Genomic DNA, 114,590 nt, shown 5'->3' with positions numbered 1-114,590 from the left:
AGCAGGCCCGGATCGCCGGGGCCTGCTCCCACCAATACCACCTCGCCACCGGTCTGGCTCTCGTCGGCAAACAGGCTGTCGGCCAGCTGATTGGCAGAGGCGCTATCGCCCCGTGCCAGCGCCTGCCCGAGTCGGTCTGCCCCGAGCAGCCGCTCCCAGAAGCGGCGCCGCTCCCCCATGCTGGCGAAGCGGGCCTTGACCCGCTCCCGCAGGCTGCCGGCGAAGGCCGCGACGGCGCCCAGATGCTGAGGCAGCAGGGCTTCGAGTTTTTCCCGCAGCAGCCGGGCCAGCACCGGGGCTTTGCCGCCGGAGGAGATGGCCACCATCAGCGGCGAGCGGTCGATGATCGACGGCATGATGAAGCTGGAGCGTTTCGGGTCGTCCACCACGTTGGCAAAGATCCGCGCCTGATTCGCGCTCTGGTAAACCAGCGCATTCACCTCGCGCCGATCGGTGGCGGCCACCACCAGCCACTTGCCCGTCAGTTGCGCCGGCGCGAATTCACCGGCCAGCCACTCGATGCTGCCGTTGGCAGCCAGTTCCGCCAGCTCGGGGTCGAGCTCGGGCGCGACCACTGTGAGGTGGGCACCGGCATCCAGCAGCAGGCGCGCCTTGCGCTCCGCTACCTCGCCGCCGCCGACCAGCAGCACGGGTTTGTTGTCGAGTCGGCAAAAGATGGGCAAGTAGTCCATGGGGCCTCCTGATCAGGCGGTTTGGGTCTGGCTGATGGTGGTGGTGGCGTCGCTCACCGCGACCGGGCGCTCAGCCTTGGGGGTGGCATACCAGTAGCCGAGGCCCATGAAGAGGGCGCCGGAGACGGTGTTGCCCAGGGTCACCCACAGCAGGTTGTGGCCTATGCCGCCCAGGGTGTAGGCCTCTGAATGGGCGCCGAACCAGGAGAGGGCGAACAGGGTCATGTTGGCGACCGAGTGCTCGTAGCCGGAGGCTATGAATGCCAGCAGGCACCACCAGATGGCGATGAACTTGGCGGCACCCTCGGTGCGCAGCGCCATCCAGATGGCGAGGCAGACCAGCCAGTTGCACAGCACGCCCTTCATGAACAGGGTCAACGCCGGTGCCTGGGTCTTGGCCAGCGCCACCTTGTGCGCCAGGCTGCCCGCGTCCGGCAGCAGGCTGCCGCCATAGGAGTAGATCAGCGCCACCGCGATGGAGCCGAGCAGGTTGCCGGCCCAGGTCTGCGGCAGGATGCGCAGCAGGTCGGCCATGGCGATCTTGCCGGTCTTCACCCCGAAGGTGAGGAACATGGTGTGGCCGGTGAACAGCTCCGAGCCGGCGATGACAACTAAGGTGAGGGCGATGCCGAAGGTGGCCCCCATCACCAGCGGACGCACGCTGGCATCCACCAGATTGCCCAGGGTGAAGATGAGGATGATGCCGAGGCCCACATAGGCCCCCGCCATGGCGGAGCTGAGCCAGAAGCCGAGCTTGTCGCTGCGCTCGAAGCGGTTGATGCGGGCCGCGTTGGCGGCGCACTTGTTGATGCTGTCGGTATACATCTTTGTTTCCTTCAAGAGGGCCGCCCGCGGGCAGCCCTGATATGCATGGTGTTAGCCGATGACCCAGATCTGCGGATCACGTACTTTGACAGGGACGTAGCCCTGTACCGACATGGATCTGGGGTTTGTCGGCATCAGACGGCAACCCAGACCTGCTGGTCGCGTACTTCAACGGGATAGCTTTGCACCGACATGGCGGCGTTCTCGAGGCAGTGGCCGTCGCGCAGACGGAAGTGCTGCTTCTTGAGCGGGCTGGCGACCCAGAGCTCACCCTCGTGTTCACCTATGATGCCGCGCGACAGCACGTTGGCGGCGAAGAAGGGATCCCGGTTGTCGATGGCTAACACCTCGGCGGCCGCGCTCGGGCGGAACAGAGCGATCTGGCGACCTTCAATGAGTGCGCAGACTCCGGTTCCCGGCAGGATGTCGTTGAGTTGGCAGGCGAATTTCATGATTGAACCTCCACACCGAGCGAAACAGGCATATTCTGGCGACCTTCAATGAGTGCGCAGACGCCGGTTCCCGGCAGGATGTCGTTGAGTTGGCAGGCAAGTTTCATCATTTGGTCTCCACCTCGATCTGGTAGACGGGAATGCGCTCGGCAGGGGTAGCCGGTCTGTGCTGGTCGCGCTCGCTGACGAACTGCACGTCCGGGTCACGCTTGCCGCTGTTGATGAAGTGGCTGAAACGCTTGAGCTGCTCCTCTTCATTCAAGGTGCGGGACCACTCGCACTCGTAGCTGTCGATCAGCACCTGGATGTCGCGCTCCAGGGTGGCATTCAGTCCCAGCTTGTCGTCGACGATTACCTCGCGCAGGTAGTCGACCCCGCCCTCCAGGTTGCCGAGCCAGACCGAGGTGCGCTGTAGTTTGTCGGCGCTGGTGACGTAGAACATCATAAAGCGGTCGATCAGCTTGATCAGGGTTTCGCGGTCTAGGTCAGAAGCCAGCAGGTCGGCGTGGCGCGGCTTCATGCCGCCGTTGCCGCCCACATAGAGGTTCCAGCCCGCGTCTGTGGCGATGATGCCGACGTCCTTGCCCTGGGCTTCCGCACATTCACGGGTACAGCCGGAGACGCCGAACTTCATCTTGTGGGGGGTGCGAATGCCCTTGTAGCGGTTCTCGAGGAAGACCCCGAGGCCGACACTATCCTGCACGCCGAAGCGGCACCAGGTGCTGCCGACGCAGGTCTTGGCCATGCGCAGCGCCTTGGCGTAGGCCTGACCGGTCTCGAAACCGGCCGCCAGCAGCTTGCGCCAGATGGCGGGCAGGTCATCCTTCTGGGCCCCGAACAGGCCGATGCGCTGGGCGCCGGTGATCTTGGTGTAGAGCTTGTAGTCGCGGGCCACTTCGGCCACCGCCAGCAGCCCTTCCGGGGTCACTTCACCGCCGGCCATGCGCGGGATGACGGAGTAGCTGCCGTCCTTTTGCATGTTGCCGAGGAAGATGTCGTTGGTGTCCTGCAGCTGGGTATTGAGCGGGCTCAGCACATAGTCATTCCAGCAGGAGGCGAGGATGGAGCCGACGGTCGGTTTGCACACCTCGCAGCCATGGCCGTGACCGTGCTTGGCCAGCAGCTCGTCGAAGCTCTTGATCCCCTCCACCTTGACCAGGTGGAACAGCTCCTGACGGGAGTAGGGGAAGTGGGCGCAGAGGTGGTTGTTGACCTCGATGCCCTGCTTCACCAGCTCGGCGTTGAGCACCTGGCTGATGAGCGGCACGCAGCCACCACAGCCGGTACCGGCCTTGGTGTGCTGCTTGATGGCGGCCAGCGTGGTGTGACCCTCGGCGACCGCCTGGGCGATGTCGCCCTTGGAGACGTCGAAGCAGGAGCAGATCTGGGCAGTTGAAGGCAGGGCATCCACCCCCAGGGTCGGCTTGGCACCGGCGTAGGCGGGCAGGATCAGGGTGTCCGGGTGGCTCGGCAGCGGCAGGGCGTTGAGCATCAGCTGCAGCAGGTTGCCGTAGTCATCCACGTCACCCACCAGCACGGCGCCGAGCAGGCGGCTGTTGTCTTCGCTCACCACGATCTTCTTGTAGACGCCGGCCTGGTCGTCCTGGAACACATAGCTGTGGCTGCCCGGGGTGCGGCCGTGGGCATCACCGATGGAGCCGACGGAGACGCCGAGCAGCTTGAGCTTGGCGCTCATGTCCGCCCCTTCGAAGCGGCTGTCGCCGCCGAGCAGGTGGTCGACGGTGATCTGGGCCATCTTGTAGCCCGGTGCCACCAGCCCGAAGAAGCGGCCCTGCCAGGCGGCGCACTCGCCGATGGCATAGATGTCGGGGTCGGAGGTGAGGCAGTGATCGTCGATCAGCACGCCGCCACGGTCGGCGATGGCCAGTTCACAGTAACGGCCCAGGGTATCCTGCGGGCGGATGCCGGTGGAGAAGACCACCACGTCCACTTCAAGCTGGCTGCCGTCGGCGAAGGCGAGGCGGTGCTGGGCGTCGCGGCCGCCGTGCATCAGGATCTCGCTGGTGCTCTTGCTGGTGTGCACCTGCACGCCCATGGATTCAATCTTGCGGCGCAGCAGCTGGCCGCCCTGACCGTCGAGCTGCTCGGCCATCAGCACAGGGGCAAACTCCACCACGTGGGTCTCGAGACCCAGTGCCTTGAGGGCGCCGGCGGCTTCCAGGCCAAGCAGACCGCCACCGATCACCACCCCGCTCTTGCCGCTCTTGGCGGCGCTGCGGATGGCTTTCAGATCCTCGATGGTGCGATAGACGAAGCACTCGTGGTGCTGGCTACCCTGGATGGGGGGCACCCAGGGGTAGGAGCCGGTGGCCAGCACCAGTTTGTCGTAACCGACCACAGTGCCCTTGTTGGAGTGCACTTCGCGGGTCGTTCTGTCGATTTTTTTCACCGCTTCGCCGAGCAGCAGGCGGATGCCGTGCTTGTCGTAGAAGCCGGGTTTGACGAGGGAGAGATCTTCGCTGGTGTGATGGGAGAAGTAGGAGGAGAGATGGACGCGATCGTAGGCAGGACGGGGTTCTGCACCGAAGACGGTGATCTCGTAGCGGCCCGGGTCGGCCCGCTCGATCAGCTCTTCGATGAAGCGGTGCCCCACCATGCCGTTGCCCACAACGACCAGTCTGACTTTGCTCATGGTTGCCTCAATTTTGGAGTAATAAAACATCAATCTGACGTTAGGCTATCCAGTTAGGGGCGGTGGGCAATTGATGTAAATCAAGTGTCTATTTATATATCTCCTCAGGGGTAATTCGAGAGAATTCAAACCTATGCATAAATGGGTATACCAGTTGACGGTTTCCGTGTTCGGTGCAGCCCTGGCAGGGGCCGGGTCATCAGGCGATATGGCGGCGGAACATGGCCAGCGCCAGGGAGAGGGTGACACCGGCGATGGAGAGCAGGGGCCAGAGCAGGGGCCAGGCCGCCGACCAGCCGAGATCCTTGAGGAAGACCCCCTTGAGCAGCAGGATGAAGTGGCTGAGGGGATCCACGGCCGCCAGCCACTGGAACAACAGCGGCATGTTCTCGATGGGGGAGACATAACCGGAGAGGATCACCGCCGGCACCATGAAGGAGAAGACCCCGAGAAACGCCTGCTGCTGGGTCGAACAGAGCGACGAGACGAAGAGCCCTATCCCCGCCAGCGCCAGGCCGTAGCAAACCATGCCCGCCATCAGCAAGGTGGTGCTGCCGCCAAACGGCACCTGATAGAGGAAGCGGGCCGCCAGCGCGACTATGGTGCCCTGGCCCACCGCCACCAGGATGCCGGGTACCGCCTTGCCCGCCATGATCCAGCCCGCGGTGAGGGGGGACACCAGCAACTGATCGAAGGTTCCCTCTTCCCGCTCCCGTGCCACCGACAGGGCGGTGACGATGAGGCAGCCGACCGTGGTGATGATGGCCACCAGGGAGGGCAATATGTGCCAGCTGAACTCGATGTTGGGGTTGTAGAGGTGGCGCACCGCCAGTTCGGGCTGCCCCTTGCCCTCGCTCTGCCAGCGGGCGATCACCTCATTGATGTAGCCCGCCGCCACCTGACCCCCGTTGGATCGGCGTCCGTCGATGATGAGTTGCAGCCTGGCCTGTTCGCCCCTGGCCAGTCGGCGGGAGAAATCCTGCGGAATGATGAGGCCGATCAGCGCCTGCTGCCCGGTGATGGCATTGGTCATCCCGGCCTCGCCCGCCACCGTCATCACTGTGGTGAAGGCGGGCATATGGGTGAGGCGTTCGATGAGCTCCCGGCTCTGCGCCCCTCCATCCTGGTCGTAGATGGCCAGGGTGTTGCCGGTCACCTCCAGGGTGGCGGCGAAGGGGAAGAGGGCCGTTTGCAGCAGCACCGGCATGATGAGCAGGAAGCGCCCCTGGGTATTGCCAAGCAGGGCCTGTAACTCTTTTCGGATCAGCCACCAGAGTCGGATCAGCATGTTTACTCCAGGGTGCGCCGCGTCTTGCGGGCGGTGAGGGCCAGCCAGAAGGCGGCCAGCAGCAGCAGGCAGACGCCGTTGACCAGCAGGATGGAGAGCACGTTGCCCGCCTGGTAGAGGGTCTGCAACGAGCTCGCGAAGTAGCGGGCCGGGATCAGGTGGGTGATGGCCCGCAACAGCGGTGGCATGCTGGCGATCTCGAACACGAAGCCCGAGAGCATCATGGCCGGCAGAAACGCCGCCGTCAGCGCGGCCTGGGCGGCATTGAACTGGTTGCGCATCACGGTGGAGAGAAAGAGCCCGAGCCCGAGGGCGCTGCCGAGAAACAGGGTGGTGAGCACGAACAGGGAGAGCAGCGAGCCGCGCCAGGGCACCCCCATCACGGCCACCGAGAAGAGCAGGCAGATGAGCATGGCGGCGATGCCGAGCCCGTAGTAGGGCAGCAGCTTGGAGAGCAGCAGCTCTGCCTTGGTCACCGGGGTGGCGAGCAGCGCCTCCATGGTGCCGCGCTCCCACTCCCGGGCCACCACCAGGGAGGTGAGCAGGGCACCTATGATGGTCATCACCACTGCAATGGAGCCGGGCACCAGGAAGTTGCGGCTCACCAGCGCCGGGTTGAACCAGGCGCGGCTCTCCACCGCCACCGGCAAGGAGAATCCCTCTCTGGCGAGCCACCCCTGCCAGATCCCCTGCACGTAGTGGGTGACGAAGTTCGCCGTGTTGGGTTCGGAGCCATCGGTGAGCAGCAGGGCTTTCGGCGTGCCATCCCCCTGACTGGCCAGGGCGGCGGAGAAGCCGTCATCAATCACCAGCAGGCCGCGGATCTCGCCGCGCTCCAGACTGGCGAGCAGCGCCGCCTTGCTCGGGCCGCCGTGGATTTCCAGCGCCGTGGAGCCGCGAAGGGCCTGCTCCAGCCGCACCGCCGGTGCGCCACTATCGGTGCGCCAGATGCCGAGCCGCAGGTGGTCCACGTCCAGGTTGATGGCGTAGCCCATCACCACCAGCAGCACCACGGGCATGATGAAGGCGATGAGGATGCTGCTGGGGTCGCGCACGATCTGCAGGGACTCCTTGCGGCACAGGGCCAGCAGTCGGCGGCGGTTGATGCTCATGCGTCCTCCTCGCTGGCCTGCTCGACTAGCGTGATAAAGGCCTCTTCCATGGTTGGCAAGGCGGTGGTTGTGTCCTTGGCGGCCAACCCCTTGAGCTCGTCCGGGGTGCCCAGGGCCAGCAGGCGACCGCGGTAGATGAGGGCGATGCGATCGCAATACTCCGCCTCGTCCATGAAGTGGGTGGTGACCAGCACTGTCACCCCGTGATCGGCCAGGGCGTTGATGTGGGACCAGAATTCCCGCCGGGTCACCGGATCGACCCCTGAGGTGGGCTCGTCGAGAAACAGCAGCGGCGGTTCGTGGAGCAGGGCGCAGGCGAGGGACAGGCGCTGGCGCAGGCCAAGAGGCAGGGATTCCGTCTGCTGGTCGAGCCAGGGGCCGAGGGCGAACGCCTTCACCATGGCGTCGATGCGCGTCTGCTGCTGGCGACCGAACAGGCCGTAGATGCCGGCGAAGAATGACAGGTTCTGGGCCACGGTGAGTTGCTTGTAGAGGGAGAACTTCTGGGCCATGTAGCCGAGGTGCTGACGCGCCGCCGAGGGGCTGCGGGCCAGATCGATGCCGGTCACCAGCGCCTGCCCGCTGCTTGGGCGCAGCAGGCCGCACTCCATCTTGAAGGTGGTGGACTTGCCCGCGCCGTTGGGACCGAGCAGGCCGAAGATCTCCCCCCGGCGCACCGCGAAGCTGACGTCGTCGGTGGCGGTGAAATCGCCAAAACGCTTGGTGAGGCTGCGTGCCTCGATCACCGCCTCCGGTGATACCCCCTCGGGCAGGCTGGCCTCGCGCATCAGCTGCGCCAGGCTGGATTCCCCACCCGGGCCGCCCCCCAGCAGATCGATAAAGGCATCCTCGAGTCGTGCAGGGGTCGGTGCGAAGCCACCCTCCGAGAGACCGAGTTCCGCCAGGGGAGGCGGCATCTGGTCCGGGTGCAGCAGAAGGCGCACCCGCTCCCCCGCCACAGTGCCGTCCATCACCGCGGGGTGAGCCAGGGCGCGGCGCAACAGGGCGCGCCGCTCACGGCCGTCCAGTTCTCCGGCTTCCAGCAGCCAGCAGCGGCTGGCCATGGCTCCCATGAGATCCGCCGGGGTGCCGCTGGTGCGCACCTCGCCGTCCGCCATCAGCAGCACGTGGTCGCACAGCTCGGCCTCATCGAGGTAGGCGGTGCTCCAGAGCACCGTCATGCCTCCCTGGGCCAGCTCGCGCACCATCTTCCAGAGGGCGCGGCGGGAGATGGGATCGACCCCGACCCCGGGCTCGTCGAGCAGCAGCACGTCAGGGGTGCCGAGCAGGGCGCAGGCCAGGCCCAGCTTCTGCTTCATTCCCCCCGACAGCTTGCCCGCCGGCCGTGCGGTGAAGCGGGCGAGATCGGTGAAGGCGAGCAGGCGTGCAAAGGTGGGGCTGCGCTCTGGCTCCAGCACCCCGCGCAAGTCAGCATAGAGGCTGAGGTTCTCCTGCACGCTGAGATCCTCGTAGAGCCCGAACTGCTGGGGCATGTAGCCGAGCCGTTGACGCAGGGCATCCCCCTCGCGCACCGGATCCAGCCCCAGCACCCGGATTTCCCCGGCCTCCGGTACCAGCAGACCGGCCAGCAGGCGCAGCAGTGTGCTCTTGCCAGCTCCGTCCGGCCCTACCAGGCCCGTGATGCCACCGGTCGGAATGGTGGCCGAGATGGCGTTGAGGGCCACCCGTTCGCCGAAGCGCTTGGTGAGCCCGGCGAGCTGGATGGCGGCGTTCATGGCTGCAGCCTGACGGTGACCGGCATTCCCTGGCGCAGGGCGGAGTCAGGATCCTGCACCACTATGCGCAGCCGGTAGACCAGGTGGGTACGAAGATCCGGCGTCTCCACGGATTTGGGGGTGAACTCGGCGGTGGGGGAGACAAAGCCCACCACCCCCTGATAGGGCTTGTCCGGCCTTGAGTCAGTGGTCAGGGTCACCCTGGCACCGCTCGGGAAGTGGCCGAGCCAGGGCTCCTCCACATAGGCGCGCACCCAGACCGGCGCTGTCAGCGAGAGGTTGAAGGCGGTAGCCCCCGGCTGCACCATGCTGCCGGTCTCGATGGCGCGGGTGAGGAGGATGCCGTCGCTCGGGGCTGTCAGCACGGCGTCGGCGAGCGCCAGTTCGGCGCTGGCCAGCGTCGCCTTGGCCCCTTGCAGCTGGGCATCGGACTGGGCAATCTCTTCGGGGCGATAGCCGGTCTCGAGCTGGCCGAGCTGCTCGCGGGCGGAGCGCACCTGGGCCTGGGTCTGATCCCGCTGGGAGCGGGCGCTGTCGAGCTGGCCACGGGAGATGGCGCCGGTCGCCGCCAGCGCACTCTGGCGACGCCACTGCTGCTCTGCCTCGAGGGCGGCCGCCTCGGCGGCGGCCAGCTCGGCCCGGGCACGGTCTGTCTCTTCGCTACGATACCCCTTGTGCATCAAGGTGTTGGTCGCTTCGATCGCGGCCAGATTGGCGCGGGCGCTGTCGCGCTGGTGGGCAAGGGGCACGGGATCGAGACGGGCCAGCGGCTGACCCGCCTTGATGATGTCCCCCTCATCGACCAGCACCTCGCTGACCCTGCCGCCGACCCTGAATGCCAGATTCACATCGCGGATGTCGACGTTGCCGTAGAGGATGGAGCCGTCGGCCGGGCGGCTCTGCCACCAGAGGTAGCCACTGAGCAGGGTCAGCAGCAGGGCCAGGATGGCGATGCGTTGTTTCATGCGGGATCTCCTTCGGAGCGGCGCAAGCCGCGCAGGGCCCATACCAGGCGTTGCCGGGCGGCCTCGGGATTGTCTATCTGGGACAAAAACGGCGCCGCCTCCGGAGGCAGCCAGCCGAGCTGGCGACCGCCACCGGCGATCACCAGGGGCAGACCGACGGAGCCCATGATGAAGATCATCAGCTGCAACGGGTTGCCCGCCACCAGGGCTCCCTCCGCCTGCGCCTTCTGAACCTGCTCGAGCAGCAGCAGGGGGTGGCGGCGCGGCAGGCTCAGCAGAAAGCGCTGGGCCGCGCTCTCGCCGGCCAGGGCATCGCCAAACAGGTGGTTGATGAAGCTGCGCTGGCGCGCTACCAGGGCGATCACCGCCACCATGGTGGCTTCGAAGGTCGCCAGGGCAGAGGGGTAGGTGCCGCGGGCAGCCACCGCCTTGAGCTCATCAAAGAGGGGGGCGTACCAGAGCTCCACCAGCTCGTCGATGAAGGCGTCGCGGTTGCCGAAGTGGTAGACGAAAGTGCCGAGATTGACCTCGGCCGCCGCCGCCAGCTCGCGCACAGTGAGGCCGCGCAGCCCCTTGTCGGTGGCGATCGCAAGGCCCGTATCGAGCAGTTTTTGACGAGTGGGGTGCATCTAGCAGCGCTCCTGTTGCACAGATTTCGATCTAAATTATACGCACGTATAAAATTGAGGGAAGGGGGCGGGCCGATCTTTTTTTGAACAAGGGGTGAGCGGCGCCTCGCGGCTCTGTGTGACGGAGGGAAAAGGCGGGTGCGGCGGGCCGGAGCCCTCGGGTTCCCGGGCAGCCGCGCCGTGCTCCCCGGGCGGCCAGGAGGTGGATTTGCCGGCCGCCGGGGGGATCAGCTGTCCCTGATGTCCACTCCATAGGGGGCCTGGGCGCAGGTCTCGCGAATGAGGGTGCGCAGCCAGCGGTGAGCCGGATCGGCGTCCTGGCTGGGGTGCCAGATCAGGGCGACCCGGATCCCCGGCAGGGGAAAGGGCAGGGGCAGGGCAACCAGATCGGCGTGCAGGGCGGTGCAGTGCCGTTCGGGCACTGTCGCCACCAGGTCGCTGTCCCTCACCAGGGCCAGGGCAGTGGCAAAGCCGGGGACCAGGGTCGCCGCCTCGCGTGTCAGGCCGAGGTGCGCCAGGGCCTCGTCTATGGGGCCCTGCTCCAGCCCGCGCCGCGACACCAGTATGTGGCGGGCGGCGGCATAGCGGGGGGCGGTCAGGGTACCCTCGCACAGGGGGTGGCCCGGACGCACCACGGCGACGAAGTGGTCCTGAAACAGCGCCTGGGTACGCAGCTCGGGCGCCGTCTCTGCACCTATGACGCCGGTTTCGAAATCCAGCTCGCCGCTGCGCAGGGGGCCGCTCCCCTTGTCGGGCTTGGCCAGGAAGTGCAGCCTGACCCCGGGGGCCTCGGCGGCGAGTCGCGCCAGCAGGGCAGGGCCGACCGCCTCCACGAAGCCGTCGCTGGATCTCAGGCGGAAGGTGCGTTCTAGGCTTGCAGGATCCACCTCTTGCTGGGGGCGCAGCACGGCGTGCGCGTCCTGCACCAGCTGGCTGACCTGGGCGCGCAGGGCCAGGGCACGCGGCGTGGGCACCAGACCCCGGCCCGCCCTGACCAGCAGAGGGTCACCCGTGGTCTCGCGCAGCCTGGCCAGGGCCCGGCTCATGGCGGAGGGGCTCAAGGAGAGTCGCCTGGCGGCACCGGCCACGCTGCCCTCGTCCAGCAGGGCATCCAGGGTCAGCAGCAGATTGAAGTCGGGGGTGTTCATGGCATTGCCCTCGCCGAGCCGGGGATCCCGGGTGATGACCCATGACGGTCGGTTGGCTTCATCATACGCGAGAACCCCGCTCTTCATATGGCGTCTCATGCAGCTATAAGCTGCAAGTCGTGCGTCTTCCGCCGGCTCATGTCCCCCGCTAGCCTTGTGGGCATCATCCTCTGCCGGAGACAGTGCCATGTCACAATGCAAGTCACTCCCGACCCCTGCCGCTCGCCGTCTCGGCCTGCTGGCGCTCGGCCTCGCCACCCTGCTGCCCATGCTGGGAGGGAGCCTGGCCAACATGGTGCTGCCCGCCCTGGGGCAGGCCTTTGCGGTGCCCTTTGCCAGCCTGCAGTGGGTGCTGGTGGCCTATCTGCTGGGGATCACCTGCCTGACTGTGGTGGCTGGCCGACTGGGGGACAGGTTCGGTCGGCGTCGTCTGCTGCTCCTGGGGCTGGGGCTCTTTGCGCTGGCCTCGTTGCTGTGCGCCCTGGCGCCGACCATAGGCTGGCTGATCGCGACCCGTGCCCTGCAGGGGGTCGCTGCGGCCTGCATGCTCTCCCTGGCGCTGGCCATGGTGGGCCAGCTGGTGCCACCGGCGCGGCGGGGCTGGGGTATGGGGCTGCTCGGTACCCTGTCGGCCTGTGGCACTGCGATCGGTCCTTCTTTTGGCGGCCTGCTGACGGCCGGCTTTGGCTGGCAGGCCCCCTTCCTGCTGCTGGCGCCCCTCAGCCTGCTGGCGCTGGGTTGTGCCTGGCTCGGCTTGCCCCGGGACGGCTCCTTGCCACAAAAGGAGGGGATGAACCTCGCGAGCCTGTCACTGCTGGTGGCTGCCCTGCTCTGTTACGGCCTGGCGCTGACCCTGGGGGGCGCCCTGGCCCTATGGTGGGGGGCGGGGGCCCTGCTGGTCACGGCCTCGTTCGCTCGCCGCGAGCACCGCGCCCCTGTGCCCCTGTTGCCGCTGGCGCTGCTGGGGGTCCCGGGGCTGCGCAACGGCCTTGTCGCCAGCGCACTGGTGGCCAGCGTCATGGTGCTGACCCTGCTCATAGGCCCCTTCTACCTGAGGGGCGTCTTCGGTCTCAGTCTCGGGACTGTCGGCCTGATGATATCGGGCGGGCCCCTGCTGGCGGCCCTGACGGGCATGCCCGCCGGCTGGCTGGTGGATAGGCTGGGTGCGCGGCCGGTGGTCCGGCTGGGGCTGGCAGTCATGGGGACTGCGGCCCTCGGTCTGGCCGGGGCGGCGGGGCAGTTCGGCCCGCTCGGCTACCTGCTTCCCATACTGCTGCTGACCGCCGGCTATGCCCTGTTCCAGACCGCCAACAACAGCGCCGTTGTGGGTGGGGCGAGTGAGCAGACCCGGGGCGCCGTGGCCGGTCTGCTGACCCTGTCGCGCAATCTGGGCCAGTTGACCGGGGTGGCCGGGCTCGGCGGCCTGTTCGCCGCCCTGGTGGGAGAGCAGGGCCTGACTCTGGCCAGCGAGCTGGTGTTCGGCACCCGGGCCCTCTTCGCCCTGAGCGCCTTGCTGATTGGTCTGGCGTTCTGGCTGGTGGGTCGCCGCCGGGAGGGAGTGCTGGCCAGGGCCTGAGCCGGAACGCATAAAAAACGCCTCCGCGAAGGGAGGCGTTTGTCTAACGGGAGGGGGCGAGCTTACAGAATATAGCGGCTCAGATCCTCGTCCTCGATCAGGGCACCGAGGTGGGCGTTGACGTAGTCGGTGTCGATGACGAAGGTCTCGCCGGACTTCTCGGAGGCGTCGTAGGAGATGTCTTCCATCAGCCGCTCCATCACCGTGTGCAGGCGGCGGGCGCCGATGTTCTCGGTGCGCTCGTTGACCTGCCAGGCCGCCTCGGCCAGACGGCGGATGCCGTCCTGGGTGAACTCGATCTTGACCCCTTCGGTGGCCATCAGCGCCTGGTACTGATCGGTCAGGGAGGCGTTCGGCTCGGTCAGGATCCGCTCGAAGTCATGGGTAGTCAGTGCGGTCAGCTCGACCCGGATCGGCAGGCGACCCTGCAGCTCGGGGATGAGATCCGACGGACGGGCCACCTGGAAGGCGCCGGAGGCGACGAACAGTATGTGGTCTGTCTTGACCATGCCGTGCTTGGTGTTGACGGTGCAGCCCTCGACCAGCGGCAGCAGGTCGCGCTGCACCCCTTCACGGGAGACATCGGGGCCCGAGCTCTCGCCGCGCTTGCAGATCTTGTCGATCTCGTCGAGAAAGACGATGCCGTTGTTCTCGACCGCGGCAATGGCCTTCTGCTTCAGCTCTTCCGGGTTGACCAGGCGGGCCGCTTCCTCTTCGATCAGCGCCTTCATGGCCTCCTTGACCTTGATCTTGCGCTTCTTCTTCTGCTGCTGGCCCAGGTTCTGGAACAGCCCCTGCAGCTGGTTGGCCATCTCTTCCATGCCCGGCGGGGTCATGATGTCGACGCCCATGGGGGTGGCGGCCAGATCCAGCTCGATCTCCTTGTCATCCAGCTGACCTTCCCGCAGTTTCTTGCGGAAGATCTGGCGGGTGTTGGAGTTGTCGGCCTTCTCCTCCTCGCCCCAGCTGTTGCGCGGGTTCGGTAGCAGGGCGTCGAGGATGCGCTCCTCGGCGGCTTCCTCGGCGCGGTATTTCATCTTCTCCATCTCGGTCTCGCGCACCAGCTTGATGGCGACATCGGTGAGATCGCGGATGATGCTGTCCACTTCCTTGCCCACATAGCCCACTTCGGTGAACTTGGTAGCTTCCACCTTGATGAAGGGGGCGTTGGCGAGCTTGGCCAGACGACGGGCTATCTCGGTCTTGCCGACCCCGGTCGGGCCTATCATCAGGATGTTTTTCGGGGTCACTTCATGGCGCATCTCTTCGCTGAGCTGCATCCGGCGCCAGCGGTTGCGCAGGGCCACGGCCACCGCACGCTTGGCATCGGCCTGACCGATGATGTGTCTGTCCAGCTCGTGGACGATTTCTCTCGGGGTCATCTCGGACATGATGGAGTTCCTGTATCCGGGGCGGGCAGGGCCCACCCCTTGGAGAATGAGTTGGCTGACGGGCGCCCTTACTTGGCGCTGTAGTCCAGCACTTCGATGGTGTGGTTGCCGTTGGTGAAGACGCAGATGTCGCCCGCAATTTTGAGGGACTTCTCGACTATGGTCCTGGCATCCAGCTCGGTGTTTTCCAGCAGGGCGATGGCGGCGGACTGGGCGAAGTTGCCGCCGCTGCCGATGGCGATCAGGTCATGCTCCGGCTGCACCACGTCACCGTTGCCGGTGATGATGAAGGATTTGTGCTCGTCGGCCACGGCCAGCAGGGCTTCGAGGCGGCGCAGGGCGCGATCGGTGCGCCAGTCCTTGGCCAGCGCCACGGCGGCGCGTTCCAGGTTGCCCTGATGGGCCTGCAGTTTGGCTTCGAAACGCTCGAGCAGGGTGAAGGCGTCGGCGGTGCCGCCGGCAAAACCTGCCAGCACCTTGCCGTTGTAGAGACGATGAACCTTGCGGGCGTTGCCCTTCATGACGGTGTTGCCGAGGGAGACCTGGCCATCACCGCCGATCACGACCTGGCCGTTGCGGCGGACGGAAACTATGGTAGTCACTTTACTTACCTCGCTTGAGCCGAATGACGGCCGGACTGTGCATGGCAAGAAAGATGGGGATGGCAAACCGGCTTTTCAAGCCTGCCTGTTGTCGGGAGAAAGGGGGAGGCCATGTCGGCGAGGGAGAGGGGAGTCGAAAGGAGAAGGGCCGGGGTTGTCCCCCGGCCCTTCTTGATTGGCTCTGTGGCTAGCCTTTCTTGGGAATGCAGCCGCTGATGCCGGAGCCTTGCAGCTTGCGGTTGGCCGCATCGACGGCCGCCTTGCCGCTGAAGGGCCCCACCATCACCTTGTAGACGGTGCCATTGGCGCCATTGACCACCTGCAGGCTGGAGGAGAGGCCGGCGCCGAAGGCGATGCGCGCCTTGAGCGATTCGGCGGAATCCTGCGAGCGCAGGGCGGCACACTGCATCATGTAGCGACCGCCGTCGGCTGCCGCCGTCTGGGTCGCCGCCTTGGCCTTGGCTGCCTCGGCGCGTTCCCGCTCCAGCTCGGCACGGATCTCCCGCTCCATCCGTTCACGCTCGGCCTTCTGGTTGATCACCTGCTCTTGGGCGCTGGCGACCGGGGCACCGGTGGCCGGCTTGGTCGGTTGCACCGGTTGCGGCTGGAAGGGCTTCACCTGACCGAGGGGGGTCCCGGGTTGGGGGATCTCGGTCGGTACCGGCTGCGGCAGCTTCTCGGGTTGCAGGGTGAGGGTTTCGGCAGGCGGTGGCGGCAGCACGCCCGGCTGGGGCGGCGGCTCTATGATGTCCACCTGCTTGTTCTCCAGCCGTTCGATGTAGCTCCACTTCTCCTGGGGCAGGGTATTGCCCTGTGCCTTGGGTTTGTTGGCCTTCACCTGCTCTTCGATGGTGGGGGCATCAGCCCCCTTGCCGTTGATCAGGTAAAGGAAGGCGCCAAAGCCGACGACCAGGGCCCCGGCCAGCAGTGCCGGGATAACAGGAAAGCGGCGAGGTGCCGCTTTCTTGATGTTACGACCACCGGCCCGTCGTCTCGGGCTGTTGCCGACGTAATCCCGGGTCGCCATCTATTACATGCGCTCCAGGGTATAGATGCCCAGCACGCCCAGGCCCAGCTTGAGCACCTTGGCGGTGGCGGCGCACAGCAGCAGGCGGCTGTTGCGGGTCGCTTCGTCCACGCCGTCCTTGTTGATCGGGCAGGCTTCGTAGAAGGTCATGAAGTTGCCGGACAGCTCGTACAGATAGGTGCACAGCAGGTGCGGCATGCCCTTGTCCGCCACGCCGTTGACCGCGTCGGAGAACTGGATCAGCTTCTGGGCCAGCACCTCTTCGGCCTCTTCGTTCAGGGTCACGTGGCCGGTCAGGGCCTCGGCATCGATGTTCGCCTTGCGGAAGATGGACTGGATGCGGGTATAGGCGTACTGCAGGTAAGGGGCAGTGTTGCCTTCGAACGACAGCATCATGTCCCAGTCGAAGATGTAGTCGGTGGTGCGGTTCTTGGAGAGATCCGCATACTTGACCGCGCCCATGGCGATGGCGTGCACCACCTTGGCCTTCTCTTCGGCAGAGAGATCGCTGTTGCGGCTCTCCAGCAGGGCACTCGCGCGCTCTTCGGCTTCGTTCAGCAGATCGACCAGCTTGACGGTACCGCCGGAGCGAGTCTTGTAGGGACGACCGTCCTTGCCCAGCATCATGCCGAAGGCGTGGTGCTCAAGCGGTACGGATTCCGGCACATAGCCCGCCTTGCGGGTGATGGTCCAGGCCTGCATCAGGTGCTGGTGCTGACGGGAGTCGATGAAGTACATGACACGGTCGGCGCCCAGGCTTTCATAACGGTACTTGGCACAGGCGATGTCGGTGGTGGTGTAGAGGAAACCGCCATCGCTCTTCTGGATGATGACGCCCATGGGCTCGCCATCCTTGTTCTTGAACTCGTCGAGGAACACCACTGTCGCGCCTTCGCTCTCGACCGCCAGGCCCTTGGCCTTCAGGTCGGCCACTATCTGGGGCAGCATGTCGTTGTACATGGACTCGCCCATGATGTCCTTGTTGGACAGGGAGATGTTCAGGCGGTCGTAGTTGCGCTGGTTCTGCTCCATGGTCATGTCGACCAGCTTCTTCCACATGGTGCGGCAGTACTCATCGCCACCCTGCAGCTTGACCACGTAGTTGCGCGCGCGCTCGGCGAAGGCTTCGTCTTCGTCGTAGTGACGCTTGGCCTGGGTGTAGAAGGCTTCCAGGTCCTTGAGCTCCATGTCGGAGGCGTGCTCGTTGGCCATCTTCTCCAGGTAGGCGATCAGCATGCCGAACTGGGTACCCCAGTCGCCGATGTGGTTGGCACGCACCACCTTGTGGCCGAGGAACTCCAGGGCGCGGGCGGCGACGTCACCAAGGACTGTGGAGCGGATGTGGTGCACCGCCATCTCCTTGGCCACGTTCGGCGCCGAGTAGTCCACCACCACTGTTTGTGGCGCGGGCAGCTTCACGTTGGCGTTGGCGGAGGTCACCATGGCTTCCACCTGACCGGCCAGCCAGCTCGGGTCGAAGAAGAAGTTGATGAAGCCGGGACCGGCGATCTCGACCTTGGCGATCAGATCGGAGGCGGGCAGGTGCTCAATGATGGCAGCGGCCAGCTCACGGGGGTTCTTGCGGGCCGGTTTGGCCAGCAGCATGGCCAGGTTGGTGGCCAGGTCGCCGTGAGCCTTCTCCTTGCATCGGTCTACTTGCACCCGGGCTTCCAGGTCGGCCGGCAAGACGCCCGCGGACTTGAGATTGGCTACCGTTTGTTCAAGTAGATGATGAATATGCTCTTTCATAACTGACCACCGAGGTTGCGCGTCGAAAAATGACTGACTGGATAAGGGCGTGAATTTTACCCGCATCGGGCCGAGAAAACTATAGGAATGGCCCGACCCCCTAGGGGTGGCGGATATTTCACTGCGTTTTTCACCACATTGCAGAATATTGATTTGAATAAGTGGTGGTTATCCATTTCTACTGCATATCGAAGCGGCTTGTCCAGGCTATTTTCCCCTGATTGTTAAGGGGTTATTTATTCCAATTTGGTCTGAATGATCCCGCGCCGTCCGGCTGTCGTATCCTCAGAGGAAGTCGCTAGAGGACGATCCCGATGACACTGGTGCTGTTTCCACTCTCCGCCCACCTGCTGCCCGGTGGCATCATGCCGCTGCGCATCTTCGAGCCCAGGTATCAGCGCATGATAGCCGAGGTGCGGGAGCGGGAGTTTGCGCTCTGCATGCTGGACCCCCGCCAGCCCGACGCCATGCGCAACATGTATCCCATCGCCACCCGGGTGCGGATCATCGATTTCGATCTGCTGCCGGACGGCCTGCTCGGCATCACAGTGCTCGGGGTAGAGCGGGTCAGGATAGTCGATCTGTGGCAGGAGCCAGACGGCCTGCGGGTCGGCGAGGTGGAGCCGCTGCCCCCCTGGCAGAGCGGCCGGCTCAAGGCCGACCAGCACACCCTGGCCAAGGCGCTGCAGGATGTGTTCAACGACTACCCGGAATACGCTGCCCTCTACCCCGAGCCCGACTGGGACGACGCCAGCTGGGTGGCCCAGCGCTGGCTGGAGGTACTGCCCATCCCGGTGGAGCAGAAGCAGTGGCTGGTCGCGGCCAAGGATAACCAGCCCGCCCTCTCCCTGCTGAGTGGCCTGCTGGTCGCGAGCCACTGAATTCCCGTCCCCGGTGATCCTTTTGCCCCGCCCGTCGTAATGGTGATGACAGCAACACTCAAGGGATGGCGCAATGGCATATACTGGCCAACCACAATCGGCTCCACGCAGGATATCGCCCCCCATGGACAACCCAGATGGCGATCTGACGTCTCTTCTCATTCGGGTGGCCGAGCATGGCGACAAGGTCGCCTTCGCCACCCTGTTCCACCACTTCGCGCCGCGCATCCGCAGCTATGGGATGCGCCACCTCGGCAGCGAGGCCAACGCCCTCGAGCTGGTGCAGGAAACCATGCTGCTGGTGTGGCAGAAGGCTCGGCTCTATCACCCCGAGAAGGGGGCGCCGACCACCTGGATCTACACCGTCATGCGCAACCAGAGCTTCGACATGCTGCGGCGCCGTCGCGCCAGCAAGGAGGATCTCTGCGCCGAGGAGCTGTGGCCCCTGCTGGAGTTCAGGGCGGAAGAGGAGCACCTGAGCGGTGGTGAAGATGCGGTGCTGACCCGCCAGATGGCAGATTACCTCGCCACCCTGCCGGAGCCGCAACAGCAGGTGGTGCGCGGCATCTATCTGCAGGAGTTTTCCCAGCAGGAGCTGGCCGACAGGCTAGGCGTGCCGCTCGGGACCATCAAGTCACGCCTCCGGCTGGCATTACAGAAACTGAAAGAGCAAGTGGAGCAAGGCCATGATTAAGACCCATCCGACCGAACTCATGTTGCGGGCCTTTGCCGCCGACGAGTTGCCCCTGCCGCTGGCCGTCGGTGTCTCTGCCCATTGCGAGCTCTGCCTCGATTGTGCCGCCCGACTCAAGGGCTGTGAAGAGGAGCTGGCTCGCCAGTATCTGGAGCCGGCAGATCAGCCTGTGGCGATAAGCGAGACCATGCCGCTGGAACTCGACGCCATGCTGGCAGGCATACTGCAACAACCCGTGGCCAGCCCGGCCGAACTCGGCCAACCGGTACGGCCGGCGCCCGAGCTGCGGGTGGCAGGCCAGAGTTACCACCTGCCACGGGTGCTGGCCCGCCACCATGCGCCCAAGTGGCGCCATATCGGGGCCATTCGCCAGCACAGTTTGCCTCTGGACGAGATGGGAGCCCGCGCCAGCCTGCTCCATATCGAGGCGGGCGGGTACATCCCTGAGCATACCCACAAGGGTTATGAACTGACGCTGTTGCTGGGAGGCACCATAGAGGATGGCGACACCCGCTATCAGGCGGGAGATTTCATCTGGCGCGATGCCAGCCATGCCCACAGCCCGCACACCCCGGACGGCTGCCTCTGCTACACGGTGCAGGATGCGCCGGTGCAGTTTACCAAGGGCCTGTCGCGACTGCTCAACGGCATCAGCCATCGCCTCTACTGAGCCATGTCGGACAACAAAAAGGGACCATAAAGGTCCCTTTTTTCATGAGGCAATCCCTCGGGATCAGGCCACGAACACCAGGTAGACGGCGAAGGCTACCACGAAGCGGTAGATGGCGAACGGGATGAAGTCGAGGCGACGGATCAGCGCCAGGAAGGTCTTGATGGCGACCATGGCGACCGCGAAGGCGGTGACGAAGCCCACCGCAAACATGGGGAAGTCGGCCATGGAGAGGAAGTCGCGGCTCTTGTAGAGGTCCAGCCCGCTGGCTGCGATCATCATGGGCACCGCCATGATGAAGGAGAACTCGGCCGCCGCATGGCGACTGATGCCCATCAGCATGCCACCGCTGATGGTGGCGCCGGAGCGGGAGAAGCCGGGCCAGAGCGCCAGGCACTGGAACAGGCCGACGCCGAACGCCTGCTTGTAACTGATGTCGTCCAGAGTCTCGGCGGTCACGGCGGGGCGGAACTTCTCGGCGATGATCAGCAGGATACCGCCGGCCACCAGGGCATACATCACGGTTTCCGGGCCAAAAAGATGGGCCTTGATCCAGCTGTGAATGGCGAGGCCGATGAGCACGGCGGGCAACATGCCGAGGATGATGTGTATCAGGGAGAGGGTGGCATGCCCCTGTACCGGTTTCTGGCCAAAATGGATGCCGATGAGGCCGAACAGGCGGCGCCAGAACATGACCACCACCGCCAGGATGGATCCCAGCTGGATCACCACCTCGAAGGTGGCGGCCTTGGGGCCTTCGAAACCGAGCAGGTGGCCGACGATGATCATGTGGCCGGTGGAGGAAACGGGCAGAAACTCGGTCAGGCCTTCCACTATGCCCAGCACGAAGGCCACAAACAGGGCGTAGGATTCGGTCATGGTACAGATCTCTTGGTTGATGGGTCCGGATAAAATCAGCCCCGATCAGGGTCGGGGCGGCCAATGATGGCGGAAAATCACGCGGGCAACCAGAGAATATTGGGGACTCCTGTGCGGTTTCCGACCCTTGTCTGGCGGCCGGTACTTTCCGCATGGTGCAGGGTCAGGGCGCAGCGGCTTTAGTAGCACTACCTCGGACGTTGTTGCCGCCCCGTCACCTTCTGACATGGCCGCCACGGCCAGTCAGCCGCCCGTGGCGGGTCAATTCGTCATGCCAGCACCGCCAGGATCTGCTGCTGCAGCGCCTCGTCCAGTGGCGGCAGGGCCAGTGCCTCGACCGCGCTCACTATCTGCTGCGGGCTGCTGGCGCCGATCAGGGCGCAGCTCACCACGGGATCGCGCAGCACCCACTGCAATGCCAGCTGTGACAGTGGCTGCCCCCTCTGCTGCGCCAGGGCGTGCAGGGCGCGAATGCGGGCCAGCTTGTCTGCGGTGATCTGGTCGGGCTGGAGAAAGGGGCTGGCGCTGGCGGCGCGGGAATCCGCCGGGATCCCTTCCAGATAGCGATCGCTGAGCAACCCCCCCGCCAGGGGCGAGAAGGCGACCACCCCCATCCCCTGTTCTCGGCAGACCGGCAGGGTCTCGGCCTCGATGTCGCGCTGGAACAGGGAGTATTTGAGCTGGTTGACCAGGCAGGGGGTGCCGAGTTCGGCCAGCCGGGTCGCCGCCTTGGCGGCAAGCTCGGCCGGGTAGTTGGAGAGGCCGACATAGAGCGCCTTGCCCTGGCGTACCATGAGCGCCAGCGCCTGACAGGTCTCCTCCAGCGGGGTGCGGGGATCCGGTCTGTGGTGATAGAAGATGTCCACATAGTCGAGCCCGAGCCGGCGCAGGCTCTGGTGCAGGCTGGCAAACAGGTATTTGGCGCTGCCGCCGTCGCCGTAGGGGCCGTCCCACATCACGTAGCCCGCCTTGCTGGCGATGATGAGCTCGTCTCTGTAGGGGGCCAGACTGCCCTTGAGCACGCCGCCGAAGGTGGTTTCGGCGGAGCCTGGCGGTGGCCCGTAGTTGTTGGCGAGATCGAAGTGGGTGATCCCCAGATCGAACGCCTGATGCACCATGGCCTTCACCCTGGCGGGATCGCTCCCGGCACCAAAGTTGTGCCAGAGCCCGAGGCCGATGCCGGGCAGGCGCAGGCCGTGGCGACCGGCGGCTCTGTAAGCTTGGCGCTGGTAGCGATCCGGCGCGGCGAGGTAGTGATCATCCATGTTTATCAAGGCTCCTGAGTTGGCTCGGTGGACTGTCGTTAGCAAGGGGAGGTGAAGAGCCCCACTCCTCCCCTTCATAAGGGGAGGAGCATCATCGCACCTCCCCTTTTGAAGGGGGGACGGGAGGGGGTCTTAGTCTGTGGGGATCAGACGGTAACGGGTCTGATGGTGATATAGCTGGCCCGGCAGCAACCAGGGGTCGCCGAGCTCCGGCCGGTTCGGGCTGTCCGGCAGTTGCTGCGCCTCCAGGCAGAAACCGTCGTAATCCCGGTATGGCCGGCCGCTGCGGTCCGGCGTGCTGGCCAGCCAGTTGCCGGTGTAGAACTGCAAGGAGGGCTGGTTGGTGTGGACCTCCATCACCAGTTGTTCATCCCCGGACACCACCCGTGCCGCCCACGCCTGTTCGGGGCCGTTCAGCACAAAGGCGTGGTCAAAGCCCTTGGCTTGTTGCTGCTGGGGATGGCTCAGCCAATCCTGGCCGATGAGGCGCTCATTGCGCAGATCGAAGGGACCCTCCACCGGCGCGATGGCGAGCGGCAAACCGCTCTGGTCGGTGGGCAGGAAGCGATCGGCATTGATGCTGATGGCATGATTGCGAATATCGGAGCGCACATCGCTGCCGCCCTGGTGGCCATCGAGATTGAAGTAGGCGTGGCTGGTGAGGCTGACCGGGGTCGGTGCATCCGTGCTGGCCCTGAAGTCGACCACCAGATCCTGCTGCTCCAGCCGGTACTCCAGGGTCACCCGCAAGTTGCCGGGGAAGCCCTGATCTCCCGCTCTTGAGAGCAGCGCCAGCTTGACCCTGTCCGCCTCCTGCTCCTTGATCTGCCAGGGCTGGCGATGGAATCCGTCGCGCCCGCCGTGCAGGCAGTGGGGGGCCTGATTGGCGTCGAGAGACCAGCGTTCGTCCCCTCGCACCAGCTCGGCGCCGCCGATGCGGTTGGCAAAGCGACCCGCTACTGCCCCCAGCCACACCTGCTGGGCGGCATAAGCCTCGTCGGCGCAGCCCAGCAGCACTTCACGGCGCTGGCCAGCTACCGGCAGGCTGAGGGAGGTGAGGGTGGCGCCAAATTCGAGGCCGCGCAGGCGCAGCCCCTCCTCGTTTTCCAGTTCGAATGTTTTCATGGTTTGCCCGTTTCGATGATCGGTGACCTGTCACTCATGTGCTTCCCGTTAGAGCCTGCCCGCCCCGGCGCTGGCGCGGCAGACATAGCAGTCCGCCTGGAGGCCAAACCTGGCCGGATACTCGGCCTCGACCACGGCGATCACCTCGTTCACCCGCTCCGGGCGCAGCAGGGCCACCACGCATCCGCCGAAGCCGCCGCCGGTCATCCGCACACCTCCTTCGCTGCCGATCTGGGCCTTGATGATCTCCACCAGGCCGTCGATAGGGGGTACCGTGATCTCGAAGTCATCGCGCATGGCGGCATGGGATTGACCCATCAGCTCGCCGAGGCGCACCAGATCGCCGCTCGCCAGGGCGTCGGCGGCGGCCAGGGTGCGGGCATTCTCCCCCACCACGTGGCGGGCACGGCGGTAGCAGGCCTCGTCCAGCCCGGCCTTGCCCGCTTCCAGCGCGGCCAGATCCAGGTCACGCAGCGCCTTGACCCCGTAGTGACGGGCGGCGGTCTCGCACTGCTGGCGGCGGGTGTTGTATTCGCTGTCCACCAGGCCGCGGCGCACGTTGGAGTTGACGATCAGCACCGCCAGATCAGTGGGCATGGGGATGAGGCGGGTCTCCAGGGTGCGGCAGTCCAGCAACAGGGCATGATCCCGTTCGCCGCTGGCGGAGATCATCTGATCCATGATGCCGCAGTTGCAGCCGACGAACTGGTTCTCCGCCTGCTGGCCGTTGAGGGCAATCTCGGCCTGGCTGATGGCAAGCCCCTGGGCTTCCTTGAAGGCCTGGCCGATGGCCACCTCTAGGGAGGCGGACGAGGAAAGGCCGGTGCCCTGGGGCACGTTGCCGGAGACCACCAGGTTGAGGCCGCGCAGGGCATGGCCACGGGCCTGAAGGTGTTTCACCACGCCGCGGATGTAGTCGCTCCAGCGCTGGTCCGGGTGATGGGTGATGGGCTTGTCCAGGCTGAACAGATCCCGCTGGTTGCCGTAGTCGGCGGCGATCACGTGCACCAGGTTGTCGCTGCGCCGGCCGATGGCGACGCAGGTCTCGTAGTCGATGGCACAGGGCAGCACGAAGCCGTCGTTGTAGTCGGTGTGCTCGCCGATGAGGTTGACGCGGCCGGGGGCGCGCACCAGCAGGTCGGGTTGTTGCTCAAACTGCTCGGCAAACACGGCGCTGACGCGTTGGCTGGGGGTCATGGGGTCACCTCATTGGCTTTGTAATGAACGGGGGAGAGGGAACGCAGGCGCTCGGCGGCTTGTTCCGGCGTCAGGTCCCGCTGGGTTTCGGCCAGCATCTCGAAGCCCACCATGAACTTGCGCACGGTGGCGGAGCGCAGCAGGGGCGGGTAGAAGTGGGCGTGCAACTGCCAGGCCTCGGGGCAGTCCGAGTTCGGCGGCGCGAAGTGCCAGCCCATGGAGTAGGGGAAGCTGCACTCGAACAGGTTGTCGTAGCGGCTGGTGAGCTCCTTGAGCGCCACCGCCAGATCTTCTTGCTGCTCCTGGGTGAGATCCAGCATTGAGGGCACATGGGCCTTGGGCAGCAGCAGGGTTTCGAACGGCCAGGCCGCCCAGAAGGGCACCACTGCCAGCCAGTGTACGGTCTCCACCACGATGCGGGTGCGGTCTTGCAGCTCGCGCTCTACATAGTCCAGCAGCAGCGGGCGGCCGTGCTCGGCCAGCCAGGTGCGCTGGTGCTGCTCTTCGCGGGCTATCTCGTTGGGCAGGAAGTCGCTGCCCCACAACTGGCCATGGGGGTGGGGGTTGGAGCAGCCCATGACGGCGCCCTTGTTCTCGAACACTTGCACCCATTCCCACTGGCTCGACAGCTCGGCGACCTGGTTCATCCAGGTGCGGATCACCGCCTCGATGGCGGGCAGCGCCAGTTCGGGCAGGGTCTTGCCGTGATCCGGCGAGAAGCAGATGACCCGGCTGGTGCCGCGGGCGGCTTCCAGCTTGAGCAGGGGATCCTGCTCGCCGCCGGCGGCCGGGGTGTCCTGCATCAGGGCGGCGAAGTCGTTGGTGAAGACGAAGGTGTCCCGATAGTCGGGGTTCTGGTCGCCGGTGACGCGCTTGTTGCCGGCGCAGAGGAAGCAGTCCGGATCGTGGGACTGGCTCGGTGCCTGGCTTATTTTTTCGACCTGACCCTGCCAAGGGCGCTTGGCCCTGTGGGGGGAGACCAGCACATACTGGCCGGTCAGCGGGTTGAAACGGCGGTGGGGGTGATCAACAGGGTTGAACATCATCACTCCAGTCAATGAGTTGAGAAAATCGTAACGGGCAGGCCGGCAGGCCTACTCCTCGTAACCGTTCGGGTTGGCGGACTGCCAGCGCCAGCTGTCGGCGCACATGGTCGCGAGATCCCGGGTGGCATGCCAGCCCAGTTCGCGCTGTGCCTTGGCGGGATCGGCCCAGCATTCGGCGATGTCGCCCGGGCGTCTGGGTTCGATGCGATAAGGCAGTGGCTTGCCGCAGGCGGCTGAGAACGCGGCCACCATCTGCAGCACGCTCTGGCCCTGGCCCGTGCCCAGGTTGTAAGGGTGGATGCCGCCTCGCCCCGCGCAGTGGTACAGCGCCTTGACGTGCCCCTCGGCAAGATCCATCACATGGATGTAGTCGCGTACCCCGGTGCCGTCCGGAGTGTTGTAATCGTTTCCAAAGACCGAGAGGCAGTCGCGACGGCCGATGGCCACCTGGGTGATATAGGGCATCAGATTGTTGGGGATGCCCTGGGGATCTTCCCCCAGGGTGCCGGACTCGTGGGCGCCGACCGGGTTGAAGTAGCGCAGCAGGGTCATGCTCCAGTGGGGCTCGGCAGCCTGCAGATCCTCGAGGATCTCCTCGATGATCAGCTTGGAGCGGCCATAGGGGTTGGTGGCGCTGCGCGGGAAATCTTCCCGGATGGGGGTGCTGGCCGGGTCGCCGTAGACGGTGGCCGAGGAGCTGAACACCAGGTTGTGAACCCCGGCGCGCTTCATCGCCTGCAGCAGCACCAGGGTGCCGCTCAGGTTGTTTTCATAGTATTCGAGGGGGATCCGGGTCGATTCGCCGACCGCTTTCAGGGCGGCGAAGTGGATCACGGCGTCGATCTGCTGCTCGGCGAAGATGCTGTCCAGCAGGGCCGGGTCACGGATGTCCCCCTGATAGAAGCGGGGCAGCTGCCCGCTGATGGCGGCGACCCGTGTCAGCACGGCGGCCTTGCTGTTGCAGAGGTTGTCCACCACCACGGGTTCCATGCCTGCCGCCTGCAAGGCCAGACAAGTGTGGCTGCCGATATAGCCGCAACCGCCGGTCACCAGTACTCTCATCCTCTTCTCCACCGTTCGCGCCTCACGCAAGGAAAGCCTGAGCAGGAGTCTAGCCGAGGGGCTGGCGGGTAAACTGTGAACCGGTTAACAAATAGATGGAAACGTTTACATATCCTTATATGGCGATAAATGCATCGACATGGCTTTCCCCCCTGTTATCAGTGACATTGCTCGGTATAATGGCGCCATATCGAACCGTGAAATAAGTGAAAACAGCATGAGCACCATCAAGGATGTCGCCCGTTTGGCCAACGTATCGGTGGCAACGGTTTCACGGGTGATGAACAACTCACCCAAGGCCAGTGCCGCCTCCCGCGAGGTGGTGCAGAAGGCCATGGCCGAACTGGGCTACACCCCCAACGCCAACGCCCGGGCCCTGGTCAGCCAGACCTGCGACACCATGGGCGTGGTGGTCGGTGACGTGGCAGATCCCTTCTTCGGGGCTCTGGTCAAGGGGGTCGCCGGGGTGGCGGTGGAACAGGGGCTGCACCTGCTGATGGGAAATGGTTTTCACCGCGCCCAGCAGGAGCGGGAAGCCATCGATCTGCTGATCGGCAAGCGCTGCGAGGCGCTGGTGGTGCACAGCAAGGCGCTCAGCGACGAGGAGCTCATCGATTATGCCCTGCGGGCCCCTGGCATGGTGCTGATCAACCGCGACATTCCGGGTCTGAGGGGCCGCTGCATCGCCCTCAACAACCGGCAGGGGGCCGCCACCGCGACCCGCCATCTGCTGGAACTGGGGCATCGCCACATCGCCTTCCTCAGTTCGGATCATGCCATCGAGGATGCCATGCTGCGCCATCAGGGTTATCAGGATGCCCTGGCCGAGGCGGGTCTGAGCGCCGATCCCGAGCTGGTGGAGAGCGGCATGCCCAATGAAGAGGGCGGTGAGCGCGCCATGCTCAACCTGCTGGCCAAGGGGTTGCCCATCACGGCGGTGGTGGCCTACAACGATGCCATGGCGGCAGGCGCCATCTCGGTACTGGCAGACAATGGTCTCAAGGTGCCTGAAGAGGTCTCGGTGGTGGGCTTCGATGACATTATCTATGCCAGATACCTGAGGCCCAAGCTCTCCACCATGCGTTATCCCATCGAACTGATGGCCGCCCAGGCCGCCAAGCTGGCGTTGCAACTCGCCGCAGGGGAGAGCGAGACGGTGCAGAGTCGGATCTACACCCCGACCCTTATCAACCGCCACTCGGTGGCGCCCGTCAGGCTCTGATCGTTGCGTCTCCTTGCCGCCGTCATGGCGGTGGCGTGACGGCGGTTGGGGCATGTCTACTGGCTCATGCTGCTGCTAAGCGCCCCAGTCTCTAATCAACCGCCACTCGGTCGTACCCATCGGGTGTGCCCTCTGCCTCTGTCATGGCGGTGGAGTGGGGACTGAGGCACCGATAGACGCCCACGCCCCTGTTCAACTGCCGCTTGATGGCGCCCGCCTGTCTCTGCTCAACCGCCTTCCGATGGCATTCTCCAGACTCTGAAGGTGATGTTTCTTGCCGCCTTCTGACGGTGGATTGGGGGCAGTTGAGTGGCAGCCTCTGATGACTCGTCCTAAAAGTTTCCATTCGAAACTCAATATATCTCTCTTTTTCCACGGTTCCCCCGTCCGGATCATCCTGTTTCAGCCTGACTATTCTACGGAGCGATCTTTTACCCTCATTTAGCTAATTTTTACTCTGTTTTACTTAACAAAACAGGTGTAATCGTTTACATCTGTGTGAGCGGGATCGCCGATCATCGGGCAAAACTCCCCTACACTGCATGCGTTATCGGCGTTCATGCAGGGAGAGAGAAGAATGCTCAGGGAGATAGTGGCCCGTCAGGACTGGCAGACCCAGGCGATTACCTCGGTGAATCGTCTGCCTGCCCATACCCCCTTGTTCAGCTGGCGCAGCGAGACCGATGCCCGTGCCGGGCTCCCTTCGCCGTCCCGCATCCTGCTCGACGGCGACTGGCGTTTCTCCTTCTTCGGAGCCCCCGAGCTGGTGCCCGAGGAGTGGCTGAACGAGGATCTGCCCGACTCGACCCTCATCAGGGTACCTGGCAACTGGCAACTGCAGGGGTTTGATCGCCCCATCTATACCAACATCAAGTACCCCTTCCCCTGCGATCCGCCCCGGGTGCCGGCAGAGAATCCCACCGGCTGTTATTCCCGCGAGTTTGAACTGTCCACCGACTGGCTGGCCAGCGGTCAGACCCGCATCATCTTCGACGGGGTGGACAGCGCCTTCCATCTGTTCTGCAACGGCCGCTGGGTCGGTTACTCCCAGGACAGCAGGCTGCCCGCCGAATTCGATCTCGGTGACTTCCTGCAGGCAGGCACCAACCGGCTGGCCGTGCTGGTGCTGCGCTGGTCCGATGGCTCCTATCTGGAGGATCAGGACATGTGGCGCATGAGCGGCATCTTCCGCTCTGTCAGCCTGTTGCACAAACCCGAGCGCCGGCTGCTGGACGTGCGGCTGACCCCGGTGCTGGACGCCTGCTACCGGGATGCCCGTCTCAAGGTGGCGCTGCAGGTCAATGAAGGCGCCGGGCTGGCGGTGGAGGCGAACCTCTATTTCGGTGAGCAGCCGGTTGCCCGCCTGCATCAGCCCCTCGGTACCGGCCCCATCGACGAGAAGGGTGCCTACACAGACAGAGCCGAGCTGTGGCTGGAGGTCGCGGCTCCCCACAAGTGGAGCGCCGAGACGCCGCATCTGTATCGACTGACCCTGACCCTGCTGGACGAGCAGGACGAGCCCATCGAGAGCGAGGCCCATGACGTGGGTTTTCGGGCGGTGGAGATCAAGGGCGGCTTGCTGAGGGTCAACGGCCAACCGCTGCTCATTCGCGGCGCCAATCGCCACGAACACGATCCCGCCTTGGGCCATGTGGTGACCCCGGCCGCCATGGAGCAGGATTTGCGGTTGATGAAGCAGCACAACTTCAACGCGGTGCGCTGCTCCCACTACCCTAATCATCCCGAGTTCTACCGACTGTGTGACCGGCTCGGCCTCTATGTGGTGGACGAGGCGAACCTGGAGACCCACGGCATGACCCCCATGGGGCGGCTGGCACAGGATCCCGCCTGGAGCAACGCCTTCCTCGAGCGGGTCACCCGCATGGTGGCGCGTGACTTCAATCACCCCAGCATCATCATCTGGTCGCTGGGCAACGAATCCGGCTATGGTCCGGCCCATGACGCCATGTACCAGTGGGTCAAACGGGCCGATCCGAGCCGCGCGGTCCAGTACGAAGGGGGTGGAGCCGATACCCCGGCCACCGACATCATCTGCCCCATGTATGCCCGCACCCATCAGGATCAGCCTTTCCCGGCTGTGCCCAAGTGGGCGCTGGCCAAGTGGATAGGTCTGCCGGAAGAGACCCGACCGCTGATCCTCTGCGAATATGCCCACGCCATGGGCAACAGCCTGGGGGGTTACGCCCACTACTGGCAGGCGTTTCGCGATCATCCCCGTCTGCAAGGCGGTTTCGTGTGGGATTGGGTGGATCAGGGGCTAGACAAGATGGCCGATGATGGTCGTCATTTCTGGGCCTATGGCGGTGATTTCGGCGATCTTCCCAACGATCGCCAGTTCTGCTGCAACGGCCTGCTGTTCCCCGATCGTACGCCGCATCCCGCCTTGTTCGAGGCGAAGCGGGCCCAGCAACCCTTCGTGCTGTCCTTGGTAGGCCAGAAGCCGCTGACGGTGGAGGTCCATAGCGAATATCTGTTCCGCCCCACGGACAACGAAGTGCTGCGCTGGCAACTGCTGGAGGACGGAGTGGTGCTGAGCCAGGGCGAGTGCCCGCTCGCGCTCGCGCCTCAGGGACGGGCAATGCTGACCCTGCTGGAGCGGCTGCCCGGCTTTGCCGCGGGCGCCCTCGCCTGGCTGGATCTGGCCATAGTGCAGCCCACCGCCACGGCCTGGGCCGGGGCGGGTCACGAGGTGGCGCGCCAGCAATGCATGCTGCCGACTCCTCTGGCCATGCCCGTTACCCGGGCTCCCGCCCCCTTGAGCGAGCAGCCTGACCACTGGCTGGTGCGTGCTGCAGGCAGCGAGTGGCGGCTGGACAAGGCCAGCGGCCGTATCAGCAGTTGGCAGAAGCAGGGCCGTGAACAGCTGCGTGACGTCATCGCCGATCACTTCTACCGGGCGTCACTTGACAACGACATTGGCACCAGCGAGGCGGATCACGCGGATCCCAATGCCTGGATTGCCCGCTGGCAGGAGGCCGGGCTCAATGATCTGCAGCACCGCTGCCTCGGCCTGGAGGCGAGCCCGGCTCAGGGTCTCATCACGGTGCTTCATGGCTACTTCGTGGCCGACGAGCTGAAGATACTGACCCGCTGGCACCACAGGTTCGATGCCGATGGCGTCATGACGCTGCACATCGAGGTGGAGATCGCTGCCGACATGCCGTCGCTGCCCCGCATCGGCGCCAGGCTCTGGCTGGCCGGCGAGGTCGACGAAGTGAGCTGGCTGGGGCGCGGTCCCCACGAGAACTACCCGGACAGGCTGCTTGCCGCCGACCTCCATCGCTGGCAGCTGCCGATTGCGGCCCTGCACACCCCCTATGTGTTCCCGACCGACAACGGATTGCGTTGCGATACCCGTCAGCTGCGGCTCGCAGAGGTGAGCATCGAGGGCAAGTTCCACTTCAGCGTCAGCCACTACAGCCAGCAACAGCTTGCCCAGGCCCGTCATCAGACCGATCTGGTGGCCCAGGGGGGAGTGCACCTCTGTCTGGATGGTTTCCACATGGGTGTAGGGGGCGATGACTCCTGGAGCCAGAGCGTGCGGCCTGAATTCTGGTTGTTGCCTGGAAGTTACAGCTGGAACTGCATTTTTCGCTAGATGGACTAGTCTTGGATGGTGAGGCTTCGAAGGAGGCCTTAACTTACATAACTATTTAATTTTTAACAATATTGCTTCTATGTAACAGAGTGTAAACGTTTTCATTTTGTTGCCATGATCACAGACCGTCACACAACAAACTGATTACATTAGGCTGGCGCCAGTTCAAACGGTGTACAGCATTCCCTACAAAAACAGATATTAGAGATCGGAGCATAACAATGAAAAAACTCACGACAGTTGCCACCTTGCTGATGGGACTGATGGCGGGAGCCCAAGCCCAAGCCGATACCCGTATTGGTGTCACCGTCTACAAGTATGACGACAACTTCATGGCGGTAGTGCGCAAGGCCATCGAGAAGGAAGCGGTTGCCAATCCCGGTGTGGAGCTGCTGATGAATGACTCTCAGAATGACCAGTCCAAGCAGAACGACCAGATCGACGTGCTGCTGGCCAAGGGCGTGAAGGCGCTGGCCATCAACCTGGTTGACCCGGCTGCGGCCCCTGTCGTGATCGAGAAAGCCCGTGCCGACGAGATCCCCGTGGTGTTCTACAACAAGGAACCGAGCGCGGCCGATCTGGCCAGCTATGACAAGGCCTACTACGTGGGTACCGACTCCAAGGAGTCAGGGATCATCCAGGGCCAGCTGATCGCCAAGCACTGGAAGGCACACCCGGAGTGGGATCTGAACAAGGATGGCGTCATCCAGTTCGTGCTGCTCAAGGGCGAGCCGGGCCACCCGGATGCGGAAGCCCGTACCACCTACGTCGTCAAGACCCTGAATGACGGCGGCGTCAAGACCGAACAGCTGCACATGGATACCGGTATGTGGGATACCGCCATGGCGAAAGACAAGATGGACGCCTGGATCTCCGGCCCCAACGCCAACAAGATCGAAGTGGTCATCGCCAACAACGACGGCATGGCAATGGGTGCTGTTGAATCCCTGAAAGCCCAGGGCAAGACTGCCATCCCGGTGTTCGGCGTCGATGCCCTGCCGGAAGCGCTGGCCATGGTCAAGAGCGGTGCCATGGCGGGTACAGTGCTGAACGACGCGGCCAACCAGGCCAAGGCGACCTTCGAGCTGACCAAGAATCTGGCTGAGGGCAAGCCGGCCGGTGAAGGCACCAACTGGAAGATCGACAACAAGGTCGTGCGTGTTGCCTATGTGGGCGTAGACAAAGACAACCTGTCCCAATTCGAGTAATTCCTCCCCTCAGGGCAAGGGAGATCCCCTTGCCCTTTTTTCAACCAGATGTGATGGCTGATATGACAACACGGCAACAATCAGAATGGCTGTTGGAGATGATTGACGTCAGTAAGAGCTTTCCTGGCGTCAAGGCACTCGATAATGTCAATTTACGGGTCCGTCCTCATTCTGTGCATGCGTTGATGGGCGAGAATGGCGCAGGGAAGTCCACGCTGCTCAAGTGCCTGTTCGGCATCTACGAGAAGGATCAGGGCAAGATCTTCTTCAAGGGCGAGGAGATCAACTTTACCTCTTCCAAAGAGGCGCTGGAGAATGGCGTATCCATGGTGCACCAGGAGCTGAACCTGGTATTGCAACGCACCGTGATGGACAACATGTGGCTCGGTCGCTACCCCACCAAGGGCTGGTTCATCGACCACGGCAAAATGTATGACGACACCAAGCGCATCTTCGACGAACTGGACATCGACATAGACCCAAGGGTCAAGGTCGGCACCCTCTCCGTCTCCCAGATGCAGATGATCGAGATCGCCAAGGCATTCTCCTATGACGCCAAGATCGTCATCATGGACGAACCCACCTCCTCCCTGACCGAGAAAGAGGTCAACCACCTCTTCAAGATCATCAACAAGTTGAAGGACAAGGGGTGCGGCATCGTCTACATCTCCCACAAGATGGAGGAGATCTTCCAGCTCTGTGACGAGATCACCATATTGCGGGATGGCCAGTGGGTGGCGACTCAGCCGCTCGAGGGTATGACCATGGATCAGATCATCGGCATGATGGTCGGTCGTGAGTTGACCCAGCGCTTCCCGGAGAAAACCAACCAGCCGAAAGAGGTGATCCTCGAAGTCGAGCGCCTGACGGCCAAGAATCAGCCTTCCATCAAGGACGTGAGCTTCAACCTGCACAAGGGGGAGATCCTCGGCATCGCCGGTCTGGTGGGGGCCAAGCGCACCGACATCGTCGAGACCCTGTTCGGTATCCGCGATCACAGCGACGGTGTCATCAAGCTGCACGGCAAGGAAGTCGCCAATCGCAACGCCCATGAGGCGATCCAGAACGGCTTCGCCCTGGTGACGGAAGAGCGCCGCTCCACCGGGATCTACTCCCGTCTCGACATCGCCTTCAACTCCCTGATCGCCAACATGGACAACTACAAGGGATCCATGGGGCTGCTCAGCGACAACAAGATGAAGAGCGATACCCAGTGGGTCATCGACTCCATGCGAGTCAAGACACCGACCCAGCAGACACAGATTGGCTCCCTCTCCGGGGGCAACCAGCAGAAGGTGATCATAGGCCGCTGGCTGCTGACCCAGCCGGAGATCCTGATGCTGGATGAGCCGACCCGGGGCATAGACGTGGGCGCCAAGTTCGAGATCTACCAGCTCATCCTGGAGCTGGCGAAGAAGGACAAGGGGATCATCATCATCTCGTCTGAAATGCCCGAGTTGCTGGGGATCACCGACCGCATCATGGTCATGAGCAATGGCCGGGTCGCCGGGATCGTCAATACCAAAGAAACTGACCAGAGCGAGATACTGCGCCTGGCATCTCTGTACCTCTAGAGACAGGAAGACATTTATGGAGTCGGCTAAAAATTTCAATCTGATGCAGGCGCTCAAGGAAAACGCCATCTACCTGGTGCTGCTGGTGCTGCTCATGGTTATCGTGATCCAGGAGCCATCCTTCCTGAGTCTCACCAACCTCAGCAACATCCTGACTCAGTCCTCGGTGCGGGTCATCATCGCCCTCGGGGTGGCGGGGATCATCATCACCCAGGGGACGGACCTGTCGGCCGGTCGTCAGGTCGGTCTGGCGGCGCTGATCGCGGCCACCATGCTGCAGGCCCTGACCAACGTTAACAAGGTGTTCCCCAGTCTGGGTGAAGTACCCATTCCGGCGGTGATCCTGTTGGTCTGTGCTGTGGGTGCGCTGATCGGTCTGGTCAACGGCCTGATCGTGGCCTACCTGAACGTGACGCCCTTCATTACCACTCTGGGCACCATGATCATCGTCTACGGCATCAACTCCCTCTATTTTGATTCGGTGGGTGCCTCTCCGGTGGCTGGCTTCGACCCTCGCTTCTCCAGCTTCGCGCAGGGCTTTATCCGGATAGGAGGATTCAAGCTTTCGTACCTGACCTTCTATGCGGCCATCGCCAGCGTCTTCGTCTGGGTGCTGTGGAACAAGACCCGCTTTGGCAAGAACATCTTTGCCATCGGCGGCAACCCGGAAGCTGCCAAGGTCTCCGGCGTCAACGTGGCGGTCAATCTGGTGATCATCTACGCCCTGGCCGGTGTCTTCTACGCCTTCGGCGGCATGCTGGAAGCAGGCCGGATCGGCAGCGCCACCAACAACCTCGGTTTCATGTATGAACTCGATGCCATCGCGGCCTGCGTGGTGGGCGGTGTCTCCTTTGCCGGTGGTGTAGGGACTGTCGCCGGTGTCATCACCGGGGTACTCATCTTTACCCTGATCAACTATGGTTTGACCTATATCGGGGTCAGCCCCTACTGGCAGTTCATCATCAAGGGCGGCATCATCATTCTGGCGGTTGCCCTAGACTCAATGAAGTACGCCAAGAAGAAGTAAGCATTTGCAGAAAGGGCCGGTCATGTTCCGGCCCTTTCTATTTGGAGGGACCCACCCCATGCCATTCAAAGTCAAAATCAACGTTCTGCTGCTGCTCGCCATCCTGGTCACCATCGGCACCGCCTGGTTCAGCGTCAATCACTTCATCAGTGGCTACATCCGCACCCAGGCGACCCAGAACATCAACGAGCAGATCACCCTGGTCAAGGAGAAGCTGGCCGGTGACATCAACCAGAAGGTGCTGCTGGCGGCGAATCTCAACCTCGGGGTGACCAGCGTCAAGAAGGCGCTGCAGGAGACCGGTTTTCACAACATCGTCAAGCTGATCGGTGACATGGCGTTCGACGTGAACGGGGTCATCGACGACAAGGCCAGGGTCGAGGCTCTGCGCAAGCTGATCCCCGCCGCCAACAACCAGATCACCGTCAGCCCGCTGGAGCAACTGGACGGCAAGCCGGTGATCTCCATCCTGGTACCCCGTGGTGCCGATTCCGCCTATCTCTATTACCTCGACATGAGCGAGTTCAAGGCGCTGCTGGCGAAGGTGAGCGGGGAGGGGCGTTACTTCTCCCTGAGCGACAGTCAGGGCCAGGTACTCTACAGCAGCAAGCCCCAGGGAGAGACGGAGAGCCGTCCCAACAAGCTGGATATCCGCGGTAGCAGCTGGACCCTGACCGGCTATATCGATCTCGACTACATCCGGGCCATGACCCAGGCGCTCAACGGCAAGATCACCCTGGCCCTGCTTGGGGTGGCTGCCCTGGTGCTGGTGATCTCCATGGTGGCTCTCAACCTGGCCTATCGCCCCATCCTCTCCCTGCGCGATCTGGTGCAGGAGCTGTCCCGGGGCAGTGGTGATCTGACCCGCCGGCTGACGGTGACCAGCACGGACGACCTCGGCCAGATCTCGGCCGGCATAAACCGCTTCATCGAGCGGTTGCAGGAAATGATGGGAGAGGTGCGCCAGGCCAGCGGCCAGCTCAATGAGGGGATCTCGGGTCTGGCCAGGCAAACGGGGTCGGCCCAGGGGCTGCTGGCCGAGCATGTGCGGGAGACGGAACAGGTCGTCACCGCCATCAACGAGATGAGCCGCACCGCCGTCTCGGTGTCGGAGAGCGCCGCCAGTACGGCCCAGCTGACCGGTCAGAGCCAGCAGTTGGCGAGCCAATCACGCCGGGTGGTGGATCAGGCCATGGCCAGCGTCACCGCGCTGGTAACGGAGGTGGAAGCCACCGCCCACTCCATCACCGCCATGCAGCAGGATGTGCAGCAGATAGGCTCCATCCTGGGGGTCATCGGCGGCATCGCCGAGCAGACCAACCTGTTGGCGCTCAACGCCGCCATCGAGGCCGCCCGGGCCGGTGAGCAGGGGCGCGGGTTTGCCGTGGTCGCCGATGAGGTGCGATCCCTGGCGGGTCGTACCCAGAAGAGCACCGCCGAGATCCAGACCATGCTGACCCGGTTGCAGCGGGGGACCCAGACCGTGGTAGCGGCCATGGGGAACACCCGGCAGAGCTGTCAGGATGCGGCAGAGAACACCAGCAAGGTGAATGCGTCGCTGGATCTGATGGCGGGGGAAGTGGTGGAAATCAACGATCTCATCAGCCACATCGCCACCGCGGCGGAGCAGCAGAGCGCGGTTGCCGAAGAGATCAACCGCAACATGAGCGCCATCGCCGAGGTGATCACCCAGCTCAAGGGCAATGGCGAGAGGACGGTGGAGAGCTCGACCTCCATGCAGCACACCTATGACAGGCTGCGGGAGATAGTGGGGCACTTCCGGCTGGAGTAAGGTCGGCTGGACTGGTGATGGGCACCCTGGCCGCCGTGGTCAGGGTGGCAGCTCACCGGGAAAGCGTGAAAAATTCCCAAAAAAGATGGGGGCGACTTGCGTCGCCCCCGATAGTCTTATCGCTCATATCCTTGAACGAAGTTGCTCCCTGCAATCCCTGACTATACCTCTTCCTTTAGGTTTCCCCTTCCCAATCCTTTGGGGTGTCCTTTAGCCATCATGGCCTGACGAGTCATCCGTTCCCGTCGCACTTTCTCCGTCCTGGGAGGTGTCCTTTACCACATCCTGTGGTGAGTCCATTTGCCCAACCCTGGCAGCCAGTCTTCCTGACCGACTTCATTGCGTCCGTGCAGGAGTAACTATAAGGATTTCGTGGAGGACGACAACGGCATGCTGAAAAACGTTTTTTCGAAACTCGTTTCTCGAGAAATGATAATGATCATATTTCTTTTAAAATCATGGTTTTGTGATTTTTAAGTGCGGTTTTTTTGCTCTGCTTTTCCGACTATGGCGAGAATTTTTGAGGCGCTTCACTTACGCCATCTATGGCGAATGTCTCACGGCTCGTTTAACTGAGGTTCAGAAAAGTCACCAGGGTCAGAGTCGATTGCGGATAGGCGAGCCGGGGCCGACAGCATTCAGGGGCAGGGGTACCTGTGCCAGGTTGGGTTGAGGGGGGGGACACGGAGGGTTGCATGGGGTTGCTGGCCGGAAGTGGCTGACAGGAGCTGGCTATCGGGGGAGAGGTATACCGGCGTGGGACGCTGACAAGCCAGGAGGAGGGATCCTCCCCCTGGGGGCAGTATCAGTGATGTTGCTGACCACCATACCATTGGCACAGGTAGGCGGGCACCAGCATCTGTGGGGCTTGGTCAACATGGCACACCACCAGCGGCATGGCGGGAGCACCCTGGGCCTGAACCATAGCCGGGACCATGGGTAGAACCAGGGCGACGAGCAGAAACAGCGATTTGATCTTCATGGTTATCTCCTTGGTGATAGAAAAACAGCGTGATCCTGATCACTTTCTGAGTTAAGGCGAACCGGGGAGCTGCGCAAGGTGGCGCAATAAATTCAACTAATGAAAAAACTTTAAAACCTGGATGCAATGGGCCTGGTGAGAAAAGCATCGTCAGGATGCGATCAGAATGCATATCCATATAAAGGAGATGTGATGAGCACCCTGATACGGAGGGCTGTCCGTGCGGGTTGGGGCCGATGCCATGATCTGGGACAAGAGATGGATTATTCAGGCGAAGGGATGCAGATGACTATTTATGTGGTGAGGTAAGGGAGCATTTATGAGGATAAATGCATGGATGAACGCATAAAATTCAAAAAAAAATAACAAAAATGCATGCATTTGATTTTATTGGTTATTTTTAATTTCTCATATCCATTTATAGATATCACACATGAATGAAAACGCTATCTTTATGAAATAAATACTGTCTTTATTGCGTAATAATGCGGTCAGCATTAATGGGTAAATGTCATTTATGTAAACTCCATCATAAATTAACTCCTGATTTTATTCAGTCTCGAGTGAATGTGATCAATGTCCAAGTTTGCGTTGATTGCTAGTCCTAACCTCTGTAACGAAAGGCAAGGGCAGGATAGAACACAAGCTGATTACCCTACATAAAGAATATCCCGCCTTAGCCACGAGCCAGAATAGAAGGAATCTATTCAATCACTCGCAGGGACCACTGCTAGACGGAATATAATCATGAGCAAATTTTATGTAGGTTCTGAAGTTGGCCAATTGCGTCGTGTCATGTTGCATCGCCCCAACCTCAGTCTGAAGCGTCTGACCCCCTCCAACTGCCAGGACCTGCTGTTTGACGATGTCCTGTCGGTTGAACGTGCCGGTCAGGAGCACGACAAATTCGCTCAGGTACTGCGCGATCAGAATGTCGAAGTCTTCCTGCTGACCAACCTGCTGGCCGAGACCCTGGATGTACCGGAAGCCAAAACCTGGCTGCTGCAACATCAGGTGTCCGACTATCGCCTCGGCACTGCCCTGGCCAACGACGTGCGCTGCTTCCTGGCGGACATGCCTCACCGCGAGCTGGCCCGCATCCTCTCCGGTGGTCTGACCTACTCAGAGATGCCCTACAGTGGCGTCAACATGGTGGTCGGCATGCACGCCCCGACCGATTTCATCATCGAGCCGCTGCCCAACCACCTCTTCACCCGTGACACCTCCTGCTGGGTTTATGGCGGCGTCTCCATCAACCCCATGGCCAAGGCCGCCCGTCGCCGCGAGACCAACCATGTGAAGGCCATCTACCGCTGGCACCCGCAGTTTGCCGGTCAGGACTTCATCAAGTACTTCGGTGATGAGGATCGTGACTACGACAACTCCACCATCGAAGGGGGCGACGTTCTGGTCATCGGCCGTGGCGCCGTGCTGATCGGCATGTCCGAGCGCACCACGCCGCAAGGTGTCGAGCACCTGGCCCGCGGCCTGTTCAAGCACGGCCAGGCCAAGCAGGTCATCGCCATGCAACTGCCGAAACACCGTAGCTGCATGCACCTCGATACCGTCATGACCCACATGGACATAGACACCTTCTCCGTCTATCCGGAGGTCATCCGCAAGGATGTGAACTGCTGGAGCCTGACCCCGGGCGGCGCCACCGGCATGAACATCAAGGAAGAGGGCTACTTCGTGACCGCCATCGAGAAGGCGCTGGGCGTGGATCAGCTCAAGCTCATCACTACTGGTGGTGACAGCTTCGAGGCCGAGCGCGAGCAGTGGAACGATGCCAACAACGTGCTGACCGTGCGCCCCGGCGTGGTCGTGGGTTACGAGCGCAACACCTACACCAACGAGAAATACGACAAGGCCGGTATCACAGTGCTGCCCATCCCGGGTGAAGAGCTGGGACGTGGCCGCGGCGGCGCCCGCTGCATGAGTTGCCCGATGGAACGTGACGGCATCTAACTAGACGGCGTGGCGCCGGCAGAGGTTGGCGCCACACACACCAAGACTCGAGAGTAACACTCATGAAAAAACCAACTGTCGTCGTCGCCCTGGGTGGCAATGCTCTGCTCCGTCGTGGAGAGCCGCTCGAAGCTGACATCCAGCGCAAGAACATCGCCACCGCCGCCAAGACCATCGCCCTGATCGCCGAGGAGTACAACGTGGTGCTGGTGCACGGCAACGGCCCGCAAGTCGGCCTGCTGGCCCTGCAAAACAGCGCCTACACCAAGGTCGCGCCCTATCCCCTGGATGTGCTGGGTGCCGAGTCCCAGGGCATGATCGGCTACATGCTGATCCAGGAGCTGAAGAACCTGATGCCGAGCCGCAACGTCACCGCGCTGCTGACTCAGGTACAGGTCGATCCCAAGGATCCCGCCTTCGCCAATCCGACCAAGTTCATCGGCCCCGTCTATGAGGAAGCGGAAGCCCGCATCCTGGCCGAAGAGAAGCACTGGGTGGTCAAGGCTGATGGCAAGTTCTTCCGCCGCGTGGTGCCGTCCCCGCTGCCCCAGCGCATCGTCGAAGGCGATGCCATCGAAACCCTGATCGCCCAGGGACACCTCATCATCTGTACCGGTGGTGGTGGCATTCCTGTGACCTGGGATGGCCAGTGCCTGACCGGTATCGAAGCCGTCATTGACAAGGACATGTCTGCCGCCTACCTGGCCAAGCAGATCAAGGCCGATGCCCTGCTGATCCTGACCGATGCCGATGCCGTCTACCTGGATTGGGGCAAGCCGACCCAGCACCCGCTGCGGGTGACCAGCCCGACCGAACTGGCTGGCGTCAAGTTCGATGCTGGCTCCATGGGACCGAAAGTCGAAGCTTCCTGTGAATTCGTCAAGGCGACCGGCGGCATGGTCGGCATCGGCTCTCTGGAAGATGGCCTCGCCATCCTCAAGGGTGAAGCCGGCACCAATATCGTCGCCACCCATACCGTGAATGCCTGAGTAACCGAACAACTTTGTAATGTGTACTGCGTAGTCAATGACACTGCCCAAATTGGTCTGAACAAATATAGAGAGAACTCATCATGGCTTTTAATCTGCGTAACCGTAACTTCCTGAAACTGCTGGACTTCACCCCGCGCGAAATCCAATACATGATCGATCTGGCCATCGACCTGAAGAAAGCCAAATACGGTGGCTATGAGCGCAAACATCTGACCGGCAAGAACATTGCCCTGATCTTCGAGAAGACCTCCACCCGTACCCGCTGCGCGTTTGAAGTGGCGGCCTTCGACCAGGGCGCCCAAGTATCCTACCTCGGCCCAAGCGGTTCCCAGATCGGCCACAAGGAGTCCATGAAGGACACCGCCCGGGTGCTGGGCCGCATGTATGACGGCATCGAGTACCGTGGTTTCGGTCAGGAGATCGTCGAAGAGCTGGGCGCCCATGCCGGTGTACCGGTCTGGAACGGTCTGACCAACGAATTCCACCCGACCCAGATCCTGGCCGACTTTATGACCATGCTGGAGCACGGCAAGGGCAAACGCCTGGATCAGATCAAGTTCGCCTACCTGGGTGATGCTCGCAACAACATGGGCAACTCCCTGATGGTCGGTGCCGCCAAGATGGGCATGGACATCCGCCTGGTTGCCCCCAAGGCCTTCTGGCCGGAAGAGGAGCTGGTCGCAAAGTGCCGCCAAATCGCCGAAGAGACCGGTGCGCGCATCCATCTGACCGAAGACGTGAAGGAGGGGGTGCTGGGTACCGACTTCCTCTACACCGACGTCTGGGTTTCCATGGGTGAAGCGAAAGAAGCCTGGGATCAGCGCGTCAAACTGATGACCCCGTATCAGATCAACATGGACGTCATCAACGCCACCAAGAACCCGGATGTGAAGTTCATGCACTGCCTGCCGGCGTTCCACAACGACGAGACCACCATGGGCAAGGAAGTGGCTGACAAATACGGCATGAAGGGTCTGGAAGTGACCGAGGACGTGTTCGAATCCGAGCACAGCATAGTATTCGACGAGGCCGAAAACCGGATGCACACCATCAAGGCAGTGATGGTTGCTACGCTGGGCGACTGAGGTCGCAGTAGTGGTGCCGGGGGGTGACCCCCGGCTTTTCGACCATGTGACGGCGGCATAATACCTCTAACCCTACGACCCGCAGATACATGGATACCACACCCACAGAAGGAAGCTGGACCATGACCAAATTCAAGTTCCCGTCAGCCTACACCATATTGTTTGTGCTGATCGCCCTGGTGGCCGCCCTGAGCTGGATAGTGCCGGCCGGCAAATACGACATGGTAATGAATGAAGCCCTCGGCAAGGAAGTGCCGGTGGCAGGCACCTACAAGCTGGTGGATGCCAATCCCCAGGGGATCGTCGACGTGCTGCTGGCACCCATCGACGGCCTCTACAACCACGACACCTATGAGGCAGGCGCCATCGACGTCTCCCTCTTCATCCTGATCATCGGCGGCTTCCTTGGCATAGTGACCAAGACAGGTGCCATCGATGCCGGTATCGAGCGCGTCACCGACCGTCTGCGTGGCCGCGAGGAGTGGATGATCCCCATCCTGATGGCGTTGTTCGCCGCAGGGGGCACCATCTACGGCATGGCGGAAGAGTCGCTGCCCTTCTACACCCTGCTGGTGCCGGTAATGATGGCCGCCCGCTTCGACCCGGTCGTGGCTGCGGCAACCGTGTTGCTCGGCGCCGGTATAGGGACGCTAGGCTCCACCATCAACCCGTTTGCCACCGTGATTGCCGCCAACGCGGCCGGCATCTCCTTCACCGACGGCATCTGGCTGCGGGTCGCCATGCTGGTGGCCGGCTGGCTGCTGTGCGTCGCCTATGTGATGCGTTATGCCAAGATGGTGCGCAACGATCCCAGCAAGTCCCTGGTGGCCGACAAGTGGGAAGAGAACCGCGCCCACTTCCTCGGCAACAAGAGCGATCAGATGCTGGAGTTCACCCTGACCCGCAAGATAGTGCTGGGTATCTTCGTCGCCGCCTTCGCCGTGATGATCTACGGGGTGGCCGTGCTCGGCTGGTGGATGGCGCAGATCTCCGGCGTCTTCCTGGCCGCCGCCATCATCGTCGGCCTCATCTCCCGCATGAGCGAGGAGGAGCTGACCTCCAACTTCATCGACGGTGCCCGTGACCTGCTCGGCGTGGCCCTCATCATAGGTATCGCCCGCGGTATCGTCGTGGTGATGGACAACGGCATGATCACCCACACCATCTTGAACAGTGCGGAAGGGATCGTCACCGGCCTCTCCACCGTGGTGTTCATCAACGTGATGTTCGTGCTGGAAGTGGTGCTCTCCTTCCTGGTGCCGTCCTCCTCCGGTCTGGCGGTGCTGACCATGCCGATCATGGCGCCGCTCGCCGACTTCGCCAACGTGGGCCGCGAGCTGGTGGTAACCGCTTACCAGTCCGCCTCCGGTCTGGTGAACCTGGTGACCCCGACCTCAGCCGTGGTCATGGGTGGCCTGGCGATTGCCAAGGTGCCCTATGTGCGCTGGCTGAAGTGGGTGGCGCCTCTGCTCGGCCTGCTGACCGTGCTGATCGTGGCCTGCCTGAGCCTGGGGGCCATGCTCTCCTGAGGATGGCAAGCAAGATGAAACGGGAGCCTGAAGGCTCCCGTTTTTTTATGGCCACAGGATGACAGGCAACAAAAAGGCGACCCAGGGGTCGCCTTGCTGCACGCGGGCTTGGCTTAGCGCGCCTGCTCCAGGGTGCGCACCACGGCGGCATGGGCCTGGCGGGTGCGGCTGATGTGGCGCGGGGCTATCAGCACCACATCGTTGCCGGCCACGGCCCCCAGGATCTCGGGATCGGCGTGGCGATCCAGCAGGCGGGCGACCACAGTCGCGGCCCCCGGGGTGGTGTGCACCAGCACCATCTGCTGGTTATGCACCACGGCGCGCACCATGTCGTGCACGGATCGGGTGCTGCCGGCGGGCTCCAGCTGATCATCCACCAGGGTGTAGACCTTCTTGCCATTGGCATTCTGGGCCTTGGCGACGCCGAGACGGCGCAGCAGACGGGAGATGGTGGACTGGCTGATGTCGGCGAAGCCGCGCTCCGCCAGCTCGCGGCGGATCTCTTCCTGGGTGCTGTAGCAGTGCTGGCCGATGATCTGGCGGCAGGCATCGAGCTGGGCCAGGTCGGACTCCTGTTCCGGGGGGCGACTGAGGGTCTTGACCATGGCGACTTCCTTTGACGATGACAGATGGCTATGGCGCTCAGTCTGTCATGCCTGTTTTTCATAGCGAAAAACACTGATGACGAGCATTTCGGTAGGTGATGAGCGATGTCTAGCCGTTGCGAGATGGCAAATTATAACCAAAGGGGGAATAAGTGATGTGACAGGGGTCAAAAATGGGCCCCGCAGGGCCCGACAGAGTATCAATAGCGTTCGCTGACGATGTCCTGGGTGAAGGATTTCTCGCAGTATTTGCACTTCATGCGCACCGCGCCCTTCACTTCGCGCACCCGGAAGTAGCTGTCCACCGGCTCGTTGTGGGAGATGCAGTTGGAGTTGGGGCAGTGGAAGACCCCGGCGATGAACTCCGGCAGCTTCAGCTGATGTTTCTTCACCACGGCGAAGTCTTCGATGATGTTGACGGTCGCGGTCGGGGCAAACAGCGCAAGCTGGTTGGCCTGCTGCTCGGTCAGCCGGGTGTTCTCTATCTTGATGAGATCCTTCTTGCCCAAGGCGCCGGATTTCAGGTTGAAGCCGACGGTGATCCGCTCCTGGGTCTCGATCAGCTGGAACAGCTTGAGGATCTTGATACCCTGGCCGGCGGGGACGTGGTCGATGACGGAGCCGTGACGGATGGCTTCGACTTGCAGTTGGTTCTTCTCGGACATGATGTTCCCCTTTTCCCTTAGACGGTTTCGTTCAGTACCAGTGCCAGCAGCGCCTGGCGTGCATAGACCCCGTTCTCCGCCTGCTGGAAGTAGTAGGCGTGGGGAGTCTTGTCGACAGCGACCTCGATCTCGTCGACCCGGGGCAGGGGATGCAGGATCTTCATGCTGGGCTTGGCCCCTTCCAGAGTCGCCAGCTCCAGCACAAACTTGGCGGCCATGTGCTTGTACTCTGTCTCGTCGAAGCGCTCTTTCTGGACCCGGGTCATGTAGAGGATGTCCAGCTCCGGCATCACCTCTTCCATGGTCTCGTGGACGCTGAACTGAATGCCCTTCTCTTCCAGCTCTTCGCAGAGGTAGTCCGGCATCGCCAGGGCTTCCGGGGAAATGAAGAAGAAGCGGCAGTTGAACAGGCTCAGAGCCTGGGCCAGGGAGTGGACGGTGCGGCCATATTTCAGGTCACCGACGAAGGCCACGTTGAGGCCGTCCAGCTTGCCTTGCGTCTCATGGATCGAGAAGAGGTCGAGCAGAGTCTGGGTCGGATGTTGGTTGGAGCCGTCACCGCCGTTGATGACAGGCACCCGGGAGAACTCGGAGGCCAGACGGGCGGCGCCCTCCTTCGGGTGGCGCATCACCACGGCATCGGCATAGGAGCCGATGATCTTGATGGAGTCGGCCAGGGTCTCGCCCTTCTTGGCGCTGGTGTTGCCGCCGTCGGCGAAGCCGATGATGTTGCCGCCGAGGCGCTGTACCGCGGTCTCGAAGGAGAGACGGGTGCGGGTGGAGGCCTCGAAGAAGCAGCTGGCGACCAGCTTGTCTTTCAGCAGGCGGGTGTCGGGTTCGGCCTTCAACCGCTGCGCGGTGGCGACCACCAGTTCCATGTCGGACCGGGTCAGGTCCGAGATGGAGATGACGTGTTTGTTATAGAGTGGATTGGTCATCGTCTGCATTCCCTTTGACATCAATGAAGGTTTTTCTGGCACAAAAAAAAGCCCCTGAAACAGGGGCTCTTTTTAAAAACAACTGGGGATCTGTGGGTCGGAAACCGGAAACAACGGGGCCGCTCTGGTGCGCTCCACCCGTCTGCAAGGCTGCTTTTTTCATCAAAAACGGCATCGTCCTGTCCCGACCTTTTTCAAAACCGGACAGATTATAGGGCTGGTTTTTGAATTGTCAAAAATTTATTTCAGAGGCAGGATTTGCCGGTAAAAACGTTTGAGTGTCGCGAACGGGTCGACAAATCCAGACCTGGTGCTTAGGCTGCAGCGGCAGTCCATCCGTGGCCATGCTGCGCAGATAACCGAGTCGGTGGTGCCCCTCCAGCAGACAATATGGCTGCGGCAGGGGTTGGCCATCTGGGTAGCAGGCACCGGGCTCGGGGGCGAGCACTATGATGGGCTCGGACCAGGTGCCCCGGCTCAGCATGTCTTCACCGAGCCAGGAACGACGCACATAGCGGTTGCTGCGCAGCATCTCGCCCCAACGCTCGATCACCTCCATGTGGCGGGAGCCTATCTGGCTCACGACCTGGGTCGTCTCCCAGGCTTCGCACTCGAACTGGTGGCGGGCGAGGTCGATAAAGCTCCAGTTGGACTCAAAACCGCGCCAATGGCGGTAAATCCATTGCGTCAGCACATTTTGGGGGATGAAGGGCACCAGGGGGGAGACCCGCTCGAGATAGTCTGGCAGAGACTCAGTTTTGCGCTCATCCCGGAAGTTGAGGGGCGCAAGTTGTTGAAGCAGTCGGTAATTGAGCATGAGCGACCTCCCTGTTGCTGGTTTCACCCTACCCCCATTTATGCCCCATTCCTACCCCGGCGGGACTGCAAATACAGCAAGTTACCCCGGCTGGTTGCGGGAATTGCCATGATTTGCTCGTGAATTGTTCGATCGTATCGAAAGTGAGAAAAAAAGCCTTTACCTTTGATCCCGGCTTTGTATAATTCGCCTCGTTTGTTGCAGGGGCGTAGTTCCAATTGGTAGAACAGCGGTCTCCAAAACCGATGGTTGCGGGTTCGAGTCCTGCCGCCCCTGCCATTTTCAGAAAGGCCAGCTCATTGAGCTGGCCTTTCGCATTTCTGTCATCCTCTTTACCCATCCTGGTGGCAGCGGCTGACTGCCCTCGCTGAGCTGCCTTCCCGCACATCCCTTGAGCCTCAACGGTTCGGCCCGATTGCGCTTCGCTAGCCGCTATTGCCGCTTTTTGCCCTGTTGTTTCTGGCAATCGTGCTGTCTGGCGCCCTGTGCTACACCACATGAGCTGCGCCTCACTGGCGCGCGTGCAAGCAACCGGGCGTTCCGACCGGCAACGGGGAACGCGAAGCGAGAGTGAGGAGAGGCATGATGAACAAGGCCGTTGAAACCCGCATGAACAGAGCCCGCCCCGGTGGCTGGGTGCCACAGGATCAGGCCCACATTCGGCGTTGGATAGCGCGACTGAAACACTATGTGACGCAGCAATCGGGACCGCTGGCCGCGCCCATCGCCGAGTTGCGGGATCTGGTCAACGGCGATCCCCTGTTGCACGCCCAGGCCAATGCCATGTTCAGGGAGGCCTGGCGCCATGAGCACCTGACCCCGCTCGGCCAGATCGAGGTACAGAGCTTCGACGAGTTCCTGGCCTTGCTCAACGGCATCATGACCACGGCCCCCGAGGCCTATCAGGACATCCCCACTCACGAGCCCTCCGGCCTCATCGGCTTTCCCATCAACGCCCTGCTCGACTGGCCCATGGCGACCCGCTCCGGCTATCACTTCTTCGCCAACGCCCTGGTGAACCAGCAGTTCAAGAAGATCCTCGATTACTGGGCGCAGTTTCTGCAAAGTCCGGCCTCCCGCTATGTGCTGACCGAGCCGGTCAGTCGGCTGGACAGGGAGACCCTGATCGTCCCCTGGCTCGGCGAGGTGGCCAAGGCCGAGATGGTGCAGGTGGCCAGAGGGGCACTCGGGGAGGGGCCTGACCCCACGCCCGCTCGTTTCGAGCAGATCTTCCAGTGCGATCCGGCGGCCGAATACCAGGGTTTTGGCTGCTGGGATGACTTCTTCACCCGCACCTTCCGCCCCGGCGTGCGGCCGGTGTCGGCGCCGGAGGACGACGGCGTCATCGTCAGCGCCTGCGAGTCGGCACCGCTGCAGGTGACGGGGGATGTGAGCCTCAGCGATCGCTTCTGGCTCAAGGGCCAGCCCTACTCGCTGGACAACATGCTCGACTTTGACGAGAGCGCCCCCCTGTTCGACGGCGGCACTGTGTATCAGGCTTTTCTCAGTGCCTTGAGTTATCACCGCTGGCACAGCCCGGTGAGTGGGACCATTCGCAAGGTGCGTGTGGTCAATGGCACCTACTACCTGGAGAACCAGTTCGAGGGCTTCCTCGACAGTGACGGCGCCGATCCCAGCGCACCGAACAACTCCCAGCCGTTCCTCACCTCGATAGCCACCCGGGCGCTGATCTTCATCGAGGCCGACAACCCCAAAATCGGCCTGATGTGCGTGGTGCCGGTGGAGATGGCGGAGGTGTCGAGCTGCGACATCACGGTGAGGGTGGGGGACAGGGTGAAGAAGGGGGATCCGCTCGGCATGTTCCACTTCGGTGGCTCCACCCATTGCCTGCTGTTCCGCCCCGGGGTCGAGCTGGCATTTGACTTCCACGGCCAGCGGCCGGGGCTGGATGCCACCAACCTGAGGGTCAACACCGCCATCGCGCGGGTGAAATAGGAGTCCCCGTGCCGTAGCAGAAAGGAAGAGGCCGCCTCTGGGCGGCCTCCTTGCATTCAGGCCCGCTGCCGGAGCAGCAGATCCAGGTATGCGCCCTCGATCAGCTGGGAGGGCTCCACCCCGAGGTGTGCCATGATGTCGTGGGCCTCCCGCATCCCCGCCTCGAGCGGTTCGCCTTCCTCCAGCACCACCTCCAGTTCGAGGAAGTGACCCAGCCCCTCCACCCGATCGAGGTGGATCCGGGTCCTGCCGACCAGGAAAAGGGTGCGCATCTTCCGCACCCTGCTGATCTGGCCGCAGGCCAGACTGAGGGTCTCCCGCAGCCGGTCCGGCTCGCTGGTCGGGGTCAGGTGATAGAAGCTCTCCTTGGGCCCCTGCCGATCGGCACGGCGGTAGAAGATGAGCTCACCGCTGCAGGGGGAGAGGGTGCGCAGCTTGAGGCGGCCGGCGTCGCAGCGAAAGAAGGTGTCATCCTGCGCTATCTCGACGGGGCCGCAGTCGGCGATGGCGGTCGCCTTGGGATGAAGGAGATCGATCCGCTCGATCCTGGCCTTGATCTCGATATTTCGGGGCATGGGGGTCTCCATTGGGGGCAAAAAAGAGTCCCAACCTATCACAAGCGTCACCCTGGGATAGCCTCCGCCGATGTCGGTCGGGGATCTCGTGATTTTCGTGACTTGCAGCACAACCCGTTGTCGAGGCACGAGAAATCAATCTGATTCACTAAAGTCCAGCGTGGATACCGCCGATACCTACTACCAAGATGGGGGTATTTTCAACCCCCTGCTACCACAAGGATTCGTTGTCATGACTCTCTCGTTGCGCGGCAAGTTGCTCGCGGCCAGCCTGGGGGTAGTGCTGCTGATGGCAGCCCTGCTCGGTATCGTCGCCTTCCACACCCTCAAATCACGCACCCTTGGCGCCATCCAGAGCGAGGCGGTCAACTACGGCCACGCCAACTCGGTGGCCATCGGCAACTGGTTGGCGGATCGTCGGCATGCGGTCAATGCCCTGACCGCGGTGATTGCCGACAATCCCGAGGCAACCCTGGTGCCACACCTGCTGCAGACCCGTACCTCCGGTGGCTTTGGCCTCACCTATTTTGGTTCGGTGCAGGGGGCGATGACTCGCCACGATCCCTCCCTCAACACCGCCAACTACGACCCCAGGGTGCGTCCCTGGTATCAGAATGCCACCAAGGCGGGCAAGCTCATCGTCACCGCCCCCTACGTCAGCGTGACCATGCAGCAGATGGTGGTGACCCTGGCCGAGCCGGTGAGCCATCAGGGTCAGGTGATCGGGGTGGCCGGTGCGGACCTCTCCTTGGATGACCTCATCGATGAGGTGCTGGCCATGAAGGTGCAAGGGGAGGGGTACGCCATGCTGCTCGACCGCTCCGGTCTGATCGTCGGTCACCCGCAGAAGGCGCTGGCCCTGAAACAGGTGGCCGAGCTGGCCCCCGGCCTCACTGGGACGACCCTGGAGGGCTGGAGCCGGGACGGCGAGCTGCACGGCGCCACCATAGCGGGGCGCGAGGTGCTGCTGTCGGTACAGGGGGTGCCAGGCACCGACTGGCTGCTCGCCATGGTGATGTACAAGGATGTGCTGGAAGCGCCCTTCTCCAGCCTGCTGTGGCAACTGGTGGGGCTGACTCTGGTGCTGCTGCTGGTGTTCAGCGCCCTGCTCATCGCCATGTTCAATTACCTGTTTGCCGATCTCGGCCGGGTGTCGAAGGCGCTGGCCGACATCGCTCACGGCGAGGGGGATCTCACGGTGCAGATCGTGGCCCAAAGCAGGGACGAGGTGGGGCTGCTGGCCCAGAACTTCAACCTGTTCGTGGCCCGGTTGCACGGTATCGTCAGCCGGTTGCGGGACGTCACCGTCGAACTGGCGGCTCAGTCCAGAACCCAGGCGGCGGGGGCAGAGGAACGCAGCCAGCGAGTGCGCCAGCAGCAGGACGAGATCGTCATGGTGGCGACCGCGGTGACCGAGATGGCATCCGCCACTCAGGAGATCGCCGGCAACGCCGAGTTTGCCGCCACCACCTCCGGCGATGCGGTCAGGCTGGCCGTCGCCGGTCAGTCCCAGGTCGGTCAGAGCCAGCGCAGCATCAGCGGCCTGGCAGGGGAGGTGGCCGATGCAAGCCAGACCATTCATGAGCTGGATGGACACGCCCATAAGATCAGCGGCATCCTGGCCACCATCAGCGGCATCGCCGAGCAGACCAATCTGCTGGCGCTGAACGCTGCCATCGAGGCGGCCCGGGCCGGTGAGCAGGGCCGCGGCTTTGCCGTGGTGGCGGACGAGGTGCGGGTGCTGTCGCGTCGTACTCACGACTCTACCGCCGAGATCCAGCAGATGATCGAGGCCCTGCAGCAGACCACCCGCCGCGCCGTGGGTGGCATGGAGACCAGTCGCCAGCTGGCGGGCACCAGCGTGGAGGATGCGGAGGCCGCCAACCAGAGTCTGGCGCGGATCAACGAGGCCATCGGTGCCATCAGCGACATGGCGACCCAGATAGCGGCGGCGGCGGAGGAGCAGACCTCGGTCACCGGCGAGATCAGCCGCAACACCGAGAACATCCGTCATGTCTCCCAGACGCTGGCAGAGCAGGCGAAGGTGGAGGCTGCCCAGGCCGCCGAGCTCAAGTCCCTGACCGAGCGGCTGGAGCAGGAGATAGGCCGCTTCCGGCTCTGATCCTCCCGACAAAAAAGGGCAGCCCGCGGGCTGCCCTTTTGCATTCTCGGTGGTCAGGGGGTCTGCTTGACCCAGATCAGCCGGTCGGTGGCAAAACCCAGCCCCTTGGCCTTGGCGATCAACGCATCCACCTTCTCCTTTGGCGGGTTGGGGGAGCGGGAGAGGATCCACAGATAGTCGTAGTTGTAGCTGGTTACCAGGGAGAGCTGGTAATCGGGGTCGAGGTCGATGACATTGTAGCCGCCGTAGAAGGGGCCGAAGAAGCTCACCTTGAGCCGCGCCTCGTCCGGCTTGTCGACGAAGTAGGCCTTGCCCTCGGCTTCGCGCCAGCTGCCATCGCTCTGAAGGCCGCGGTTGAGCACCTTGACGCCGCCATCGTCACGCCGGCTGTAGGTGGCGCTCACCCGCTCCAACCCCCGCTCGAAGCTGTGGTCGAGACGCGCGATCTCGTACCAGGTGCCGAGGTAGCGATCGAGCTGGAAGCCGGTGACGGGACGGATGCCATCGGCAATCCCGGTACAGGCCGTCAGCAGCAGGGCAGTGAGCAGACAAAACAGTGAACGCATGGGTGATCCCTCTCTTTTAGCCTTCGATGATGCGCAGCTGACCGTCCCGGAAGCGGGAGGCCTGATCCGTCGGCGTGCTGCCGAAGAAGCGCTTGTACTCCCGACTGAACTGGGAGTTGCTCTCGTAACCGACTCTGGCCGCCGCCGCCCCCGCCTTGACGCCGTCGTGCAGCATCATCATGCGCGCCTTGTGCAGGCGAAACGACTTGATGTATTGCAGTGGCGAGGTGGCGGTGACCGCCTTGAAGTGGTGGTGGAAGGCGGAGACGCTCATGTTCACCTCCCGGGCCAGCTCCTCCATGGTGAGGTTGTCGGCGTAGCGCGACTCTATCATACGCAGCACCCGGGCTATCTGGCCCACATGGTTATGGCGATTGGCGAGCGCCTGCAGCGCCGGGCCGCCGCCCTCATGCAGGGCGTAGAACAGCATCTCCCGCACCGTCTGCGGCCCCAGCACCCTGGCGTGCAAGGGATTGTCCATCAGCGCGATCAACCGCTCGGCGGCGCAGAACATGTCCTCCGACAGGGGTACCGAGTGGACGCCGCTCTTCTGCGGGGCGGGAGCGGGCAGGGCATCTCCCAGCTCCAGCAACAGTTCCTGCAGGGTGGCGACGTTGATCTCGAGGGAGAAACCGATGAGGGGTTGCTCGGGGGAGGCGAAGCACTCGCACTCGCAAGGCAGCGGCAGCGTCATCAGCAGATAGTGGCTGGGATCGTAGCGAAACACCTGATCCGCCAGGTAGCCCACCTTGTGGCCCTGCAATATCACTATCATCCGCGGCTGATAGAGTACCGGGGTGCGGCCGTGGTACTCGGTGGTGTAGATGAGGTTCACCTGCTCCACCGGGGAGGGAGTGATGCCTGGGGTGGTGACGTGACGGGCCAGCCTGGCGGCGAGATCGGCGTAACGGTTGGACATGAATGCTCCGGGGTAATTCCGATTATTTGTAGAAATAGGCAAGTAATGTGCAGAATGTTGCCTTGATGGTAGATGGTGTCTGTAGAAAAATGCAATCAACATTTTGCGGCGCCGCCGCCCTCTCATCCATGAAGGTACTATCGATGCACAATTTCACTCTGCATACCCCGACCAAGGTGCTGTTCGGCAAGGACCAGGTGGCCCAACTGCGTGAACAGATCCCCAGCGACGCCCGCATCCTCATCACCTACGGTGGCGGCAGCGTGGTGCGCAGCGGCCTGCTGGCGCAGATCCGCCATGAGCTAGCGGGCATGACCCTGTTCGAATTCGGCGGCATCGAGCCGAACCCGGCCTACGAGACCCTGATGGGGGCGGTCGAGCTGGCCCGTGCCGAGCGGGTCGACTTCCTGCTTGCCGTCGGCGGTGGTTCCGTGCTCGATGGCACCAAGTTCATCGCCGCTGCTGCTCACTACGACCTTGCCAAAGAGCCCTGGCACATCCTCGAGACCGTCGGGGGTGAGTTGGCTTCCGCCATTCCCCTGGGCGCCGTGCTGACCCTGCCGGCCACCGGCTCCGAGATGAACATGGGGGCCGTCATCACCCGCAGAAGCACAGGGGACAAGCAGCACTTCTTCTCCCCCTTCGTGATGCCGCGCTTCGCCGTGCTGGATCCCGTGCTCACCTACACCCTGCCGGCCCGCCAGGTCGCCAACGGCGTGGTGGATGCCTTCATCCACACCCTGGAGCAGTACCTCACCTACCCGGTCAACGCCAAGGTGCAGGATCGCTTCGCCGAAGGGCTGCTGCTGACCCTGATCGAGGAGGGCCCCAAGGCGCTGGTGGAGCCGGAAAATTACGACGTGCGCGCCAACATCATGTGGAGTGCCACCCTGGCGCTGAACGGCCTGATCGGGGCCGGTGTGCCCCAGGACTGGGCCACCCACATGCTGGGCCACGAGCTGACCGCCCTGCACGGCCTGGACCACGCCCAGACCCTGGCAGTGGTGCTGCCCGCCCTGCTCGATGCCAAGCGTGAGCAGAAACACGCCAAGCTGCTGCAATACGCCGAGCGGGTATGGGATCTGCGCAGCGGCACCGAAGAGGAGCGCATCGACGGCGCCATCGCCGCCACCCGCGACTTCTTCGAGCGTATGGGGGTCAAGACCCGGCTGCGGGACTACGGTCTGGCCGACGCCAATATCGACACCCTGCTGGCCAAGCTCGAAGAGCACGGCATGACGGCGCTTGGAGAGCACGGCGACATCGACCTGGTGCAGAGCCGGCATATTTATGAAGCCGCCTGGTAAGAGGCGAGCTGCCAGTCCCGGCCTTGTCCGGGACTGGATCAGGGGGCCGGCCCTCGCCCGATGGCGGAGGCGCGGCCCCCGAGTCGTTACAAAACGGTTACTTTTTCCCCTTTCATCTCATCAGATGAGCCAACGGCATATTTCATAAGAACAAAAAACGCTAAGGTAGAGGCCCGGCAAAACATTTTTTTTGACTGGTTGGATCACTTTTTCCAGCGCATTTTGCTGGTATAAGCCCCTAATTTGGTTTGTTTTTTTTAATCATGGTCCGGGATGGGCTGAATTCTGTACCCGCCCGCTCGGGGTCGTGGTTGTAATAAAACTCCAAAATTTGATACTAATCACCTTCGCGCCTGAAAAGCGGGGGCCTGACCATGACAGGAGGTTGAGGTAAAGCCTGCTGATTTTCATAACAAAGGGCCCGTGACCTGCACTTTGATCATGCCTTGTCCGCTCAGACATGAGAGACTGGGCAATGATTGTTTATTAACCATCAGGGAATAGTCATGCAGATTGGAATACCGAGAGAGAGTCTCGCCGGTGAGACCCGGGTCGCAGCGACCCCGGCCACCGTCGAGCAGCTGAAAAAGCTCGGCTTCGAGGTCGCCATCGAGGCCGGTGCCGGCCAGCTGGCCAGCTTCGATGATGCCGCCTTCGAGGCTGCCGGTGCCAGCGTGGTGCCGAGCGTCTGGCAAGCCGACCTTATCTTCAAGGTCAACGCGCCGACCGATGCCGAGATCGCACAAATTAAGGATGGTGCCACTCTGGTGAGCTTCATCTGGCCTGCCCAGAACCCCGAGCTGGTCAAGAAGCTGTCCGAGCGCAACATCAATGTGATGGCGATGGACATGGTGCCGCGGATCTCCCGTGCCCAGTCCCTCGACGCCCTCTCCTCCATGGCCAACATCGGTGGTTATCGCGCCGTGGTCGAAGCCGCCCACCAGTTCGGTCGCTTCTTCACCGGTCAGATCACCGCCGCCGGCAAAGTACCGCCCGCCAAGGTCTTGGTGATCGGTGCCGGTGTGGCCGGTCTGGCCGCCATCGGGACCGCCGGTTCCCTCGGTGCCATTGTGCGTGCATTCGACACCCGTCTGGAAGTTGCCGAGCAGATCGAGTCCATGGGTGGGGAATTCCTCAAGCTGGACTTCGGCGGCGAAGACGGCGCCTCCAGCGACGGTTACGCCAAGGTCATGTCCGATGAGTTCATCAAGGCCGAGATGGAGCTGTTTGCCCAGCAGGCCAAGGAAGTGGACATCATCATCACCACCGCCCTGATCCCCGGTCGTCCGGCGCCCAAGCTGATCACCAAGGAGATGGTCGACAGCATGAAGCCGGGCTCCGTCATCGTGGATCTGGCTGCCGCCACCGGCGGAAACTGTGAATACACCAAGCCGACCGAGCTGTTCGTCACCCCGAACGGTGTCAAGGTGATCGGTTACACCGATCTGCCGGGTCGTCTGCCCGCCCAATCCTCCCAGCTCTACGGTACCAACCTGGTCAACCTGATGAAGCTGATGTGCAAGGAGAAGGACGGCAACGTTGCCATCGACTTCGAAGATGTGGTACAGCGCAACATGACGGTGATCCAGGCCGGTGAAGTCACCTTCCCGCCCCCCGCCATCGCCGTGTCCGCCGCGCCGCAGAAGCCGGCCGTCGCCAAACCGGCAGCGAAGAAGGAAGAAGCCAAGCCCTCCAACAAGAAGTTCGTGTTCGGTGCCCTCGGCATCGCCGCCTTCGGTTGGGTAGCAGCGGTGGCACCTGCCGCCTTCCTCTCCCACTTCACCGTCTTCATCCTGGCCTGTGTGGTCGGTTACTACGTGGTGTGGAACGTCTCTCACGCCCTGCACACGCCGCTGATGTCGGTCACCAATGCCATCTCCGGCATTATCGTGGTCGGTGCCCTGCTGCAGATTGGGCAAGGGTCGACCCTGGTCACCGTATTGGCCTTTATCGCCGTGCTGATTGCCAGTATCAACATCTTCGGTGGCTTCACCGTCACTCAGCGCATGCTGAAGATGTTCCGTAAGGATTAAGGGGGTTTAACGTGTCTCAAGGACTGGTAACAGCATCCTATATCGTTGCCGCCGTGCTCTTCATCCTCAGTCTCGCGGGACTGTCGAAGCAAGAAACGGCCAAGCATGGCAACCTGTTCGGTATCGCGGGGATGGCCATCGCCCTGCTCGCGACCGTGTTCAACCCGGAAACCAGTGGTGTGCACTGGATCATCCTGGCCATGGTCATCGGCGGCGCCATCGGCGTGCGCCTGGCGCTCAAGGTCGAGATGACCGAGATGCCCGAGCTGGTGGCCGTGCTGCACAGCTTCGTGGGCATGGCGGCGGTGCTGGTGGGCTTCAACAGCTTCATCGACTTGCACCCCTCCGCACCGGCTGAGGTCGTCGTCTCCGTCGGCTCCAACCTGGATGCGACCCTGGCTGCGGCCCGGGCGGCGTTCGAGCAGGCGGCCAGCGTCGCCCAGGTCGAGCACCTGTCCGGCGCCATGCTGAACATCCACCTGGTGGAAGTGTTCCTGGGCGTCTTCATCGGTGCCGTGACCTTCACCGGTTCCGTGGTGGCGTTCGGCAAGCTGCGTGGCCTGATCTCTTCCAAGCCGCTGATGCTGCCGCACCGCCACAAGCTGAACCTGCTGGCCGTGGTGGTTTCCATCGCGCTGATGATCCACTTCGTCAACGCCGGTGGCTCCACCTTCGCCCTGCTGCTGATGACCCTGATCGCCTTCGCCTTCGGTTGGCATCTGGTCGCCTCCATCGGTGGCGCCGACATGCCGGTGGTGGTCTCCATGCTGAACTCCTACTCCGGTTGGGCGGCAGCGGCGGCGGGCTTCATGCTCTCCAACGACCTGCTGATCGTGGTGGGTGCCCTGGTGGGCTCCTCCGGTGCCATCCTCTCTTACATCATGTGTAAAGCGATGAACCGCTCCTTCATCTCCGTCATCGCCGGTGGCTTCGGCTCCGACGGTGTGGCCTCCACGGCCGATCAGGAGATGGGCGAGTACCGCGAGACCAACGCCGAAGACGTGGCCGACATGCTGAAGAACGCCAGCTCCGTCATCATCACCCCGGGCTACGGCATGGCGGTGGCGCAGGCCCAGTACCCGGTTGCCGAGATCACCCACAAGCTGCGCGAGCGCGGCGTCAAGGTGCGCTTCGGTATCCACCCGGTGGCCGGTCGTCTGCCTGGTCACATGAACGTGCTGCTGGCGGAAGCCAAGGTCCCCTATGACATCGTGCTGGAAATGGACGAGATCAACGAGGACTTCAGCGATACCGACGTGGTGCTGGTGATTGGTGCGAACGACACCGTCAACCCGGCCGCCATGGAAGATCCGGGCAGCCCCATCGCCGGCATGCCGGTGCTGGAAGTGTGGAAGGCGCAGAACGTCATCGGCTTCAAGCGCTCCATGAACACTGGCTACGCCGGTGTCCAGAACCCGCTGTTCTTCAAGGAGAACACCCAGATGCTGTTTGGCGATGCCAAGGCCAGCGTCGAGGCCATCCTGAAGGCGCTCTAAGCGTCGATGGGATGAGACAAGAGGAGGCTTCGGCCTCCTTTTTTATTGCCCGCTTTTCACTGGGGCGGGCAAGACATTGATGACAAAGGGCCTTGGCCGGATGAGGGGATCCGTTGCCAGCGGCAGGGCAGCAATCCGGTGACGTTGCCCCCGCTGGAAGGCATAATGGCGGCAAAAGGCGAGGGGGCTCAATTTTATTTGAGGCTCGTGCCACTAGAATCAAATAAAGTGACATGGACGGGGTGGCCCGGTGGGCGGCCCTCCAGATAGCACCCATACCCCTATACGATGCCTGCGGCACAGTGAACCAGAGAAACCACAGATGAAAGCACAATGGACCGACTTTATTACTCTGCTCAAGCGTGAAGTGGTGCCGGCCCTGGGCTGCACCGAACCCATGTCGGTGGCGCTGGCCGCCGCCAACTGCCGCAAGCTGCTGGGGCAGGTCCCGACCCGCATCAGCGTCTGGGTCAGCGGCAACCTGTTCAAGAACGGCATGGGGGTCGGGGTCCCCGGCACCGGCATGATTGGCCTGCCGGTCGCCGCCGCCGTCGGCATCACCGGGGGCAACCCGGATGCGGGTCTGGAGGTGCTCAAAACGCTCACCCCGGCCCAGGTGGATGCCGCCAAGGCGCTGTTGCCCATCATCAAGGTGGATGTGAAGGACGTGCCGGACGTCCTCTACGCCGAGGTGCTGGCCGAGGCCGATGGTCATAGCGCCCGTGTGGTGATCTGCACGGATCACACCCGCATCGTACTGCTGGAAAAGGATGGCGAGGTGCTGATGGAGCAGGACAGTGCCCCCGGGGTGCAGATCCAGCCCGCGAAATCCGACAAGCCGGCCATGACGCTGCGGGAGATCGTGGCGTTTGCCCTTGAGGTGCCGCTGACCGAGATCGCGTTCATCCGCGAGGCGGCCAGCATGAACCAGGCGCTGGCGGATGAGGGCCTGCAGGGCTATGGCCTGCGCATCGGCAAGATCCTGACCGAACAGGTGGAGCGCAAGCTGCTCTCGGACGATCTGATGACCCTGGCCATGCGGCTGTCCTCCGCCGCCTCCGATGCACGCATGGACGGCGCCATGCTGCCCGCCATGTCCAACTCGGGCTCGGGCAACCAGGGCATAGCCGCCACCATGCCGGTGGTCGCCGCCGCCCGCTTCCTCAAGGCCGATGACGAACAGCTGGCCCGGGCTCTGGTGATGAGCCACCTGGTGGCCATCTACATCAAGGCTTACCAGAACAAGCTGTCGGCCCTGTGCGCTGCCAGCACAGCCGCCATGGGCTCGGGGGCCGCCATCACCTGGCTGCTGGGAGGCCAGTTCGAGCAGATCAGCCACTGCATCAACAACATGATTGGTGACGTCTCCGGCATCATCTGCGACGGCGCAGGCAGCGCCTGCTCCATGAAGGTGTCCACTTCCACCTCGGCGGCGGTCAAGTCGTCGCTGATGGCCATCAACAACCTGCACGTGCCCCAGAGCGAGGGCATCGTCTCCGATGACGTGGACCAGACCATAGCGAACCTGGGCCGGCTCTCGAAACAGGGGATGCTGGATACCGACATAGAGATCATCAACATCATGCGGGCCAAGCAACAGGGCAAGGCCGGATGATGAGGGGGGCGGCACTGGCCGCCCCCGGTTTTTACAGATATTGACGTCACCCCGAACGGGGGGCGTGCCGCCACGATGCGGCCAGTTTCGGGGCGAGGCGCAGGGTGCGCCCGTCCATCCATCTCGGGCCTCGCCCGTTTATTTTTGGGGAATCTCATGACTCTTAGCGTTATCGGTAATCTGGCCATCCTGGTCATGTTGCTGCTGTTTCTCTACCGCTTGCAGCAGACCCACGTCAGCTTCACCCGTCGCGTCTTCTCGGGGCTCGGGCTCGGGGTCCTGTTCGGCTGGGCCTTGCAACTGCTGTACGGTGTCGGCTCCGAGGTGCTGGTCCAGACCGGCGACTATCTGGATCTGGTCGGCAGCGGCTACGTGAAACTGCTGCAGATGATCATCATCCCACTCATCATGGTCTCCATCATAGGCGCCATCCTCAAGCTCAGCGGCGGCAGCGCCCTCGGCAAGATCAGCGCCCTGACCATAGGGGTGCTGATCTTCACCACCATGATCGCCGCCGGGGCGGGCATACTGATGTCCAACCTGTTCGGTCTGAGTGCCGAGGGGCTCACCGCTGGCGCCGCCGAGACGGCCCGTGGCGCGGCCCTGCAGACCAGCCTCGGCAGCGTCGAGAGCATGTCTCTTGCCAAGATGGTGCTGGAGTTCATCCCGGCCAACCCCTTCCTCGACATGACGGGTTCACGCAAGACCTCCACCATAGCCGTGGTGATCTTCTCCATCTTCATCGGCCTCTCTGCCACCGGCATCGCCCGCAAGCAGCCCGAGATCTTTGCCAGCTTCGAGCGCTTCATGCAGGTCGCCCACGCCATCGTCATGCGCATGGTGACTCTGGTGCTGCGCCTCACTCCTTATGGAGTGCTGGCGCTGATGGCCAAGGTGGTGTCCGGCTCCAACTACGCGGACATCATCAACCTGCTGAACTTCGTGCTGGCCTCTTACGGTGCCATCGCCATCATGTTCCTGGTGCATCTGCTGCTGGTGAGCCTGGTGGGCATCAACCCGCTGCGCTTCCTGAAGAAGATCATGCCGGTGCTGGCCTTTGCCTTCACCTCGCGCACCAGTGCGGGCTCCATCCCCATGAACGTGCAGACCCAGACCCGGGCCCTCGGCATCCCGGCGGGCATCGCCAACTTCGCCGCCTCCTTCGGCGCTACCATAGGCCAGAACGGCTGTGCCGGCATCTATCCGGCCATGCTGGCAGTGATGATAGCCCCGACCGTGGGGGTCAATCCCCTGGATCCCGGCTTCATCATGACGCTCATCGCCATCATCACCGTCAGCTCCTTCGGGGTGGCCGGTGTGGGGGGCGGCGCCACCTTCGCGGCGCTGATCGTGCTCTCCGCGCTGGACTTCCCGGTGGCCCTGGCGGGGCTGCTCATTTCCATCGAGCCCCTCATCGACATGGGCCGCACCGCCCTCAACGTCTCCGGCTCCATCACGGCCGGCACCCTCACCAGCCGGCTGATGGGACAGACCGACATGGCCGTCTTCAACGACGATGCCGAGGTCAGCCTGGACGGGGAAGAGTCCGCGGTCTGACCGGGCCTCATCTTCTGATTTGTATATGAAAAGGGGAGGCGAAGCCTCCCCTGTCGTGACTGGAGTCAAGCTATGCGTATTGTGATCATCGGTGGCGAAGCCGCCGGTATGAGTGCGGCGGCCAAAGCGCGCCGTCTGGCCAGGGACGCCGAGATTGTGGTGTATGAAGCCTCAGAGGTGATCTCCTTCGGCGCCTGCGGTCTGCCCTACTTCGTGGGGGACGATTTCCAGGAGCTCGGCTACATGGCCGAGTTCACCCCGGAGCAGTTCGCCGCCAAGGGGATAGAGGTGAAGATTGGCCACAGGGTGCTGAGTCTAGATGCGGCCGCCCAGACTCTGCGGGTGGAGCACAAGGGCGACAGCTTTACCGATCGCTACGATCGGCTGATGATCGCCACCGGTGCCCGCGAACAGATGCCCCCCATTCCCGGCTTGCAGCAGCAGGGTGTGTTCGGCCTGCGCCGGATGGCCGATGGGCTGGCGCTCAAGGGGGCGGTGCAGGATCCGCGCAGCAAGAAGGCGGTGGTGATCGGCTCCGGCTTTATCGGGCTGGAGGTGGTCGAGGCCCTGGTCCATCAGGGCAAGGAGGTACGCCTCATCGAGCTGGCGGACAGGGTCATCCCCGAGGCGTTCGACAGCGAGATCACCCAGCACATCGAGACCGAACTGCGGGAGCAGGGGGTCTCCCTGCATCTCGGCGAGCGGGTCCAGGCTTTGCTGGGGGATGGTCGGGTGACCGGCGTGCGCACCGACCAGGGTGAGTACGAGGCCGATATCGTCGTGGTCTGCACCGGGGTCAGGCCCAACACCGAGTTCCTGGCCGATACCGGTATAGCGCGGCTCGGCAACGGCGCCATCAAGGTCGACCGTCAGGGGCGCAGCTCGCTGGCCAACGTCTGGTCGGCGGGCGATTGCGCCAGCGTCTGGCACAGCGTCAAGCAGCAGCAGGTCTATGTGCCGCTCGCCACCATAGCCAACAAGCTGGGACGCATGGTGGGGGAGAACCTGGCGGGGGCCGAACAGGAATTCCCGGGCACGCTCGGCTCGGCGGCACTCAAGGTGCTGGGGCTGGAGGCGGGCCGCACCGGGCTTTCTGAGAAAGAGGCCCAACAATTGGGCATCGACTACAGCACAGTGGTGATCAAGGACAAGTGCCACACCAACTACTGCCCGGGCCAGTCCGACATCCACGTCAAGCTGGTCTATGAGGCGGGCAGCAAGCGGCTGCTGGGGGGCCAGATCCTGGGTCGCAAGGGAGCGGTACACCGCATCGACGCCCTGGCGGTGGCCATCACCATGGGGGTGACCACGGATCAGCTCGGCATGCTGGACTTTGCCTACGCGCCGCCCTTCTCCCGCACCTGGGACGTGCTCAACGTAGCGGGCAACGTGGCCAAGTAGCTGGGCAGTCATGGCGGCGCTTGCCTATGCGCTCTTTTTCCATGCTTGGGATGCACTCAACGTGGCGGGCAACGTCGCCAAGTAGCTGAATGAAGATGACGGCGCATGCAGGGCGCCGTCATGGAAGGCGCACTCTGCGGACAGATTGCAGCCATAAAAAAACCGATGCCTTGGCATCGGTTTTTTGTCCCCGTCATGCTCAGCCGCGGCCGATGCGATTGTCCGGGTAGTTCTTGGCCAGCACTTCGCGGGCGTGGCGGGCCAGGGTCGGCATCTTCAGGGTATCGTAGGCGTTGACCATGATCTCCAGTGCCTTCTCTGTCTCCACTGTGTCGGGATAGGTCTCGACCACCAGCTTGGCGCGGTTGGCGGCGGCAATCAGGGCATCACGCTTCACGTAATACTCGGCCACCCCCAGATCGTAGCGGGCGAGGCGGGTCTTCAGACCGACCATGCGGGCACGGGCATCGGCCGCATACTGGCTGTTCGGGTAGTTCTGCAGCAGGGTCTTGAAGTCCTGGAAGGCCTGACGGGCGTAGGAAGGATCCTTGTCGTCCCGATCGATGCCCAGGAAGTCCTGGAAGAAGTTGTAATCTGCCGCCATGTTGGTCAGGCCGCGCATGTAGAACACGTAATCGATGTTCTTGTGCGCCGGGTTGAGGCGGATGAAGCGGTCGATATTGGCGATCGCCTGGGCGGTATCATCCTGCTTGTAGTAGGCGTAGATGAGATCGAGCTGCACCTGACTTGAGTAGGCACCGAACGGATAACGAGAGTCCAAGGCTTCCAGCAATTCGATGGCATTCAGGTAGTTGCCTGTGTCCAGTTTGAGACGGGCTTTCTGGTACAGGACTTCCGGCGGTTCGTCGGGAACCTTGGGTTTGGTGCTGGAACAGCCAGTGATCAGCGTAGCGACCAAGGCGAGCGACATCAGCAGGCGAGACTTCTTTCCCATCAACAACATCCGGTCCATTTCCACGAAATTGGCAAAGTATCCGTTATGCTTGGCTAAAAGAAAAGCTAGAATACCCGGATTATTTCGAATTGATACCCCCGCTCAAGAGACCATACATGAGCCAGCATATTGAACTGACAGGCGAATTTCAGGATCACCAATTCGGGCAGCGACTCGACCAGGCCCTGGCCGAATTGTTTCCAGACTACTCCCGCACCCGCATCAAGGAGTGGATTTTACAGGACAGAGTGACCCTGGATGGTCAGGTTGCCAATACCCCGCGCGAGAAAGTGGTGGCCGGGCAGCAGGTACATGTAGATGTCGAGTTGGAAGATGATACCCGCTGGGATGCCCAGAACATCGACCTCAACATCGTCTATGAAGATGAACACATTCTGGTGATCGACAAGCCGGCCGGTCTGGTGGTTCACCCGGGCGCCGGTACGCCGGACGGCACCATACTGAACGCCCTGCTGCACCGCTACCCCGGCATCGCCGAGGTACCCCGTGCCGGCATAGTGCACCGTCTGGATAAAGACACCACTGGCCTGATGGTGGTTGCCAAGACGATCCCGGCCCAGACCCATCTGGTGGAGGCGCTGCAGGCGCGTCAGATCACCCGTGAATACGAGGCCGTCGCCATAGGTCACATGACCGCTGGCGGCACTGTGGATGCCCCCATCGGTCGTCACCCGACCCAGCGTACCCACATGGCTGTGGTGCCGAATGGCCGTCCTTCCGTGACTCACTACCGGGTACACGAGAAGTTCCGTGGCCACACCCGTCTGCGTCTGCGTCTGGAAACCGGTCGTACCCACCAGATCCGTGTCCACATGGCGCATATCAAGCATCCGCTGGTGGGTGATCCCGCTTACGGTGGCCGTCTGCGCCTGCTGCGCAATGCGACCCCTGAGCTGACCCAGGCCCTGCGCAATTTCAACCGCCAGGCGCTGCACGCCACCATGCTGAAGCTGGCTCACCCCATCACCGGCGAAGTCATGGAGTGGCACTCTGCCACGCCGCAAGACATGCTGGACCTGATGGAAGTGCTGCGTGCCGATACGCTCGCCAACCCGGACGATTTAGTCTGGAGTTGATGCCAGGTCGGTACCGATGAGAGTGCTGCGTACAGTTATCACCCTGGCCAACCCGGACGATTTGGTCTGGAGTTGATGCAATAGGGCCTGCGTCGGTTTCTGCCGTCGTCTGGTCCGAAGAGATGACAAACGGGGTTCCCTTTCAGGAGCCCCGTTTTTATATCCGTGAATGGAAGGAGTCACAGATGAACTGGATTGAACCCGACTGGCCCGCTCCTGGCAATGTCAGGGCCCTGTCGACCACCCGGGATGGTGGCCTGAGCGAAGGGGTCTTCGCCGGTCTCAACCTGGGGGCCCATGTGGGGGACGAGCCTGCACGGGTCGAGGCCAACCGCGCCCGCCTGCAGCAGGCGGCGCAGATCCCCGGGCCCCTCAACTGGCTCAATCAGGTACACGGCACTGCCGTCCACTCCGTCAGTGACCAGTACGATGTTGCGCCGGATGCCGATGCGGCCTGCGCCCACGAGGCCGGGCAGGCCTGCATAGTGATGACAGCCGACTGCCTGCCGGTGCTGTTCTGCGATCGGGCCGGCACTGTGGTGGCTGCCGCTCATGCCGGCTGGCGTGGGCTGAAGGAGGGGGTACTGGAAGCCAGTATCGCCGCCATGGGCTGCGAACCGGGGGAGATCCTGGCCTGGCTCGGTCCCGCCATCGGCCCCACGGCCTTTGAAGTGGGGGGCGAGGTGCGCGATGCCTTTATGGCGGAACAGTCGGAAGCGGCTACGGCCTTCGTCCCTTCGTCCAATGAGGGGAAATGGTTGGCAGACATCTACCTGCTGGCCCGGCTGCGGCTGGCAAGAGCGGGCGTCACCGCCGTCTATGGCGGTGAATACTGCACCTTTAGCGACGGCGAGCAGTTCTACTCTTATCGTCGCAACGGTCAGACTGGCCGCATGGCCTCGATTATCTGGCTGGCGCCTTGACGAATCTCCCGCCCTGCATCTGGCAAGGGCGGGGATCCTGCCAGCGCCCTCGCTGCAGAAAAAATAACCAGGCTCGCCCCTTGAAATAGCCCGCACGGGCCTCATCTTTCATCTCAGAAAGTTATGTTGTTTGCCGCGCAAGCGGCGTGTCTGTTTCAAAGGGGGAGTGCAATGCGCCTCGATCGCCTGACCAGCAAATTCCAAGTCGCTATTTCCGATGCCCAGTCTCTCGCACTGGGTCGTGACCACCAATTCATCGAACCCGTCCATCTGATGACAGCCCTGCTCAATCAGGATGGCGGCTCCATCCGTCCGCTGCTGACCCTGACCGGGATGGACATCAACACCCTGCGCTCCCGTCTCGGCGAGGAGCTCGACCGCCTGCCCAAGGTGAGCGGCGTCGAGGGGGACGTGCAACTTTCCAACGGCCTCGGTCGTCTGCTCAATGTCTGTGACAAGCTGGCCCAGCAGCGCAAGGATCAGTTCATCTCGTCCGAGCTGTTCGTGCTGGCAGCCCTCGACGAGAAGGGCAACCTGGGGGAGCTGCTGCGCGCCCAGGGTCTTACCAAGGAGAAATTGGAAGCGGCCATCGACAAGGTACGTGGCGGCAAGAAGATCGATGATGCCAACGCCGAGGAGAACCGCCAGGCGCTGGAGAAGTACACCATCGATCTGACCGAGCGGGCCGAACTCGGCAAACTCGACCCGGTGATCGGCCGGGATGAAGAGATCCGCCGTACCATCCAGGTGCTGCAACGCCGTACCAAGAACAACCCTGTGCTGATCGGCGCCCCCGGCGTCGGCAAGACCGCCATCGTCGAGGGGCTGGCCCAGCGCATCATCAACGGCGAGGTGCCGGAAGGGCTCAAGAACAAGCGGGTGCTCTCTCTGGACATGGGGGCCCTGGTGGCCGGAGCCAAGTATCGCGGCGAGTTCGAGGAGCGGCTCAAGGCGGTGCTAAGCGATCTGGCCAAGGAGGAGGGCAACGTCATCCTCTTCGTGGACGAGCTGCACACCATGGTCGGCGCCGGCAAGGGCGAGGGGGCCATGGATGCGGGCAACATGCTCAAGCCTGCCCTGGCGCGGGGTGAGCTGCACTGCGTCGGCGCCACTACCCTCGATGAATATCGGCAGTATGTGGAGAAGGATGCCGCCCTGGAGCGCCGTTTCCAGAAAGTGCTGGTGGAGGAGCCCTCGGTGGAGGACACCATCGCCATCCTGCGTGGCCTGAAGGAGCGCTATGAGCTGCACCACCATGTGCAGATCACAGACCCGGCGATTGTGGCGGCGGCCCAGCTGTCCCACCGCTACATCGCGGACCGCCAGCTGCCTGACAAGGCCATCGACCTCATCGACGAGGCGGCGGCCAGCATACGGCTGCAGATCGACTCCAAGCCGGAATCTCTGGACCGCCTCGAGCGGCGCATCATCCAGCTCAAGTTGGAGCAGCAGGCGCTGATGAAGGAGGATGACGACGCCAGCCGCAAGCGGCTCGATCTGCTCAATCACGAGCTGGCCGAGAAGGAGCGGGAATACAACGAGCTGGAAGAGGTGTGGAAGGCCGAGAAGGCCGCCCTTGCCGGTACCCAGCACATCAAGGCAGCGCTGGAGCAGGCCCGCCAGGATCTCGAGGTGGCCCGCCGTGCCGGGGATCTCGGCCGCATGTCCGAGCTGCAATATGGCCGCATCCCCGAGCTGGAGAAACAGCTGGATCTCGCCACCCAGGCGGAGATGCAGGAGACCAGCCTGCTGCGCAACCGGGTCACCGACGTGGAGATCGCAGACGTGCTGGCGCGCTGGACCGGTATTCCGGTGGCGCGGATGCTGGAAGGGGAGCGTGACAAGCTGCTGCGGATGGAAGATCAGCTGCACAGCCGGGTGATCGGCCAGGAAGAGGCGGTGGACGCCGTCTCCAACGCCATTCGCCGCTCCCGGGCCGGGTTGTCCGATCCGAACCGCCCCATCGGCTCCTTCCTGTTCCTGGGGCCCACCGGGGTGGGCAAGACAGAGCTGTGCAAGGCGCTGGCGGAGTTCCTGTTCGATACCCAGGACGCCATGGTGCGCATCGACATGTCCGAGTTCATGGAGAAGCACAGCGTGGCGCGGCTGGTGGGGGCGCCTCCGGGATACGTGGGCTACGAGGAGGGGGGTTATCTCACCGAGGCGGTACGCCGTCGCCCCTACTCGGTGATCCTGCTGGACGAGGTTGAGAAGGCGCACCCGGATGTGTTCAACATCCTGCTGCAGGTGCTGGACGATGGCCGCCTGACCGATGGTCAGGGCCGCACCGTCGATTTTCGCAACACGGTCGTCATCATGACCTCCAACCTTGGCTCGGATCTGATCCAGGAGCACTACGCCGAGAAGGACTACGAGGAGATGAAGGCTCTGCTGATGGAGCTGCTGACCCGCAGCTTCCGCCCGGAGTTCATCAACCGGATCGACGAGACTGTGGTGTTCCACCCGCTGGGCGAGGATCACATCAAGTCCATCGCCCGCATCCAGCTCAAGAGCCTGATGGGCCGTCTGGAGTCCCAGGGCTTCGAGGTGGAGGTGAGCGAGGAGCTGCTGACCAAGCTGGTCCACGCCGGCTTCGACCCCGTCTACGGGGCGCGCCCCCTCAAGCGGGCCATTCAGCAGAAGGTGGAGAACCCGCTGGCCCAGGCCCTGCTCAGCGGTCGGGTCATCCCCGGCAAGAAGCTGCTGCTGGGAGCCGACAGCAACGGCCTGACCATGACCCAGTAACCGATCTCGTGTCGGTGCCCACAACGCCAGCCCTCGGGCTGGCGTTGTCATATCTGGTGGCGGTGATTTCGAGGCAAAAAAAAACGGCAATCCGAAGATTGCCGGGAGGAATGTATTCGATGCGACCTGGTGTGGGTTGAGCGGGTCGCAGGGGCAAGCCCCGGTTTCGCAGCGGATCATCAGGGATGACCACACGGCTTACAGCCTGCCCGGACTGCGCTCTTTCAGTCCGCACGGCCACACACCTTCTGCATCCGGCATGGGTTGCCGGATGCCATCAATCTGCTTACAGCATGCCCGGGATGGCAGCCTTCATCTCGGATGGCCAGACGCCGACCTGTACCTGACCTATGTGCTCTTTTTGCAGCAACAGCATGGCCAGACGGGATTGGCCTATGCCGCCGCCGATGGTCTGCGGCATCCGCGCGGCCAGCAGATCCTGGTGCCAGTCATACTGCAGGCGATCCTCGTCACCGGTGATGGCTAGCTGGCGGCGCAGCGCCTCTGCATCCACCCGGATCCCCATGGAGGAGATCTCGAAGCTGTCTTCCAGCACAGGGTTCCACACCAGGATGTCGCCGTTCAGACCCGCCAGACCCAGCTCGCTCTCGCTGCTCCAGTCGTCATAGTCCGGGGCGCGCACGTCGTGGCGCTCACCGTGGGAGAGGGCACCGCCGATGCCGATGAGGAAGACAGCTCCCAGCTCCTTGGCGATGGCCCGCTCGCGCCTCTTGGCATCGAGATCCGGGTAGCGGGTCAGCAGCTCTTCGCTGTGCAGGAACTGGATCTCGCTTGGCAGGAAGGGGGTCAGCGCGTGTTCGGCGCAGACAGCACGCTCGGTGGCCTTGATGGCGGCCCAGATGCCGCGCACCGTCTCCTGCAGGTAGGCCAGATCCCGGCGCTCGCCCGGCATCACCTTCTCCCAGTCCCACTGATCCACATAGACGGAGTGGATGGGGGTCAGTCTGTCTTCGTCCGGGCGCAGTGCCTTCATGTGGGTGTAGATGCCTTCGCCCGGGCCGAAGCCGAAGCGGCCGAGCGTCTGGCGCTTCCACTTGGCCAGGGAGTGAACCACTTCGTAGCTGTGTTCGGGGAGTGTCTTCACCTTGACCTGCACCGCATTCTCGTGACCGGACAGGTTGTCTTGAGTGCCATCACCGACTCGGCTCAGGATGGGGGCTTGTACCTCCATCAGACCCAGTTGCTGGGCGAGTTGGCGGGAGAACATCTCTTTGACGAAGCTGATCTGTTGTTGGCTGCGAATGTAGTGCTGTTTCATGCTGAATACCTGTTTCAAACTCGTTGGATATGGCGATTCTTCAACAGAACGCGCAACAAATTCAATATTCGACAATAGAAATAGGCTTTACGTATTTTTTTGTTCAAAATATCAGGGTTGTTACTGAGATATCATCAACGGGAGTGCGAAAAAGTGTCGGAAAATTATCGGATCGATAATCTCGATCAGGCCATCCTCACCGCCCTGATGGAGAATGCGCGTATCCCTTACGCCGAGCTTGCCAAGCAACTGGCGGTCAGCCCGGGCACCATCCATGTGCGGGTGGAGAAGATGAAGCAGGCGGGGATCATCGAGGGGACGCGGGTGCAGGTGAACGCGAAGAAGCTGGGTTACGATGTCTGCTGCTTCATCGGGATCAATCTCAAGAGCGCCAAGGATTACCCTTCGGCCCTGGCCAAGCTGCAGGCGCTGGACGAAGTGGTGGAGGCCTACTACACCACGGGTCACTACAGCATCTTCATGAAGGTGATGACCCGCTCCATCGACGAGTTGCAGACGGTGCTGATCCACAAGATCCAGACCATAGACGAGATCCAGTCCACCGAGACGTTGATTTCACTGCAAAATCCCATCCTGCGGGACGTGAAGCCCTGAGTAGCGCCTTCCACACGAGCCCCTGATTTTGCTGTAGCTTCTGATATGGAGCGATGTGAAGCCCTGTTCTCGCCGCCGGCTCCGGCATGGCGGGCTCAGGGCTCGAGGTAGGGGATGCCGTACTTGTCGTAGAGGGCCTTGAGACGGCCGTCGCGCTTCATGTGCAGCAGCTCTGCATCATAGGCTGCCATCAGCGCCGGGGTGTCGGCATCGGCCCGGGCCTTGCACCACACATGGTAGTAGGGGCTGCTCTTGAGCGGCTTGGGCAGGTAGTCGAGCTTGCCCTCAAGTCCCTCTTCCCTTATCTGGGCGAAGGCGGTGACCAGAGACATGGGGACCACATCGATGCGCCCGGCGATCAGCTTGCGCAGTTGCAGCTGGTTGATGGGGATCACCTGGAAGCGATAGGCCGGATCGGCCATGGCTGCCGTCAGTTCCGGGGTGTAGGAGAAGTCTTTGGTGACGCCGATGCGCCAGGGCTTTAGATCGGCCAGGGTGCGGTAGCGGATCTTCCCCAGGTCATCCTTGCGCACGAAGAAGTGCCAGCTGTGGCGGATATGGGCCTGTTTGGGGTAGAGCAGGTAGGACTCCCGCTCCGGCTTGTAGGAGTGGCTCAACAGCAGGTCATAGACGCCGCCCTCGGCATTGCGGGTGAGCCTGGCGCCGGAGTCGAGCAGCTCTATCCTGATGGGGACCTTGAGGCCGCCAAAGATGGTGGTGACCAGATCCACATCCAGGCCCCGTGGCTGGCCGCTGTGATCCAGCCATTTCAGAGGGGGTTCCAGGATGCCGCCAATGACCAGCTCTCTGGCCGACAGCCAGCAGGGCAGCAGCAAGCAGAGCACGAGCAAGCTTCGCAAATCACATCTCCTGAACACTCGGGGCGGGTTCACGATCCACGGGGTATAGTGACCGGCAGATATCTCACTAGAGACGACCCCGGATGGCAAACCCTGAAATAGAAAGTGAACTGGATGGCATCGACAGGCTTTCTGTCTGTCTCTATCGTCTCGGACTGAGTCTGACAGCTTTGCTGCTGTTGTGTCGAGGGGCAGGAGTGCTGGGATGGCTGGTGCCGTTGTCGCCGTCTCAGTGGCTGACCATGCTGGTGGTGGCGAGCGGCCTGTGTGGATTCTGTCTGCACTTATATGACAAGCGGGTGCGGTTTTTACTGCAGGGGCTGGCCTGGGGCGGGTTGATGCTGGCCGCCTGTGGTGCCCCCGCCATCCTGGTGCTGGGGGCGGCCCTGGCCACCCTCTGTGGCCTGGCGTTCAAGGAGCAGTTCTGTTTCGCCATCCCGGCCATCAGGCTCCTGCCGCTGTTGTTGCCCTTGCTGTGGTTGCTGGAGTGGACCCGCGTTGCCTGGGCTGCGGCCCTGGTTGCCCTGGCGAGCGGCCTGCTGCTCGGCCTGCTCAGTCTGGCCAAGTGGCGCATGCCGCTGCATTTCGATATCGGCGATCGGGGACGCTACCAGCTCTAGGTGGCCTGACACTGCTTCATCTGCGCGTTGAGGGCCTGCATCACCTGCCGGCGGTTGATGATGCCGACCACCTTGTCCCCTTCCCGCACCGGATAGATCTTGGGCTTGGCCCCGGTCATCTGGCGGGCGAGATCCAGGATGCTGTCGTCCGGGCTGACGAACAGCGGGGTACGGCTCATCAGATCCTCCACCCGGGTACGGCTGTCGCAGTGGTAGCTGCCGGTGAGCAGACTCGGGATGCAGTCCTGCTCGGAGAGAAATCCGATCAGTCGTTTCTGGTCGTCCAGCACCGGCAGGCCGCTCGAGTCTGCCTGATGGAGTCTGTCGAGTGCTTCGGCCAGGCCGAGTTGCGGGCTGAGGGAGTGGGTCAGGCGGCTCATGTGATCGCGGATCTGCAGCATGTGTGTGGCTCCAAAAGGGTTAAAGTGGTGTCACTATGTTCGCTGGACGGTGCTCGGGGCCAATGGCTTGTACCGTTGAGATTGATAGGCACGGCCCCGGGCCGGCAAGCAACGACAAAAGGAGAGGGTATGCGTGCATTGGTAACGGGCTGCGGCCGTCGGCTGGGGTTCTATTTATGCGAGCAGCTGGTGGCCGCTGGCTGGCAGGTGACGGGCAGCTATCGCAGCGAGCGAGCCGAGCTGGCCCACCTGCGGGCCCTGGGCGTTGAGCTGGTGCAGGCGGATTTTGCCGTGGAAGGGGAGGTCGCACGGCTTGCCACGGCACTGGGTGCCCATGATGATCTGGCGTTGATCATCCACAACGCCTCGGCCTTCGAGCCAGAGGCTGACGAGCCAGAGGCACAACTGGAACAGTTCGAGCAGTTTTACCGGGTGCACATGGCGGCGCCATTTCAGCTGAATCGCGCGCTGGCACCCCAGCTGGCGCGCCAGCACAACGCCAGCATCATCCACATCACCGACATCTACATTCACGCCCCGGCGCCCCAGTTCGCCGCTTATGTGGCTACCAAGGCGGGCGCCCATTCGCTGGCCATGAGCTTTGCCCGGGAGCTGGCACCCGAGGTGCGGGTCAACACCATTGAGCCCGGCCCCATCCTGTTTCTCGATGAGCATGGCGACGCCTGGCGCCAGCAGGTGCTGGCCCGGACGCCGTTGGCGAGGGAGGGGGGGCTGGAACCCATCTGGCAGGCAGTCACGCTCTTGATGGCAAACGACTATATGACGGGAGCCTGCATCCGGGTGGATGGTGGTCGGGCTCTGGCCGTCATCTAGACGTCATGGCGCGTCGTTGAATGAAGCGATGGCGGGAGTCTGATCGGGCTCCCGTCGTGGTGATCCAGCAGGGCGACTAGTGGTGGCGAATGGTTGCCTGATGGGCAGGCATATCCGGGGGCACGGCGGACAGCTCCTGGCGCTCATCGGTCGGCTGTCGGAGGGCGACGGGCTGCTGGCCGAAGGCCTGCTGTGCAAACACCTTGCTGGTGCGCAGACGCAGCGTCACCTTGTGGGCGCCAACCCGCTCCCCCTCATACATCTCGGCCAGCAGATCCCCGAGATAGGCATCCACCGCGACCCCGGCGAAGGCATCCCTCTCGTGGCTGGCCAGGATGTCGATGTCGAGGGGTCTGTCCGTCACCTTGCACAGGGGATTGCCGCGATCCCGCCCATGGGCCAGCTCCATGGTGACGAATTCGGCCTTCAGCTGGGCGGCGGAGAGCTCGCTCTGGACGATGAACAGGCAGTTGAGAAAGTCATGGTGCGAGCGCATCCCCACCGGTGTGGTCTGGATCACCGAGCTCAGACGCAGCTGGCCGAAGCGGGCCAGCAGCTCTTCCACGGCCTGGCTGACATGCTGGGAAGGGTCTAGATTGGATCCAATGCTGCAGAGGTAAAACATGGTTGCCATTCCTTGGGTTGGGCTCGTCTGAAATATATACGCAGCTCACGGTTATCTGATTCACTATGAATTAACATATTGTTATCTGTTGTGATCCAACTCTGATTGGCAGAAAGGAGGTTTGCATGAGTGTGGAGATGAAATGGGCGCTGTTGACCGCCTCAGGAGCCTTGGCCGTGATCCTGATCATCTGCCTGGCATCCGTCGGTCTGGCGTAAATCCGAGTTCCGAGTGCAATCAAACCGGCCCCCTGGCCGGTTTTGCTTTTTCATGGAGTGCGGATATGCTGGCCCCCCCATGACGAATCGAGACAGCAGAAGATGACCAAGGTTCGGCCTCGTTCCCTGCTCCAGGTGGTATTGATGGGCTTCGTGCTGGTGTTGATGCCCCTGGGGGGCATGATCTGGCACGACAGTCAGGCGCTCTCCCATCTGGGGCAACTGACCAGCGACGAGATGGAACGTGCGGTGCGGGATACCCGCCGGGCTACCCTGCTCACCGCCCAGGCCATCGATCTGGAGCGCACCTTGCGCCGCTATGCGGTGCTGGGGGACGAGCGCATTCTCGGCAGTTATCAGCAGCAGTTGGCCCGCTATCGCGAGCTGCTCGCCACTCATCGGCAATCCATCCCGGATGCCGCCGTCTACTCCGATCTCGAGGCCACCCTGGCCTGGCTGGATGGCTTGCAGGATCTGCGCAAGGCCAGGATGGAGGCGACCAGTCCCAATTTCACCCAGTTCAATGAACTCAACCAGCAGCTGGAAGTGGTCACCCGCAGTCAGGTTGACGAGCATGTGGCGGGGATGCGGGCGGCCATCGCCGAGCTGAGGAAGGAGATCTGGTGGGTGAGCGGTTTCGTGGTGGGGCTCAGTCTGCTGCTGGTACTGCTGTTTACCTACCTCATCATCCACCCCGTGCGTCAGATTGAGTCGCGGATCCTGAGCCTGGGGGCCGGTGTCGAGCCGGACACGCGCCCGGTGGATGGCCCTGCCGAACTGGTGTTGCTGGGAGAGCGGATCGGCTGGCTGCACGACAAGCTCAAGGAGCTGGAACAGCAGAAGTACCAGTTCCTGCGCCATGTCTCCCACGAGTTGAAGACGCCCCTCGCCGTGCTGCGGGAGGGGGCGGATCTGCTCTCCGAGCAACTGGTGGGGCCGCTCAATGGGGATCAGCAGGAGATCTGCCAGATGCTGGAGGAGAACAGCCGCCGGCTGCAGACCCTGATCGAGCGGCTGCTCGACTTCAATCGCCTCAGCCAGCAGGAGGTGTTCAGCCTGATGGCGGTGCCGCTGGCCCCCCTGTTGTCAGAATTGTCTGCAGAGTACCGGCTGGCGCTGGAATCCAAACAAATCAGTGTACACTGGCCGCCCGAGCCCATCAGCTTGCAGGCAGAGCCTTATCGCCTGCGACTCATCCTCGACAACCTGTTTTCCAACGCGGTCAGTTATGGCGCCAAGGGTGGCCAGATCTGGATCCGTGCCGGCCAGGATGCCAATGGCGGCTGGCTGGAGGTGGCCAATGAAGGGCCCGTCATCCCGCTGGACGAACGGGAACGGATCTTCGAGCCGTTCGAGCAGGGCAGCATAGTGCGCCAGGGGTTGTTGAAAGGATCCGGGATGGGCCTATCCATTGCCCGCGAGTCGGCGATGAGCCTGGGGGGCGAGCTTAAATTAATTGAGGATGAACAGGCTGATGTCTGTTTCCGGTTGGATCTTAAGTGAAATTCAAGATGAAACGATTCGTTGTACCCGTATTGATGATGAGCCTGCTCGCAGGCTGCTCCCTGCTGCCATCGCGCAGCCTGACAGAGCCCTCGGAGCAGGTCCTCGCCAAGCGGATGGAGTTCGCCAATAAAGAGATGCAGGTGCGCCTGCAGTACTCGGACTGGTTGCTGGCCAGCCGTCCCCAGCAGCGGATACAGGAGCGCGAACGGCTGGCCGGAGCCACCGATCTCGAGAGCCGGGTCAGCCTGGCCATGGTCAACACCCATCCGTCCGAGTCGGTGGCGAGTCGCCGGGCCGGGCTGGACAAGCTCAAGGCCCTGCTGCCCGAGCTCGGCCTGGATGCCCAGGCCTTTCTGCGCAGCTGGATAGCCCTCGGTGAGGAGCTGCTGGCCCGTGACAGTCGCCGCGACGATCAGAGCCAGGAGGTGCAGCGTCTGCGCCGCCAGATCGAGCAGCTCTCCGCCATCGATGAACAACTCAACCAGCGCAAGCTCAATGGGGGCGCCCAGCCATGATGCGCCGAGGGCATGCCGGGCAGGGGAGAACAACAAGTCTTCACGGTAAAGGGGTGAGAGCATGAGTCGCATTCTGCTGGTGGACGACGATGCCAGCCTGCTCAAGCTGATGAGCATGCGCCTGCGCAGTCAGGGTTATGAGGTGGATACCGCCGACAGCGCCGAGGGGGCGCTGGACAGGCTGCGTCAACAACGGGCCGATCTGGTGCTGAGCGACCTGCGGATGGGGGGCATGGACGGACTGGCGCTGTTCGAGCGGATCCAGTCCCAGTGGCTCGGCATGCCGGTCATCATCATGACCGCCCACGGCACCATTCCCGACGCCATCCAGGCGACCCGCTCCGGGGTGTTCAGCTTTCTCACCAAGCCCATCGACAAGGACGAGCTGCTCGTCACCATAGAGCACGCCCTGAGCCTGACCCGTCCGAAACAGCAGCATGAGTGGCAGTCCCTCATCCAGACCCGCAACCCCCAGATGGAGCAGTTGCTGATCCAGGCGAGCAGCATCGCCGCCATGGAGGTGCCCGTGCTGATCATGGGGCCGTCAGGTTCCGGCAAGGGGGTGATGACCCAGGCGCTGCACCAGGCAAGCAGCCGCCGTGACCAGCCGCTGCACACCATCAACTGCGCTGCCTTGCCGTGGGCGGCGCTGGATTTGCAGCTGTTTGGCGAGGATGGGCAGTCCGGCCTGTTCGAGCAGGCCAAGGGGGCGACCCTGTTTCTCGACGAGATAGGGAATCTGTCGGAGTCGTTGCAGGCCAAGTTGCTGCAGGTGCTGGCGGAATATGGTCAGGGTACCCCCGAGGTGCGGGTCATCAGCTCCAGCCATCAGGATCTGGTCACCGCCATGGAGGAGGGACGTTTTCGGGAGGATCTCTTCTACCGCCTCAATGTGGCCAACATCACACTGCCGCCCCTCAGCGCCCGCAGCGAAGATATCCCCCTGCTGGCACGTCAGGCGCTGGACGACTATCGCAGTCGCCACGACAACTGCGCGGCTCTCGGCTTTTCGCCGGAGGCGCTGGCCCTGCTGGCGGCGGCGGCCTGGCCCGGCAACGTCCGTCAGCTCTATGGGGTGGTGGAACAGCTCGCCAGCCTCTGCTGCAGCCCGGTGATAGGCGCGGCCATGGTGGAGTCGGCCTTGAGCGGTGGTGTCGGCGGCATACCCTCGTTCAACGAGGCGCGCGCCGAGTTCGAGAAGGAGTATCTGATCCGCTTGCTGCGCACCACGGAGGGGAATGTGACCCTGGCGGCCAACATGGCGGGAAGAAACCGCACCGATTTTTACAAGCTGTTGAATCGGCACGGTATCGAGGCGGCCAACTTCAAGTTGAAGAGCTGATCCCAAGGGCAAAATGAAAACGGCCTGACCACTGTGGTGGTCAGGCCGTTTTGCCATGTCGCGCCGGGTTTCAGGAGCGGGCGGGATCGGCCGCGTTCGCCGTGGCCTGGGTCTTGCTGGATAGCCAGAGACCGCTCGCCTTCATCAGATAGCCAAAGAGCGCGCCTATCACCAGGGAGGGCAGGATGAGCCGCCACTCTCCCGCCGCCCCGAAGGTGGCGCAGCAACCGGCGAAGGTGCCCGGAATGTACCCCAGCCACTGCTGCCTAGCCTGCACGCACATCAGGGTCGCCACCACCCCCGTCATCAGATAGCCCGCCATGCCCGCACCCCACCAACCTTCGCCGTGGATCAGCAGCAGTGCCCACAGCATGCCGGTGGCGTTGCACAGCAGGGTCTGCAGCAGCGCCTTGTAACCGCCGCTCGAGGCGAAATAGCTGGTACAACCGAGGAAGCCGACCCAGGAGATGAGGCCGAGGGCGGCGGCCAGTCCGCCCCAGACGGCGGAGAGGATCCCGGTCGTGATGGCGATGGCGATCAATGGGCTCATGGCATGACTCTCAGTGGTTGAATCCGGAAAAGGAGGCAGCCTACCCTTCGGCAAGGGGGCGGCAAGCAGGGGCCGGATTGTGTGTGATCTCCGTCACTCTTTTCAACTCGGGAATACGCTTGCGCTCGCGAAAAAAAATTCACTGGAGGCGTCCTTGGCCTTAGCCCATAGTTAGAGGCCCTGTCCCGCTCATGGAGTGAGTCTGATGGCGCCAAACGTGATCGTCCCCCTGCTGGTATTCATTCTGCTGTTCCTGGTCGGCACCATGGCCAAGGCGCTGCCTCTTTACCAGCCCATGTAAATTTGTGTGAAATAAAACTCGGCCGGGGCGGGTCTTATGGTTGTCAGCCTCATCGCCCCGGGAGTTTTTCATGTTGATCAAGCGCCGTTCCTCTCATCACCTCACCGAACAGGATGTCACGCCGAAAGCCGTCTATCAGGATCGCCGACTCATTCTGAAAGGGTTGGGACTGAGTGCCGCCACCCTGGCGTTTCCCACCCAGGCCAGCCTGCTGGATCTCTTCTCCGCCGAGGAGTCGACCCCGGCGCCTGCCAGTAAACCACTCAATTACAAGGCTGCGACCCGGCCGGACGGATTGACCCTGACGCCGCTTGAGAAGGCGACCAGCCACAACAACTTCTATGAGCTCGGCACCGACAAGGGGGATCCGGCCCGCAACGCCCACTACCTCAAGCCCGAGCCCTGGACGCTCAAGGTCGAGGGGGAGGTGGCCAACCCCTTTACCCTGGATGTGTGGGATCTCATCAACAAGAGTACCCTGGAGGAGCGGATCTACCGGCTGCGCTGCGTGGAGGCCTGGTCCATGGTGCTGCCCTGGAGCGGCATCCCGCTGGCGGATCTGATCCGCCGGGCCGAGCCCAACAGTCGCGCCAAGTTCGTGGCGTTCGAGACCCTCTATGATCCCGAGCAGCTGCCGGGACAGGCCTCTCGCTCCCTCGGCGGCGGCATCGATTACCCCTATGTGGAGGGCTTGCGCCTCGACGAGGCGATGCACCCGCTCGCCTTCCTGGCGATGGGGCTCTACGGCAAGACGCTGCCCGCCCAGAACGGGGCGCCCATCCGGCTGGTGGTGCCCTGGAAGTACGGCTTCAAGAGCATCAAGAGCATCGTCTCCATCCGCCTGGTGGAGGAGATGCCTCCCACCACCTGGAACCTGCTGGCGCCGAACGAATATGGTTTCTATGCCAACGTCAATCCGCAAGTGGATCACCCGCGCTGGAGCCAGGCGAGCGAGCGCTTCATCGGCGAGGGGGGCATCTTCGGCGCCAAGCGCCAGCCGACCCTGATGTTCAACGGCTATGGCGACGAGGTGGCGTCCCTCTATCAGGGGATGGATCTGCGCAAATGGTATTGAGACGGGGAGCCGACGCATGACAATGAGACTGACGACGCGCCATATCACCCTGTTGCGGGCCCTGGTGCATCTGGGGGCGCTGGGGTGCCTGCTCTGGCTGGGCTATGCCGTGCCGGCCGGGTTGCTGGGGGGGGATCCGGTACAGGGGCTGACCCACTACCTCGGCAAGGGGGCCCTGCACCTGCTGCTGCTGACCCTGCTGGTGTCGCCGCTGGCCAAACGCTGGCGCCAGGGTCAGCTTATCAAGCTGCGCCGTCCCCTCGGGCTCTGGTGCGCGGCTTGGGCCGGCTTGCACTTCATGGTGTGGCTGGGGCTGGATCTGCAGTTTGACTGGGGGCTGATCGGCGGCGAGCTGGTGAAGCGCAGTTACATAGTGGTAGGCATGGTGGCGCTGCTGTTGCTGATTGCGCTCAGCATCACCTCGATCCCGGCTCTGCTGCGGCGCATGGGGCCCAGCTGGCAGAAGCTGCACAACTGGATCTATGCGGTGGCCCTGCTGGTGCCGGTGCACTACTGGTGGTCGGTCAAGAGTGGCTGGCAGGAGCCGTTCATCTACCTGTTGCTGGCCTGCGTCCTGCTGGTGCCGCGTCGCGACAAGCTGCTGCGTCCCTGGCGCCGACCTCCGCAACCGGTCGGGAGGGCGGCGCAACAGCCGTCACGCCCATAGCAAAAGAGGCCTAATCGGCCTCTTTTTTCGTGATCTCTCCGCTGTAGGCATCGACCTGCAGCTGCACTCGCCTATCGTTGGCGTCCAGGGTTTCCACCTCGAATTTGTCCCCTTCCAGCTCGACTTCCCGAATGTCGTGATACCCTTGTGCCAGCAACAGCTTGACCAGGGCCGGCATGTCGAGACGCGCCTGAGCCGCCCAGCCAAGGGTGGAAAAAAGGCAGAGGATCAGCAGGATACTGCGTGGGATCATATTCATTCCGGATTCATGGCTGGCACACTATAAACGGCATTATGTTAGGTTTTGAGAGATGAATCACCCATGAATAGCGCGCTGCCCCTGCTGGGATTGCTGCTGCCGATGCTGGTCCAGTCGGCCCAGCCGAACGAGGCCTTGCTGCAACAGGCGGTCAGCGAGGGGCGGATCCGGCCTTTTCATGAGCTGATGGAGGTGGCTTCCCGCCTGCCGGTGCGCGTACTGCGTGTCGATCTGGGGGAGGAGGACGGGGTCTGGCTCTACGAGCTTCGGCTCATCGACGACGAGAACAGCGTCATCAAGGTAGGCTATCGCGCCGACAACCTGGAGATGGTGTGGCTCAAGGGCCATCACCTGGAACGCCTGTTCGAGCCTCGCCCGCCCCCGGAAGAGGAGTGATCAACCGGATGTTCCCCGCCCTGATGATTCGTCCCCCAATCGCCGCCGGTACAGGCGCAACTCTGCTTTGGATACCCATTTATGCGAATTCTGATAGTTGAAGATGAAAAGATCCTGGCAGGCCAGCTGGCGGAACAGCTGCGCCTGTCCGGTTTTGTGACCGATCTCTGCCACGATGGCAACGAGGCGGGTTTTCTCGGCGAGACCGAGCCCTATGATGCCATCATTCTGGATCTCGGCCTGCCGGGTCGCGATGGTCTGAGCGTGCTCAAGGAGTGGCGCAGCAAGGGGATGGACACCCCTGTGCTGGTGCTGACCGCCCGCGGTCAGTTGCACGAGAAGATTGAGGGGCTCAACGCCGGGGCCGATGACTACCTCACCAAGCCGTTCCAGGTCGCCGAGCTGGTGGCACGGGTACAGGCGCTGGTGCGCCGGGCGGCGGGCAACGCCAGCTCCATCCTGGAGATTGGCGGGGTACGGCTCGACATGGCGGCGTCTCAGGTATGGTACGAAGGAACCCCCATCAAGCTCACCGCCCACGAGTTCCGGGTGCTGGGTTACCTGATGCAGCACAGGGGCAAGGTGGTGTCGCGCAGCGAGCTGATCGACCACATCTATGCCCAGGATTTTGATCGCGACTCCAACACGGTCGAGGTGTTCATCGGCCGGATCCGCAAGAAGACCCACGCCGATCTGATCGAGACGGTGCGCGGTCTCGGCTACCGGATCAACGAATGACGCTATCGCAACCGATGACAGGGTGGACTGAATGAGACTGGTGCGTACCCTGCGGGGACGGCTGGTGGTCATCGCCCTCGTCTGGTGCGGGCTCTTCCTGTTTGCCACAGGTTTCAGCCTGCAGACCATGATGCGCAACTACTGGCAGGAGGCGGAAGCCGACGGCCTGCGGTTGCAGCTCTACGATCTGCTCTCCCGTCTCGAGATCCAGACCGATGGCCTGCCCGTCGTCACCGAGCCCATGGCGGACCCCCGTTTCCGCCAGCCCTATTCCGGCTATTACTGGCAGCTTGAGCTGGGGGATGCCGTGGTCAGCCGATCCCGCTCCCTGTGGGATGTGCACCTGAGCGCCCACGGCCTGAAATCGGCCTTCGGGGATCCGGATCTCTTCGTCGGCAAGGGGCCCAACAAGGAGCCCCTGCTGATCATGACCCGCACGGTGCTGCTGCCGGGCTCTGACAAGGTGTTTACCCTGGTGATGGCCAAGGACAGCAGTGCCCTGACCCAGACCCTGAAGAAGACCCGGATCAGCCTCTTCCTCGGTCTCGGCTTCGCGGCCGCCGGCCTGGTGCTGGGCTTCATGTTCCAGATCGTCTACGGCCTGCGGCCGCTCCACCTGCTGCGCCGCGAGCTGGGCCGGGTCCATCAGGGCCATCAGGAGGGGTTCAGGCTGCGCTATCCGCTGGAGATCCAGCCGCTGGTGGAAGACATCAACCGCCTGCTGCACCACTACGGTGAGCTGCTGCAGCGGGCCCGCTCCCACACCGGCAATCTGGCTCACGCCCTCAAGACGCCGCTCAGCATCATGCGCAATCAGGTGGCCCAGCTGCCCCCGGAGGATCAGGCCGCCATCGGCGAGCAGCTCGATAAGATCCAGCGCCACATCGATTATCACCTTGGCAAGGCGCGGGTCACCGGGGCCGCCAAGATCCTCGGGGTCTCGACCCCGGTGCGGGCACGGGTGGAGTACATCTGCCGCGCCTTCTCCCGGCTCTACCCGGGCAAGACGGTGGATCTGCAGGTGCCAGCCAACCTGGCGGTCGGGGTGGAGGAGCAGGACTTCGACGAGATGGTGGGTAACCTGCTGGAGAACGCCTTCAAATGGTCGGCCAGCGAGCTGCGCATCTCCAGCGCCGAGCTGGGGGGCTGGATCACCCTGCGTATCGAGGATGACGGTCCCGGCATGAGCGAGGATCAGATAGCCAAGGCGGTGCTGCGCGGGGTGCGCCTCGACGAGAAGGTGCCGGGCTCCGGGCTCGGCCTCAACATAGTGTCAGACCTGGCCGAAGCCTATCGTGGCAGCCTCATCATGGGGCGCGCCGAGCTGGGCGGGCTGGCCGCCTCGCTCTCCCTGCCCAAGGTGGCCAGGGTCGACGGTTAGCGCCCCAATGGGCGGTTTGGTTCCATCTTGGGACGCTCGGGCCTGTCTCGTCCTCCGAGGTAGCATGGGGGACGCACCAGGCATAAGATATGGTCCTTATTTCAAGCGGTAGGAAGGGTAGCAATGACTGACGATCCATGGGCGCTGTGCCATCTCGATGATTCGTTCGATGCCTCTGTGCTGGGTACCAAGGGGGCCCAGATCCAGTGGTTTGAGGACAGGGAGTCCCTGATCGAGTTCTTGCTGGAGGACTTTGTCGATCTGTTGGCCGATGTGGGCGAACTGGATGAGGATCAGACCGAGAGCGCCCGCGAGCGCTTCACCCTGCTGGTGGAGCAGAGTCAGGACGATCGCACCCTGATGGATGCCATCAACGATCTCGCCTCGGGCCTGCGCCGCATCGCCTGGCTGGGGCCGCTCTCGGAACTGGCCGAAATCAGCGACGACTTCGCGAGTGGTCTGCGTGCCTTCTTCTGGACCCAGTATGATGGGGACGAGGATGACCCCGAGGCTTGGGTGCCGGAAGATCTCTGGCCACAGTTGGTGGAGTGTGCTGAAGAGTACATGGTGGAGGGCGATTTCTAAGCCACGTCACCGGTCACCCAGGGTGGAATGTGCAGTTGAAGGACTCACTATCAGCAATAAAAAACGGCGCCTCGAGGGCGCCGTTTTGGTTGGTCAATCGATCACTCAGGCGTTGACCGGTACCTCATGGGCGGTGTTGACGAGATCTGGCCCGCTGTATTTCTCGATCTGCAACTGCGCCATGTGGCCGCAGTTGCCTTGCGCCAGGCTGGAAGAGCCCTCGTCGAAGGTGAGGCAGTTGACGTTGCCGTTCTTGCAGATGGCGCCCACCTCGCCCGGTTTGGCCGGATCGAACCAGGCTCCTTCGCAGATCCGCACCACGCCGGGGCGAATGTCTTTCGAGAGCAGCGCCCCCACCAGGATCTGGCCGCGCTCGTTGAAGGCGCGCACCAGATCCCCGTCCTGAATACCGCGTGTCCTGGCGTCGTCCGGGTGGATCAGGATGGCCTCTCGATCGGCGATGGCGAACTTGTCCCGCAGCGGGGTGTTGTCCAGCTGGGAGTGCAGCCGCTGGGTCGGGTGCGAGGTGTTGAGCGACAGCGGATAGCGCGCGGCTACCTCACTCTTGACCCACTCCTTGGGCTCATACCACCTGGGGTGACCGGCACAGTCGGCATAACCCATACCGGCGACCGTGTTGGAGAAGATCTCTATCTTGCCGGACGGTGTACCGAGCGGGTTGAGCAGCGGGTTCTCGCGAAAATCGGCGTGACGGATCCACTGGCGGTTCGCCTCGGGGATTGGGAAACGGATGTAGTTGTTTGACTCCCATAACATGCTGAACGGTGGCAGCGCGACCCGGGCACCCCGGGCCTGGGCGGCCATGCCGTCGTACATCTGCTTGAGCCACAGCATCTCGTCCTTGCCCTCGGTATAGGCCTCTTGCAGGCCCAGCTTGGCGGCGATGGCGCTGAAGATGTCGAAGTCGTTGCGGGCCTCGTGCTGGGGCGGCACACACTGATGCATGGGGAACACATAGCGCTGGGAGTAGTCGCCCCCCATCTCCAGATCGTTGCGCTCGTAGCTGGTGGTGACCGGCAGCACTATGTCGGCGTGCTTGGCGGTGGCGGTCCAGTAGGGTTCGTGAACGATCACGGTCTGCGGCTTGCGCCAGGCCTGGAGCAGATTGTTGGTGTCCTGATGGTGGTGGAAGGAGTTGCCGCCCGCCACATAGACCAGCTTGATGTCCGGATAGGTCACCTTGCGACCGTTGAAGTCGATGGTCTTGCCCGGATTGGCGAGGCAGTCGGCGATGCGGGCCACCGGAATGGGGGGCGGGCTGTTCTTGGGCGCGTTGCCGGCGGAGATACCCGCCAGGATCCCCCCCTTGGCGGTGGGGCTGCCACCGGAAGAGTAGTGGTAGCTGAAGCCGTAACCGCCGCCCGGCAGGCCGATCTGGCCCAGCATGGCCGCCAGGGTGACCAGCATCCAGTTCGGCTGCTCCCCGTGGTGCTGTCGCTGCATGCCCCAGCCGGCCATGATCATGGTGCGCTTGGCTGCCATGTCGAGAGCCAGCTGGCGAATCACCTTGGCCTCGACGCCGCAGACGGTACTCGCCCACTCGGCGCTCTTAGGCTGGCCGTCGTCCTGGCCAAGCAGGTAGGCGAGGAACTTGTCGAAGCCGACGGCGTAGCGGTCGAGGAAGGCCTGATCGTGCTTCTTCTCGCTATAGAGGGTGTGGGCCACCCCCAGCATCATGGCCACGTCAGTGTAGGCGTTCGGCGCAATCCACTCGGCGTTGGCCAGCTTGGCGGTCTCGTTGTAGACGGGATCGATGCTGATGACCCGGGTGCCTTTCTCTTTAAGTGCCTTGAAGCCTGCCTGACCCTCGTGATCCGGCATGTTCCAGCTGTTCTTCAGGGTGACCTGAGCGTTGACCCCCCAGAGCACCACCAGTTCGGCGTGTTCGACCACGTTGGGCCAGGCGGTCTGCTGTTCGTATACCTCGATGGAGCCCATCACGTGGGACATGATCACCTGGGCTGCGCCTGTGGAGTAGTCACCGGCATAGCCGGTGAAACCGCCACTGAGGTTCATCAACCTATGTAGCAGGGTGCGGCTGTTGTGGAACATGCCCACACTCTTCCAGCCGTAAGAACCGGCGTGGATCGCCTGCGGGCCGACGTCGCGCTGGACCCGCTGGATCTCGCCGGCCACCAGGTCGATGGCTTGCTCCCAGCTCACTCGCACCCATTCGTCGGCGCCGCGCAGCTCGGGTTTGGCGCCCGGGCCGTGCTCCAGCCAGCTCTTGCGCACCATGGGGTACTTGATGCGGTTCTTGGCATGGACCTGGAAGGGCGCCATGTCGATGAGGTCATTCGGTGCCGGATCGTCGGCCACCGGCTGGACCCGCACCATGCGGCCATCGGCGACGATGGCCTCGAAGGCTCCCCAGTGGGCGCCGGTCAGTATGCCCTTCTGGGCGGGGACCAGGGTGGGGAACTGCTCCAGTGCCGTGCTGATGGCCTGGGCCAGGGCGTGCTTCGGGAACAGGGCACCAAGCAGGGGCAGGGCGGCGCAGGCTCCCAGGCCCTTGAGCAGGCTGCGGCGGGACAGATTGGTCTGTTGATCATTGAAAAAAGTCATATCGAATTCCTCTGTTCCAGCCTTAGTGTGCCGCGCTCATGTCACTGGCGTGTTTCTGCACGTATTGGGTCAGCATGCGCGCCTGCTCCGGGGTGAGGGAGGTGCGGGACTCCATGCCCTTGATGACGCCGATCCACTGGTTGGCATTGAAGTGATCCAGCGCGGTCAGGCCGTGGCAGCCGGTACAGTTGTTGGACATCAGGGTGGAGGCGTATTGCCACAGCTTGCCCTGATCGCCGATGAGCTGGGCCTGATCCACCCAGGCGGTCAGCTTGACCTGATGCCAGGTGAGGTTGGTGGCGCCGTCGGTCTCGCTCTTGCCGGTGATCAGTGCCTGCTTGGCGGCATCGCCGACCAGCACGCTCAGGATGCGCTTGCCGGGGGCGGCGTAGAACACCTCGCTCACCCCGTCCTGCTGCCAGCCCTCGATCTGCACCTGGGCGCGGCCGTTGTCGTTGGCCAGGACCTCGACCTGGGTCGACGGCATCAGGGTACCCTCGTCCGTGGTGGCCTTGGCATCAAGGAACAGGGGCGTGGTGGCGATGGCGTAACGGGTGGTGACGCTGGCCGGAGTCTGGGCGGCGGCGGCGGCCAGTTCGCTCGCGCCGGCGGCTGCCAGCTCGCTCATGTCGGGCATGATGTGGGCGACACCGCGGTGACAGTCGATGCAGGTCTGCCCCTCCTTGATGGCGACTGGGTGTTCGGTACGGGCGTTGGGGCGCTGGGCCAGAATGTCCATGGCGGCGTAGCTGTGACAGCTGCGGCAGGTGGCGGAGTCATTGGCCTTGAGCTGATCCCAGACCGTCTGGGCCATGCGCAGTTTGTGGGCTTCGTATTTTTCGGGAGTGTCGAGCGTGCCGATCGCCTCGTGATAGATGTCCTTCACGGCGCGGATCTTGGTCCAGAGGTAGGAGGCTGGCTCATTGGGAATGTGGCAGTCGGCGCACTCTGCGCGGATCCCCTTCACGTTCTGGAAGTGGACGCTGCCCTGATACTCGGCGAGCGGTGTCTGCATGGAGTGGCAGGAGACGCAAAATTCGGTGGAGCTGGTCTTGTGCAGCACTGTGACTGTCACTCCCAGTGCCGCGACGCCCAGCAGGGCTCCGAGCAGCAGGAGCCAGAACCAGGTCTTTCTCAACATTTTTCCAAGCATGGCGGCAGTGTCCTTCGAATCGGATATTACCAATATAGTAGTAGTCTTGAGACTCGAGAGGTTGACCTCAGTCATGGTTTATATTTTGAGATGGTGCAATTTATGGATTTAAATTTCGCTTCATGTTCATTCTGTGAATTTAAATCAAAATCCAATCTCGAGATGAGCCCAGGCCCGCACTAAACCAGGCTCAGGCGGGGCAAGGTTGAACGCCAGTCCAGGCCCTGGCGTGCTCCTGCCATATGACCCGCCGCAGGATTTGGGGTTTGTGGAGGGCGCAATGTATACTGTTCGCATATACAGTGTTCAGGTGTCTCCGTCATGCGACTCTTTATCGCCGAAAAGCCCAGCCTTGGCCGCGCCATCGCCGATGCTCTACCCAAGCCTCACAAGAAGGGAGAGGGTTTCATCGAGACGGCGCAGGGAGACGTGGTGACCTGGTGTATCGGCCACCTGCTGGAGCAGGCGGAGCCCGATGCTTATGACACCACCTACAAGCAGTGGCGGATGGAGCACCTTCCCATCGTTCCTGCCCAGTGGCAGCTGGTGGCCAAGCCCAAGACCAAGAGCCAGCTTGCCGTGATCAAGCGGCTTATCAAGCAGGCCGACTGCGTGGTCAATGCCGGTGACCCGGACAGGGAAGGGCAGCTGCTGGTGGACGAGGTGATCGACTTCCTCGGCTATCCCAAGACCAAGCCGGTGCAGCGCTGCCTCATCAGTGATCTCAATCCCCCCGCAGTGCGCCGCGCCCTCGACAAGCTGCGGGACAACAAGGAGTTCGTGCCGCTGGCGGTGTCGGCGCTGGCCCGCAGCCGCGCAGACTGGCTCTATGGCATCAACATGACCCGCGCCTACACCCTGCTTGGGCGCAAGGCCGGCTGCAGTGAGCTGCTGTCGGTCGGTCGGGTGCAGACACCGCTGCTGGGGCTGGTGGTACGGCGGGATCTCGAGATAGACGCCTTCGTGCCCAAACCCTTCTACGAGGTACTGGCTCATGTGATGACGGAGCGCAACGAGGGGTTCAGCGCCAAGTGGCTGCCCTCCGAGGCCTGTGCGCCCTGGCAGGACGAGGAGGGACGGGTGCTCAACCGGGCGCTGGCCGCCAAGGTAGTGGAGCGGATCCAGGGCCAGCCAGCCCAGGTGGAGGAGGTGGAAGAGCAGGCCCGGAAACAGGCGGCGCCACTGCCTTACAACCTCTCCAGCCTGCAGATCGATGCCGCCAAGCGGTTTGGCATGGATGCCAAACGGGTGCTGGATGTCTGCCAGAGTCTCTACGAGCGCCACAAGCTCATCACCTACCCCAGATCCGACAGCCGCTATCTGCCAAGCGATCACTTCAATCGGGCGCCTCAGGTGCGGGATGCCATCGCCGCCACGGCGCCGACGTTGGCCAAGGCGGTGAGCGAGGCGGACGGCAAGATCCGCAGCAAGGCGTGGAATGACGGCAAGGTGGATGCCCATCACGCCATCATCCCCACCGAGAAACATGGCAACCTGGCCAGCCTCTCCGCCGACGAGGGCAAGCTCTATGGCCTGGTAGCCCGTCAGTACCTGCTGCAGTTCTATCCCCCGTTCGAGTACAACGACAGCCGGGTGTTGCTGCGTATCGCGGGCGGCCTGTTCCAGGCCAAGGCGAGGCGCATCCTCAAGGCGGGCTGGAAGGCGCTGCTCGGGGTCGAAGAGGACGATGAGGAGGAGGCCGGCACCCTGCCTGCGCTGCGAGAAGGGGAGCAACTGTCGTGCGAGCGGGGCGAGCTGCTGGAGAAGATGACCCAGGCACCCAAGGCATTCACCGATGCCACCCTGCTGGCTGCCATGACGGGCATAGCCCGTCATGTGCAGGATCCCGAGATCCGCAAGATCCTGCGCGAGACCGATGGCCTGGGCACCGAGGCGACCCGGGCTGGCATCATAGACCTGCTGTTCAAGCGGCGCTTCCTGGTGCGGCAGGGCAAGAGCATCAAGGCGACCCCGACCGGACGGGCCCTGATCCTGGCGCTGCCCGCCACCGCCACCACGCCGGACATGACGGCGCTGTGGGAGCAACACCTGGGTCGGATCGCCGAGCGTCAAACCGGTTACCAGCAATTTATGGGACCGCTGACGGATCAGTTGAATGCCTTGATCGATGGTGCCAGGCAAGATTCTGGGGCCAGCTTCAGCGCCCTGCCCAGGGAGGCGCCGGGGGCCAGCAAGCGGCGCTTCAGCCGCAAGAGTTCGGCGGCCAGTGGTAAAGGTGCGGCGCCCCGCAAGGGGACGGGCAAGCGCCCGGCCAGAAGCAAAGCGGCATGAGCGATCTGAGCGCTTGGCGGTTAGTTGCGGCGGTAAAGAGAGAGGGGCCATTGGCCCCTCTCTCTATCTGGCGGCAATCAGCCGGTGTAGACGTTCTCTTCCGGGTAGCGGATCCGGGTCTCGCTCGGTCTGGAGAGCATGATGGCCAGGGTCAGCGGGCCGAGACGGCCGCAGATCATCACCAGCACTAGGATGAGCTTGCCCGGCTCGCTCAGGGAGGCGGTGATACCGGTCGAGAGGCCGACGGTGGCAAAGGCCGAGACGGTCTCGAACATGATCTTGTCGAAGGGTTGCGACTCGGTGAGCATCAACAGGAACATGGCCAGCATCAATACCATGACGCTGACGATGATGATGGCGAGTGAACGGGTCACTATCTGGGGCGACAGGGTACGGCCAAACGCGGTGACATAGGGTCGTTTGGTCAGGAAGGCCCTGGTGGCCAGCAACACCACGGCGAAGGTGGTGACCTTGATACCGCCCCCCGTCGAGGTGGCACCGGCACCGATGAACATCAACATCATCATGAACAGCAGGGAGGCCGGCACCATCTGGCCGATGTCCACCGTGTTGAAGCCGGCCGTGCGCGCCGTGGCCGACTGGAAGAAGGCCGCCAGCAGTTGGCCACCGGGCCCGGCGTTGCCGAGCGTGGCGGGATTGTTGTGCTCCAGCAGCCAGAACATCAGGGTGCCCAGCAGCAGCAGGGCGGGGGTCATCAGCAGCATCAGCTTGCTGTGCAGCTTCAGCTTGCGCCAGCGATGGTTGCGCACAAGATCGACGATGACGGTGAAACCTATCCCGCCGAGGATGAGCAGGGCCGGTATGGTCAGGCTGATGATGGGGTCGTCTCTGTAGTCGATGAGGTTGTTGGCAAACAGCGAGAAGCCGGCGTTGTTGAAGGCCGAGACCGCATGGAAAAAGCTGACGTAGAGACCATGGCCCCAGCCCATCTCCGGTACCCAGCGAATGGCCATGATGGCGGTGCCGATCAGTTGGGCTATCAAGGCGAATAGCACGATGCGCTTCACCAGCTGGATGATGTTGACCGATCCCTCCTGGCCCAGCGCCTCCTTCGCCAGTATCTGCTGGCGCAGGCCGACCCGCTTGCTGAACATGGCGATGAGCAGCAGTGTCATGGTCATCTGGCCGAGGCCCCCTATCTCCATCAGTATCAGCAGGATGATCTGCCCTTGCAGGGTAAAGGCGGTGCCGGTATCCACTACCCCGAGACCGGTCACACTGATGGCCGAGGTCGCGGTGAACAGGGCATTGATGAAGGTGACCTCGCCCTTGTGACTCGAGGGCTGCACCAGAAACAGGGTTCCGATCAGGAGGATGATGAGAAAGCTGCCCAGGATCAGCCTGGCTTCACTCCAGCGGGACTCGGTATCCCGATGCAGGGCGAAGGCGTAGTTGCTGCGCCAGTTGATCATAAGGTGTCGAGCCAGTGATCGATGGCGTGCTTGTTGCCGGCGAGGATCAGGATGTCACCGAGTTGCAGCTCCATCTTGCCGGTCAGCACGTTGTGCAATACTTCGCCGCGCTTGATGGCCAGCAACTGGAAGTCGTTCTGTTGCAGCAGATTGAGATCGGCCAGTGTGCGACCATTCTGTTGCAGGCCGATCACGAACTCGGTCAGCACCATCTCGTGCCCCAGCTCCAGGTAGTCGAACAGGCGGTTGTCCAGCATGCTCTGGGCGACCCGGCGGCCCATGTCCCACTCCGGGTTGATCACCTTGTCGGCCCCCACCTTCTGCAGGATCTTGGCGTGGAACTTGTCGCGCGCCTTGACCCACACCTTCTTCACCCCCGCTTCTTTCAGCACCAGCGTGGTGAGAATGCTGGTCTCGAGGTTGTCGCCGATGGCCACGAAGACGATGTCGAAGTTGGCCAGTCCCAGCTCGGCGACCGTGGCCTCATCGGTGGCATCGGCGACGATGACGTGGTTGCACAGGGTCGCGATCTGACGGGTCTTGCTCTCGTCGATATCGATGGCCAGCACCTCGGCATTCTGCAACTGCAGCTCTTCACACAGTGCGCTGCCGAACAGGCCGAGGCCGATGACGGCGAATTGATTGTTCATTCATGCTTCCTCAACGGACTGAAGGGGCTACTCTACTCCAGCGGTTTGAGTCCGAACAGTACCCGGGTTTTTCGTCCCGGGGATCTGGGGTAAACTGCGCCCTTGCCCTTGTCGGAACACGCAGATGAAACTCACTCCCCATGCCCCCCTGTCGGCCCTCAATACCCTGGGCTTGGATGCACACTGCCTCTGGCTTGCCGAAGTCGCCAAGTTGGATGATCTCTGCCAGTTGCGGGCCAATCCAGAGTTGAGTGCCCTGCCACGCCTGGTGCTGGGTGGTGGGAGCAACATCTTGTTCTGCAATGATTTTGCTGGTCTGGTCGTGCTCAACCGAATGAAAGGCATCGAACTGCAGGATGACGGCAGCCACTGGTTGCTGCACGTGGCGGCGGGGGAGGAGTGGCACCAGCTGGTGTGCCATGCCCTGCAACAGGGTTGGCACGGGCTGGAGAATCTGGCGCTGATCCCGGGTACCGTCGGTGCGGCCCCGGTGCAGAACATAGGCGCCTACGGGGTCGAGCTGGCCCATTTCTGTGCCTATGTGGAGGCATTCAACTGGCAGAGCGGCGAGGTGGAGCGCATCGCGGCGGCCAACTGCCGGTTCGGCTATCGCGACAGCATCTTCAAGCACGATTATCAGGACTCCCACTTCATCACCGCCGTTGGCTTGCGCCTGCCCAAGGCCTGGCAGCCAGTGGCGGGTTATGGTCCCCTGGCGGCCCTCGGTGAGCACCCTAGTGCACAGGCCATCTTCGACACCGTCTGTGCCACCCGCATGGCCAAGCTGCCGGATCCGGCCGTGCTCGGCAATGCCGGTAGCTTCTTCAAGAACCCCGTGGTGACGACGGCGCAGGCCGACCAGCTCAAGCAGCAATTCCCGCACATTCCCAGCTACCCGGCCGGGGAGGGGCAGGCCAAGCTGGCGGCGGGCTGGCTCATCGATCAGTGCGGGCTCAAGGGCTTTGCCATCGGCCGTGCCGCCGTGCATCAGGAGCAGGCGCTGGTGCTGGTCAACCTCGGGGGCGCCAGCGCCATGGAGCTCATCGCCCTTGCGGCCCATGTGCGTGACAGCGTGGAGCACAAGTTCGGCGTGGTGTTGGAGCACGAGGTACGTTTCATGGGGCTCACCGGCGAGACCTGGCTGGACGAGGTGCTGGCATGACCCTCACCCCCGTCAGACAGACCCTGATCACCTTGCTGAGCGACGGCCAGTTTCATTCCGGCGAACAGCTGGGGGAGCAGCTTGGCATCAGCCGGGCGGCGGTGAGCAAGCACATGACCGCCCTCAAGGAGCTCGGGCTGGATCTGTTCAGCCTGACCGGCAAGGGGTACCGCCTGGCAGTTCCCATGGCACTCTATGACGAGGCGCAGCTGCAGGCCCTGGCCCCCATGGCGCCGGTGCACTGCTTCTCGGTGATCGACTCCACCAACCAGTATCTGTTTGAGCGGGTCAACCAGCTGAGCTCCGGCGAAAGTTGCCTGGCGGAGTGCCAGACCGCCGGTCGAGGGCGCCGTGGCAAGCCCTGGGTCTCCCCCTTCGGCTGTCAGCTGATCCTCAGCATGTACTGGCGGCTCGAGCAGGGCATGGCGGCGGCCATGGGGCTGAGTCTGGCGGTGGGGGTTGCCGTAGTGGAGGCGCTGGAATCCCTCGGTTACCCCGGGGTGGAGCTCAAGTGGCCGAACGACCTCTATTACCAGGGCCGCAAGCTGGCGGGCATACTGGTAGAGATGAGCGGCAGCGCCGGCGCCAGCTGCCATCTGGTGATCGGCATTGGCCTCAATCTGGCGATGCCGAGTCAGCAGGGAGAGAAGATCGATCAGGCCTGGTCAGAGCTGCGCCATGTTCAGCCCGAACTGGTGGATCGCAACCAGTTGGCGGCCTGCGTACTCCTGCATCTGCAAGCGGCCATGCAGACTTTCGAGCAGAGTGGTCTGGCGAGCTTCGTCGAAAGCTGGAATCGGCTCGACTACTTTACCGGCCAACCGGTGAAGTTGCTGATGGGGGAGCAGGTGATCCGCGGCATAGCCCGGGGCATCGACGATCGCGGTGCCCTGCGGCTGGAGACGGACGAGGGGATCAAGGTCTATCTGGGAGGGGAGATCTCCCTGCGCCGGGGGGATTGAGCGAGATCAGCTCATGAGAATCCAATAGAAGAGGGGGCCTGCGGGCCCCCTCTTCGTTATCCGTCGGTCGCTGCGATTACTTGCGCAGCTTGATCTGCTCAATGGCGTGCTCCTGTCCCTTGGTCAGGATCAGGTTGGCTCGCTCCCGGGTCGGCAAGATGTTCTCTTGCAGATTCAGATAGTTGATGTCTTGCCATATGTTGCTGGCAATCTCGGTCGCCTCGCTTTCCGCCAGCTTGGCATAGTGGTGGAAGTAGGAGTCCGGATCCGAGAAGGCGCCGCTGCGGAACTTGAGGAAGCGATCGATGTACCAGGCGCGCAGCAGCTCGGCGTCGGCGTCCACATAGATGGAGAAGTCGACAAAATCCGACACGAAGACTCTGTGGGGATCCTGGGGGTAATCCATGCCGCTCTGCAGCACGTTGAGCCCCTCCAGGATCAGGATGTCCGGCTGTTCCACCACTTTCTTCTCATCGGGCAGGATGTCGTAGATAAGGTGAGAATAGACGGGGGCCTCGACCTTCTCATGGCCCGCTCGGATGTTGGCGACAAACTCCACCAGATGGCGGATGTCGTAGGATTCCGGAAAACCCTTGCGGCGCATCAGCCCACGCTCTTCCAGCTCCTTGTTGGGATAAAGGAAGCCATCCGTGGTAACCAGTTCTACCCGCGGGTGTTCGGGCCAGCGTTCCAGCAATGCTTGCAGGATGCGGGCCGTGGTGCTCTTTCCCCCTGCCACGCTGCCGGCGATGCTGATGATGTAGGTGCCCTTGCCACGGGACTGGCCGAGAAACTGCTCCAGCACCCGACTACGGCGCTGCTTGGCCTTGACGTAGAGATTGAGCAGACGGGAAAGGGGCAGATAGATCTCTTCCACCTCGCGCAATGACACCTTTTCGTTGATGCCACGCAGGGTGTGCAGGTCCGTCTCTGTTAGGGTCAGGGGGACCGCATCGCGCAATAACGCCCATTGTTCGCGGGTGAATTGCAAATAGGGGTTATGCTCTGTCGTCATGGTGTCATCACTGTTTCTTGGGCAGGGCGACCATACACCAAGGGATCGGGAGCGACAAGGGACGCGTCCGGTTGGGGCGGTGGCGGAGCGTTTTTTTGCATAGATCCCGGCAATAATGCACATTTTGCAGGGCGCAATGGTTGCATCCCCAAAATCCTTACCATAAAATGCGCGACGCTTGGATGTCTGTCGTCTATTTGCCCAGCAAAAGCGACAAAAACAACGGGTGCAAGCAGAATTACCGTTGTGGCATTCGTGCAATCGGAGGGGTTCCCGAGCGGCCAAAGGGATCAGACTGTAAATCTGACGGCTCTGCCTTCGAAGGTTCGAATCCTTCTCCCTCCACCATATTTCTCTGCGGTTTGAGTTCTTTGGGTTAGAGAAATGCGGGCATCGTATAATGGCTATTACCTCAGCCTTCCAAGCTGATGATGCGGGTTCGATTCCCGCTGCCCGCTCCAAGATGCTGATATGGCTCAGGTAATTCTGAAAGCCACACCCTAGGGTGAGTTCGGCAATCGAACCTGCCTGCCAGCACCATCCTCTCTGTCCCCCTGATTCAAATCCATCATATAAACTGTTCTGTGGTTAGCTTGCCACCGCGTACTCAGCGTTAGTTTAGAGGGACGATCATGTCTAAAGAAAAATTTGAGCGTAATAAACCGCACGTTAACGTGGGTACCATCGGCCACGTTGACCACGGTAAAACCACCCTGACCGCCGCCATCACCAACGTGCTGGCCAAGCACTTCGGTGGTAAAGCTTTCGCCTTCGACCAGATCGACAAGGCACCGGAAGAGCGTGAGCGTGGCATCACCATCAACACCTCCCACGTAGAATACGACACTGCGATCCGTCACTACGCCCACGTAGATTGCCCGGGTCACGCCGACTACGTTAAGAACATGATCACCGGTGCTGCCCAGATGGACGGCGCGATCCTGGTAGTAGCCGCGACTGACGGCCCGATGCCGCAAACTCGTGAGCACATCCTGCTGGGCCGCCAGGTTGGTATCCCGTACATGATTGTGTTCATGAACAAGTGCGACATGGTAGACGACGAAGAGCTGCTCGAACTGGTCGAGATGGAAGTTCGTGAACTGCTGACCGAGTACGACTTCCCGGGTGATGACCTGCCGGTAGTACGTGGTTCCGCGCTGAAAGCGCTGGAAGGCGACGCTGCATGGGAAGAGAAGATCATCGAGCTGGCTCACCACCTGGATACCTACATCCCGGAGCCGGAGCGCGCCATTGACCAGCCGTTCCTGATGCCTATCGAAGACGTCTTCTCCATCGCTGGCCGTGGTACCGTAGTAACCGGTCGTGTAGAGCGCGGTATCGTCAAGGTAGGTGAGACTGTAGAAATCGTCGGTATCAAAGACACCGTTTCTACCACCTGTACCGGTGTTGAAATGTTCCGCAAACTGCTGGACGAAGGTCGTGCCGGTGAGAACGTTGGCGCCCTGCTGCGTGGCGTGAAGCGTGAAGAAGTTGAACGTGGTCAGGTACTGGCCAAGCCGGGCTCCATCAAGCCGCACACCAAGTTCGAATCTGAAGTGTACGTGCTGTCCAAGGAAGAAGGTGGTCGTCATACCCCGTTCTTCAAGGGCTACCGTCCGCAGTTCTACTTCCGTACTACCGACGTGACCGGTACCATCGAACTGCCGGAAGGCGTAGAGATGGTCATGCCAGGCGACAACATCAAAATGGTTGTTACCCTGATCGCGCCGATCGCGATGGACGACGGCCTGCGTTTCGCTATCCGTGAAGGTGGCCGTACCGTAGGTGCTGGTGTTGTAGCCAAAGTTATCGCTTAATCTTGGCTTACATAAATAAAGCAAAGCCCCTATAATAGGGGCTTTCTTATGCAGGGGCGTAGTTCGAATTGGTAGAACAGCGGTCTCCAAAACCGATGGTTGCGGGTTCGAGTCCTGCCGCCCCTGCCATATACCTCGTCTCGTACGGGGCTTTTGTGTCTTTGGTTACGTCAGATACAGGTGGGTTGTATGAGTGTTAGTTCTGAGGGACAGGGCGGAAGCAAGGATACCCTTCTTTGGGGCCTGGTTTTCATCATCCTGGCGGCCGCTGTAGTGGGTAATTACCTGCTCACCGATGTTGTCGCAGCCGTCCGCGCCTTGGGTGTGGTCGTTGTCATCGCTGCTGCAGGTGCAGTAGCCCTGCAAACCACCAAGGGCAAGGCAACACTGGCTTTTGCTCGTGAGTCGCGCCTGGAAGTCCGCAAGGTCGTTTGGCCAACCCGTCAGGAAGCCATTCAGACAACCCTGATTGTGCTGGCGGTGACCGCCGTGATGGGGCTGTTGCTGTTCGTTCTGGACGGTGCCTTGGTCTGGTTGGTCAACCTGATTACCGGTGTGTAAGGAAAAGCCATGACTGAACAACGTGAACAACGTATGAGATGGTATGTCGTGCAGGCATTTTCCGGCTATGAAGGCCGGGTTGCCAAATCCCTGCGTGAACATATCAAGATGCATGGCATGGAAGAGCTGTTTGGCGAAGTGCTGGTCCCGACCGAAGAAGTGGTCGAGATGCGTGCCGGCCAGAAGCGCAAGAGTGAGCGCAAATTTTTCCCGGGCTATGTCCTGGTCCAGATGATGATGGACGAGACCACATGGCACCTGGTACGCAATGTACCACGGGTCATGGGCTTCATCGGTGGCACCTCCGATCGTCCTGCTCCTATCTCCGATAAGGAAGCGGATGCCATCCTCAATCGTCTGCAAGATGCCCACGACAAGCCGCGTCCGAAAACCCTGTTTGAACCGGGTGAAATGGTGCGGGTTGCCGATGGTCCGTTCGCTGACTTCAACGGTACCGTTGAGGAAGTGGACTACGAGAAGAGCCGCGTGAAGGTCTCCGTATTAATCTTCGGTCGCTCAACGCCGGTAGAACTGGATTTTGGTCAGGTCGAAAAGGGCTGATTAAACTCTGTACGTTTAACGGTTGTCAGGGGCAGCGATTATCTCTATAATTCGCTGCCCCTTTATTTGTTGGGGAGCCGTTTGCAGGAGCATGTCTCCGAGGCGCTAGAACCCATTTTTGAGGTATTTTCGTAATGGCTAAGAAAGTCACAGCTTATATCAAGCTGCAAGTTAAGGCTGGCAGTGCTAACCCCAGCCCTCCCGTTGGTCCTGCTCTGGGTCAGCACGGTGTGAACATCATGGAATTCTGTAAGGCGTTCAACGCTCGTACAGAAAAGCTGGAAAAAGGTTCACCGACTCCGGTCGTGATCACCGTTTACAGCGACCGTTCCTTCACCTTCGAAACCAAGACTCCGCCTGCTTCCTTCCTGCTGAAGAAAGCCGCTGGTATCCAGTCTGGTTCCGCCAAGCCGAACAAAGACAAGGTTGGTAAGGTGACTGTTGCTCAGCTGCAAGAAATCGCCAAGACCAAAGAGCCGGATATGACTGGTGCCGATCTGGATGCAAAAGTACGTTGCATCGCAGGCTCCGCTCGTTCCATGGGCCTGGTAGTGGAGGATTAAGACAATGGCAAAACTTTCCAAGCGTATGCGCGTTATTCGCGAAAAAGTTGACGGTACCAAAGAGTACTCCATCAACGAAGCCATTGCCCTGCTGAAAGAACTGGCTACCGCCAAGTTCGTTGAAAGCGTTGACGTTGCCGTTAACCTGGGTATCGATGCTCGTAAATCTGACCAGAACGTACGTGGTGCTACTGTACTGCCGCACGGTACCGGTCGTGACATCCGTGTCGCCGTATTCACCCAGGGCGCCAACGCCGAAGCCGCCAAGGCTGCCGGTGCTGAGCTGGTTGGTATGGATGACCTGGCCGAGCTGGTCAAGAAAGGCGAGATGAACTTCGACGTCGTTATCGCATCCCCGGATGCCATGCGCGTTGTTGGTCAACTGGGCCAGATCCTGGGCCCTCGCGGCCTGATGCCTAACCCGAAAGTGGGTACCGTTACCCCGAACGTTGCTGAAGCTGTGAAGAATGCTAAAGCCGGTCAGGTTCGTTACCGCAATGACAAGAATGGTATCATCCATACCACTCTGGGTAAGGTTTCTTTCAACGAAGTTCAGCTGAAAGAAAACTTGGAAGCTCTGCTGGTTGCTCTGAAAAAGGGCAAACCCTCTTCCGCCAAAGGCATCTTCATCAAGAAAGTCAGCATCTCCACCACCATGGGTGCCGGTGTTGCCGTAGACCAAGCTTCTTTGGAAGCTCAGGGCTAATTGATGGATTTTACAAGGCGCAAAATTTAATCTATAATTTTGCGCCTTGATTGGTTGGGGGTTTCGACCTCCGTCCAAGACCGCAGGTGGCTGCAAGGCCTTAATCTTTCCTGCGTAGACGGTGCCGGAAACCCAGCGAGAAAGTTTTCTTTCTCTTCTGGAATCCTGCTACCGCATCGTTCCCCTCTGTTGTGAAGGTAGGGGGGATGTGTCAGTACTGAGTCATGAGACTCAGATTCAATCCAGGAGTTAAGCCAATGGCATTGGGACTCGAAGACAAAAAGGCAATTGTTGCTGAAGTCAACGAAGCTGCCAAAGGCGCTCTGTCTGCAGTTGTAGCCGATTCTCGCGGTGTGACTGTTGACAAGATGACCGTCCTGCGTAAATCCGCTCGTGAAGCCGGTGTGTACATGCGCGTTGTGCGTAACACCCTGCTGCGTCGCGCGGTAGAGGGCACCGAATTCGGTTGCCTGAACGACGTATTGACTGGTCCTACCTTGATTGCTTTCTCTAACGAACACCCGGGCGCTGCCGCTCGTCTGTTCAAAGAGTTTGCCAAAGCGAACCAAAAGTTCGAAATCAAGGCTGGCGCTTTTAACGGTGAGTTTATCGCCGCAGCACAAATTGATCGTCTGGCCACGCTGCCGACTTACGACGAAGCAATTGCGAAGTTGATGGCTACCATGAAGGAAGCCTCTGCTGGCAAGCTGGTTCGTACTATCGCTGCTGTTCGCGACCAGAAACAAGCTGCTGCTTGATTCTCGCCTATTTAGGCTGTTTGAGTTTATTCAACATCAGGAATTTTTGTCATGTCTATCACTAAAGACCAAATCATCGAAGCCGTTGCTTCCATGTCCGTAATGGAAGTTGTTGAGCTGATCGAAGCAATGGAAGAGAAGTTCGGTGTTTCTGCCGCTGTTGCTGTAGCTGCCGGTCCGGCCGCTGAAGCAGTAGAAGAGAAGACCGAGTTCGACGTAGTTCTGACTGCTGCTGGCGCCAACAAAGTTGCCGTCATCAAGGCCGTTCGTGCTGCCACCGGCCTGGGCCTGAAAGAAGCCAAGGACCTGGTAGAAGCCGCTCCGACCAACCTGAAAGAAGCCGTCTCCAAAGACGAAGCTGAAGCTCTGAAGAAAGAGCTGGAAGCTGCCGGTGCTTCTGTTGAGATCAAATAATCTGCATTTATGTAGATTAGCCTGATAAAACAGGCTAGGGCTGGTGAATGTTTGTTCACCAGCCTTTTTGCGCTGTAGACTGAGAGCATTTCACACCGTTTACGACTCTCGGTGCACCAGCAATCCGGACCGCCTCATCGTCCGGGCCAACACAAAACGGTGTTGAGACAGAGCTGTCCCGCGGGACAGAGTGGGTCACTTATCAGCGAGCTGAGGAACCCTATGGTTTACTCTTATACCGAAAAAAAACGCATTCGTAAGGACTTCGGTAAGCGAGACCAGGTACTGGACACGCCTTATCTGTTGTCCATTCAGCTGGACTCCTTCAAGCAGTTCATCGAGGCTGACCCGGAAGGTGAATATGGCCTAGAGGCCGCTTTCCGTAGCGTTTTCCCGATCACCAGTTACTCCGGTAGTGCTGAGCTTCAGTATGTCAGCTATCGCCTGGGTGAGCCGGTATTTGACGTAAAAGAATGCCAGATCCGTGGAGTGACCTACTCCGCGCCGCTGCGTGTCAAGCTTCGTATGGTTCTGTACGACCGTGAAGCAGCTGCCGGCACCGTCAAAGATATCAAGGAACAAGAAGTTTACATGGGCGAAATTCCGCTCATGACCGAGAACGGCACCTTTGTCATCAATGGTACCGAACGGGTTATCGTCTCCCAGCTGCACCGCAGCCCGGGCGTCTTCTTCGACCACGATAAAGGCAAAACACATTCATCCGGTAAGGTACTGTATAACGCCCGCGTTATCCCCTACCGTGGCTCCTGGCTGGACTTCGAGTTCGATGCGAAAGACAACCTGTTTGTCCGTATCGACCGTCGTCGTAAACTGCCGGCCTCCATTATTCTGCGCGCCCTGGACTTCAGTTCCGAAGAAATCCTGGCCACCTTCTTCGAGACCATTGGTTTCGAGGTCAAAGATGGCAAGTTGATGATGGATCTGGTGCCCGAGCGCCTGCGTGGTGAGACTGCGACCTTCGACATCATTGCCAATGGCGCCGTGGTGGTTGAGACCGGTCGTCGTGTCACTGCCCGTCATATCCGTCAGTTGGAAAAAGACGCCATCACCCAGATCGAGGTACCGGTAGAGTATGTTGTTGGCAAAGTTGCAGCCAAGAACTACGCGCACCCGCAAACTGGTGAAATGGTCGTGACTGCCAACCAGGCTCTGAGCTTGGAAGCGGTAGCCAATCTGTCCCAAGCCGGCTTCAAGCACTTCGAGGTTCTGTTCACCAACGAACTGGACCACGGTGCCTACATGTCCGAGACCCTGCGCATCGACTCCAGCTCCAGCCGCCTGGAAGCTCTGGTCGAGATCTACCGCATGATGCGTCCGGGCGAGCCGCCCACTCGCGAAGCGGCCGAGCAGCTGTTCGAGAACCTGTTCTTCTCTTCCGAGCGTTACGACCTGTCTACCGTGGGTCGGATGAAGTTCAACCGCCGTCTGGGTCGTGAAGACGAGACCGGCGTTGGCGTGCTGACCAAAGACGACATCGTCGAAGTAATGAAGCGCCTGATCGACATCCGTAACGGTAATGACGAGGTGGATGATATCGACCACCTGGGTAACCGTCGTATCCGTTCTGTCGGTGAAATGGCAGAAAACCAGTTCCGCGTCGGTCTGGTGCGTGTCGAGCGTGCGGTCAAGGAGCGTCTCTCCCTGGGCGACCTGGACACCCTGATGCCGCAGGATCTGATCAACGCCAAGCCGATCTCCGCCGCGGTCAAAGAGTTCTTCGGTTCCAGCCAGCTGTCCCAGTTCATGGACCAGAACAACCCGCTGTCCGAAGTGACCCACAAGCGTCGTATTTCCGCGCTGGGCCCGGGCGGTCTGACCCGTGAGCGTGCCGGCTTCGAAGTTCGAGATGTACACCCGACTCACTACGGTCGTCTGTGCCCCATCGAGACTCCGGAAGGTCCGAACATCGGTCTGATCAACTCGCTGTCCGTGTATTCCCGCACCAACGAGTACGGTTTCCTCGAGACCCCGTACCGCAAGGTCATCGACGGTGTGATCACCGACGAAGTGGACTACCTGTCAGCCATTGAAGAAGGCAAGTACGTGATCGCACAGGCCAACGCCGCGACCACCGAAGATGGCCGTCTGAAAGACGAGTTGATCCCGTGCCGTCATAAGGGTGAATCCACCTTTATGAACGCCGACCAGATCCAGTACATGGACGTGAGCCCGCAACAGATCGTATCTGTGGCAGCGGCCCTGATCCCGTTCCTGGAACACGATGATGCTAACCGAGCCCTGATGGGTTCGAACATGCAACGTCAGGCCGTACCGACTCTGCGTGCCGACAAGCCGCTGGTAGGTACTGGTATGGAACGCGCCGTGGCCGTTGACTCCGGTGTTACCGTAGTGGCCAAGCGTGGCGGCATGATCGACTACGTCGACGCCTCCCGTATCGTTATCAAGGTCAATGAAGATGAGCTGCTGCCTGGCGAAGCCGGCATCGACATCTACAGCCTGACCAAGTACACCCGTTCTAACCAGAACACCTGTATCAACCAGCGTCCTTGCGTGATGTTGGGTGAGCCGGTGATGGCGGGCGACGTGCTGGCTGACGGTCCGTCTACCGACTTGGGCGAACTGGCGCTGGGCCAAAACCTGCGCGTCGCGTTCATGCCGTGGAACGGTTACAACTTCGAAGACTCGATCCTGGTGAATGAGCGCGTGGTACAGGAAGATCGCCTGACCACCATCCACATCCAGGAACTGGCCTGTATCTCCCGTGACACCAAGCTGGGTCCGGAAGAGATCACTGCCGACATCCCGAACGTGGGTGAAGCCGCTTTGTCCAAGCTGGACGAGTCCGGTATCGTCTACGTGGGTGCCGAAGTGAAGGGCGGCGACATTCTGGTCGGCAAGGTAACACCCAAGGGTGAAACCCAGCTGACGCCGGAAGAGAAGCTGCTGCGCGCCATCTTCGGTGAGAAGGCCTCCGATGTGAAGGACTCCTCCCTGCGTGTGCCGAACGGTGTGTACGGTACCGTGGTTGACGTGCAAGTCTTTACCCGCGATGGCGTGGAGAAAGACAAGCGCGCCAAAGAAATCGAAGAGATGCAGTTGAAGGAAGCGAAGAAGGACTTGACCGAAGAGTTCAAGATCCTGGAAGACGGCATCTTCGGCCGCTCCCGCAACCTGCTGCTGGCCGCCGGTTACAGCGAAGATCGTCTGAACAAGCTGGATCGTTCCAAGTGGTTTGAATTGGCCATCGAAGATGAAGCCAAGCAGATCGAGCTGGAGCAGATCGCCGAACAGCACATCGAGCTGAAAGCCGACTTCGACAAGAAGTTCGAGAACAAACGTCGCAAGATTATCCAGGGTGATGATCTGGCGCCGGGCGTACTGAAAATCGTCAAGGTTTACCTGGCAGTCAAGCGTCGCATCCAACCGGGTGACAAGATGGCGGGCCGTCACGGTAACAAGGGTGTTATCTCCAAGATCTGTCCGGTCGAGGACATGCCCCATGACGAGTTCGGCCGTCCGGTCGACATCGTACTGAACCCGTTGGGCGTACCGTCCCGTATGAACATCGGTCAGATCCTCGAAGTGCACCTGGGCCTCGCGGCCAAGGGTATCGGCGAGAAGATCGACCGCATGATCAAGGATCAGCGCGAGCTGCACGAGATGCGTGACTTCCTGCAACAGGTCTACGACCTGGGCGAGAAAGACACCCAGCAAGTGAACATCGCCGAGCTGTCTGATGACGACGTACGTACCCTTGCGGGTAACCTGCGTAAGGGTCTGCCGGTTGCTACACCTGTCTTTGATGGTGCCAAAGAGCGCGAAATCAAGGCCTTGCTGAAGCTGGCCGATCTGCCGGAATCCGGTCAGATCTCCCTGTTCGACGGTCGTACCGGCAACGCCTTCGAGCGCAAGGTCACCGTGGGTTACATGTACATGCTGAAGCTGAACCACTTGGTAGACGACAAGATGCACGCGCGTTCTACCGGCTCCTACAGCCTGGTTACCCAGCAGCCGCTGGGTGGTAAGGCACAGTTCGGTGGTCAGCGGTTCGGTGAGATGGAAGTGTGGGCCCTGGAGGCTTACGGTGCGGCATATACCCTGCAGGAAATGCTGACCGTCAAGTCTGACGATGTGAATGGCCGTACCAAGATGTACAAGAACATCGTGGATGGCGACCACCGTATGGAGCCGGGCATGCCCGAATCCTTCAACGTACTGTTGAAGGAAATCCGCTCTCTGGGTATCAACATCGAGCTGGACGAAGAGTAAGAGCTCGCTCTTATTGTTCGAGAATTGACGTGGGCGCCCTGCTGCTTTGGCTGCAGGGCGCCGAGGTTAGACTCCTGACAGGGGAAACACGTGAAAGACTTACTCAAGTTTTTGAAGGCTCAGACCAAGACCGAAGAGTTTGACAGTATCAAGATCGGTCTGGCCTCTCCTGACATGATCCGCTCCTGGTCATTCGGTGAGGTCAAAAAGCCTGAGACCATCAACTACCGGACTTTCAAGCCGGAACGTGATGGTCTGTTCTGCGCCCGTATCTTCGGACCGGTGAAGGACTACGAGTGTCTGTGCGGCAAGTACAAGCGCCTGAAACACCGTGGTGTGATCTGCGAGAAGTGCGGCGTAGAAGTGACCCAGACCAAGGTCCGTCGCGAGCGCATGGGCCACATCGAGCTGGCCAGCCCGACTGCCCACATCTGGTTCCTGAAGTCCCTGCCGTCCCGTATCGGTCTGCTGCTGGACATGACCCTGCGTGACATCGAGCGCGTGCTGTATTTCGAATCCTATGTGGTTATCGAACCCGGCATGACCAACCTCGAGCGCAGCCAGATGCTGTCCGAAGAGAACTATCTGGACGCTCTGGAAGAGTGGGGCGACGAATTTGACGCCAAGATGGGTGCCGAAGCGATCCTTGCATTGCTGCGTGCCATCGATCTGGAAGGTGAAGTCAAGACCATGCGCGAGGAGCTGGATCAAACCAACTCCGAGACCAAGCGCAAGAAGACCACCAAGCGTCTGAAGCTGATGGAAGCCTTCCTGCAGTCCGGCAACAAGCCGGAGTGGATGATCATGACAGTGCTGCCTGTGCTACCGCCGGACCTGCGTCCGCTGGTACCGCTGGACGGCGGTCGTTTCGCGACTTCCGATCTGAACGATCTGTACCGTCGCGTGATCAACCGTAACAACCGCCTGAAGCGTCTGCTGGATCTGGCGGCTCCGGACATCATCGTGCGCAACGAAAAACGCATGCTGCAAGAGTCCGTGGATGCCCTGCTGGATAACGGCCGTCGTGGTCGTGCCATCACTGGCTCCAACAAGCGCCCGCTGAAATCCCTGGCCGACATGATCAAGGGTAAGCAAGGTCGTTTCCGTCAGAACTTGCTGGGTAAACGTGTCGACTACTCCGGTCGTTCCGTTATCACCGTAGGCCCGACGCTGCGTCTGCATCAGTGCGGTTTGCCGAAGAAGATGGCGCTGGAACTGTTCAAGCCCTTCATCTATGGCAAGCTGGAATCCCGTGGTCTGGCGACCACCATCAAGGCCGCCAAGAAGATGGTGGAGCGCGAAGAAGCCGTCGTTTGGGACATCCTGGACGAAGTGATCCGCGAACACCCGGTCCTGCTGAACCGTGCACCGACCCTGCACCGTCTGGGTATCCAGGCGTTTGAACCGACCCTGATCGAAGGCAAGGCCATCCAGCTGCACCCGCTCGTTTGTGCCGCCTATAACGCGGACTTCGATGGTGACCAGATGGCGGTCCACGTACCGCTGACCCTGGAAGCCCAGCTGGAAGCGCGCGCCCTGATGATGTCTACCAACAACATCCTGTCGCCTGCCTCCGGTGAGCCGATCATCGTTCCTTCCCAGGACGTGGTCTTGGGTCTGTACTACATGACCCGTGCCCGTATCAACGCCAAGGGCGAAGGTATGGTGCTGGCCGGTCCGAAAGAAGCCGAGAAGGTCTATCGTGCCGGTCTGGCCGATCTGCATGCTCGTGTGAAAGTGCGCATTACCGAATACCTGCGTCAGGAAGACGGTTCCCTGCTGCCGCACACCGAGATGAAGAACACCACCGTTGGTCGTGCGATCCTGAGCCTGATCCTGCCGAAAGGCATGGAATACGCGCTGATCGACGAACCCAAGGTGCTGACTGCCGCCGAGCAGGCCGATCTGGATGCCAATCCGCAGAACTGGATCAAATCCGTATCCAACAAGGCGCTGGGCAAAAAGCTCATCTCCCGTCTGCTGAACACCTGCTATCGCAAGCAGGGCCTGAAGGACACCGTCATCTTCGCTGACCAGCTGATGTATACCGGTTTCCATTACGCGGCCCTGTCTGGTGCTTCCGTTGGTATCGATGACATGGTCATCCCGGATGCCAAGAAAGACATCATTGCGGCAGCCGAAGCCGAAGTTGCCGAGATCCAGGACCAGTTCCTGTCCGGTTTGGTGACCGCTGGCGAACGCTATAACAAGGTTATCGATATCTGGGCCAGCGCGAACGATCGCGTCTCCAAGGCCATGATGGATAACCTCTCCAAGGAGCGGAACGTCAACTCCCTGGGTGAAGAAGAAGAGCAGGCCTCCTTCAACAGCATCTTCATGATGGCCGACTCTGGTGCGCGGGGCTCCGCCGCTCAGATCCGTCAGCTGGCCGGTATGCGTGGCCTGATGGCCAAGCCGGATGGTTCCATCATCGAAACGCCGATCGTGGCGAACTTCCGTGAAGGTCTGAACGTACTGCAGTACTTCATCTCCACTCACGGTGCTCGTAAGGGGCTGGCGGATACCGCACTGAAGACAGCTAACTCCGGTTACCTGACTCGTCGTCTGGTTGATGTGGCTCAGGACATGGTGATCACCGAGGACGATTGCGGTACGACCGAAGGTCTGTGGATGACTCCGCTGATCGAAGGTGGTGACGTGGTCGAGCCGCTGCGTGAGCGCGTGCTGGGTCGTGTGGTCGCCGAAGACGTGATCAAGCCGGGTACTGAAAGCGAGATCCTGGTCGCGCGCAATACTCTGCTCGACGAGTATCTGTGTGACCTGCTGGAGCGTAACTCCGTCGACCGCGTGAAGGTACGTTCTGCCATCACCTGTGAGACCGACTTCGGTAACTGTGCTCACTGCTACGGCCGTGATCTGGCCCGTGGTCACCTGGTGAACAAGGGTGAGGCTGTCGGTGTTATCGCCGCCCAGTCCATCGGTGAGCCGGGTACCCAGCTGACGATGCGTACCTTCCACATCGGTGGTGCCGCATCCCGAGCTGCTGCCGAGAGCAGCATCCAGGTCAAGAACACCGGTAGCATCAAGCTGCAGAACGCCAAGTTTGTTACCAACAGTGCCGACAAGCTGGTTATCACCTCCCGTTCTACCGAACTGACCATCATGGACGAGATGGGCCGTACCAAGGAAAGCCACAAGCTGCCTTACGGTTCCGTGCTGGAAGTGAAAGATGGCCAGGCCGTGAGTGCCGGTGATACCGTCGCCAACTGGGATCCGCACACCCACCCGATCATCACCGAAGTAGCAGGTCGCCTGGACTTCGAACACATGATCGACGGTGTGACCATCACTCGTCAGACCGACGAGCTGACCGGTCTCTCCTCTATCGTCGTGCTGGATGTCAATGAACGTCCGAGCGCCGGTAAAGAGATGCGTCCGACCGTGAAGCTGGTCGACCAGAACGGCAAGGATGTCATGATCCCGGGTACCGATGTTGCCGCCCAGTACTTCCTGCCGGGCAAGGCGATCGTGAACCTGGAGGATGGTGCCAACGTGGGCGTGGGTGACGCGGTCGCGCGTATCCCGCAAGAGTCCAGCGGTACCAAGGACATCACCGGTGGTCTGCCGCGCGTTGCGGATCTGTTCGAAGCACGTCAACCGAAGGAACCGGCTATCCTGGCCGAGATCTCCGGTACCATCTCCTTCGGGAAAGAGACCAAGGGCAAACGCCGTCTGGTCATCACCCCGACCGACGGTGGCGACATCTACGAAGAGATGATTCCGAAGTGGCGTCACCTGAACGTGTTCGAAGGTGAAAAAGTTGAGAAGGGTGAAGTACTGGCAGATGGTCCTGAGTCTGCTCACGACATCCTGCGTCTGCGCGGTATCAGCCCGGTCGCCAACTACATCGCCAACGAAGTGCAGGACGTTTACCGTCTGCAAGGCGTTAAGATCAACGACAAGCACATCGAAGTCATCGTTCGTCAGATGCTGCGTAAGTGCGAGATCCTGAGCGCTGGCGACACCGATCTGATCGAAGGCGAGCAGGTTGAAGTGGCTCGCGTGAAGATTGCCAACCGTAAGCTGGTTGCCGAGGGTAAGACTCCGGCCACCTTCCGTCATATCCTGATGGGTATTACCAAGGCATCTCTGAGCACCGAGTCCTTCATCTCCGCGGCTTCCTTCCAGGAAACCACTCGTGTTCTGACCGAAGCGGCCGTTGGCGGCAAGCGTGATGAATTGCGTGGCCTGAAAGAGAACGTAATCGTGGGCCGCCTGATCCCGGCTGGTACCGGCTTTGCCTACCACCATGCCCGGATCAACCAGCGTGCCGCCGCAGCCCGTGCTGTCGGTGTGCCGCAGGTGACTGCCGATGAGGCTCAGCAAAATCTGGCGGATCTGCTCAACGCAGCCGGCAGTTTTGACGAAGAGTAATCTTCAGCTGCAGTGATTAAAAAGGGCTCCTTCAAGGGGCCCTTTTTGTTGCCTGACCACCAGTAGAGCGCTGCACCGGGCTGGGGCAGGGGATGATCCAGTGCAAGGTTATAGAGCAAAAAATCAAAAAAAGTTGACATTGATCCCCCGCAATTGAAAACTCGGGAAAGTTGAATGGTTATTACAGGGGTAGAACATGGCTGTCGGTATCGAGGAAGTACTGCTTCCCGAAGAGCAACTGAGCGGTCGCGCTTTTACAGACGAAGACAGGGAATTGTTGCGTTCATATGAGGGCCTCATTGAGGGCCTGGCCGATCTGTTCGGCAAGCACTGCGAAGTGGTGCTGCATTCCCTGGAAAATCTGCATGAGTCAGTGATCAAGATAGCGAACGGATTCAACACGGGGCGGACTCTGGGAGCACCGATCACCGATCTGGCCCTGCGCATGCTCAAGGACATAGAGAGTACGGGTCAGGATCACACCCAGAGCTACTTTGCCCGCAGCCGGACCGGTGCGCTCATGAAGTCGAGCACCATCGCCATCCGCAACCGCGACAAGCAGGTGATAGGTCTTATCTGCATCAACCTGCACATCAATGCGCCTTTCCATGAGTTCGTGGCCGAATTCTTCCCGACGCCCCAGCAAGTGGAGCGTCAATCGCCGGAGACCTTCGCCAACAGCGTAGAGGAGCTGGTTGCCCAGACGGTGGACAACACCATCGACGAGATCAACCGCGATCCCTCCGTGGCCAACAACGCCAAGAATCGTTTTATCGTGACCCAGTTGTTCGAGAAGGGCATATTTGATATCAAGGACTCGATCAACTTGGTCGCCGACAAGCTGAATATTTCCAAACATACCGTGTATCTCTACATCCGACAGCGCAAGCAGGGTGAAGAAGAGAGCGAGTAAGCGCCATAGATAGGGGATAGATAACAATGGCTAAAGAAGTGATTGCAACCGACAAGGCGCCTGCCGCAATTGGTCCTTATGTGCAGGCTACCAAGCTGGGTGATCTGGTGTTCACCTCCGGGCAAATCCCGCTCGATCCGGCCACCATGGACATAGTTGCCGGTGGCATAGAAGCGCAGGCCGAGCAGGTGATGAAGAACCTGGTTGCAGTATTGAAGGCGGCGGGTGCCGATACCAGCAAGGTGTTGAAGACCACCTGTTTCCTGAGCGACATGAACAACTTCGTGGCCTTCAACCAGGTCTATGCTCGCTACTTCGGTGACGCTGCGCCGGCGCGCTCCTGCGTGGAAGTGGCTCGCCTGCCGAAAGATGTGCTGGTCGAAGTCGAAGCCATTGCTTACGTCTGAGCCACCGTCAGCGAAAAAGCCCCTCCCAGGAGGGGCTTTTTCGTCTTTGAGGTAGAATGGATGCATATCTGTGCAGGAGACCGGACATGAGTCTGAATTTTGCCCTGCTGGTCACCGGGCCCGCCTATGGCACCCAGACGGCCAGCACCGCCTATCGCTTCGCCCTGAGCCTCATCGAGCAGGGGCATCAGCTGTCCCATTTGTTCTTCTATCAGGATGGGGTCCATAACGGCAATGGCCTGCATGCCCCGGCCAGCGATGAGACCGACCTGGTGGCGCTGTGGCGCGATCTGGCCCTGGCACAGGGCATCGCCATCGATGTGTGTGTCGCCGCCGCCATGCGCCGCGGGGTGCTCGATGAAGCCGAGGCCAAGGGGGTCGGCAAGACCCAGTTCAATCTGCAGGCCCCGTTTCGCTTAAGCGGGCTGGGTCAGCTGGCGGAGGCCAGCCTGACCGCCGACCGCTTCGTCCAGTTCTAGGGGGATGGAATGACCAAGATAGCCTTTATCTGCCGCCGTGGCCCCCACGGTACGGCGAGTGGACGAGAGGGCCTGGATGCCTTGCTGGCCACCTCTGCGTTGACGGAATCCCTGGCGCTGTTCCTCATCGGTGACGGCGTGCTGCAACTGCTCAGGGAGCAGTCGCCACAGGGGATATTGCAGCGCCACTACGCCCCGACCTTCAAGATGTTGGAACTGTACGATATCGAGGAGGTCTATGTCTGTGCGGCGTCGCTGGCCGAACGTGGTCTGACGGCTGAGGATCTGCTGATCCCCGTGACGGTGGCGAGTCCGACCGAGATCCGCCGCCAGTGGGATAACTTCACCACCCACATCAGCTTTTGAGGTACCCATGATACAGCTTGTATTGAGCTCGCCTTTCCTCAGCCAGGACCTCGAGCAGGTGTTGCGTTATCGCCAGGACGCGGATCTGCTGGTGCTGATGCAGGACGCCGTAGTGGCGACGACGGCTCCGCAGTGGTGCGAGCGATTGAGCGGGATTCCGCTCTATGTGATGGGGGAAGACCTGAAGGCGAGGGGCTTGTCCCCCAGGATCGGGATGGCACTCGACATGGCCGGCCTGATCAAGCTGATCGCCGAGCATGGATCACCACAGACCTGGGCCGGCTAAATTTGATTTTTATCAGCTATCTCAGGCGATTATCACAATAGTGGCGGAATGTCATTTGCCCTTTTGGCGCACGAATTGTATAAATCTTGACTCCCTAGACAACAGGGCATAAAATTTCGCGTCCCCGTATCTGCGGGGAGGATTTTTCACACGTTTATGAAGTCATTATCAGGAGCCTTTTGATGGCAACTATTAACCAGTTGGTTCGCAAGCCACGCATCAAGCTCGTTGTGAAAAGCAACGTGCCGGCGCTGGAAGCGTGCCCTCAGAAGCGTGGCGTATGCACCCGTGTATACACCACCACCCCCAAGAAGCCTAACTCTGCACTGCGTAAAGTGTGCCGTGTACGTCTGACCAACGGCTTCGAAGTCACCTCCTACATCGGTGGTGAAGGTCACAACCTGCAGGAGCACTCCGTTGTTCTGATCCGTGGCGGTCGTGTCAAGGATTTGCCAGGTGTTCGTTATCACACCGTTCGTGGTGCGTTGGACTGTGCCGGTGTTAAAGACCGTAAGCAGGCTCGCTCCAAGTATGGCGTGAAGCGTCCGAAAGCTTAATGGTTCTCCGTTAAGTAAGGCCAAACGTTAATTCGTTTCTAGTTAGATAACTTTCTAGTTTTGGGTAACCCCTGAAGTTACGGAGAATTTGAAATGCCAAGACGTCGTGTTGTTGGTCAGCGTAAAATCCTGCCGGATCCCAAGTTCGGATCAGAGCTGCTGGCTAAATTTGTCAACGTAGTAATGGTTGACGGTAAGAAATCTGTTGCAGAAGCCATCGTTTATGGCGCCCTGGACATCATTGCCACCAAATCTGGCAAAGAGCACTTGGCCCTGTTCGAAGTCGCTCTGGACAACATTCGTCCGGCGGTCGAGGTTAAATCTCGTCGCGTCGGTGGTGCAACCTATCAGGTACCGGTAGAAGTTCGCCCGGTTCGTCGCAATGCCCTGGCAATGCGCTGGTTGGTTGATGCCGCTCGTAAACGTGGTGAAAAATCAATGGCTCAGCGTTTGGCTGGCGAGCTGCTGGATGCCGCTGACAATAAGGGTTCGTCTGTCAAGAAACGTGAAGACGTTCACCGTATGGCTGAAGCGAACAAGGCTTTCGCTCACTTCCGCTGGTAATCCGCCTGCGCAGGGCCTTCAGGCTCTGCGCACCTTCAGTTATCTAGGGGTACGCTCCTAGTAAGAGGATGACAATGGCTCGTACAACCCCCATTGAGCGTTATCGTAACATCGGTATCTCCGCTCACATCGACGCCGGTAAGACTACTACTACCGAGCGCGTTCTGTTTTACACCGGTGTAAGTCACAAGATCGGTGAAGTTCACGATGGCGCCGCCACCATGGACTGGATGGAACAGGAACAAGAGCGTGGTATCACCATCACCTCCGCCGCGACCACCGCTTTCTGGTCCGGTATGGGTAAACAGTTCCAACCGCACCGTATCAACATCATCGATACCCCGGGCCACGTTGACTTTACTATCGAAGTAGAGCGTTCAATGCGTGTTCTGGACGGCGCCGTGATGGTGTACTGTGCCGTAGGTGGCGTACAGCCACAGTCTGAAACCGTATGGCGTCAGGCTAACAAGTACAAGGTTCCCCGTATCGCGTTCGTCAACAAGATGGACCGTACCGGCGCCAACTATCTGCGCTGCGTTGAGCACATCAAGACCCGTCTGAAAGGCGTGCCGGTTCCCCTGCAACTGAACATCGGTGCAGAAGAGAACTTCAAGGGCGTTATCGACCTGGTCAAGATGAAAGCCATCAACTGGAGCGAAGCTGACCAGGGTGTGTCTTTCGATTACGAAGACGTCCCGGCCGAGCTGCTGGAACAAGCGCAAGAAATGCGCATGAACCTGGTTGAAGCCGCTGCTGAAGCGTCTGAAGATCTGATGGAAAAATACCTGGGTGGTGAAGAACTGACCGAAGAAGAGATCAAGAAAGCTCTTCGTCAGCGTGTTCTGAACAACGAAATCATCTTGGTTACCTGTGGCTCTGCGTTCAAGAACAAGGGCGTACAGGCCATGCTGGATGCCGTGGTTGACTATCTGCCGGCTCCGACCGACGTAGCAGCCATCGACGGTCTGAAGCTGGATGGCGAGACCAAGGACGAGCGTCACGCTTCCGATGACGAGCCGTTCTCTGCTCTGGCATTCAAGATTGCTACCGACCCGTTCGTAGGCAACCTGACCTTCTTCCGCGTTTACTCCGGTGTGGTTAACTCCGGTGACTCCGTACTGAACTCTGTCAAAGAGAAGCGCGAGCGTTTTGGCCGTATCGTTCAGATGCACGCCAACAAGCGTGAAGAGATCAAAGAAGTTCGCGCAGGCGACATCGCCGCTGCCATCGGTCTGAAAGACGTGACCACTGGTGACACCCTGTGTGACGAAAAAGCGCCGATCATCCTCGAGCGTATGGAATTCCCGGAGCCGGTAATCTCCATCGCGGTTGAGCCGAAAACCAAGGCTGACCAAGAGAAGATGGGTCTGGCACTCGGCCGTCTGGCGCAGGAAGATCCGTCTTTCCGCGTATGGACTGACGAAGAATCTGGCCAAACCATCATCGCCGGTATGGGTGAGCTGCACCTGGACATCATCGTTGACCGTATGCGTCGCGAGTTCAAGGTTGAAGCCAACGTAGGTAAGCCGCAGGTTGCCTACCGTGAAACCATCCGCAATACCGTCAAGGACATCGAAGGCAAGCATGCCAAGCAGTCCGGTGGTCGTGGTCAGTACGGTCATGTTGTGATCGACATGTACCCGCTGGAAGAAGGCAAAGCCTACGAGTTCGTTAACGACATCAAGGGCGGCGTCATTCCTGGTGAGTTCATCCCGGGTGTTGACAAGGGTATCCGTGAGCAGCTGAAGTCCGGCCCGCTGGCAGGCTATCCGGTCATGGATCTGGGTGTGCGTCTGCACTTCGGTTCCTACCACGATGTCGACTCCTCCGAACTGGCGTTCAAAATCGCTGCTTCCATGGCCTTTAAGGCTGGCTTCATGAAAGCCAACCCGGTTCTGCTCGAACCGATCATGAAAGTAGAAGTTGAGACTCCGGAAGATTACATGGGCGACGTCATCGGTGATCTGAACCGTCGTCGTGGCCTGATCGAAGGTATGGAAGACGGCCCGTCCGGCAAGATCGTTCGTGCTCTCGTGCCGCTGGCCGAGATGTTCGGTTATGCGACTGCCCTGCGTTCCGCTACCCAGGGTCGCGCTTCCTATGCCATGGAATTCGCCAAGTATCACGATGCCCCGACTAACGTCGCCCAGGCTGTGATCGAAGAGCGCAAATCCAAGTAATTTATGATTCCCCGCCTACGACGGTAGGCGGGTTTAACCTAGAAGGACTACGTCGTGTCTAAAGAAAAATTTGAGCGTAATAAACCGCACGTAAACGTCGGCACCATCGGCCACGTTGACCACGGTAAAACCACCCTGACCGCCGCCATCACCAACGTGCTGGCCAAGCACTTCGGTGGTAAAGCTTTCGCCTTCGACCAGATCGACAAGGCGCCGGAAGAGCGTGAGCGTGGTATCACCATCAACACCTCCCACGTAGAATACGACACTGCTACCCGCCACTACGCCCACGTAGATTGCCCGGGTCACGCCGACTACGTTAAGAACATGATCACCGGTGCTGCCCAGATGGACGGCGCGATCCTGGTAGTAGCCGCGACTGACGGCCCGATGCCGCAAACTCGTGAGCACATCCTGCTGGGTCGCCAGGTTGGTATCCCGTACATGATCGTGTTCATGAACAAGTGCGACATGGTAGACGACGAAGAGCTGCTCGAACTGGTCGAGATGGAAGTTCGTGAACTGCTGACCGAGTACGACTTCCCGGGTGATGACCTGCCGGTAGTACGTGGTTCCGCGCTGAAAGCGCTGGAAGGCGACGCTGCATGGGAAGAGAAGATCATTGAGCTGGCTCACCACCTGGATACCTACATCCCGGAGCCGGAGCGTGCCATTGACCTGCCGTTCCTGATGCCTATCGAAGACGTCTTCTCCATCGCTGGCCGTGGTACCGTAGTAACCGGTCGTGTAGAGCGCGGTATCGTTAAAGTTGGCGAGACCGTTGAAATCGTCGGTATCAAAGACACCGTTTCTACCACCTGTACCGGTGTTGAAATGT

General features: G+C 61.6%; 99 protein-coding genes and 4 tRNA genes (2 of these 103 only partly in view). 63 read left to right on the top strand and 40 right to left on the bottom strand.

Annotated features, from left to right (window positions below; translation table 11 throughout):
- The 10 genes from cysG to KI797_RS19800 all read right to left on the bottom strand — a co-directional run.
- Positions 1-692 carry the 5' portion of a siroheme synthase CysG gene (gene cysG, locus KI797_RS19850; protein WP_161507706.1) on the bottom strand. The gene continues 715 nt to the left of window position 1, outside the view, so 692 of the gene's 1,407 nt are visible here — the first part of the coding sequence; it begins with the start codon at positions 690-692; its stop codon lies beyond the left edge, outside the window.
- Positions 693-704: 12 nt separating this feature from the next.
- Positions 705-1,517 (bottom strand): nitrite transporter NirC, encoded by an 813-nt coding sequence (nirC, locus tag KI797_RS19845; RefSeq protein ID WP_226170740.1) that lies wholly within the window; start codon positions 1,515-1,517, stop codon positions 705-707.
- Positions 1,518-1,651: 134 nt separating this feature from the next.
- Entirely contained in the window at positions 1,652-1,969 is a 318-nt protein-coding gene (nirD, locus tag KI797_RS19840) for a nitrite reductase small subunit NirD (protein WP_226170737.1), read from the bottom strand.
- Positions 1,970-2,075: 106 nt separating this feature from the next.
- Entirely contained in the window at positions 2,076-4,622 is a 2,547-nt protein-coding gene (nirB, locus tag KI797_RS19830; protein WP_161507703.1) for a nitrite reductase large subunit NirB, read from the bottom strand.
- Positions 4,623-4,821: 199 nt separating this feature from the next.
- Positions 4,822-5,910, bottom strand: a complete 1,089-nt coding sequence (locus tag KI797_RS19825) for an ABC transporter permease (protein ID WP_161507702.1) — start codon at positions 5,908-5,910, stop codon at positions 4,822-4,824.
- 2 nt (positions 5,911-5,912) lie between these two features.
- Positions 5,913-7,022, bottom strand: coding sequence for an ABC transporter permease (locus KI797_RS19820; RefSeq protein WP_161507701.1), 1,110 nt, complete (start codon positions 7,020-7,022; stop codon positions 5,913-5,915).
- Positions 7,019-8,758 carry an ATP-binding cassette domain-containing protein gene (locus tag KI797_RS19815; RefSeq protein WP_161507700.1) on the bottom strand — a complete coding sequence of 580 codons (1,740 nt, stop codon included), beginning with the start codon at positions 8,756-8,758 and terminating at the stop codon, positions 7,019-7,021. The genes KI797_RS19820 and KI797_RS19815 overlap by 4 nt, the downstream gene beginning before the upstream one ends.
- Positions 8,755-9,723, bottom strand: a complete 969-nt coding sequence (gene hlyD / locus KI797_RS19810; protein ID WP_161507699.1) for a secretion protein HlyD — start codon at positions 9,721-9,723, stop codon at positions 8,755-8,757. Before hlyD ends, KI797_RS19815 begins: the two co-directional genes overlap by 4 nt.
- Positions 9,720-10,352 (bottom strand): TetR/AcrR family transcriptional regulator, encoded by a 633-nt coding sequence (locus tag KI797_RS19805; RefSeq protein WP_226170735.1) that lies wholly within the window; start codon positions 10,350-10,352, stop codon positions 9,720-9,722. Before KI797_RS19805 ends, hlyD begins: the two co-directional genes overlap by 4 nt.
- A gap of 227 nt (positions 10,353-10,579) precedes the next feature.
- Positions 10,580-11,500: a LysR family transcriptional regulator gene (locus KI797_RS19800; RefSeq protein ID WP_226173182.1), complete on the bottom strand. Its 921-nt coding sequence runs from the start codon at positions 11,498-11,500 to the stop codon at positions 10,580-10,582.
- Between the two features lie 187 nt (positions 11,501-11,687).
- Between KI797_RS19800 and KI797_RS19795 the strand changes: the two genes are divergently transcribed.
- Positions 11,688-13,076, top strand: a complete 1,389-nt coding sequence (locus KI797_RS19795; RefSeq protein WP_161507697.1) for an MFS transporter — start codon at positions 11,688-11,690, stop codon at positions 13,074-13,076.
- A 62-nt stretch (positions 13,077-13,138) separates the two neighbouring features.
- Here the strand turns inward: KI797_RS19795 and hslU are convergent, their stop codons facing one another.
- The 4 genes from hslU to argS form a co-directional block, all read right to left on the bottom strand.
- Positions 13,139-14,467 (bottom strand): HslU--HslV peptidase ATPase subunit, encoded by a 1,329-nt coding sequence (gene hslU / locus KI797_RS19790; protein ID WP_005328414.1) that lies wholly within the window; start codon positions 14,465-14,467, stop codon positions 13,139-13,141.
- A 68-nt stretch (positions 14,468-14,535) separates the two neighbouring features.
- Positions 14,536-15,069 carry an ATP-dependent protease subunit HslV gene (gene hslV / locus KI797_RS19785; protein WP_005340772.1) on the bottom strand — a complete coding sequence of 178 codons (534 nt, stop codon included), beginning with the start codon at positions 15,067-15,069 and terminating at the stop codon, positions 14,536-14,538.
- A 187-nt stretch (positions 15,070-15,256) separates the two neighbouring features.
- Positions 15,257-16,096, bottom strand: coding sequence for an SPOR domain-containing protein (locus tag KI797_RS19780; RefSeq protein WP_161507696.1), 840 nt, complete (start codon positions 16,094-16,096; stop codon positions 15,257-15,259).
- A gap of 3 nt (positions 16,097-16,099) precedes the next feature.
- On the bottom strand, positions 16,100-17,845 hold the full coding sequence (argS, locus tag KI797_RS19775; protein WP_025328695.1) for an arginine--tRNA ligase: 1,746 nt from the start codon (positions 17,843-17,845) through the stop codon (positions 16,100-16,102).
- A gap of 314 nt (positions 17,846-18,159) precedes the next feature.
- On the opposite strand from argS, the gene KI797_RS19770 reads away from it, so the two are divergent.
- The 3 genes from KI797_RS19770 (at position 18,160) to KI797_RS19760 (ending at position 20,090) form a co-directional block, all read left to right on the top strand.
- A complete protein-coding gene (locus tag KI797_RS19770) occupies positions 18,160-18,726 on the top strand; it encodes an LON peptidase substrate-binding domain-containing protein (protein ID WP_025328694.1) in 567 nt (188 codons plus the stop codon).
- A 124-nt stretch (positions 18,727-18,850) separates the two neighbouring features.
- Positions 18,851-19,420, top strand: coding sequence for a sigma-70 family RNA polymerase sigma factor (locus KI797_RS19765; RefSeq protein ID WP_025328693.1), 570 nt, complete (start codon positions 18,851-18,853; stop codon positions 19,418-19,420).
- A complete protein-coding gene (locus tag KI797_RS19760) occupies positions 19,413-20,090 on the top strand; it encodes a ChrR family anti-sigma-E factor (protein ID WP_161507695.1) in 678 nt (225 codons plus the stop codon). Before KI797_RS19765 ends, KI797_RS19760 begins: the two co-directional genes overlap by 8 nt.
- Before the next feature lie 63 nt (positions 20,091-20,153).
- Here the strand turns inward: KI797_RS19760 and bacA are convergent, their stop codons facing one another.
- The 6 genes from bacA to galE all read right to left on the bottom strand — a co-directional run bounded on the left by bacA (position 20,154) and on the right by galE (position 26,664).
- Entirely contained in the window at positions 20,154-20,969 is an 816-nt protein-coding gene (gene bacA, locus KI797_RS19755) for an undecaprenyl-diphosphate phosphatase (RefSeq protein WP_161507694.1), read from the bottom strand.
- A gap of 269 nt (positions 20,970-21,238) precedes the next feature.
- Entirely contained in the window at positions 21,239-22,234 is a 996-nt protein-coding gene (locus KI797_RS19750; RefSeq protein WP_005328379.1) for an aldo/keto reductase, read from the bottom strand.
- 132 nt (positions 22,235-22,366) lie between these two features.
- The gene (gene galM / locus KI797_RS19745; protein WP_161507693.1) at positions 22,367-23,359 is read right to left on the bottom strand and encodes a galactose-1-epimerase; all 993 of its coding nucleotides are present in this window, start codon (positions 23,357-23,359) and stop codon (positions 22,367-22,369) included.
- A 48-nt stretch (positions 23,360-23,407) separates the two neighbouring features.
- A complete protein-coding gene (gene galK / locus KI797_RS19740) occupies positions 23,408-24,556 on the bottom strand; it encodes a galactokinase (protein WP_161507692.1) in 1,149 nt (382 codons plus the stop codon).
- Positions 24,553-25,599, bottom strand: a complete 1,047-nt coding sequence (locus tag KI797_RS19735; RefSeq protein ID WP_226170732.1) for a UDP-glucose--hexose-1-phosphate uridylyltransferase — start codon at positions 25,597-25,599, stop codon at positions 24,553-24,555. The genes galK and KI797_RS19735 overlap by 4 nt, the downstream gene beginning before the upstream one ends.
- 51 nt (positions 25,600-25,650) lie before the next feature.
- The gene (galE, locus tag KI797_RS19730; RefSeq protein ID WP_161507690.1) at positions 25,651-26,664 is read right to left on the bottom strand and encodes a UDP-glucose 4-epimerase GalE; all 1,014 of its coding nucleotides are present in this window, start codon (positions 26,662-26,664) and stop codon (positions 25,651-25,653) included.
- A 217-nt stretch (positions 26,665-26,881) separates the two neighbouring features.
- Between galE and KI797_RS19725 the strand changes: the two genes are divergently transcribed.
- The 6 genes from KI797_RS19725 to KI797_RS19700 all read left to right on the top strand — a co-directional run bounded on the left by KI797_RS19725 (position 26,882) and on the right by KI797_RS19700 (position 37,106).
- The gene (locus KI797_RS19725; RefSeq protein WP_005328123.1) at positions 26,882-27,886 is read left to right on the top strand and encodes a substrate-binding domain-containing protein; all 1,005 of its coding nucleotides are present in this window, start codon (positions 26,882-26,884) and stop codon (positions 27,884-27,886) included.
- 577 nt (positions 27,887-28,463) lie between these two features.
- The gene (locus tag KI797_RS19720) at positions 28,464-31,505 is read left to right on the top strand and encodes a beta-galactosidase (RefSeq protein ID WP_161507689.1); all 3,042 of its coding nucleotides are present in this window, start codon (positions 28,464-28,466) and stop codon (positions 31,503-31,505) included.
- A gap of 221 nt (positions 31,506-31,726) precedes the next feature.
- Positions 31,727-32,713: a galactose/glucose ABC transporter substrate-binding protein MglB gene (gene mglB / locus KI797_RS19715; RefSeq protein WP_041206574.1), complete on the top strand. Its 987-nt coding sequence runs from the start codon at positions 31,727-31,729 to the stop codon at positions 32,711-32,713.
- Positions 32,714-32,766: 53 nt separating this feature from the next.
- Positions 32,767-34,287: a galactose/methyl galactoside ABC transporter ATP-binding protein MglA gene (gene mglA, locus KI797_RS19710; RefSeq protein WP_043128650.1), complete on the top strand. Its 1,521-nt coding sequence runs from the start codon at positions 32,767-32,769 to the stop codon at positions 34,285-34,287.
- A gap of 16 nt (positions 34,288-34,303) precedes the next feature.
- Entirely contained in the window at positions 34,304-35,314 is a 1,011-nt protein-coding gene (gene mglC, locus KI797_RS19705) for a galactose/methyl galactoside ABC transporter permease MglC (protein WP_041206572.1), read from the top strand.
- 58 nt (positions 35,315-35,372) lie between these two features.
- The gene (locus tag KI797_RS19700) at positions 35,373-37,106 is read left to right on the top strand and encodes a methyl-accepting chemotaxis protein (RefSeq protein ID WP_005333051.1); all 1,734 of its coding nucleotides are present in this window, start codon (positions 35,373-35,375) and stop codon (positions 37,104-37,106) included.
- 805 nt (positions 37,107-37,911) lie between these two features.
- On the opposite strand, the gene KI797_RS19695 is transcribed toward KI797_RS19700, so the two are convergent.
- Positions 37,912-38,088, bottom strand: a complete 177-nt coding sequence (locus KI797_RS19695) for a hypothetical protein (protein WP_202619469.1) — start codon at positions 38,086-38,088, stop codon at positions 37,912-37,914.
- 747 nt (positions 38,089-38,835) lie between these two features.
- Between KI797_RS19695 and arcA the strand changes: the two genes are divergently transcribed.
- From arcA to KI797_RS19675, 4 genes are all read left to right on the top strand, one after another.
- On the top strand, positions 38,836-40,056 hold the full coding sequence (gene arcA, locus KI797_RS19690; protein WP_042078763.1) for an arginine deiminase: 1,221 nt from the start codon (positions 38,836-38,838) through the stop codon (positions 40,054-40,056).
- Positions 40,057-40,118: 62 nt separating this feature from the next.
- The gene (gene arcC / locus KI797_RS19685; RefSeq protein WP_042650575.1) at positions 40,119-41,045 is read left to right on the top strand and encodes a carbamate kinase; all 927 of its coding nucleotides are present in this window, start codon (positions 40,119-40,121) and stop codon (positions 41,043-41,045) included.
- Between the two features lie 83 nt (positions 41,046-41,128).
- Positions 41,129-42,133 carry an ornithine carbamoyltransferase gene (argF, locus tag KI797_RS19680; RefSeq protein ID WP_042650576.1) on the top strand — a complete coding sequence of 335 codons (1,005 nt, stop codon included), beginning with the start codon at positions 41,129-41,131 and terminating at the stop codon, positions 42,131-42,133.
- Positions 42,134-42,255: 122 nt separating this feature from the next.
- Positions 42,256-43,662: a YfcC family protein gene (locus KI797_RS19675; RefSeq protein ID WP_161507687.1), complete on the top strand. Its 1,407-nt coding sequence runs from the start codon at positions 42,256-42,258 to the stop codon at positions 43,660-43,662.
- Positions 43,663-43,775: 113 nt separating this feature from the next.
- Here the strand turns inward: KI797_RS19675 and KI797_RS19670 are convergent, their stop codons facing one another.
- The 4 genes from KI797_RS19670 to KI797_RS19655 form a co-directional block, all read right to left on the bottom strand.
- A complete protein-coding gene (locus KI797_RS19670) occupies positions 43,776-44,267 on the bottom strand; it encodes an arginine repressor (RefSeq protein WP_005324454.1) in 492 nt (163 codons plus the stop codon).
- A 200-nt stretch (positions 44,268-44,467) separates the two neighbouring features.
- On the bottom strand, positions 44,468-44,932 hold the full coding sequence (gene pyrI, locus KI797_RS19665) for an aspartate carbamoyltransferase regulatory subunit (RefSeq protein WP_005324452.1): 465 nt from the start codon (positions 44,930-44,932) through the stop codon (positions 44,468-44,470).
- Between the two features lie 17 nt (positions 44,933-44,949).
- A complete protein-coding gene (pyrB, locus tag KI797_RS19660; RefSeq protein ID WP_226170729.1) occupies positions 44,950-45,870 on the bottom strand; it encodes an aspartate carbamoyltransferase in 921 nt (306 codons plus the stop codon).
- A gap of 232 nt (positions 45,871-46,102) precedes the next feature.
- Positions 46,103-46,687 (bottom strand): hypothetical protein, encoded by a 585-nt coding sequence (locus tag KI797_RS19655; protein ID WP_161507686.1) that lies wholly within the window; start codon positions 46,685-46,687, stop codon positions 46,103-46,105.
- Between the two features lie 202 nt (positions 46,688-46,889).
- Here KI797_RS19655 and KI797_RS19650 point away from each other — a divergent pair.
- Both KI797_RS19650 and KI797_RS19645 read left to right on the top strand, forming a co-directional pair.
- Positions 46,890-46,966 (top strand) — tRNA-Trp (locus KI797_RS19650).
- A gap of 306 nt (positions 46,967-47,272) precedes the next feature.
- Positions 47,273-48,643 carry a phosphatidylserine decarboxylase family protein gene (locus tag KI797_RS19645; RefSeq protein ID WP_161507685.1) on the top strand — a complete coding sequence of 457 codons (1,371 nt, stop codon included), beginning with the start codon at positions 47,273-47,275 and terminating at the stop codon, positions 48,641-48,643.
- A gap of 56 nt (positions 48,644-48,699) precedes the next feature.
- On the opposite strand, the gene KI797_RS19640 is transcribed toward KI797_RS19645, so the two are convergent.
- A complete protein-coding gene (locus tag KI797_RS19640) occupies positions 48,700-49,218 on the bottom strand; it encodes a class IV adenylate cyclase (RefSeq protein WP_226170725.1) in 519 nt (172 codons plus the stop codon).
- Positions 49,219-49,450: 232 nt separating this feature from the next.
- On the opposite strand from KI797_RS19640, the gene KI797_RS19635 reads away from it, so the two are divergent.
- On the top strand, positions 49,451-51,340 hold the full coding sequence (locus KI797_RS19635; protein WP_226170721.1) for a methyl-accepting chemotaxis protein: 1,890 nt from the start codon (positions 49,451-49,453) through the stop codon (positions 51,338-51,340).
- Positions 51,341-51,393: 53 nt separating this feature from the next.
- Here KI797_RS19635 and KI797_RS19630 read toward each other — a convergent pair whose 3' ends face one another.
- Together KI797_RS19630 and KI797_RS19625 are read right to left on the bottom strand one after the other, a co-directional pair.
- Positions 51,394-51,906, bottom strand: a complete 513-nt coding sequence (locus KI797_RS19630) for a lipocalin family protein (RefSeq protein ID WP_161507683.1) — start codon at positions 51,904-51,906, stop codon at positions 51,394-51,396.
- Between the two features lie 16 nt (positions 51,907-51,922).
- Positions 51,923-52,825, bottom strand: a complete 903-nt coding sequence (locus KI797_RS19625; protein WP_005324436.1) for an AraC family transcriptional regulator — start codon at positions 52,823-52,825, stop codon at positions 51,923-51,925.
- A gap of 143 nt (positions 52,826-52,968) precedes the next feature.
- Here KI797_RS19625 and yqhD point away from each other — a divergent pair, with 143 nt between their 5' ends.
- From yqhD to KI797_RS19595, 6 genes are all read left to right on the top strand, one after another.
- The gene (gene yqhD / locus KI797_RS19620) at positions 52,969-54,132 is read left to right on the top strand and encodes an alcohol dehydrogenase (protein ID WP_161507682.1); all 1,164 of its coding nucleotides are present in this window, start codon (positions 52,969-52,971) and stop codon (positions 54,130-54,132) included.
- Between the two features lie 506 nt (positions 54,133-54,638).
- Positions 54,639-56,165 (top strand): Re/Si-specific NAD(P)(+) transhydrogenase subunit alpha, encoded by a 1,527-nt coding sequence (gene pntA, locus KI797_RS19615; protein WP_161507681.1) that lies wholly within the window; start codon positions 54,639-54,641, stop codon positions 56,163-56,165.
- Between the two features lie 11 nt (positions 56,166-56,176).
- Positions 56,177-57,661 carry a Re/Si-specific NAD(P)(+) transhydrogenase subunit beta gene (gene pntB, locus KI797_RS19610; RefSeq protein WP_139437938.1) on the top strand — a complete coding sequence of 495 codons (1,485 nt, stop codon included), beginning with the start codon at positions 56,177-56,179 and terminating at the stop codon, positions 57,659-57,661.
- 322 nt (positions 57,662-57,983) lie between these two features.
- The gene (locus KI797_RS19605) at positions 57,984-59,276 is read left to right on the top strand and encodes an L-cysteine desulfidase family protein (protein ID WP_161507680.1); all 1,293 of its coding nucleotides are present in this window, start codon (positions 57,984-57,986) and stop codon (positions 59,274-59,276) included.
- A gap of 156 nt (positions 59,277-59,432) precedes the next feature.
- Positions 59,433-60,833, top strand: coding sequence for an L-cystine transporter (locus KI797_RS19600; protein WP_161507679.1), 1,401 nt, complete (start codon positions 59,433-59,435; stop codon positions 60,831-60,833).
- A 72-nt stretch (positions 60,834-60,905) separates the two neighbouring features.
- Entirely contained in the window at positions 60,906-62,234 is a 1,329-nt protein-coding gene (locus KI797_RS19595; RefSeq protein WP_161507678.1) for a CoA-disulfide reductase, read from the top strand.
- A gap of 199 nt (positions 62,235-62,433) precedes the next feature.
- On the opposite strand, the gene KI797_RS19590 is transcribed toward KI797_RS19595, so the two are convergent.
- Positions 62,434-63,189 carry an outer membrane protein assembly factor BamD gene (locus KI797_RS19590; protein WP_202619468.1) on the bottom strand — a complete coding sequence of 252 codons (756 nt, stop codon included), beginning with the start codon at positions 63,187-63,189 and terminating at the stop codon, positions 62,434-62,436.
- Positions 63,190-63,305: 116 nt separating this feature from the next.
- Between KI797_RS19590 and rluD the strand changes: the two genes are divergently transcribed.
- The 3 genes from rluD (at position 63,306) to clpB (ending at position 67,954) form a co-directional block, all read left to right on the top strand.
- On the top strand, positions 63,306-64,286 hold the full coding sequence (gene rluD / locus KI797_RS19585; RefSeq protein ID WP_042650590.1) for a 23S rRNA pseudouridine(1911/1915/1917) synthase RluD: 981 nt from the start codon (positions 63,306-63,308) through the stop codon (positions 64,284-64,286).
- A 185-nt stretch (positions 64,287-64,471) separates the two neighbouring features.
- Entirely contained in the window at positions 64,472-65,209 is a 738-nt protein-coding gene (gene pgeF, locus KI797_RS19580) for a peptidoglycan editing factor PgeF (RefSeq protein ID WP_226170718.1), read from the top strand.
- Between the two features lie 171 nt (positions 65,210-65,380).
- Positions 65,381-67,954 (top strand): ATP-dependent chaperone ClpB, encoded by a 2,574-nt coding sequence (gene clpB, locus KI797_RS19575; RefSeq protein ID WP_161507675.1) that lies wholly within the window; start codon positions 65,381-65,383, stop codon positions 67,952-67,954.
- A 286-nt stretch (positions 67,955-68,240) separates the two neighbouring features.
- Here the strand turns inward: clpB and asnA are convergent, their stop codons facing one another.
- The gene (asnA, locus tag KI797_RS19570) at positions 68,241-69,233 is read right to left on the bottom strand and encodes an aspartate--ammonia ligase (RefSeq protein WP_226170715.1); all 993 of its coding nucleotides are present in this window, start codon (positions 69,231-69,233) and stop codon (positions 68,241-68,243) included.
- A gap of 153 nt (positions 69,234-69,386) precedes the next feature.
- On the opposite strand from asnA, the gene asnC reads away from it, so the two are divergent.
- Positions 69,387-69,848 carry a transcriptional regulator AsnC gene (gene asnC / locus KI797_RS19565; RefSeq protein WP_005324409.1) on the top strand — a complete coding sequence of 154 codons (462 nt, stop codon included), beginning with the start codon at positions 69,387-69,389 and terminating at the stop codon, positions 69,846-69,848.
- A 95-nt stretch (positions 69,849-69,943) separates the two neighbouring features.
- On the opposite strand, the gene KI797_RS19560 is transcribed toward asnC, so the two are convergent.
- Entirely contained in the window at positions 69,944-70,708 is a 765-nt protein-coding gene (locus KI797_RS19560) for a substrate-binding periplasmic protein (protein WP_226170712.1), read from the bottom strand.
- Positions 70,709-70,791: 83 nt separating this feature from the next.
- On the opposite strand from KI797_RS19560, the gene KI797_RS19555 reads away from it, so the two are divergent.
- A complete protein-coding gene (locus KI797_RS19555; RefSeq protein WP_226170710.1) occupies positions 70,792-71,328 on the top strand; it encodes a DUF2301 domain-containing membrane protein in 537 nt (178 codons plus the stop codon).
- Here KI797_RS19555 and KI797_RS19550 read toward each other — a convergent pair.
- A complete protein-coding gene (locus KI797_RS19550; RefSeq protein ID WP_042650595.1) occupies positions 71,325-71,729 on the bottom strand; it encodes a CBS domain-containing protein in 405 nt (134 codons plus the stop codon). The genes KI797_RS19555 and KI797_RS19550 overlap by 4 nt on opposite strands.
- Before the next feature lie 129 nt (positions 71,730-71,858).
- Between KI797_RS19550 and KI797_RS19545 the strand changes: the two genes are divergently transcribed.
- Positions 71,859-72,563, top strand: a complete 705-nt coding sequence (locus KI797_RS19545) for an SDR family oxidoreductase (RefSeq protein ID WP_226170707.1) — start codon at positions 71,859-71,861, stop codon at positions 72,561-72,563.
- Between the two features lie 76 nt (positions 72,564-72,639).
- Here KI797_RS19545 and KI797_RS19540 read toward each other — a convergent pair whose 3' ends face one another.
- Positions 72,640-73,188 carry a 2-amino-4-hydroxy-6-hydroxymethyldihydropteridine diphosphokinase gene (locus tag KI797_RS19540; RefSeq protein ID WP_226170704.1) on the bottom strand — a complete coding sequence of 183 codons (549 nt, stop codon included), beginning with the start codon at positions 73,186-73,188 and terminating at the stop codon, positions 72,640-72,642.
- A 125-nt stretch (positions 73,189-73,313) separates the two neighbouring features.
- Here KI797_RS19540 and cydH point away from each other — a divergent pair, with 125 nt between their 5' ends.
- The 4 genes from cydH to KI797_RS19520 all read left to right on the top strand — a co-directional run bounded on the left by cydH (position 73,314) and on the right by KI797_RS19520 (position 76,769).
- Positions 73,314-73,406, top strand: coding sequence for a cytochrome bd-I oxidase subunit CydH (gene cydH, locus KI797_RS19535; RefSeq protein ID WP_106885551.1), 93 nt, complete (start codon positions 73,314-73,316; stop codon positions 73,404-73,406).
- A 102-nt stretch (positions 73,407-73,508) separates the two neighbouring features.
- Positions 73,509-74,909: a sensor histidine kinase gene (locus tag KI797_RS19530; RefSeq protein ID WP_041206551.1), complete on the top strand. Its 1,401-nt coding sequence runs from the start codon at positions 73,509-73,511 to the stop codon at positions 74,907-74,909.
- Between the two features lie 8 nt (positions 74,910-74,917).
- The gene (locus tag KI797_RS19525; RefSeq protein ID WP_041207108.1) at positions 74,918-75,427 is read left to right on the top strand and encodes a hypothetical protein; all 510 of its coding nucleotides are present in this window, start codon (positions 74,918-74,920) and stop codon (positions 75,425-75,427) included.
- A gap of 61 nt (positions 75,428-75,488) precedes the next feature.
- Entirely contained in the window at positions 75,489-76,769 is a 1,281-nt protein-coding gene (locus KI797_RS19520) for a sigma 54-interacting transcriptional regulator (RefSeq protein ID WP_171272829.1), read from the top strand.
- A gap of 70 nt (positions 76,770-76,839) precedes the next feature.
- Here the strand turns inward: KI797_RS19520 and KI797_RS19515 are convergent, their stop codons facing one another.
- On the bottom strand, positions 76,840-77,319 hold the full coding sequence (locus tag KI797_RS19515; RefSeq protein WP_041206550.1) for a DUF1097 domain-containing protein: 480 nt from the start codon (positions 77,317-77,319) through the stop codon (positions 76,840-76,842).
- Positions 77,320-77,690: 371 nt separating this feature from the next.
- Here KI797_RS19515 and msrP point away from each other — a divergent pair, with 371 nt between their 5' ends.
- Entirely contained in the window at positions 77,691-78,695 is a 1,005-nt protein-coding gene (msrP, locus tag KI797_RS19510; RefSeq protein ID WP_005332672.1) for a protein-methionine-sulfoxide reductase catalytic subunit MsrP, read from the top strand.
- 16 nt (positions 78,696-78,711) lie between these two features.
- Positions 78,712-79,362: a protein-methionine-sulfoxide reductase heme-binding subunit MsrQ gene (msrQ, locus tag KI797_RS19505; RefSeq protein ID WP_042650600.1), complete on the top strand. Its 651-nt coding sequence runs from the start codon at positions 78,712-78,714 to the stop codon at positions 79,360-79,362.
- Positions 79,363-79,372: 10 nt separating this feature from the next.
- On the opposite strand, the gene KI797_RS19500 is transcribed toward msrQ, so the two are convergent.
- Positions 79,373-79,621, bottom strand: a complete 249-nt coding sequence (locus tag KI797_RS19500; RefSeq protein WP_042650601.1) for a PepSY domain-containing protein — start codon at positions 79,619-79,621, stop codon at positions 79,373-79,375.
- Positions 79,622-79,684: 63 nt separating this feature from the next.
- On the opposite strand from KI797_RS19500, the gene KI797_RS19495 reads away from it, so the two are divergent.
- The 4 genes from KI797_RS19495 to KI797_RS19480 all read left to right on the top strand — a co-directional run bounded on the left by KI797_RS19495 (position 79,685) and on the right by KI797_RS19480 (position 82,721).
- A complete protein-coding gene (locus KI797_RS19495; RefSeq protein ID WP_042650602.1) occupies positions 79,685-80,017 on the top strand; it encodes a PepSY domain-containing protein in 333 nt (110 codons plus the stop codon).
- A gap of 81 nt (positions 80,018-80,098) precedes the next feature.
- The gene (locus KI797_RS19490; RefSeq protein WP_005332666.1) at positions 80,099-80,755 is read left to right on the top strand and encodes a response regulator transcription factor; all 657 of its coding nucleotides are present in this window, start codon (positions 80,099-80,101) and stop codon (positions 80,753-80,755) included.
- Between the two features lie 31 nt (positions 80,756-80,786).
- The gene (locus KI797_RS19485; protein WP_042650603.1) at positions 80,787-82,136 is read left to right on the top strand and encodes a sensor histidine kinase; all 1,350 of its coding nucleotides are present in this window, start codon (positions 80,787-80,789) and stop codon (positions 82,134-82,136) included.
- A gap of 123 nt (positions 82,137-82,259) precedes the next feature.
- Positions 82,260-82,721, top strand: coding sequence for a hypothetical protein (locus KI797_RS19480; protein ID WP_005332664.1), 462 nt, complete (start codon positions 82,260-82,262; stop codon positions 82,719-82,721).
- Positions 82,722-82,826: 105 nt separating this feature from the next.
- Here the strand turns inward: KI797_RS19480 and torA are convergent, their stop codons facing one another.
- Both torA and KI797_RS19470 read right to left on the bottom strand, forming a co-directional pair.
- Complete coding sequence (gene torA / locus KI797_RS19475) at positions 82,827-85,307, bottom strand: trimethylamine-N-oxide reductase TorA (RefSeq protein WP_226170701.1); 2,481 nt, start codon at positions 85,305-85,307, stop codon at positions 82,827-82,829.
- A gap of 22 nt (positions 85,308-85,329) precedes the next feature.
- Entirely contained in the window at positions 85,330-86,460 is a 1,131-nt protein-coding gene (locus tag KI797_RS19470; protein WP_041206546.1) for a NapC/NirT family cytochrome c, read from the bottom strand.
- A gap of 321 nt (positions 86,461-86,781) precedes the next feature.
- Here KI797_RS19470 and KI797_RS19465 point away from each other — a divergent pair, with 321 nt between their 5' ends.
- Positions 86,782-88,752, top strand: coding sequence for a DNA topoisomerase III (locus KI797_RS19465; RefSeq protein ID WP_226170698.1), 1,971 nt, complete (start codon positions 86,782-86,784; stop codon positions 88,750-88,752).
- 77 nt (positions 88,753-88,829) lie between these two features.
- Here the strand turns inward: KI797_RS19465 and KI797_RS19460 are convergent, their stop codons facing one another.
- Entirely contained in the window at positions 88,830-90,185 is a 1,356-nt protein-coding gene (locus tag KI797_RS19460; RefSeq protein ID WP_226170696.1) for a TrkH family potassium uptake protein, read from the bottom strand.
- Positions 90,182-90,835 (bottom strand): potassium channel family protein, encoded by a 654-nt coding sequence (locus tag KI797_RS19455; RefSeq protein ID WP_042650608.1) that lies wholly within the window; start codon positions 90,833-90,835, stop codon positions 90,182-90,184. The genes KI797_RS19460 and KI797_RS19455 overlap by 4 nt, the downstream gene beginning before the upstream one ends.
- A 124-nt stretch (positions 90,836-90,959) precedes the next feature.
- Here KI797_RS19455 and murB point away from each other — a divergent pair, with 124 nt between their 5' ends.
- Both murB and birA read left to right on the top strand, forming a co-directional pair.
- Positions 90,960-91,997 (top strand): UDP-N-acetylmuramate dehydrogenase, encoded by a 1,038-nt coding sequence (gene murB, locus KI797_RS19450; RefSeq protein ID WP_226170693.1) that lies wholly within the window; start codon positions 90,960-90,962, stop codon positions 91,995-91,997.
- The gene (gene birA / locus KI797_RS19445) at positions 91,994-92,959 is read left to right on the top strand and encodes a bifunctional biotin--[acetyl-CoA-carboxylase] ligase/biotin operon repressor BirA (protein WP_042650610.1); all 966 of its coding nucleotides are present in this window, start codon (positions 91,994-91,996) and stop codon (positions 92,957-92,959) included. Before murB ends, birA begins: the two co-directional genes overlap by 4 nt.
- A gap of 76 nt (positions 92,960-93,035) precedes the next feature.
- Here birA and coaA read toward each other — a convergent pair whose 3' ends face one another.
- On the bottom strand, positions 93,036-93,974 hold the full coding sequence (gene coaA, locus KI797_RS19440; RefSeq protein ID WP_041206545.1) for a type I pantothenate kinase: 939 nt from the start codon (positions 93,972-93,974) through the stop codon (positions 93,036-93,038).
- 263 nt (positions 93,975-94,237) lie between these two features.
- Between coaA and KI797_RS19435 the strand changes: the two genes are divergently transcribed.
- The 21 genes from KI797_RS19435 to tuf (KI797_RS19335) all read left to right on the top strand — a co-directional run.
- A tRNA-Tyr gene (locus KI797_RS19435) sits at positions 94,238-94,322 on the top strand.
- A gap of 38 nt (positions 94,323-94,360) precedes the next feature.
- Positions 94,361-94,435 (top strand) — tRNA-Gly (locus KI797_RS19430).
- Between the two features lie 171 nt (positions 94,436-94,606).
- The gene (gene tuf, locus KI797_RS19425; protein ID WP_025328607.1) at positions 94,607-95,791 is read left to right on the top strand and encodes an elongation factor Tu; all 1,185 of its coding nucleotides are present in this window, start codon (positions 94,607-94,609) and stop codon (positions 95,789-95,791) included.
- A 52-nt stretch (positions 95,792-95,843) separates the two neighbouring features.
- Positions 95,844-95,920 (top strand) — tRNA-Trp (locus KI797_RS19420).
- A gap of 60 nt (positions 95,921-95,980) precedes the next feature.
- Positions 95,981-96,352 carry a preprotein translocase subunit SecE gene (gene secE, locus KI797_RS19415; protein WP_025328619.1) on the top strand — a complete coding sequence of 124 codons (372 nt, stop codon included), beginning with the start codon at positions 95,981-95,983 and terminating at the stop codon, positions 96,350-96,352.
- 9 nt (positions 96,353-96,361) lie between these two features.
- Positions 96,362-96,913: a transcription termination/antitermination protein NusG gene (gene nusG, locus KI797_RS19410; protein WP_005323644.1), complete on the top strand. Its 552-nt coding sequence runs from the start codon at positions 96,362-96,364 to the stop codon at positions 96,911-96,913.
- 134 nt (positions 96,914-97,047) lie between these two features.
- The gene (rplK, locus tag KI797_RS19405) at positions 97,048-97,476 is read left to right on the top strand and encodes a 50S ribosomal protein L11 (protein ID WP_016352267.1); all 429 of its coding nucleotides are present in this window, start codon (positions 97,048-97,050) and stop codon (positions 97,474-97,476) included.
- 4 nt (positions 97,477-97,480) lie between these two features.
- A complete protein-coding gene (gene rplA / locus KI797_RS19400; RefSeq protein WP_041206544.1) occupies positions 97,481-98,182 on the top strand; it encodes a 50S ribosomal protein L1 in 702 nt (233 codons plus the stop codon).
- Positions 98,183-98,439: 257 nt separating this feature from the next.
- Positions 98,440-98,940 carry a 50S ribosomal protein L10 gene (gene rplJ / locus KI797_RS19395; protein WP_025328617.1) on the top strand — a complete coding sequence of 167 codons (501 nt, stop codon included), beginning with the start codon at positions 98,440-98,442 and terminating at the stop codon, positions 98,938-98,940.
- A gap of 51 nt (positions 98,941-98,991) precedes the next feature.
- Entirely contained in the window at positions 98,992-99,354 is a 363-nt protein-coding gene (gene rplL / locus KI797_RS19390; protein WP_025328616.1) for a 50S ribosomal protein L7/L12, read from the top strand.
- A 222-nt stretch (positions 99,355-99,576) separates the two neighbouring features.
- Entirely contained in the window at positions 99,577-103,605 is a 4,029-nt protein-coding gene (gene rpoB / locus KI797_RS19385) for a DNA-directed RNA polymerase subunit beta (protein ID WP_025328615.1), read from the top strand.
- A gap of 90 nt (positions 103,606-103,695) precedes the next feature.
- Positions 103,696-108,000 (top strand): DNA-directed RNA polymerase subunit beta', encoded by a 4,305-nt coding sequence (gene rpoC / locus KI797_RS19380; protein WP_005325063.1) that lies wholly within the window; start codon positions 103,696-103,698, stop codon positions 107,998-108,000.
- Between the two features lie 196 nt (positions 108,001-108,196).
- Positions 108,197-108,913 carry a helix-turn-helix transcriptional regulator gene (locus KI797_RS19375; protein ID WP_025328613.1) on the top strand — a complete coding sequence of 239 codons (717 nt, stop codon included), beginning with the start codon at positions 108,197-108,199 and terminating at the stop codon, positions 108,911-108,913.
- 26 nt (positions 108,914-108,939) lie between these two features.
- Positions 108,940-109,320, top strand: coding sequence for a RidA family protein (locus KI797_RS19370; RefSeq protein ID WP_041206542.1), 381 nt, complete (start codon positions 108,940-108,942; stop codon positions 109,318-109,320).
- Between the two features lie 86 nt (positions 109,321-109,406).
- Complete coding sequence (gene tusD, locus KI797_RS19365) at positions 109,407-109,799, top strand: sulfurtransferase complex subunit TusD (protein WP_042650612.1); 393 nt, start codon at positions 109,407-109,409, stop codon at positions 109,797-109,799.
- A gap of 9 nt (positions 109,800-109,808) precedes the next feature.
- Entirely contained in the window at positions 109,809-110,165 is a 357-nt protein-coding gene (gene tusC / locus KI797_RS19360; protein ID WP_043133755.1) for a sulfurtransferase complex subunit TusC, read from the top strand.
- Between the two features lie 7 nt (positions 110,166-110,172).
- Complete coding sequence (gene tusB, locus KI797_RS19355) at positions 110,173-110,451, top strand: sulfurtransferase complex subunit TusB (protein ID WP_226170690.1); 279 nt, start codon at positions 110,173-110,175, stop codon at positions 110,449-110,451.
- 182 nt (positions 110,452-110,633) lie between these two features.
- On the top strand, positions 110,634-111,008 hold the full coding sequence (gene rpsL / locus KI797_RS19350) for a 30S ribosomal protein S12 (RefSeq protein ID WP_005306278.1): 375 nt from the start codon (positions 110,634-110,636) through the stop codon (positions 111,006-111,008).
- A 93-nt stretch (positions 111,009-111,101) separates the two neighbouring features.
- The gene (rpsG, locus tag KI797_RS19345; RefSeq protein ID WP_010675949.1) at positions 111,102-111,572 is read left to right on the top strand and encodes a 30S ribosomal protein S7; all 471 of its coding nucleotides are present in this window, start codon (positions 111,102-111,104) and stop codon (positions 111,570-111,572) included.
- A gap of 74 nt (positions 111,573-111,646) precedes the next feature.
- Positions 111,647-113,752, top strand: coding sequence for an elongation factor G (gene fusA / locus KI797_RS19340; protein ID WP_005325033.1), 2,106 nt, complete (start codon positions 111,647-111,649; stop codon positions 113,750-113,752).
- Positions 113,753-113,806: 54 nt separating this feature from the next.
- Positions 113,807-114,590, top strand: partial view of an elongation factor Tu gene (tuf, locus tag KI797_RS19335; protein ID WP_041206539.1) — the 5' portion only. The gene runs 401 nt beyond the window's last position; only the first 784 of its 1,185 coding nucleotides appear in the window; it begins with the start codon at positions 113,807-113,809; the stop codon falls past the right edge of the window.

It is taken from the genome of Aeromonas media, from assembly GCF_020423125.1.
Taxonomy (GTDB): Bacteria; Pseudomonadota; Gammaproteobacteria; order Enterobacterales; family Aeromonadaceae; genus Aeromonas; species Aeromonas media.
This window is presented reverse-complemented; position numbering and strand designations above follow the sequence as displayed.

What these genes read in the sequence shown, in the direction of transcription:
- rplL (WP_025328616.1), top strand. Translation starts at nt 98,992, where the DNA reads ATGTCTATCACTAAAGACCAAATCATCGAAGCCGTTGCTTCCATGTCC.
- fusA (WP_005325033.1), top strand. Translation starts at nt 111,647, where the DNA reads ATGGCTCGTACAACCCCCATTGAGCGTTATCGTAACATCGGTATCTCC.
- argS (WP_025328695.1), bottom strand. Translation starts at nt 17,845, where the DNA reads ATGAAAGAGCATATTCATCATCTACTTGAACAAACGGTAGCCAATCTC.
- KI797_RS19625 (WP_005324436.1), bottom strand. Translation starts at nt 52,825, where the DNA reads ATGTCCAACCGTTACGCCGATCTCGCCGCCAGGCTGGCCCGTCACGTC.
- KI797_RS19735 (WP_226170732.1), bottom strand. Translation starts at nt 25,599, where the DNA reads ATGTTCAACCCTGTTGATCACCCCCACCGCCGTTTCAACCCGCTGACC.
- KI797_RS19655 (WP_161507686.1), bottom strand. Translation starts at nt 46,687, where the DNA reads ATGCTCAATTACCGACTGCTTCAACAACTTGCGCCCCTCAACTTCCGG.
- clpB (WP_161507675.1), top strand. Translation starts at nt 65,381, where the DNA reads ATGCGCCTCGATCGCCTGACCAGCAAATTCCAAGTCGCTATTTCCGAT.
- KI797_RS19800 (WP_226173182.1), bottom strand. Translation starts at nt 11,500, where the DNA reads ATGAACACCCCCGACTTCAATCTGCTGCTGACCCTGGATGCCCTGCTG.
- rplJ (WP_025328617.1), top strand. Translation starts at nt 98,440, where the DNA reads ATGGCATTGGGACTCGAAGACAAAAAGGCAATTGTTGCTGAAGTCAAC.
- KI797_RS19455 (WP_042650608.1), bottom strand. Translation starts at nt 90,835, where the DNA reads ATGAACAATCAATTCGCCGTCATCGGCCTCGGCCTGTTCGGCAGCGCA.
- pntA (WP_161507681.1), top strand. Translation starts at nt 54,639, where the DNA reads ATGCAGATTGGAATACCGAGAGAGAGTCTCGCCGGTGAGACCCGGGTC.
- pyrB (WP_226170729.1), bottom strand. Translation starts at nt 45,870, where the DNA reads ATGACCAATCCACTCTATAACAAACACGTCATCTCCATCTCGGACCTG.
- tusC (WP_043133755.1), top strand. Translation starts at nt 109,809, where the DNA reads ATGACCAAGATAGCCTTTATCTGCCGCCGTGGCCCCCACGGTACGGCG.
- asnA (WP_226170715.1), bottom strand. Translation starts at nt 69,233, where the DNA reads ATGAAACAGCACTACATTCGCAGCCAACAACAGATCAGCTTCGTCAAA.
- KI797_RS19515 (WP_041206550.1), bottom strand. Translation starts at nt 77,319, where the DNA reads ATGAGCCCATTGATCGCCATCGCCATCACGACCGGGATCCTCTCCGCC.
- KI797_RS19765 (WP_025328693.1), top strand. Translation starts at nt 18,851, where the DNA reads ATGGACAACCCAGATGGCGATCTGACGTCTCTTCTCATTCGGGTGGCC.
- KI797_RS19595 (WP_161507678.1), top strand. Translation starts at nt 60,906, where the DNA reads ATGCGTATTGTGATCATCGGTGGCGAAGCCGCCGGTATGAGTGCGGCG.
- KI797_RS19540 (WP_226170704.1), bottom strand. Translation starts at nt 73,188, where the DNA reads ATGTTTTACCTCTGCAGCATTGGATCCAATCTAGACCCTTCCCAGCAT.
- pgeF (WP_226170718.1), top strand. Translation starts at nt 64,472, where the DNA reads ATGAACTGGATTGAACCCGACTGGCCCGCTCCTGGCAATGTCAGGGCC.
- pyrI (WP_005324452.1), bottom strand. Translation starts at nt 44,932, where the DNA reads ATGTCCGAGAAGAACCAACTGCAAGTCGAAGCCATCCGTCACGGCTCC.
- nusG (WP_005323644.1), top strand. Translation starts at nt 96,362, where the DNA reads ATGACTGAACAACGTGAACAACGTATGAGATGGTATGTCGTGCAGGCA.
- nirC (WP_226170740.1), bottom strand. Translation starts at nt 1,517, where the DNA reads ATGTATACCGACAGCATCAACAAGTGCGCCGCCAACGCGGCCCGCATC.
- msrP (WP_005332672.1), top strand. Translation starts at nt 77,691, where the DNA reads ATGTTGATCAAGCGCCGTTCCTCTCATCACCTCACCGAACAGGATGTC.
- mglA (WP_043128650.1), top strand. Translation starts at nt 32,767, where the DNA reads ATGGCTGATATGACAACACGGCAACAATCAGAATGGCTGTTGGAGATG.
- mglC (WP_041206572.1), top strand. Translation starts at nt 34,304, where the DNA reads ATGGAGTCGGCTAAAAATTTCAATCTGATGCAGGCGCTCAAGGAAAAC.
- KI797_RS19675 (WP_161507687.1), top strand. Translation starts at nt 42,256, where the DNA reads ATGACCAAATTCAAGTTCCCGTCAGCCTACACCATATTGTTTGTGCTG.
- galK (WP_161507692.1), bottom strand. Translation starts at nt 24,556, where the DNA reads ATGACCCCCAGCCAACGCGTCAGCGCCGTGTTTGCCGAGCAGTTTGAG.
- KI797_RS19750 (WP_005328379.1), bottom strand. Translation starts at nt 22,234, where the DNA reads ATGGATGATCACTACCTCGCCGCGCCGGATCGCTACCAGCGCCAAGCT.
- KI797_RS19550 (WP_042650595.1), bottom strand. Translation starts at nt 71,729, where the DNA reads ATGCTGCAGATCCGCGATCACATGAGCCGCCTGACCCACTCCCTCAGC.
- KI797_RS19645 (WP_161507685.1), top strand. Translation starts at nt 47,273, where the DNA reads ATGAACAAGGCCGTTGAAACCCGCATGAACAGAGCCCGCCCCGGTGGC.
- secE (WP_025328619.1), top strand. Translation starts at nt 95,981, where the DNA reads ATGAGTGTTAGTTCTGAGGGACAGGGCGGAAGCAAGGATACCCTTCTT.
- hlyD (WP_161507699.1), bottom strand. Translation starts at nt 9,723, where the DNA reads ATGAAACAACGCATCGCCATCCTGGCCCTGCTGCTGACCCTGCTCAGT.
- arcC (WP_042650575.1), top strand. Translation starts at nt 40,119, where the DNA reads ATGAAAAAACCAACTGTCGTCGTCGCCCTGGGTGGCAATGCTCTGCTC.
- KI797_RS19490 (WP_005332666.1), top strand. Translation starts at nt 80,099, where the DNA reads ATGCGAATTCTGATAGTTGAAGATGAAAAGATCCTGGCAGGCCAGCTG.
- KI797_RS19470 (WP_041206546.1), bottom strand. Translation starts at nt 86,460, where the DNA reads ATGCTTGGAAAAATGTTGAGAAAGACCTGGTTCTGGCTCCTGCTGCTC.
- rplA (WP_041206544.1), top strand. Translation starts at nt 97,481, where the DNA reads ATGGCAAAACTTTCCAAGCGTATGCGCGTTATTCGCGAAAAAGTTGAC.
- tusB (WP_226170690.1), top strand. Translation starts at nt 110,173, where the DNA reads ATGATACAGCTTGTATTGAGCTCGCCTTTCCTCAGCCAGGACCTCGAG.
- KI797_RS19795 (WP_161507697.1), top strand. Translation starts at nt 11,688, where the DNA reads ATGTCACAATGCAAGTCACTCCCGACCCCTGCCGCTCGCCGTCTCGGC.
- KI797_RS19695 (WP_202619469.1), bottom strand. Translation starts at nt 38,088, where the DNA reads ATGAAGATCAAATCGCTGTTTCTGCTCGTCGCCCTGGTTCTACCCATG.
- KI797_RS19720 (WP_161507689.1), top strand. Translation starts at nt 28,464, where the DNA reads ATGCTCAGGGAGATAGTGGCCCGTCAGGACTGGCAGACCCAGGCGATT.
- nirD (WP_226170737.1), bottom strand. Translation starts at nt 1,969, where the DNA reads ATGAAATTCGCCTGCCAACTCAACGACATCCTGCCGGGAACCGGAGTC.
- KI797_RS19495 (WP_042650602.1), top strand. Translation starts at nt 79,685, where the DNA reads ATGAATAGCGCGCTGCCCCTGCTGGGATTGCTGCTGCCGATGCTGGTC.
- KI797_RS19465 (WP_226170698.1), top strand. Translation starts at nt 86,782, where the DNA reads ATGCGACTCTTTATCGCCGAAAAGCCCAGCCTTGGCCGCGCCATCGCC.
- KI797_RS19825 (WP_161507702.1), bottom strand. Translation starts at nt 5,910, where the DNA reads ATGCTGATCCGACTCTGGTGGCTGATCCGAAAAGAGTTACAGGCCCTG.
- KI797_RS19630 (WP_161507683.1), bottom strand. Translation starts at nt 51,906, where the DNA reads ATGCGTTCACTGTTTTGTCTGCTCACTGCCCTGCTGCTGACGGCCTGT.
- KI797_RS19640 (WP_226170725.1), bottom strand. Translation starts at nt 49,218, where the DNA reads ATGCCCCGAAATATCGAGATCAAGGCCAGGATCGAGCGGATCGATCTC.
- KI797_RS19460 (WP_226170696.1), bottom strand. Translation starts at nt 90,185, where the DNA reads ATGATCAACTGGCGCAGCAACTACGCCTTCGCCCTGCATCGGGATACC.
- mglB (WP_041206574.1), top strand. Translation starts at nt 31,727, where the DNA reads ATGAAAAAACTCACGACAGTTGCCACCTTGCTGATGGGACTGATGGCG.
- KI797_RS19500 (WP_042650601.1), bottom strand. Translation starts at nt 79,621, where the DNA reads ATGAATATGATCCCACGCAGTATCCTGCTGATCCTCTGCCTTTTTTCC.
- yqhD (WP_161507682.1), top strand. Translation starts at nt 52,969, where the DNA reads ATGCACAATTTCACTCTGCATACCCCGACCAAGGTGCTGTTCGGCAAG.
- murB (WP_226170693.1), top strand. Translation starts at nt 90,960, where the DNA reads ATGAAACTCACTCCCCATGCCCCCCTGTCGGCCCTCAATACCCTGGGC.
- KI797_RS19485 (WP_042650603.1), top strand. Translation starts at nt 80,787, where the DNA reads ATGAGACTGGTGCGTACCCTGCGGGGACGGCTGGTGGTCATCGCCCTC.
- KI797_RS19670 (WP_005324454.1), bottom strand. Translation starts at nt 44,267, where the DNA reads ATGGTCAAGACCCTCAGTCGCCCCCCGGAACAGGAGTCCGACCTGGCC.
- bacA (WP_161507694.1), bottom strand. Translation starts at nt 20,969, where the DNA reads ATGACCGAATCCTACGCCCTGTTTGTGGCCTTCGTGCTGGGCATAGTG.
- KI797_RS19375 (WP_025328613.1), top strand. Translation starts at nt 108,197, where the DNA reads ATGGCTGTCGGTATCGAGGAAGTACTGCTTCCCGAAGAGCAACTGAGC.
- KI797_RS19820 (WP_161507701.1), bottom strand. Translation starts at nt 7,022, where the DNA reads ATGAGCATCAACCGCCGCCGACTGCTGGCCCTGTGCCGCAAGGAGTCC.
- rluD (WP_042650590.1), top strand. Translation starts at nt 63,306, where the DNA reads ATGAGCCAGCATATTGAACTGACAGGCGAATTTCAGGATCACCAATTC.
- cydH (WP_106885551.1), top strand. Translation starts at nt 73,314, where the DNA reads ATGAGTGTGGAGATGAAATGGGCGCTGTTGACCGCCTCAGGAGCCTTG.
- KI797_RS19520 (WP_171272829.1), top strand. Translation starts at nt 75,489, where the DNA reads ATGAGTCGCATTCTGCTGGTGGACGACGATGCCAGCCTGCTCAAGCTG.
- rpoB (WP_025328615.1), top strand. Translation starts at nt 99,577, where the DNA reads ATGGTTTACTCTTATACCGAAAAAAAACGCATTCGTAAGGACTTCGGT.
- KI797_RS19555 (WP_226170710.1), top strand. Translation starts at nt 70,792, where the DNA reads ATGGCAAACCCTGAAATAGAAAGTGAACTGGATGGCATCGACAGGCTT.
- tusD (WP_042650612.1), top strand. Translation starts at nt 109,407, where the DNA reads ATGAGTCTGAATTTTGCCCTGCTGGTCACCGGGCCCGCCTATGGCACC.
- KI797_RS19600 (WP_161507679.1), top strand. Translation starts at nt 59,433, where the DNA reads ATGACTCTTAGCGTTATCGGTAATCTGGCCATCCTGGTCATGTTGCTG.
- KI797_RS19530 (WP_041206551.1), top strand. Translation starts at nt 73,509, where the DNA reads ATGACCAAGGTTCGGCCTCGTTCCCTGCTCCAGGTGGTATTGATGGGC.
- KI797_RS19635 (WP_226170721.1), top strand. Translation starts at nt 49,451, where the DNA reads ATGACTCTCTCGTTGCGCGGCAAGTTGCTCGCGGCCAGCCTGGGGGTA.
- galE (WP_161507690.1), bottom strand. Translation starts at nt 26,664, where the DNA reads ATGAGAGTACTGGTGACCGGCGGTTGCGGCTATATCGGCAGCCACACT.
- tuf (WP_025328607.1), top strand. Translation starts at nt 94,607, where the DNA reads ATGTCTAAAGAAAAATTTGAGCGTAATAAACCGCACGTTAACGTGGGT.
- rplK (WP_016352267.1), top strand. Translation starts at nt 97,048, where the DNA reads ATGGCTAAGAAAGTCACAGCTTATATCAAGCTGCAAGTTAAGGCTGGC.
- KI797_RS19590 (WP_202619468.1), bottom strand. Translation starts at nt 63,189, where the DNA reads ATGGGAAAGAAGTCTCGCCTGCTGATGTCGCTCGCCTTGGTCGCTACG.
- KI797_RS19370 (WP_041206542.1), top strand. Translation starts at nt 108,940, where the DNA reads ATGGCTAAAGAAGTGATTGCAACCGACAAGGCGCCTGCCGCAATTGGT.
- KI797_RS19605 (WP_161507680.1), top strand. Translation starts at nt 57,984, where the DNA reads ATGAAAGCACAATGGACCGACTTTATTACTCTGCTCAAGCGTGAAGTG.
- galM (WP_161507693.1), bottom strand. Translation starts at nt 23,359, where the DNA reads ATGAAAACATTCGAACTGGAAAACGAGGAGGGGCTGCGCCTGCGCGGC.
- KI797_RS19700 (WP_005333051.1), top strand. Translation starts at nt 35,373, where the DNA reads ATGCCATTCAAAGTCAAAATCAACGTTCTGCTGCTGCTCGCCATCCTG.
- KI797_RS19760 (WP_161507695.1), top strand. Translation starts at nt 19,413, where the DNA reads ATGATTAAGACCCATCCGACCGAACTCATGTTGCGGGCCTTTGCCGCC.
- KI797_RS19815 (WP_161507700.1), bottom strand. Translation starts at nt 8,758, where the DNA reads ATGAACGCCGCCATCCAGCTCGCCGGGCTCACCAAGCGCTTCGGCGAA.
- torA (WP_226170701.1), bottom strand. Translation starts at nt 85,307, where the DNA reads ATGACTTTTTTCAATGATCAACAGACCAATCTGTCCCGCCGCAGCCTG.
- argF (WP_042650576.1), top strand. Translation starts at nt 41,129, where the DNA reads ATGGCTTTTAATCTGCGTAACCGTAACTTCCTGAAACTGCTGGACTTC.
- KI797_RS19525 (WP_041207108.1), top strand. Translation starts at nt 74,918, where the DNA reads ATGAAACGATTCGTTGTACCCGTATTGATGATGAGCCTGCTCGCAGGC.
- msrQ (WP_042650600.1), top strand. Translation starts at nt 78,712, where the DNA reads ATGACAATGAGACTGACGACGCGCCATATCACCCTGTTGCGGGCCCTG.
- KI797_RS19480 (WP_005332664.1), top strand. Translation starts at nt 82,260, where the DNA reads ATGACTGACGATCCATGGGCGCTGTGCCATCTCGATGATTCGTTCGAT.
- KI797_RS19805 (WP_226170735.1), bottom strand. Translation starts at nt 10,352, where the DNA reads ATGCACCCCACTCGTCAAAAACTGCTCGATACGGGCCTTGCGATCGCC.
- rpsG (WP_010675949.1), top strand. Translation starts at nt 111,102, where the DNA reads ATGCCAAGACGTCGTGTTGTTGGTCAGCGTAAAATCCTGCCGGATCCC.
- nirB (WP_161507703.1), bottom strand. Translation starts at nt 4,622, where the DNA reads ATGAGCAAAGTCAGACTGGTCGTTGTGGGCAACGGCATGGTGGGGCAC.
- coaA (WP_041206545.1), bottom strand. Translation starts at nt 93,974, where the DNA reads ATGACGACAGAGCATAACCCCTATTTGCAATTCACCCGCGAACAATGG.
- KI797_RS19770 (WP_025328694.1), top strand. Translation starts at nt 18,160, where the DNA reads ATGACACTGGTGCTGTTTCCACTCTCCGCCCACCTGCTGCCCGGTGGC.
- KI797_RS19725 (WP_005328123.1), top strand. Translation starts at nt 26,882, where the DNA reads ATGAGCACCATCAAGGATGTCGCCCGTTTGGCCAACGTATCGGTGGCA.
- hslU (WP_005328414.1), bottom strand. Translation starts at nt 14,467, where the DNA reads ATGTCCGAGATGACCCCGAGAGAAATCGTCCACGAGCTGGACAGACAC.
- arcA (WP_042078763.1), top strand. Translation starts at nt 38,836, where the DNA reads ATGAGCAAATTTTATGTAGGTTCTGAAGTTGGCCAATTGCGTCGTGTC.
- KI797_RS19545 (WP_226170707.1), top strand. Translation starts at nt 71,859, where the DNA reads ATGCGTGCATTGGTAACGGGCTGCGGCCGTCGGCTGGGGTTCTATTTA.
- rpsL (WP_005306278.1), top strand. Translation starts at nt 110,634, where the DNA reads ATGGCAACTATTAACCAGTTGGTTCGCAAGCCACGCATCAAGCTCGTT.
- KI797_RS19780 (WP_161507696.1), bottom strand. Translation starts at nt 16,096, where the DNA reads ATGGCGACCCGGGATTACGTCGGCAACAGCCCGAGACGACGGGCCGGT.
- birA (WP_042650610.1), top strand. Translation starts at nt 91,994, where the DNA reads ATGACCCTCACCCCCGTCAGACAGACCCTGATCACCTTGCTGAGCGAC.